The organism is Pseudoalteromonas rubra (assembly GCF_000238295.3).
In the GTDB taxonomy this organism is placed as follows: Bacteria; Pseudomonadota; Gammaproteobacteria; order Enterobacterales; family Alteromonadaceae; genus Pseudoalteromonas; species Pseudoalteromonas rubra.
Genome location: NZ_AHCD03000027.1, coordinates 288,358 through 403,700, shown reverse-complemented (window position 1 = coordinate 403,700; position 115,343 = coordinate 288,358). Strand labels below are relative to the sequence as shown.

General features: G+C 47.7%; 87 protein-coding genes, 17 tRNA genes and 2 pseudogenes (2 of these 106 only partly in view). 37 read left to right on the top strand and 69 right to left on the bottom strand.

The genetic code is table 11. The annotated features are described in order from the left end of the window. Nucleotides 1–112, top strand: partial view of a hypothetical protein gene (locus tag PRUB_RS06160; RefSeq protein WP_010387252.1) — the end only. The gene continues 194 nt to the left of window position 1, outside the view; 112 of the gene's 306 nt are visible here — the last part of the coding sequence; its start codon lies beyond the left edge, outside the window; it ends in the stop codon at nt 110–112. Between the two features lie 440 nt (nt 113–552). On the opposite strand, the gene PRUB_RS06155 is transcribed toward PRUB_RS06160, so the two are convergent. From PRUB_RS06155 to PRUB_RS06040, 25 genes and pseudogenes are all read right to left on the bottom strand, one after another. Beyond that, nucleotides 553–882 carry a hypothetical protein gene (locus PRUB_RS06155; RefSeq protein WP_010387251.1) on the bottom strand — a complete coding sequence of 110 codons (330 nt, stop codon included), beginning with the start codon at nt 880–882 and terminating at the stop codon, nt 553–555. 183 nt (nt 883–1,065) lie between these two features. Further along, the gene (locus PRUB_RS06150; RefSeq protein ID WP_021032915.1) at nt 1,066–1,494 is read right to left on the bottom strand and encodes a hypothetical protein; all 429 of its coding nucleotides are present in this window, start codon (nt 1,492–1,494) and stop codon (nt 1,066–1,068) included. 86 nt (nt 1,495–1,580) lie between these two features. Continuing rightward, nucleotides 1,581–1,886, bottom strand: a complete 306-nt coding sequence (locus PRUB_RS26725) for a type II secretion system protein GspG (RefSeq protein WP_422623899.1) — start codon at nt 1,884–1,886, stop codon at nt 1,581–1,583. 5 nt (nt 1,887–1,891) lie between these two features. After that, a pseudogene (locus PRUB_RS06140) lies at nt 1,892–2,044 on the bottom strand (transposase); the annotation flags it as partial. 90 nt (nt 2,045–2,134) lie between these two features. Continuing rightward, a pseudogene (locus PRUB_RS26410) lies at nt 2,135–2,407 on the bottom strand (transposase); the annotation flags it as partial. Continuing rightward, a complete protein-coding gene (locus tag PRUB_RS06135; protein WP_198452319.1) occupies nt 2,308–2,913 on the bottom strand; it encodes a hypothetical protein in 606 nt (201 codons plus the stop codon). The pseudogene PRUB_RS26410 and the gene PRUB_RS06135, both read right to left, overlap by 100 nt. A gap of 86 nt (nt 2,914–2,999) precedes the next feature. Further along, nucleotides 3,000–3,338, bottom strand: a complete 339-nt coding sequence (locus tag PRUB_RS26720) for a type II secretion system protein GspG (RefSeq protein WP_422623898.1) — start codon at nt 3,336–3,338, stop codon at nt 3,000–3,002. Nucleotides 3,339–3,898: 560 nt separating this feature from the next. Further along, a complete protein-coding gene (locus PRUB_RS06125) occupies nt 3,899–4,870 on the bottom strand; it encodes a transposase (protein WP_198452318.1) in 972 nt (323 codons plus the stop codon). A gap of 762 nt (nt 4,871–5,632) precedes the next feature. Beyond that, the gene (locus PRUB_RS06120; RefSeq protein WP_040644749.1) at nt 5,633–6,604 is read right to left on the bottom strand and encodes a hypothetical protein; all 972 of its coding nucleotides are present in this window, start codon (nt 6,602–6,604) and stop codon (nt 5,633–5,635) included. A 221-nt stretch (nt 6,605–6,825) separates the two neighbouring features. Beyond that, the gene (locus PRUB_RS06115; RefSeq protein WP_010387243.1) at nt 6,826–7,332 is read right to left on the bottom strand and encodes a hypothetical protein; all 507 of its coding nucleotides are present in this window, start codon (nt 7,330–7,332) and stop codon (nt 6,826–6,828) included. 897 nt (nt 7,333–8,229) lie between these two features. Next, complete coding sequence (locus PRUB_RS06110) at nt 8,230–8,607, bottom strand: type II secretion system protein GspG (protein ID WP_010387242.1); 378 nt, start codon at nt 8,605–8,607, stop codon at nt 8,230–8,232. Nucleotide 8,608: 1 nt separating this feature from the next. Next, on the bottom strand, nt 8,609–19,441 hold the full coding sequence (locus PRUB_RS06105; protein WP_010387241.1) for a SpvB/TcaC N-terminal domain-containing protein: 10,833 nt from the start codon (nt 19,439–19,441) through the stop codon (nt 8,609–8,611). After that, entirely contained in the window at nt 19,438–20,856 is a 1,419-nt protein-coding gene (locus tag PRUB_RS06100; RefSeq protein WP_010387240.1) for a hypothetical protein, read from the bottom strand. The genes PRUB_RS06105 and PRUB_RS06100 overlap by 4 nt, the downstream gene beginning before the upstream one ends. A 1,783-nt stretch (nt 20,857–22,639) precedes the next feature. Further along, nucleotides 22,640–22,715: transfer RNA gene (locus tag PRUB_RS06095), tRNA-Phe, on the bottom strand. Between the two features lie 137 nt (nt 22,716–22,852). Continuing rightward, a tRNA-Thr gene (locus PRUB_RS06090) sits at nt 22,853–22,928 on the bottom strand. A gap of 12 nt (nt 22,929–22,940) precedes the next feature. Continuing rightward, nucleotides 22,941–23,016: transfer RNA gene (locus tag PRUB_RS06085), tRNA-Phe, on the bottom strand. A 108-nt stretch (nt 23,017–23,124) separates the two neighbouring features. Beyond that, nucleotides 23,125–23,200: transfer RNA gene (locus PRUB_RS06080), tRNA-Thr, on the bottom strand. An 11-nt stretch (nt 23,201–23,211) separates the two neighbouring features. Next, nucleotides 23,212–23,287, bottom strand: a tRNA-Phe gene (locus PRUB_RS06075). 139 nt (nt 23,288–23,426) lie between these two features. Next, nucleotides 23,427–23,502 (bottom strand) — tRNA-Phe (locus PRUB_RS06070). 108 nt (nt 23,503–23,610) lie between these two features. Next, a tRNA-Thr gene (locus tag PRUB_RS06065) sits at nt 23,611–23,686 on the bottom strand. Nucleotides 23,687–23,697: 11 nt separating this feature from the next. After that, nucleotides 23,698–23,773: transfer RNA gene (locus PRUB_RS06060), tRNA-Phe, on the bottom strand. A gap of 108 nt (nt 23,774–23,881) precedes the next feature. Next, nucleotides 23,882–23,957: transfer RNA gene (locus tag PRUB_RS06055), tRNA-Thr, on the bottom strand. An 11-nt stretch (nt 23,958–23,968) separates the two neighbouring features. After that, a tRNA-Phe gene (locus tag PRUB_RS06050) sits at nt 23,969–24,044 on the bottom strand. Between the two features lie 108 nt (nt 24,045–24,152). After that, nucleotides 24,153–24,228, bottom strand: a tRNA-Thr gene (locus PRUB_RS06045). 11 nt (nt 24,229–24,239) lie between these two features. Then, nucleotides 24,240–24,315: transfer RNA gene (locus tag PRUB_RS06040), tRNA-Phe, on the bottom strand. Between the two features lie 251 nt (nt 24,316–24,566). On the opposite strand from PRUB_RS06040, the gene PRUB_RS06035 reads away from it, so the two are divergent. Beyond that, entirely contained in the window at nt 24,567–27,494 is a 2,928-nt protein-coding gene (locus PRUB_RS06035) for an ATP-binding protein (RefSeq protein ID WP_010386831.1), read from the top strand. 44 nt (nt 27,495–27,538) lie between these two features. On the opposite strand, the gene PRUB_RS06030 is transcribed toward PRUB_RS06035, so the two are convergent. The 4 genes from PRUB_RS06030 to PRUB_RS06015 form a co-directional block, all read right to left on the bottom strand. Continuing rightward, nucleotides 27,539–27,718, bottom strand: a complete 180-nt coding sequence (locus PRUB_RS06030; protein ID WP_010386832.1) for a hypothetical protein — start codon at nt 27,716–27,718, stop codon at nt 27,539–27,541. 140 nt (nt 27,719–27,858) lie between these two features. After that, entirely contained in the window at nt 27,859–28,992 is a 1,134-nt protein-coding gene (locus tag PRUB_RS06025; RefSeq protein WP_010386833.1) for a sodium ion-translocating decarboxylase subunit beta, read from the bottom strand. Between the two features lie 10 nt (nt 28,993–29,002). Continuing rightward, nucleotides 29,003–30,778, bottom strand: a complete 1,776-nt coding sequence (gene oadA / locus PRUB_RS06020; RefSeq protein ID WP_010386834.1) for a sodium-extruding oxaloacetate decarboxylase subunit alpha — start codon at nt 30,776–30,778, stop codon at nt 29,003–29,005. Nucleotides 30,779–30,793: 15 nt separating this feature from the next. Further along, nucleotides 30,794–31,057 (bottom strand): OadG family protein, encoded by a 264-nt coding sequence (locus PRUB_RS06015; RefSeq protein WP_010386835.1) that lies wholly within the window; start codon nt 31,055–31,057, stop codon nt 30,794–30,796. Nucleotides 31,058–31,486: 429 nt separating this feature from the next. Here PRUB_RS06015 and PRUB_RS06010 point away from each other — a divergent pair, with 429 nt between their 5' ends. After that, nucleotides 31,487–31,963: a YcxB family protein gene (locus PRUB_RS06010; protein ID WP_010386836.1), complete on the top strand. Its 477-nt coding sequence runs from the start codon at nt 31,487–31,489 to the stop codon at nt 31,961–31,963. Between the two features lie 48 nt (nt 31,964–32,011). Here the strand turns inward: PRUB_RS06010 and csrA are convergent, their stop codons facing one another. The 6 genes from csrA to PRUB_RS05980 all read right to left on the bottom strand — a co-directional run bounded on the left by csrA (nt 32,012) and on the right by PRUB_RS05980 (nt 38,205). Further along, nucleotides 32,012–32,203 carry a carbon storage regulator CsrA gene (gene csrA, locus PRUB_RS06005; protein ID WP_010386837.1) on the bottom strand — a complete coding sequence of 64 codons (192 nt, stop codon included), beginning with the start codon at nt 32,201–32,203 and terminating at the stop codon, nt 32,012–32,014. 90 nt (nt 32,204–32,293) lie between these two features. Then, a complete protein-coding gene (locus PRUB_RS06000; RefSeq protein ID WP_010386839.1) occupies nt 32,294–33,514 on the bottom strand; it encodes an aspartate kinase in 1,221 nt (406 codons plus the stop codon). 3 nt (nt 33,515–33,517) lie between these two features. Continuing rightward, nucleotides 33,518–36,121 carry an alanine--tRNA ligase gene (gene alaS / locus PRUB_RS05995; RefSeq protein WP_040645771.1) on the bottom strand — a complete coding sequence of 868 codons (2,604 nt, stop codon included), beginning with the start codon at nt 36,119–36,121 and terminating at the stop codon, nt 33,518–33,520. Between the two features lie 38 nt (nt 36,122–36,159). Continuing rightward, entirely contained in the window at nt 36,160–36,627 is a 468-nt protein-coding gene (locus PRUB_RS05990; RefSeq protein ID WP_010386841.1) for a regulatory protein RecX, read from the bottom strand. Next, a complete protein-coding gene (locus tag PRUB_RS05985) occupies nt 36,627–37,421 on the bottom strand; it encodes a BPSS1780 family membrane protein (RefSeq protein ID WP_010386842.1) in 795 nt (264 codons plus the stop codon). Before PRUB_RS05985 ends, PRUB_RS05990 begins: the two co-directional genes overlap by 1 nt. 151 nt (nt 37,422–37,572) lie before the next feature. After that, nucleotides 37,573–38,205: a GTP cyclohydrolase II gene (locus PRUB_RS05980; RefSeq protein WP_010386843.1), complete on the bottom strand. Its 633-nt coding sequence runs from the start codon at nt 38,203–38,205 to the stop codon at nt 37,573–37,575. Nucleotides 38,206–38,568: 363 nt separating this feature from the next. On the opposite strand from PRUB_RS05980, the gene PRUB_RS05975 reads away from it, so the two are divergent. From PRUB_RS05975 to PRUB_RS05965, 3 genes are read left to right on the top strand one after another with little or no spacing between them, the layout of a single operon-like run. Beyond that, nucleotides 38,569–39,798, top strand: a complete 1,230-nt coding sequence (locus tag PRUB_RS05975; RefSeq protein WP_010386844.1) for a hypothetical protein — start codon at nt 38,569–38,571, stop codon at nt 39,796–39,798. After that, complete coding sequence (locus tag PRUB_RS05970; RefSeq protein WP_010386845.1) at nt 39,798–40,274, top strand: type 2 periplasmic-binding domain-containing protein; 477 nt, start codon at nt 39,798–39,800, stop codon at nt 40,272–40,274. The genes PRUB_RS05975 and PRUB_RS05970 overlap by 1 nt, the downstream gene beginning before the upstream one ends. After that, nucleotides 40,264–41,823, top strand: a complete 1,560-nt coding sequence (locus PRUB_RS05965; protein ID WP_010386846.1) for a sensor domain-containing diguanylate cyclase — start codon at nt 40,264–40,266, stop codon at nt 41,821–41,823. The genes PRUB_RS05970 and PRUB_RS05965 overlap by 11 nt, the downstream gene beginning before the upstream one ends. A 58-nt stretch (nt 41,824–41,881) precedes the next feature. Here the strand turns inward: PRUB_RS05965 and PRUB_RS05960 are convergent, their stop codons facing one another. After that, complete coding sequence (locus PRUB_RS05960; RefSeq protein ID WP_010386849.1) at nt 41,882–42,388, bottom strand: DUF3087 domain-containing protein; 507 nt, start codon at nt 42,386–42,388, stop codon at nt 41,882–41,884. Nucleotides 42,389–42,588: 200 nt separating this feature from the next. On the opposite strand from PRUB_RS05960, the gene PRUB_RS05955 reads away from it, so the two are divergent. The 3 genes from PRUB_RS05955 to PRUB_RS05945 all read left to right on the top strand — a co-directional run bounded on the left by PRUB_RS05955 (nt 42,589) and on the right by PRUB_RS05945 (nt 44,459). Further along, nucleotides 42,589–43,236 (top strand): energy transducer TonB, encoded by a 648-nt coding sequence (locus tag PRUB_RS05955; RefSeq protein WP_010386851.1) that lies wholly within the window; start codon nt 42,589–42,591, stop codon nt 43,234–43,236. Nucleotides 43,237–43,309: 73 nt separating this feature from the next. Further along, a complete protein-coding gene (locus PRUB_RS05950; protein WP_010386853.1) occupies nt 43,310–43,864 on the top strand; it encodes an RNA polymerase sigma factor in 555 nt (184 codons plus the stop codon). Beyond that, nucleotides 43,857–44,459 carry a hypothetical protein gene (locus tag PRUB_RS05945; protein WP_010386856.1) on the top strand — a complete coding sequence of 201 codons (603 nt, stop codon included), beginning with the start codon at nt 43,857–43,859 and terminating at the stop codon, nt 44,457–44,459. The genes PRUB_RS05950 and PRUB_RS05945 overlap by 8 nt, the downstream gene beginning before the upstream one ends. A gap of 39 nt (nt 44,460–44,498) precedes the next feature. Here the strand turns inward: PRUB_RS05945 and PRUB_RS05940 are convergent, their stop codons facing one another. Then, nucleotides 44,499–45,875, bottom strand: a complete 1,377-nt coding sequence (locus PRUB_RS05940; protein ID WP_010386858.1) for a Na+/H+ antiporter NhaC family protein — start codon at nt 45,873–45,875, stop codon at nt 44,499–44,501. Between the two features lie 230 nt (nt 45,876–46,105). Between PRUB_RS05940 and PRUB_RS05935 the strand changes: the two genes are divergently transcribed. Beyond that, a complete protein-coding gene (locus PRUB_RS05935) occupies nt 46,106–46,954 on the top strand; it encodes a MurR/RpiR family transcriptional regulator (RefSeq protein ID WP_040645764.1) in 849 nt (282 codons plus the stop codon). Nucleotides 46,955–46,961: 7 nt separating this feature from the next. On the opposite strand, the gene PRUB_RS05930 is transcribed toward PRUB_RS05935, so the two are convergent. The 13 genes from PRUB_RS05930 to xerD all read right to left on the bottom strand — a co-directional run bounded on the left by PRUB_RS05930 (nt 46,962) and on the right by xerD (nt 58,047). Continuing rightward, nucleotides 46,962–48,107, bottom strand: a complete 1,146-nt coding sequence (locus PRUB_RS05930) for an exo-beta-N-acetylmuramidase NamZ family protein (RefSeq protein WP_155946434.1) — start codon at nt 48,105–48,107, stop codon at nt 46,962–46,964. 498 nt (nt 48,108–48,605) lie between these two features. Beyond that, on the bottom strand, nt 48,606–49,127 hold the full coding sequence (locus tag PRUB_RS05925) for an exo-beta-N-acetylmuramidase NamZ domain-containing protein (RefSeq protein ID WP_242065220.1): 522 nt from the start codon (nt 49,125–49,127) through the stop codon (nt 48,606–48,608). 351 nt (nt 49,128–49,478) lie between these two features. Then, a tRNA-Arg gene (locus tag PRUB_RS05920) sits at nt 49,479–49,555 on the bottom strand. A 58-nt stretch (nt 49,556–49,613) separates the two neighbouring features. Continuing rightward, nucleotides 49,614–49,690 (bottom strand) — tRNA-Arg (locus tag PRUB_RS05915). Nucleotides 49,691–49,748: 58 nt separating this feature from the next. Beyond that, nucleotides 49,749–49,825 (bottom strand) — tRNA-Arg (locus PRUB_RS05910). Nucleotides 49,826–49,846: 21 nt separating this feature from the next. Beyond that, the gene (locus PRUB_RS05905) at nt 49,847–50,509 is read right to left on the bottom strand and encodes an exo-beta-N-acetylmuramidase NamZ family protein (RefSeq protein WP_242065219.1); all 663 of its coding nucleotides are present in this window, start codon (nt 50,507–50,509) and stop codon (nt 49,847–49,849) included. A 351-nt stretch (nt 50,510–50,860) separates the two neighbouring features. Continuing rightward, nucleotides 50,861–50,937: transfer RNA gene (locus PRUB_RS05900), tRNA-Arg, on the bottom strand. Nucleotides 50,938–50,966: 29 nt separating this feature from the next. Further along, nucleotides 50,967–51,059, bottom strand: a tRNA-Ser gene (locus tag PRUB_RS05895). 559 nt (nt 51,060–51,618) lie between these two features. Beyond that, nucleotides 51,619–53,160 carry a lysine--tRNA ligase gene (lysS, locus tag PRUB_RS05890; protein ID WP_010386862.1) on the bottom strand — a complete coding sequence of 514 codons (1,542 nt, stop codon included), beginning with the start codon at nt 53,158–53,160 and terminating at the stop codon, nt 51,619–51,621. 27 nt (nt 53,161–53,187) lie between these two features. Continuing rightward, nucleotides 53,188–54,286 (bottom strand): peptide chain release factor 2 gene (gene prfB, locus PRUB_RS05885; protein ID WP_125562743.1). Its coding sequence is split into 2 segments (ribosomal slippage): nt 53,188–54,210 and nt 54,212–54,286, totalling 1,098 coding nucleotides; the frame shifts between segments, so codons are not numbered across the junction. A 186-nt stretch (nt 54,287–54,472) separates the two neighbouring features. Then, on the bottom strand, nt 54,473–56,197 hold the full coding sequence (gene recJ, locus PRUB_RS05880; protein WP_010386866.1) for a single-stranded-DNA-specific exonuclease RecJ: 1,725 nt from the start codon (nt 56,195–56,197) through the stop codon (nt 54,473–54,475). Between the two features lie 130 nt (nt 56,198–56,327). Continuing rightward, complete coding sequence (gene dsbC, locus PRUB_RS05875; RefSeq protein WP_010386868.1) at nt 56,328–57,059, bottom strand: bifunctional protein-disulfide isomerase/oxidoreductase DsbC; 732 nt, start codon at nt 57,057–57,059, stop codon at nt 56,328–56,330. 61 nt (nt 57,060–57,120) lie between these two features. Next, nucleotides 57,121–58,047 carry a site-specific tyrosine recombinase XerD gene (gene xerD, locus PRUB_RS05870; RefSeq protein WP_010386870.1) on the bottom strand — a complete coding sequence of 309 codons (927 nt, stop codon included), beginning with the start codon at nt 58,045–58,047 and terminating at the stop codon, nt 57,121–57,123. 78 nt (nt 58,048–58,125) lie between these two features. Between xerD and fldB the strand changes: the two genes are divergently transcribed. Both fldB and PRUB_RS05860 read left to right on the top strand, forming a co-directional pair. Then, nucleotides 58,126–58,647, top strand: a complete 522-nt coding sequence (gene fldB / locus PRUB_RS05865; RefSeq protein ID WP_010386872.1) for a flavodoxin FldB — start codon at nt 58,126–58,128, stop codon at nt 58,645–58,647. 183 nt (nt 58,648–58,830) lie between these two features. Further along, nucleotides 58,831–59,004 (top strand): hypothetical protein, encoded by a 174-nt coding sequence (locus PRUB_RS05860; RefSeq protein ID WP_155946185.1) that lies wholly within the window; start codon nt 58,831–58,833, stop codon nt 59,002–59,004. 59 nt (nt 59,005–59,063) lie between these two features. Here the strand turns inward: PRUB_RS05860 and PRUB_RS05855 are convergent, their stop codons facing one another. Continuing rightward, nucleotides 59,064–60,062 carry an AraC family transcriptional regulator gene (locus tag PRUB_RS05855; RefSeq protein ID WP_010386874.1) on the bottom strand — a complete coding sequence of 333 codons (999 nt, stop codon included), beginning with the start codon at nt 60,060–60,062 and terminating at the stop codon, nt 59,064–59,066. A gap of 90 nt (nt 60,063–60,152) precedes the next feature. Between PRUB_RS05855 and PRUB_RS05850 the strand changes: the two genes are divergently transcribed. The 4 genes from PRUB_RS05850 to PRUB_RS05835 all read left to right on the top strand — a co-directional run bounded on the left by PRUB_RS05850 (nt 60,153) and on the right by PRUB_RS05835 (nt 63,949). Continuing rightward, the gene (locus PRUB_RS05850; protein ID WP_010386876.1) at nt 60,153–60,587 is read left to right on the top strand and encodes an SRPBCC family protein; all 435 of its coding nucleotides are present in this window, start codon (nt 60,153–60,155) and stop codon (nt 60,585–60,587) included. Then, nucleotides 60,574–61,389: a sterol desaturase family protein gene (locus PRUB_RS05845; protein ID WP_010386877.1), complete on the top strand. Its 816-nt coding sequence runs from the start codon at nt 60,574–60,576 to the stop codon at nt 61,387–61,389. The genes PRUB_RS05850 and PRUB_RS05845 overlap by 14 nt, the downstream gene beginning before the upstream one ends. A 107-nt stretch (nt 61,390–61,496) precedes the next feature. Then, nucleotides 61,497–62,603 (top strand): MBL fold metallo-hydrolase, encoded by a 1,107-nt coding sequence (locus PRUB_RS05840; RefSeq protein ID WP_010386879.1) that lies wholly within the window; start codon nt 61,497–61,499, stop codon nt 62,601–62,603. A gap of 281 nt (nt 62,604–62,884) precedes the next feature. After that, a complete protein-coding gene (locus PRUB_RS05835; RefSeq protein ID WP_010386881.1) occupies nt 62,885–63,949 on the top strand; it encodes an acyltransferase family protein in 1,065 nt (354 codons plus the stop codon). A gap of 29 nt (nt 63,950–63,978) precedes the next feature. Here PRUB_RS05835 and PRUB_RS05830 read toward each other — a convergent pair whose 3' ends face one another. Further along, nucleotides 63,979–64,533 carry a TFIIB-type zinc ribbon-containing protein gene (locus PRUB_RS05830; RefSeq protein WP_010386884.1) on the bottom strand — a complete coding sequence of 185 codons (555 nt, stop codon included), beginning with the start codon at nt 64,531–64,533 and terminating at the stop codon, nt 63,979–63,981. 200 nt (nt 64,534–64,733) lie between these two features. Here PRUB_RS05830 and PRUB_RS05825 point away from each other — a divergent pair, with 200 nt between their 5' ends. Continuing rightward, nucleotides 64,734–65,609, top strand: a complete 876-nt coding sequence (locus PRUB_RS05825; RefSeq protein ID WP_010386885.1) for an AraC family transcriptional regulator — start codon at nt 64,734–64,736, stop codon at nt 65,607–65,609. On the opposite strand, the gene PRUB_RS05820 is transcribed toward PRUB_RS05825, so the two are convergent. Together PRUB_RS05820 and PRUB_RS05815 are read right to left on the bottom strand one after the other, a co-directional pair. After that, a complete protein-coding gene (locus PRUB_RS05820) occupies nt 65,587–67,038 on the bottom strand; it encodes a phosphomannomutase (RefSeq protein WP_010386888.1) in 1,452 nt (483 codons plus the stop codon). The genes PRUB_RS05825 and PRUB_RS05820 overlap by 23 nt on opposite strands. Continuing rightward, the gene (locus tag PRUB_RS05815) at nt 67,025–68,461 is read right to left on the bottom strand and encodes a mannose-1-phosphate guanylyltransferase/mannose-6-phosphate isomerase (protein ID WP_010386890.1); all 1,437 of its coding nucleotides are present in this window, start codon (nt 68,459–68,461) and stop codon (nt 67,025–67,027) included. The genes PRUB_RS05820 and PRUB_RS05815 overlap by 14 nt, the downstream gene beginning before the upstream one ends. 252 nt (nt 68,462–68,713) lie before the next feature. Between PRUB_RS05815 and PRUB_RS05810 the strand changes: the two genes are divergently transcribed. Both PRUB_RS05810 and pbpC read left to right on the top strand, forming a co-directional pair. After that, nucleotides 68,714–73,219, top strand: coding sequence for an alpha-2-macroglobulin family protein (locus tag PRUB_RS05810; protein WP_010386892.1), 4,506 nt, complete (start codon nt 68,714–68,716; stop codon nt 73,217–73,219). Between the two features lie 20 nt (nt 73,220–73,239). Next, the gene (pbpC, locus tag PRUB_RS05805; RefSeq protein WP_162144630.1) at nt 73,240–75,432 is read left to right on the top strand and encodes a penicillin-binding protein 1C; all 2,193 of its coding nucleotides are present in this window, start codon (nt 73,240–73,242) and stop codon (nt 75,430–75,432) included. 12 nt (nt 75,433–75,444) lie between these two features. On the opposite strand, the gene PRUB_RS05800 is transcribed toward pbpC, so the two are convergent. The 6 genes from PRUB_RS05800 to PRUB_RS05775 form a co-directional block, all read right to left on the bottom strand. Further along, complete coding sequence (locus tag PRUB_RS05800; protein ID WP_010386894.1) at nt 75,445–75,819, bottom strand: hypothetical protein; 375 nt, start codon at nt 75,817–75,819, stop codon at nt 75,445–75,447. A 163-nt stretch (nt 75,820–75,982) separates the two neighbouring features. Continuing rightward, on the bottom strand, nt 75,983–77,191 hold the full coding sequence (locus PRUB_RS05795; RefSeq protein ID WP_010386895.1) for an ABC transporter permease: 1,209 nt from the start codon (nt 77,189–77,191) through the stop codon (nt 75,983–75,985). Between the two features lie 10 nt (nt 77,192–77,201). Next, nucleotides 77,202–78,536: an ABC transporter permease gene (locus PRUB_RS05790; protein WP_010386896.1), complete on the bottom strand. Its 1,335-nt coding sequence runs from the start codon at nt 78,534–78,536 to the stop codon at nt 77,202–77,204. Between the two features lie 142 nt (nt 78,537–78,678). After that, nucleotides 78,679–79,884 (bottom strand): ABC transporter permease, encoded by a 1,206-nt coding sequence (locus tag PRUB_RS05785; protein WP_010386897.1) that lies wholly within the window; start codon nt 79,882–79,884, stop codon nt 78,679–78,681. 9 nt (nt 79,885–79,893) lie between these two features. Beyond that, nucleotides 79,894–81,225, bottom strand: a complete 1,332-nt coding sequence (locus PRUB_RS05780) for an ABC transporter permease (RefSeq protein WP_010386898.1) — start codon at nt 81,223–81,225, stop codon at nt 79,894–79,896. Between the two features lie 8 nt (nt 81,226–81,233). After that, nucleotides 81,234–81,923, bottom strand: a complete 690-nt coding sequence (locus PRUB_RS05775) for an ABC transporter ATP-binding protein (protein ID WP_010386899.1) — start codon at nt 81,921–81,923, stop codon at nt 81,234–81,236. A 379-nt stretch (nt 81,924–82,302) separates the two neighbouring features. Between PRUB_RS05775 and PRUB_RS05770 the strand changes: the two genes are divergently transcribed. The 6 genes from PRUB_RS05770 to PRUB_RS05745 all read left to right on the top strand — a co-directional run bounded on the left by PRUB_RS05770 (nt 82,303) and on the right by PRUB_RS05745 (nt 88,872). Then, nucleotides 82,303–82,797, top strand: coding sequence for a DUF1993 family protein (locus PRUB_RS05770; RefSeq protein ID WP_010386901.1), 495 nt, complete (start codon nt 82,303–82,305; stop codon nt 82,795–82,797). Between the two features lie 188 nt (nt 82,798–82,985). Further along, entirely contained in the window at nt 82,986–84,425 is a 1,440-nt protein-coding gene (locus PRUB_RS05765; RefSeq protein WP_010386902.1) for a hypothetical protein, read from the top strand. Nucleotides 84,426–84,553: 128 nt separating this feature from the next. Beyond that, nucleotides 84,554–85,318: a fimbrial biogenesis chaperone gene (locus PRUB_RS05760; protein ID WP_155946182.1), complete on the top strand. Its 765-nt coding sequence runs from the start codon at nt 84,554–84,556 to the stop codon at nt 85,316–85,318. Beyond that, nucleotides 85,318–85,818, top strand: coding sequence for a DUF4402 domain-containing protein (locus tag PRUB_RS05755; protein WP_010386904.1), 501 nt, complete (start codon nt 85,318–85,320; stop codon nt 85,816–85,818). The genes PRUB_RS05760 and PRUB_RS05755 overlap by 1 nt, the downstream gene beginning before the upstream one ends. A gap of 18 nt (nt 85,819–85,836) precedes the next feature. Then, on the top strand, nt 85,837–86,337 hold the full coding sequence (locus PRUB_RS05750) for a hypothetical protein (protein ID WP_010386905.1): 501 nt from the start codon (nt 85,837–85,839) through the stop codon (nt 86,335–86,337). Between the two features lie 45 nt (nt 86,338–86,382). Then, entirely contained in the window at nt 86,383–88,872 is a 2,490-nt protein-coding gene (locus PRUB_RS05745; protein ID WP_010386906.1) for a hypothetical protein, read from the top strand. On the opposite strand, the gene PRUB_RS05740 is transcribed toward PRUB_RS05745, so the two are convergent. Beyond that, complete coding sequence (locus PRUB_RS05740; RefSeq protein WP_155946181.1) at nt 88,869–89,708, bottom strand: AraC family transcriptional regulator; 840 nt, start codon at nt 89,706–89,708, stop codon at nt 88,869–88,871. The two genes, PRUB_RS05745 and PRUB_RS05740, sit on opposite strands and share 4 nt — an antisense overlap. Before the next feature lie 95 nt (nt 89,709–89,803). Here PRUB_RS05740 and PRUB_RS05735 point away from each other — a divergent pair, with 95 nt between their 5' ends. The 4 genes from PRUB_RS05735 to PRUB_RS05720 all read left to right on the top strand — a co-directional run bounded on the left by PRUB_RS05735 (nt 89,804) and on the right by PRUB_RS05720 (nt 94,839). Further along, a complete protein-coding gene (locus PRUB_RS05735; RefSeq protein ID WP_010386909.1) occupies nt 89,804–90,556 on the top strand; it encodes an HAD-IIB family hydrolase in 753 nt (250 codons plus the stop codon). A gap of 73 nt (nt 90,557–90,629) precedes the next feature. After that, nucleotides 90,630–92,222: an ABC-F family ATPase gene (locus PRUB_RS05730; protein ID WP_010386910.1), complete on the top strand. Its 1,593-nt coding sequence runs from the start codon at nt 90,630–90,632 to the stop codon at nt 92,220–92,222. A gap of 257 nt (nt 92,223–92,479) precedes the next feature. After that, complete coding sequence (locus PRUB_RS05725; RefSeq protein ID WP_242065218.1) at nt 92,480–94,138, top strand: SUMF1/EgtB/PvdO family nonheme iron enzyme; 1,659 nt, start codon at nt 92,480–92,482, stop codon at nt 94,136–94,138. Nucleotides 94,139–94,467: 329 nt separating this feature from the next. Further along, complete coding sequence (locus PRUB_RS05720; RefSeq protein ID WP_010386912.1) at nt 94,468–94,839, top strand: hypothetical protein; 372 nt, start codon at nt 94,468–94,470, stop codon at nt 94,837–94,839. A 99-nt stretch (nt 94,840–94,938) separates the two neighbouring features. On the opposite strand, the gene PRUB_RS05715 is transcribed toward PRUB_RS05720, so the two are convergent. Continuing rightward, entirely contained in the window at nt 94,939–96,474 is a 1,536-nt protein-coding gene (locus tag PRUB_RS05715; RefSeq protein WP_010386913.1) for a hypothetical protein, read from the bottom strand. Nucleotides 96,475–96,864: 390 nt separating this feature from the next. Here PRUB_RS05715 and PRUB_RS05710 point away from each other — a divergent pair, with 390 nt between their 5' ends. From PRUB_RS05710 to PRUB_RS05695, 4 genes are all read left to right on the top strand, one after another. After that, entirely contained in the window at nt 96,865–98,133 is a 1,269-nt protein-coding gene (locus PRUB_RS05710) for a sterol desaturase family protein (protein WP_010386914.1), read from the top strand. Between the two features lie 44 nt (nt 98,134–98,177). Continuing rightward, nucleotides 98,178–98,921 carry a DUF1295 domain-containing protein gene (locus tag PRUB_RS05705; protein WP_010386915.1) on the top strand — a complete coding sequence of 248 codons (744 nt, stop codon included), beginning with the start codon at nt 98,178–98,180 and terminating at the stop codon, nt 98,919–98,921. Between the two features lie 128 nt (nt 98,922–99,049). Then, nucleotides 99,050–99,358, top strand: coding sequence for a hypothetical protein (locus tag PRUB_RS05700; RefSeq protein ID WP_198452317.1), 309 nt, complete (start codon nt 99,050–99,052; stop codon nt 99,356–99,358). Between the two features lie 44 nt (nt 99,359–99,402). Continuing rightward, on the top strand, nt 99,403–100,146 hold the full coding sequence (locus PRUB_RS05695; RefSeq protein WP_010386915.1) for a DUF1295 domain-containing protein: 744 nt from the start codon (nt 99,403–99,405) through the stop codon (nt 100,144–100,146). A 223-nt stretch (nt 100,147–100,369) separates the two neighbouring features. Here PRUB_RS05695 and PRUB_RS05690 read toward each other — a convergent pair whose 3' ends face one another. The 6 genes from PRUB_RS05690 to PRUB_RS05665 form a co-directional block, all read right to left on the bottom strand. Beyond that, complete coding sequence (locus tag PRUB_RS05690) at nt 100,370–102,208, bottom strand: winged helix-turn-helix domain-containing protein (protein WP_010386917.1); 1,839 nt, start codon at nt 102,206–102,208, stop codon at nt 100,370–100,372. 62 nt (nt 102,209–102,270) lie between these two features. Continuing rightward, nucleotides 102,271–102,648 carry an MmcQ/YjbR family DNA-binding protein gene (locus PRUB_RS05685; RefSeq protein ID WP_010386918.1) on the bottom strand — a complete coding sequence of 126 codons (378 nt, stop codon included), beginning with the start codon at nt 102,646–102,648 and terminating at the stop codon, nt 102,271–102,273. A 62-nt stretch (nt 102,649–102,710) separates the two neighbouring features. After that, on the bottom strand, nt 102,711–103,358 hold the full coding sequence (locus PRUB_RS05680; protein WP_155946180.1) for a GNAT family N-acetyltransferase: 648 nt from the start codon (nt 103,356–103,358) through the stop codon (nt 102,711–102,713). Between the two features lie 115 nt (nt 103,359–103,473). Then, nucleotides 103,474–103,929, bottom strand: a complete 456-nt coding sequence (locus PRUB_RS05675; RefSeq protein WP_010386920.1) for a GNAT family N-acetyltransferase — start codon at nt 103,927–103,929, stop codon at nt 103,474–103,476. Nucleotides 103,930–104,125: 196 nt separating this feature from the next. Further along, entirely contained in the window at nt 104,126–107,425 is a 3,300-nt protein-coding gene (locus PRUB_RS05670; protein WP_010386921.1) for a VPS10 domain-containing protein, read from the bottom strand. Between the two features lie 406 nt (nt 107,426–107,831). Beyond that, the gene (locus tag PRUB_RS05665; protein ID WP_010386922.1) at nt 107,832–108,473 is read right to left on the bottom strand and encodes a LysE family translocator; all 642 of its coding nucleotides are present in this window, start codon (nt 108,471–108,473) and stop codon (nt 107,832–107,834) included. 208 nt (nt 108,474–108,681) lie between these two features. Between PRUB_RS05665 and PRUB_RS05660 the strand changes: the two genes are divergently transcribed. Then, nucleotides 108,682–111,009 carry a TonB-dependent receptor gene (locus tag PRUB_RS05660; protein WP_010386923.1) on the top strand — a complete coding sequence of 776 codons (2,328 nt, stop codon included), beginning with the start codon at nt 108,682–108,684 and terminating at the stop codon, nt 111,007–111,009. A 50-nt stretch (nt 111,010–111,059) separates the two neighbouring features. On the opposite strand, the gene PRUB_RS05655 is transcribed toward PRUB_RS05660, so the two are convergent. Further along, nucleotides 111,060–111,413, bottom strand: coding sequence for a GFA family protein (locus PRUB_RS05655; protein WP_010386924.1), 354 nt, complete (start codon nt 111,411–111,413; stop codon nt 111,060–111,062). Between the two features lie 136 nt (nt 111,414–111,549). On the opposite strand from PRUB_RS05655, the gene PRUB_RS05650 reads away from it, so the two are divergent. From PRUB_RS05650 to PRUB_RS26405, 3 genes are all read left to right on the top strand, one after another. Beyond that, nucleotides 111,550–112,167 carry a response regulator gene (locus PRUB_RS05650; protein WP_010386925.1) on the top strand — a complete coding sequence of 206 codons (618 nt, stop codon included), beginning with the start codon at nt 111,550–111,552 and terminating at the stop codon, nt 112,165–112,167. 365 nt (nt 112,168–112,532) lie between these two features. After that, nucleotides 112,533–114,623, top strand: coding sequence for a dockerin type I domain-containing protein (locus PRUB_RS05645; protein WP_010386927.1), 2,091 nt, complete (start codon nt 112,533–112,535; stop codon nt 114,621–114,623). A gap of 166 nt (nt 114,624–114,789) precedes the next feature. Further along, nucleotides 114,790–115,343, top strand: the 5' portion of a protein-coding gene (locus PRUB_RS26405) for a dockerin type I domain-containing protein (protein ID WP_242065217.1). Its footprint extends 1,546 nt past the window's final position; the window shows 554 of its 2,100 coding nt (coding positions 1–554); the start codon lies at nt 114,790–114,792; the stop codon falls past the right edge of the window.

Sequence of the window (115,343 nt, the reverse complement as noted above, 5' to 3'; positions counted from 1 at the left end):
TTCATTCAACGAGGAGTTTTCGTTACTATTATCTGCCAAAGCGCAAGGTAAAAGTGTTTCACTGCAAATAGATGAAACCACTTGTATGGTGAATGCCATGTATCAGAATTAATGCCTGTTCAAGTTTAGCAAGGCTAGATTAATAGTGCTTGGTAGCTGATAAGCTGGCCTGTTTCTTCCTTCTCGTCGGCATAATCTATCATACTCAACCCGTTGGATATGACTTAAAAGTAGACAGCGTATCTTCCGTGCGCCTGTTTAGGGAAGGGGTCGCGTTTTCTTTTGCTGATATAGGTCTGAGCAACACATTTACAGCGGACTGGACCAAACAGGTAACATAACAAACAGGATAACGAAAATTCGCTATCCGCAAGGCCTGCTCGCTTAACATCGCTGGCACGTCCATATATCTGAAACAGCCTGGGCCCCAATGCCCCCCTCTGCTAGCCAGTTTTGCATGCCAGTGTTTATGTACACCGCGCTGACGTGATTGCATAAAAAAGGCGCTCAAAGAGCGCCAATTTGGAATAGATATCACATTAAGATCTTGAGTTACCTTACTTGTTCGATAAACTTCAAGTCCTCTTCTTCCAAGCCTAGTTTTACTTCTCCAGTATTTGTATTTATATAAAAGTAACCTAGTTCATCTTCGTTTCTATCATTATGATCTGGATAATTAGAAAGAACCCTTTTTCCAATAATAAAGTCACCCTTTATTTCTGTATAAACGACATCAGACCTTATCACGATACTAGCTCCCTTTGTAATATAAGTATTGCTCGAGTTAGTAGATGATAAGTAATAATCATTCAGTACCTCTTGGGGTACAGGATCTCCACACGCCGATAAATTAATAAAGGCAAATAAAAAAACTCTCTTCATTTGTATTTAACCTCTCGACTAACGAAACTTTTTAAGTGACACCTACCCATTTGTCCGTAAGACCATAGTGGACAGCTTCAAAGCCGAAATGCTAGACGATTGACTGCTGCGCTTCCTATTAGCTCTGAGCATAAAAGTCACTACTGTGACTTCGTACTTATCTCTTTAATTTAACTTGAACTCTTAAAATCCCAATCGATTACAAGCCTCAGTGACAGCTTCTTTTGTAGACTCAATAAAAATTTCCTTACTGGCATCACGAGAAGCAATCAAATCTCTTTCATAGAAATACGTTCTACCTGGTTCAAGATGGCTCAAAATGAAAGAAGTCGTTGGGAAGTCATCGCTCATACCTCTAAATTTGAGATACATCTCGGTATTTGTGTCATTAATATAAAAATATATGCATCTACCAAAAAATAAACTTTTCGGCTCACCGTGCCTGAACCATATTTGATAATGCTCGGAAGGAGCAACATAGGCTCGCTCAGATGCGATGATAAGTAGTACAGCCTCTTTTTCTGGTGAAATAGGCCATACAACATTTGAAACACTGGGAGCTCTAGCGCAACTTACTATGAACATAGCGATAAACAGCACAGCTTTTTTCATTCCCACCTCTTTTTTGAGTGACACCCACCTTTATATTCGCTGAACTGTTGTAGGTGGCAATGCAAACGAATAAATCTCAAAATACACTATTTAATGTTTCTGTCTTCCTGTCTACTAAATATATCATCACCACTTTTGCATTCATCTACTCCATTCGGCCCAACAGAATAGAAAGAATGTAGCTCCCCAATGTGATTGCAACTGCCACTTGGGGAAAACACCCAAGCATGACCCCAAGGGTCTGAACTCGGTACTTTTTGGCTGAGATAGGGACCTCTCCACTCTCCCGATACTTCATCAGTTTTATGAAGTTTGTTGAGTATTATATTTCTTGACGGAAACTTCCCATAATGCTTTTCGTATATAGCAGAAGCTATCTCGACAGAGTCAATTACTCTAATTTTTCCTCAACCCAGTCTCGCCGATGTTCATAAGACTTGCCCGTAACGCGGTCGTTGCCGCACAGAAATGCCCGGCGAACACACCGGGATATGCAGTGGTAGTACTTAGTGTCTGATAAGCTGACCTGCTTCTTCCTTGCCATTGGCATAATCTAGCATCCTCAATCCATTGAGCATTACCTAAAGGTAGACGGCGTACATTCCGTACGCCACTTTAGGGTGGGTGTCCATGTAACTACTTTAATGAACTTGTGCGTCAGCCAGCTACCTTTGAACAGCTTATGCCAGCGAAGCACTATTGCTTTATCTGATAACCTTTGTGCTTTCTTATCATCCACATACAACACGATATGCGTATGATTGCTCATAACCGCATAGCCACACACATCAATGCAAAACACCTTCGCAAGGGTCAGCAATTTTTCCTCAACCCAGTCTCGCCGATGTTCATAAGACTTGCCCGTGACGCGGTCTTTACCGCACAGAAATGCCCGGCGAACACACCGGGATATGCAGTGGTAGTATTTTGTATCTGATAAGCTGACCTGTCTCTTCCTTGCCATTGGCATAATCTATCATCCTCAATCCATTGAGTATTATCTAAAGGTAGACGGCGTACCTTACGTACGCCAGTTTCGGGTGGATGTCCATTCAACCGCTCCTCACGAGAAGCAATCAAATCTCTTTCATAGAAATACGTTCTACCTGGTTCAAGATGGCTCAAAATGAAAGAAGTCGTTGGGAAGTCATCGCTCATACCTCTAAATTTGAGATACATCTCGGTATTTGTGTCATTAATATAAAAATATATGCATCTACCAAAAAATAAACTTTTCGGCTCACCGTGCCTGAACCATATTTGATAATGCTCGGAAGGAGCAACATAGGCTCGCTCAGATGCGATGATAAGTAGTACAGCCTCTTTTTCTGGTGAAATAGGCCATACAACATTTGAAACACTGGGAGCTCTAGCGCAACTTACTATGAACATAGCGATAAACAGCACAGCTTTTTTCATTCCCACCTCTTTTTTGAGTGACACCCACCTTTATATTCGCTGAACTGTTGTAGGTGGCAATGCAAACGAATAAATCTCAAAATACACTATTTAATGTTTCTGTCTTCCTGTCTACTAAATATATCATCACCACTTTTGCATTCATCTACTCCATTCGGCCCAACAGAATAGAAAGAATGTAGCTCCCCAATGTGATTGCAACTGCCACTTGGGGAAAACACCCAAGCATGACCCCAAGGGTCTGAACTCGGTACTTTTTGGCTGAGATAGGGACCTCTCCACTCTCCCGATACTTCATCAGTTTTATGAAGTTTGTTGAGTATTATATTTCTTGACGGAAACTTCCCATAATGCTTTTCGTATATAGCAGAAGCTATCTCGACAGAGTCAATTACTCTTCTTGCTTCTTGCTCTTCCTCACTCATGGCTAAAGGAGGATGTATTCTAGGAAAGAAAAGCATCATAGAAATAAATACTATACTTGAAAACAATATTAGCCTTAGCACAACGTAAATCCTTTTAGTCTTTTTTGATTTTAAGTGGCGTATATAGACGCCCTGAGTTGTTTGCCCGGTAAAACCTTACAACACCCGGAATTCATATTACGCGCGATTAAACCAAAACGATATTGATATCTATGAGTTATCAAAGCCCGGCCTAATGACCGGGTTTTTTAATGTGTGGAGACTTGAGAGGATTGGCTACTGGGGATCGCTGTTTTTCTTTCTAGTTTGAGACGTTACGTTGTTTGGTTCTTTTCTAAAGGCCTCTTTTTAAGTGACACCCACCCGTATCACCTTTTAAGTTATCACGGCAGTTTCAAAGTCGAAATGCAAGAATATCAAATACTGCGCTTCCTATAAGCTCTGAGCAATTAAAGTCGTATGTTTAAGCACGAAATTCTAGAAAATAATCAGATTTGGACAATATGAGTGCGCATCCAGCCTCAACTTAGATACATCGAAATGGTACTTACGGAAAGGTGTTAACCCAGTAACCGCTCGCACTGAGTCAAGTTGGCACGTCGCCTTTTGTGAAGATGCTCGCAGTAATCTGTCATCGCTTGCTTTCGCCCCACAGCGCCATGGAAGACCTTCGTAAATTGCGTAGTGAGCTTGAGCCAATTGTCTGGCTCTATTTGCAACCGTGTCAGCAATGGCTGGCTATCGCTGATATAACCCCGATTATCTGCACGCATGCATCGGCCTGTTAATTCAACTAGCTGTATGTAATAGGTCAGCTCAAAGGGCAGTCCTTTGGGCATGTGTTTTCTTGGGTTACCTGCAAAGCGCAGTAAGCTCTTAGGTTGCTTTCCTTGCCGTGCATAATCAATACGTTTTTTAATGCTGGTGTAGTCTGACGTTTCCGGTGTCTCAGCTAACTTGGCTCTGATTAGGTTCAGGTCAACATAAGCCAGGCACGCTGCCAGTGCTGCTTCATCCAGTAAGGCCTGTGACTTAAATCGCCCTTCCCAAAATCGACCTGTGCACCCATCTTCTTTATTAGCTTTGCGGGCAATATCTTCATTAAGCACCCGCATGAACCAGCTGATGCTCGCAAGGCGTATTCTGAATTCAGCAATATCAGCTGCCAGCATACTATACTCGGATGCGCTCAGCTCATCACCACCAATGAACTTGTGCGTCAACCAGTTGCCCTTAAACAACTTATGCCAGCGAAGCACTATCGCTTTATCTGATAACCTTTGTGCTTTCTTATTGTCCACATACAACACAATATGCGTATGATTGCTCATAACCGCATAGCCACAGACATCAATGCAAAACACCTTTGCAAGGGTCAGCAATTTTTCCTCAACCCAGTCTCGCCGATGTTCATAAGACTTGCCCGTGACGCGGTCTTTACCGCACAGAAATGCCCGGCGAACACACCGGGATATGCAGTGGTAGTATTTTGTATCTGATAAGCTGACCTGTCTCTTCCTTGCCATTGGCATAATCTATCATCCTCAATCCATTGAGTATTATCTAAAGGTAGACGGCGTACCTTACGTACGCCAGTTTCGGGTGGATGTCCATTCAACCGCTCCTCACGAGAAGCAATCAAATCTCTTTCATAGAAATACGCTCTACCTGGTTCAAGATGGCTCAAAATGAAAGAAGTAGTTGGGAAGTCATCGCTCAAACTTTTTTGAGTGACACCCACCCGTTTGTCCTAGATGATTGACTGCTGCGCTTCCTATTAGCTCTGAGCATAAAAGTCACTGCTGTGACTTCGTACTTATCTCTTTAATTTAACTTGAACTCTTAAAACCCCAATCGATTACAAGCCTCAGTGACAGCTTCTTTTGTAGACTCAACAAAAATTTCCTTACTGGCATCACGAGAAGCAATCAAATCTCTTTCATAGAAATACGTTCTACCTGGTTCAAGATGGCTCAAAATGAAAGAAGTAGTTGGGAAGTCATCGCTCATACCTCTAAATTTGAGATACATCTCGGTATTTGTGTCATTAATATAAAAATATATGCATCTACGGAACTTTTTTGAGTGACACCCACCCGAAAATTCACAGAACTATTGTGGACAGGTTCAAAGTCGAAATGCAAGACTATCAAATGCTGCGCTTTCTATAGGCTCTGAGCAATGAAAATCGTATGTTTAAGCACGAAATCTTAGAAAATAATCTGATTTGGACAAGATGAGTTCGCACCCAAGCCTGAATTTGGATACATCGAAATGGTACTTACGGAAAAGTGTTAACCCAGTAACCGTTCGCACTGAGTCAAGTTGGCGCGTCGTCTTTTATAAAGATGCTCACAGTAATCCGTCATCGCTTGCTTTCGCCCTACCGCGCCATGAAAGACCTTCGTAAATTGCGTAGTGAGCTTGAGCCAGTTGCCTAGCTCTATTTGCAATCGTGTCAGCAAAGGCTGGCTATCGCTGATATAACCCCGCTTATCTGCACGCATGCATCGGCCTGTTAATTCAACTAACTGTATGTAATAGGTCAGCTCAAACGGCAGTCCTTTAGGCATGTGCTTTCTTGGGTTACCTGCAAAGCGCAGTAAGCTCTTAGGTTGCTTTCCTTGCCGTGCATAATCAATACGTTTTTTAATGCTGGTGTAGTCTGACGTTTCCGGTGTCTCTGCCATTTTGGCTCTGATTGGGTTCAGGTCAACATAAGCCAGGCACGCTGCCAGTGCCGCTTCATCCAGCAAGGCTTGTGACTTGAATCTTCCTTCCCAAAATCGACCTGTGCAACCATCTTCTTTGTTTGCCCGGCGGGCAATGCCTTCATTAAGCACCCGCATGAACCAGCTGATGCTAGCAAGGCGTGTTCTGAATTCACTGATGTCTGCATCAAGCATACTGTGCTCTGACTCGCTCAGCCCATCACCACTAATGAACTTGTGCGTCAACCAGTTGCCCTTAAACAACTTATGCCAGCGAAGCACTATCGCTTTATCTGATAACCTTTGTGCTTTCTTATCATCCACATACAACACAATATGCGTATGATTGCTCATAACCGCATAGCCACACACATCAATGCAAAACACCTTCGCAAGGGTCAGCAATTTTTCCTCAACCCAGTCTCGCCGATGTTCATAAGACTTGCCCGTGAGGCGGTCTTTACCGCACAGAAATGCCCGGCGAACGCACCGGGATATACAGTGGTAGTACTTAGTACCTGATAAGCTGACCTGCTTCTTCCTTGCCATTGGCATAATCTATCATCCTCAATCCATTGAGTATTATCTAAAGGTAGACGGTGTACCTTACGTACGCCAATTTTTGGTGGATGTCCATTCAACCGTTGTTCTCTGATAAGCTGACCTGCTTCTTCCTTGCCATTGGCATAATCAATCATCCTCAATCCATTGAGTATTACCTAAAGGTAGACGGCGTACCTTACGTACGCCAATTTTAGGTGGCTGCCCATGTAACTCTATGTAACTCTTATACATTCAAAGGATTCTGACTCGCTTTTTCTAATCCATAAAATATCATCTTCTACTTCCTTGTAAGCAACATATCCTGTAAATAAAGAGGTGATCATTGAAGAAGATGCACCTGAATCACTCAGAAATTGAAAAATCTTCTCATTATTGACAGCTCGCTTTGAAAAAAAGAAAAATGGTGACTCGAAGGTAAAAAAAAGCTCCGACAGCACTTTTGCTATAACCTTAAATTCAAAGTTAGCATCTACAAAAAATGATAGCTGAAAACCATCAAATTCAATGCTTCTAAAGCCTCCCATCTTAGTACATTTATCGATTATCTTTAGAACAGCTGATTCGTCAGTACTGCAAAGTCTAAAGCAGTATACATATAAACAATCAGTCCCTTTCTTTAGCTCATAAAAGATCCTCATAAGATTTATAGAGCAATTAACATCGAATTCATCAAAACAGCCTATTGATATAGTGTTTGTGCCGTGAAAGTTATAATTCATATCTATTAATTGATCCTTTTAAACGGTGGATACCACGTACGTCGTCGCGTATTTCCAAACTGCCAATTACCAAATCTAACCCTTATTGTAGAGTGCCAGCCAACGCCCCCCTTATGCAATCGACCATAATCAAACCTGACTCGAGTGTAACTTCCTTTAATGGAGATTAGCGTGTGATCCCTGCACTCCAGAAACCATGTCCGAAAATGCCACCTTGTAACTCTGCCATGATGCCACCAGCAAGGGCATGACTACCTAAGTGACCAAAACATTTACAGAACATTTGCAGAGACACCCACCAGGAAAGTTGTCAACTGCAAGCCAATCTTGAATGGGTGTCTCTGCAAATCCGCTAAACAGATGTGACCACAAAATCGGTGACATACGACCAGAAACAAAAAAGCCCCGGCGGGTGCAGGGGCTTTAGATTGGGTGTCTTTTATATTTGTTTAATCTATCATCCTCAATCCATTGAGTATTATCTAAAGGTAGACGGTGTACCTTACGTACGCCAGTTTCGGGCGGATGTCCATTCAACCATTCTGGATATCCGCGTGGCGCACTAACGTTGATTTCGAAGCGCCCATCTCATCACCCACCAAAAATCCGAACTGAATGTCTACGATTTTGGGTGGGTGTCCGTGTAACTCGTCAACTGCAAGCAAATCTTGAATGGGTGTCTCTGCAAATCTTCTCGGCTCGGAACACATTAGGGGCGCTGAATAATCAGTCAAGCCCGGATATATGTCAGAGCAACACATTTATAGCGGACTGGGCCAAACATCAGGCATGGCAAAACAGATAAAAGAACGAACGGGATAACGAAAACTCGCTACCCCGCAGGCCTACTCGGCTTGACATCGCTGGAGCGTCCATATATGTCACTTGAAATTTCAATCAATTCGGCACAACTAAATCATCTCCACTTTTACATTCATCTATTCTATTTTCTCCCTTAGAGTACAAGTCATACTCTCCACCGTTACATTTAGAAGGGTAGTTATAGATGTAACTTTCACCAAAGGCATCCTTCGGTATACTTTCTATAATTGCACTCCCTCCTATATCATCATTATCTTCTGTAAGAGCACTAATCCATATCGAGCTTTCAGGATAAAAACCATAAAGACCTTTATAAATCTCCAAGGCTTTAGATATTTGAACGAGATCCAAATCAACTATATCAACTATATCAACTTTATCATCATCTATAACTTTTACAGTAAATATTGAAAAAATAAAAATAAAAAGCAAAATAAATAAAGTTAACTTCATTTTAGTTACCTATCAGTTTTTTAAACCTATCACTAATCGCTCTCAGTTGAGTCCCATAAAGAGTAGTCTCTCGGCTTAATATACCAGTATTATCTATAATCTGTTTGTGCCTGCTACTAGAACCATATCCAAAAAACCTTTCGTACATACCTGACTTGTAATTTGTAAAATTTGGGTCATTAAAGTGCATCAGTTCATGATATGCCGATCCTAAATAATAGCTAGCGGAAAACTTTCCACTTTGTAAATACTGTTTGCTAATTCGCATGTTAGGCTCACAACCTAACATCCCACAGTCAACTTCTGCCTTACGTATCCCTAGTTCAGTTTGGTCCACAACTTCTATTTTTGGCAACGTTATTTCGTCACCTAAGATATCTCTTGTAGCTTCCATTCCTTTTTTCACATAATTTAAGTTCATTTCATAATTTCTTTGTTTTTGCTCTTCTGATAAACCATCTAGGCCATAGTCCAAATCACCTTCCTGCCCCATCGCAATACCCCAATCCGTCCTCATCGCCGTAACAAAAGCCGCACTATAAGCACCATTTTTAAACTTCCCTCCGGTTACTTTTGAAATTGTACCGCCAACAACAGCTGAGATTAGAACATTCCCAATAGGGTTACTAACATAGTTCCCTCCCCCAACTGCGCTATTAAGTCCAGCTGCCCAGAAGCCATGGCCGAAATTGCCGCCATTTATGTCACTCATAATGCCGCCAACAATACCATCAAACATAAAGCGAGCGAATACATTTTCAAAGCCGCCGCCCCCTCCTAATTGAGACGTTGCGACAGAAGTTAAGCCAGCCTTAAATGCCTGAGATGAACTGCCACCCATCGCTCTGGTAAACTCATAGTTCCATGCCGCAGCACATGCAGCCTGAGCTGGTCCACAAAAGGCTGTCAGCATATTCCCCGCAATACTGGTAATTTCTGCACCAAATACTTTTACCACACCTCTGATGATTTGACGGTTTATCTTCTTCGTGAGCTTATGTAACTTCTTAAACAAATACCCACTAGGATCCGTATATGACAGCGGATTATTCAACACATAAGAATAAGCGTTATAGTTTTGAAGATTCGAAGGCGCCTGCACCACAGGATCCGCCTGCATAAACCGGCCAGTCTCTGCATCGTAGATCCGACCATTCATATGAATGATACGCTTGTCGCCGCCCAGTGACACCGGCTCATGCCCTGTATAGGCTCTCAGGTTGTCACTTATATTGTTGAACACATCGCCCATCAGCTCTGAATTCTGCTCAACCTCACGCTGCTTACCAAATATATCGTACGCATAACGTGTCAGGACCTTATGTTCGCTATTAGTCACGACAATGGTGGACCCCTGATGGTCGGTAAACAACCACTTGGTTTTGCTCATCCCTGTATCATAGTAGGTTTGTTGTGCGTCGTTGCCGATATAACGGTTAATCACAGACTTGCCGTCCTCACCTTTTGGCTTGGTCAGCTCCAGAGCACCCACGTAATATACTGTTTTTGACCCATCCACTCGCTTGTAGCGACGATTATTCGCATCATACCTGAAGGTGACAGTCTCACCATTGCCCGTCATTTCAACCGCTTTATTACGCGCACTGTACTCAATTGACGTAGTGCCATCACTACCTGAGCGCGCTATCTGATTACCATTGGCATCAAAACTAAAGGACTCTGTCTTAGCAGGCAGTGTGCCCAAACAGCTCGAACTTGCTATACGGCTTCGTGAAGAGATAGCATGTAGTGGCGTATTGTCTTCACCATATCGCTGAGTCCAGCGACCCAACACCAGCACAGATGAGCCTTCATAGCCAGGACAGTCAACGTCTGTACCAATCAGATAATCCGCTTTCTCGGTTAAATTACCCGATGCAGAGTACTTGAACAGATCGACGTTGTTTACCCCCAGCACTCGGTTCATATCATCATAATGATAAGTGCGGGTGTCCATGCCTATCTGCTTGCGGCTTATCAAATTGCCCAGGCTGTCAAAGCTGTAAACGTCACTTTGAATTGCAAAGTTGCTGTCTGCAATCTTTTCGACCATGCCCTTTTGGTCATAGGTGATGTTCATGGTCACGCCGCCTTTTTCGTACGTGGTGACCTGACCACGGGCATTGAGCGCCGTCACTTTGTAGTAAACCTGGCCCTTATTGCTATTACGCGCCTCTGTTTTTGCCAGCAGCTGACCGTTTTGGTAAGTCATAGCAACACCGCGCGCTTCTATAAATTCGCCCTGTTCATCACGACGGTAGTCATCAAACTGTAAGGCCAAACGGCTGTAGCTATCATAGAAGCTCTGTTGGATCACACAGAGATTGTCAATTGGATCCAGGTTTGAGCCATCCGTAATACGTAAATCACCCGTTGACCCTACAAAACTGACTTGCCCTGCGCACTGGCTCGTACTATCCAGTGACGTCAGCGTTGCTGCTGCACGCCCTAATTGGTCGTAATAATAGGTTTGCCCCCAGTCAGAGCCCTGCGAACTTGATATCAAGCGATGAACGGTGTCGTTTGTATCTCCATACACCCAAGTACTGGTGCCTTCGGCAAACACCCCCTCTGGCGTCGTTTGCTCCTGTTTGATTTTTCGACCTAAGAAGTCGTAATCCATGGTCAGTTTCACACCACGTGCATCAGTTTGCGTAAGTAGTTCGCCAAAGGCATTGTACGTGTATTGCCAATAGCCTCTGTCTGAATCCTGCACAGACTCTTTACGACCCATGTCGTCATAAGTAATGGTACTCAGCAGGCGATCATTGGCCGCTTCTGCCGATGACTGAACGGTGAGCTGAGCACCCAGTGCGTTGTAGGTATAGTCCAGCGTGTGATTAATGTTGTCTATCACCTGCACTGTCTGGCCTATGGCATTACTCAGCGTAGATTTAACCTGATCACGGATATCAGAGCCCCTGACAGTAACTGTGGTCTTTCGACCCTCAAACTTTGTCTCTGATTCTGTGCCAGAATTTGCGTCGTAGACATTCGTTACCCTGTCTAGCGCATCATAGGTGCTTGTCACAGCCTTTGAGCCAGCCTCAATAACCACATCATTACGACCGTAACGATCAAACTGATATTCTGAGGTCAGCCACTGGTTCTCAAGTACTGTCAGCTTGCTCACTGAATAAGTGCGTCCCATTTTATCCAGCGAGTGTTTTTCGCGCAGTACGCCGTTAACTTCTTTATTCAGACGTACCACACAGTTTTCATTCGATCCACACGCCGTGAAATAGCTATATGCCTGAGCTCCGGTCTTACTGTAAGACCCCACTTTTCCGCCAAAATGGTCATAGGTTAAGTTGGTCAATACACCGTTATTGTCAATCAGCTCAAGCGGCTGGCCGAATACATTGCGGCGTGTATAACTATGCCGCCCTATCTCGACGGTACGGACTTTTTCGGAAATCAACGACAGTGTACTTTTGCTACCACTTTTCTTAGTGTGGAGGACGAAACGCCCTTGCGCATCAAAGATAGTTTCAGAGGTGCGCGTTTCACGCTCCACGCCTGTACATGCGGTGTTTTCGCTTTGCACTTTTACTTTGTTGCCAAAGCTATCGTATGAGTGTTCTGTCGTTAACTCATACTCACAACCCAAGCCTTTACCGACCACCTCCTTATAAAGCATATTTTCATGGGCATGGTTCTCGGGATAATATTCAAAGTGACTGGTTTTAGATATCGCAGTGAGACCTGCGCCACTGTGAGTCACCTTGGTTTCGGACAATCGGCCCAAGCGCTTGTGCACATCTGTTGTGCCATATTGGTTTTCGGTGACAACACTGTGCTGCACAGTGCCCGTTGCCCCAACTGTGGTGAAATACTCAGCACTGGAGGCATCCACCTCGTAGGTATTCACGGTCAGGTTTTCAACATTGCCATATGTATCTTGTAAGGTTGTTGTATCTGTACAAGTGTAAGCACTCACACTCATTCCTGAATCAACTACGGCGGTACATTCACGGCTATCCGAATTGTAAACCCGATAAGCGGTCACATCATTGAGCTGCTGCGTTTTATGCTTGCTGTACTCGTTAACCGAGATGCTGAGCAGTTCACTGGTGTCTGCTGTTTGCATTCGTTTTTGGGTTGAGTACGGCATGCCGGTGAACGGAAATGCCTGATGGTAGCGTGTGGTCGTCTCAAAAGTCTTGCCATCTTTTTGTGTGGTGGTCTTAAGCGCTTTAAAGCCCAGTGGTCCGCGACCCCCAAATTGCACGCGTGCGCCCTGATAGTGATAATCCACTTTCGCTGTGTCGGCCGACAAGGCGCCACTGCGATTGCTCGGGCTGTCGGTTTCAACACTGGCAACCAATACACCCGCGCCAGTCATCTTGCTGACTAATAGCTGTTGCGCATTGAAGATCCCTAAATCTGTCGTCAGGTCATCGTTAAGGTCTGTATAAACCGCTCTGTCCGACATTAGCCCATAGTGGATAGTCGTGTTGTTTGTATGACCGGCATACCCTTGATTGACCTCAAGCAACATGCCTGCTGTGGGGCGCTGACTCAGGTTATACCTGACACTGACACCGTAGTCGTGTTTAATCAGAATGTCTGCAACACCATTGCCATCGTAATCACTGAAAAAGGCAAAGTCTCCGCCTCTGGTATCCACGGCAAGCTCAAACGCGTTGTCACTGAGCTTTGTGAAACTCTCACTTTGAGTTGACCACTCATACCGACGCCATTTTTTCGTGTTCTTTTCTTTGAAGAACAGGTCCGCTTTGCCATTTTTGTCTATGTCCATCGACATAGGTGGAATCAGCTCGCTGACCGACAAAGCGTCATTGCTGGATTTGGCTGTCGCAATAAACACCCTTCTGAATTTAACTCGCTCACTGGATTGATTAAGCTGTACATGCCACTGCTTTACATCATGATTGTACGTGGGCGTAGCCAGATACATCAGATCCACCAGGCCATCGCCATTGACGTCACTTGGCGTTAACAATTCTATTTTCTCATCCGATGCTATCGTTTCTGTCAGGAAAGGATTAAATCCGCCATAGCCAGTTTCTCCCTGGTTATAGTGCACCGCCAGACGTTTAGCGTCGTCATTGTTACAGTGGGTAGAGTTACATTTCAGCGCAACAATATCTGCCAGGCCGTCAAAGTTCATATCGATGACATGCCAGTCTGTGCCCTTACTCGTAAAGTCGCCGTAGCCATAAAAATTACCTTCGCCCACGTCAGTACCGAGCACGTACTGATGACCAAATGCTTTGGTTTCAGGATCTGCTAACCTGACGTACAAGTTGGGGTCGTCTTTTTTATGCTTATACACCAGGTCTGCGTAGCCATCGCCATTCAGATCGGCAGGTTTGATTTCACGCATGTAATGATTAGCAGGCCAGCCTTCTGGCAGACTCAGTGTTTGCAGCTGATTGTTGTCGCTCAGTGCATAATGGGCCCAATAACCTGGATTGGCATCAGACGTATGCTCTGACCGCAAATTGATCATCAGAGTCTGTCGGCCATCCAAATCATGATCTATGGCAAACATACTGACACTTTCCTGATCATCTTTTCGGTATATATCCCGGCATGCCAGCTCTTCGGCCGCTTGATAGGTATGACCCTGATAAACGCACAATGTATAACGCTTAGCACCCTTGTCTGTCTGTTCCAGCGTGACCAGTTGTGCCAGACCTGTGGCTTTTAAGTCGGCCAAAGTGACAGACGACAATGCATTATCCATCCGCTCTTTTGAATACACATTGCTAAACGCTTCAAAGTCCAGTTTGTTGGCAAAAGCATCATACCTGAAGGAAACAGGGGCACGGCAAACACTGCCACGGCAATGTGCAATACTTTGCAGCAGGCGAGTGCCATTGACCGCATCCACAAAATCCAGATCATAATGGGCAAGCTCCGCCCCCTCATGATTAAATACCTCAATATTGCTCAGGCGTGCAAACTGAGTTACTTTTGCTGTATCTACGTAGCCTGCATGGCGCAGCGCCCCTACCTCATGGGTAAACACGACTCGGTTACCACTATAGTTAATTTCTGACAGGACTTTTTCAGAGTTTGCACTGTGATCTGGGTCTGTCAGCTCTGTGTAAACATAGTTGATGGTCGTGCTTTGGTGGCCCAGGTTGTCTTTCACTTCTGACAGCATCCAGCTCATGGTATGAACAACACCATCGGCATCCGTCAGGTTGGTACGACTAGTTTCTGATGCGCCGTATCGTTTTACCGAGCCATCCTTTGCAAGCACAACAAATTGAGATTGGCTACCCTCACCTAATTTATAAACGGTTATCTGGGCATCTATCTCAGTCATATATTCGTCAGCAATTTGCTCGCCCTCGAAGCTACCACTGTGGGTTTGTACCGCTTTACTGATCAAGCGCTGACCATCAAGGCAATACCGGTCATCCTCACTTAATGTCAGCCCTTTAAACTGGCCGTCCTGTGCTTTAGTTTGCCGACAGCGTGAAATACCCGATGTCGCACTCAAATTCCAGCCAAGAGCAACTAAGCCATCACCGCCTTGAGAACTGTAGTTCAGACTGACCTCAGGCTGCACGCCTGTGATACCCGCGGGTAACGCAATGGGCACACTATAAGATGCAGCGCCGCTTTCGGTTACCCGGAAACTGCCTGTGGTTGGTTGTAAACGAGCATGGGCAAGCAACACACTTTCGCTCGGCGCTTGCTCCGGTGCAACTTCAACGGATGGCAACGCAACAGACGGGCTTCCCTCTACAGCCGAGCTAGTGATGATAACTTGCGCTTCATTGGAGTAATTGTTACTACAACGAGATACCACTTTATCCGCAAGAGAGTCCGGGAGTTTTACACATGCCAGTGCCTTAAACTGATAACTGCCGTTTTGTTTAAATATTTTGGTAAGTGCACCGACATTATCGGCTTTGGTTTTGTCAGCATCCAGGGTTGCAAACAGTTGATACTGAGGGTTGCCAGGCTGCAGCGCATACAGTTGATATTCTTCAACCCGCCCCGGTGCTGTCAGCATGAATTCGATTATGCCACTTTGCTCCGTTGCGCTTAATGTGGGGATATGCAGGCCATCTCGATGATCCGCAGGATTAGTGCCGATTGCTTCTTCTAACCTGTCACTCAGCCCATCTTTATCACTGTCATAATCAAAATCACAGTAGTCACTTACTAAGCAATGACCATAGAAGTATTTAAGCAGGTTAAAAGCAGCCGCTTCATATTGGTTGCTGCTCTGTCCCAACAGGTCAATGATCACATCAGCCCGGGTAACCCCCATTTCGAGAACGCCGACCCAATAAGCCTGATCACCAGAGCCATATTTGGCGCCACTCAACACCTGATCAGCGCCGTCTTTTAACAGCAAGTATTCAAATAACGTACTGATGAATTGTGCATTGGACGACTCAGACAAGGCGGGGTCAATGTTAATCAGTGCATTGATCATTTCATTGAGCGGGTGGCCATTAACCATCAGGTAAGCCATAAAACTCAACTCAGTTTTACTGGGTGTTCTTTGTAACAGGACCAGCATGGCTTTCGTCAAAACCACAAGACCATCGGTATTTTGGTCCGGATGCCACCACTGAGCTTCCCACTCTTTTATTTCGTCTTCGAATTGCAGCGCTAAAGCATCGATTTCCTGCCATTTCACAGCATTGGCACCAATCATACGCTGATCGATGACGTGTACCTCTCTATCTGCTGTCGTGACATAGATATGTCCGGAAGCTGATACCTTAGGCGGCATCACAATCCCGCCACTGCGCGGGAATGTATAATGCCAGTTCGCTAACCCCGTTTTTGCATCCAGTGAATAAAGCGCTTCATCCATAGAGCCAATTAACAGGGCATTATTTTGATCAAATTGCGCACCGGCGCGGATCTCACCTTGTGTTTGGAATTGCCATTTTGTAGTCACTTCCAGGTTCGCTATCGGATCATAAGTCAGACGGTAGAAATGATGGTTCAGTGAACCAAAGTAGATATTGTCTATTTTTCTGGCGCCGGCAGTTTCAGCAATAGGCTCGAGCCTGACTAGAGGCTTAGCGGTAACCGGAACATTCTGATGGTTTGATTCAGGGTAAGTCCACAAATATTGAAGATCACCATCCAGATTTACTTTATGTGCTTTAAGGCCGCCTTCTTCACCACCAACATACAATACTTTATTTTCACTGACCGTGAACTCACGCCCACGGAGGTTAGGCCGCTGTGCTGACCCCGTTTCATCTAAAATAATGGTGTTTTCCAGGTATGTATTGTTTTCAGCATCACCCGACAACACGCCATTTGTAATGGTTATCTCTACCCCATTGTCCAGCAAGCCATCATGCACTATTTCTGGTAATGTGCCTGTTAGCGTGTATCCGTTTAATGACAAGCTCTGCGGTGGGATGTAAAACGTATCCCCCGTTCCTCGTAAACGGGCATAAAGAGCGGACTGAGACGCACTAAATCCGACCCCGGAAACCGTCACTTTGGCTTTAGGCTCAGTACACTCAGCACCACATTCCTCTATCTTCGCTGTATCAATATAGGGCGCGATATGCTCAACGGTATGTTGTTGGCCTGCGGTACACACCCCCTGGCTGTTACAGGCACGGATTTCATAGGTATAATGACCCCGAACTATGTCTGTGACCTGGTGGCTTGTGCCCGTGGTGGTTGCCAGCACAGAATGAGGTGCCCGGGACCTGTCACTGGGCAGCCCTTTCCAGGCCGCTAATTGATAGCTTTGTGTGACGCCATCAGTGTTAGCAGCCCAGTTCAGCGTAAAATGACCACCTGCTTGCGTGATATCACTGTTAAACACCGGTGCATGAGACTTGGTCTCATGGTTTACGACCGTTATTAGTTCTGAGCTGCCTTCTTCACCCTGAATAAGTTCCCGGTTATGAATTCTCGTTCCATATGCATACACCCGGAGTCGCTTACCATGGTCCGCAAACTTGGTCTGGATCGTCGTTAAATATGAAATCTTACCGTAAACGTTGACCTCACTTGCTTTCATCGGGTAGGGAGCACCATCCAAGGTCGCCCGCATATTAAGCCTGCTCGTATTTCTAAATCGTGAGAAGTTTACTTCAATCAAACCGGCTCCCAGGTCCTTTAATTGGATCTCAGGTACCTCAGGCTCATCCACTTTTTCCTCAATGAGCGCGATCCCAGGGAGGCGAGCCGTAGATGAATTGCCATCATTATCTGTCGCCACTAAGGTAAGCTCAATATTGTCCCCTGCATCCTTATTAGATGGCCTCCAACTGAAGCTTATACGCTTTGCATCTGCTGAAGAGCTGGCCAAAGGCAGCTCTAAATTATCTATAGAAGGTGAAATACTGATACCGTCAGTTACTGGCGTGCCATTTCTGTATAAGGTCAAGGAAGTCAGTTTAGGCACTTTACCGTCAGCAGTACGCCGAGAAAAGGCTGACGCATACACCGTAAAATCAAGAGGAAATAGGCCTATAAGGTAAGATGACTTGGTTGGCGCTTTTACAGAAATTCCAAAAAAGTTCGCATAATTGATCACTTGCGAAAAGGCATTGGAAGCGCCTTCATTCGTCACCGCATAAGCATAGTATGTAAACTGACCCGACTGACCAGGTGCATCCAGGGTCATTGTACAATTAGTACTACTGGTACTACACGTTTTTACCGCCGTAGCACACCCATTGTTGATCGCCTGATAATTACCCGGTGCACGGCAAATCTTGTACTCTTTTATGCCAGACGTATGGCTGGCAGTTGCCGTTAAAGTCACAGATTCATCGATAAAGGGACTGGTATTCGTTGCAGCTAAAGTCACTTCCGGTGGCGTTGCCAAACTAACATTAAACGATTTTGTTTGGCTTGCACCTGCGCGGTCTGTCACTCGGACTTCCATCCCTGAGATAGGTTGTGTGACCGGGATGACGATTCCAGTGCACTTCAGCGTACGTGTAGAGCGCTCACAGGTGTTATCGGTAAAAGAGGCTACATCAGTATAACCATTACCTATATTGAGCTCTATTTTGTCTATTCGATTAGAGTAACCGTCATCATTATCATGCCCTTTCACTTCTAAGGTTAGGTTATCACCCGACACGACCTCATATTCCCCCCCATCCTCGGCTTCTGTGCCATCTATTTTTACTTGGAGCGTAGGGGGCGTATTTTCCTCTTTGATCAAATATGAATAGGTATGCGAGGCAGTATTACCTTTGCTATCTTCTAAAACTGCTTTAAATTTGTAGGTCGCATTCGCAATAAATTGGCTTTTCCAGATAGATTTGCCACACTCGTAGAAACCATCCTTATTTAGTTTTAAATCGCATACTCTTGTAGCACCGCTGTCTTCTCTCTTAACGCCATTTAAGTATATTTCGTATGACAGTTTGAAAGAGGTGACATCTTTATTTACATCTTTAAATATAACTTTACTAAAAGCACTCCGTGCATCATAACTGACTTCATTATCAGTTCCCGAGTAAGTCGCAGACACTAATTCTGGCGCGGTATTATCATTTACTTTGATGTCTCTATCGCAATAGTATTCTGGATCGCTTTCACTATTATGATTCATCAATCTAAGTGACACTGTGTATACACCTTTACTGGGAAAAGTGTAATACAGGGAAGTATAGGTAGAACTACGGCTTAGGGTCGTGGTTCCCCGTTTTAGCGTAAGCTGTTGATAAGGTTTGCTACTAAAAGTGTAACTTGCTGTATCACTTCCAAGCGTCACATGTTTTTCTTCGCCGGTAATCGCATGTAGATCAGAGGCATTACATACAGGTACACGTGCGGTATAGGCTTGCACTGTGCAGGTTAGTAGCGTGAAACAGGCCAGTACAATTGATTTGAATAAACTCACAGCTTTTCCCTCCACACCACTGGTAATATTTGTATTTGATTATTTGTAGAAGGAGTTTGCGTTTGCTCTGAGCCAAACCATTGGTTCATCGTATTACTAATAGTGGATGGTACGGTCCGTGTCGGCACATCAACTCCAAAAATCTCATTTTCACTATTTTGCATAATAAATTGCTGACGCTCGCCCGAATCGTCGGTAATGAGCGAAGGTGTGTTTATAAATTCAGCGCTTACTCCCCCAATTCGATACTCATTGAGTACGATACTCAGGTCATTTGGGTCTAAGACTTGTATCAAACCATCACGCTGAAAAACGTATACCCCACTCTCTACATTTTGGGATTCTGTAAAGAATGTGCTGACTGCACTCAGGTTGCTTGATGGAGCTTGGTTAATGATTACAGGGCTGGCGAGCACATTGCTGCTCTTCTCTTCACTGCATGAATGCATCTTGCCATCAGCTAAAAACGCACTACATACCTTTCCTTTGCCATTACGCATGCTAATCGTAAAAAAGAGTTTATCCCCTTCAATTATCGGGGCGCTGTTCACCACCCCGACCAGGGGTATGTCCCAACCCCCATGCCAGTCAATAATCTTGCCAGCTTCTTTGGTCACCGAATAGCGATGCAACCTGCCACCATGCGTTGCAAAATACAGATTATCTTCGTATTCCAGAACAGAACGCTCAATAACATCAAGGCCGGACAAAAATAAAGGCTGAAGAAAGCTGCCTTTTACACCGTTCAACTCAACCGGGTTTTCAGGTAAAGTTGCGATTGAAAGTACTCTCGAAGTTGATTTACCACCAAAGTCATGGGCTGTCAGTGTGAAGCTGGACATGCTACTTAAATGGCTTTTTAGAGTTCCTTGAGTTGGATTCAGCGCGTTCCAACTATATGTAGCTCCGTCCTGTGTCGATTTCATTATGGATACAGTGGCGGCTCCGCTAACTTGCCAACTTACTTCTACCAACCCGTAATCATCAACCTGACTGCGATTGCTATAGAAAGCTTTGACCGAAAATGGTTCGCTGACTACTCTGTTTTGCTGCTTCGCCACAGCACATCCATATTCGTCACATGCTGTCACACGATAAACGCCCGATGCTGTTGCAGGCATTGTGTACCGGGTCCCTGACACATTCGCGTTTACCATCTCCCATTTGCCGTCAACAAATTGTTCGATCCGATAATATTTTGCTAAACGCGCAGCCGTCCACACCAATGTATCACCTGCACTATCAGGTTTAACCGAAACATAAATAGGCGCATCAGGAGTACGTTCAATTGGGATCATAATGACTCTTGGCCCGACTTTAATAGGCGCATATGCCTGCTTAAACTCCGATGCCATGGAACAATTGATGATGAGGAAGCTCAGAAAAACAAACAAAATTGAGAGTCGATTAGCCATGCAGATTTTGACCTGATTTTATTTATTAAAATTAAGTTGTTTACATATGTTATTTCAAAAGCACACGCAAAACAACACAATAAAAACACCGAAAACATTAAATAACAATTAAATAAAAAAGATAACCAAGAAGAGTCAATTTTAGAGGGGTACTTAAAGGTATTGCATACTGAGATTAAATATAAGCGAATTAAAATTGAGTATTTATTTACCCAATTTTAATAATTTAAAGACCAGGAATATAGATTCTATGCAAATAAGACCCTGATGAATACGACCATCAAAGATTGAGCTTATCATGAAAATATGACACGAAAGTTGCTCATTCAATCGGGTTTTAATTAATCAACTTATACAACTACACATCCCTAATTACACCTGTATATAAACTAACAGCACCCCAGGCTTCGAGCAGCGAAAGTGCATTTCCAAAGGAAATCCTTCCCGGCATGTAACAGAAACAAAAAAGCCCCGCTAATGCGAGGCTTTTGAATAATGGTGCCCAGAGGCGGACAAAGTGGTCCGGAACCACTTTGAACAGCTTCAGCTGGCCGCTTGCGGTGAAATACAAGGACGTATTTCATCATCGAACCACCCGCAGGCGTGTTCGATTACGCCGCCACAATTAAAACAGAACGCGGAAACAAAAAAGCCCCGCTAATGCGAGGCTTTTGAATAATGGTGCCCAGAGGCGGACAAAAGTGGTCCGGAACCACTTTGAACAGCTTCAGCTGGCCGCTTGCGGTGAAATACAAGGACGTATTTCATCATCGAACCACCCGCAGGCGTGTTCGATTACGCCGCCACAATTAAAACAGAACGCGGAAACAAAAAAGCCCCGCTAATGCGAGGCTTTTGAATAATGGTGCCCAGAGGCGGACAAAAGTGGTCCGGAACCACTTTGAACAGCTTCAGCTGGCCGCTTGCGGTGAAATACAAGGACGTATTTCATCATCGAACCACCCGCAGGCGTGTTCGATTACGCCGCCACAATTAAAACAGAACGCGGAAACAAAAAAGCCCCGCTAATGCGAGGCTTTTGAATAATGGTGCCCAGAGGCGGACAAAAGTGGTCCGGAACCACTTTGAACAGCTTCAGCTGGCCGCTTGCGGTGAAATACAAGGACGTATTTCATCATCGAACCACCCGCAGGCGTGTTCGATTACGCCGCCACAATTAAAACAGAACGCGGAAACAAAAAAGCCCCGCTAATGCGAGGCTTTTGAATAATGGTGCCCAGAGGCGGACAAAAGTGGTCCGGAACCACTTTGAACAGCTTCAGCTGGCCGCTTGCGGTGAAATACAAGGACGTATTTCATCATCGAACCACCCGCAGGCGTGTTCGATTACGCCGCCACAATTAAAACAGAGCGCGGAAACAAAAAAGCCCCGCTAATGCGAGGCTTTTGAATAATGGTGCCCAGAGGCGGACAAAAGTGGTCCGGAACCACTTTGAACAGCTTCAGCTGGCCGCTTGCGGTGAAATACAAGGACGTATTTCATCATCGAACCACCCGCAGGCGTGTTCGATTACGCCGCCACAATTAAAACAGAGCGCGGAAACAAAAAAGCCCCGCTAATGCGAGGCTTTTGAATAATGGTGCCCAGAGGCGGACAAAAGTGGTCCGGAACCACTTTGAACAGCTTCAGCTGGCCGCTTGCGGTGAAATACAAGGACGTATTTCATCATCGAACCACCCGCAGGCGTGTTCGATTACGCCGCCACAATTAAAACAGAGCGCGGAAACAAAAAAGCCCCGCTAATGCGAGGCTTTTGAATAATGGTGCCCAGAGGCGGAATCGAACCACCGACACGAGGATTTTCAATCCTCTGCTCTACCGACTGAGCTATCTGGGCTAAAACTGGCTGTATTGTACTACTCTTTCGTCCATGAAGCGGTGGCCTGTCGTCGTCCTGACTCCACCTCAACAAGCTGCGAAGCGTTGCTTCGGTCTTGTTTGGCCCAACTGAGTTATCTGAGCTAAAAATAAAAATGGTGCCGACTATCCGAGTCGAACGGATGACCTACTGATTACAAGTCAGTTGCTCTACCAACTGAGCTAAGTCGGCGCACCTTAATAATGGTGCCCAGAGGCGGAATCGAACCACCGACACGAGGATTTTCAATCCTCTGCTCTACCGACTGAGCTATCTGGGCTAAAACTGGTTATATTGTGCGTTCTGTAGTTAAACGCATATCAAGACAATGCCTTGATAGTGACTGAAACTTTATCATTTCAGTCGAACTCAACTATGAGTTAATAAATGGTGCCGACTATCCGAGTCGAACGGATGACCTACTGATTACAAGTCAGTTGCTCTACCAACTGAGCTAAGTCGGCACACTTAATAATGGTGCCCAGAGGCGGAATCGAACCACCGACACGAGGATTTTCAATCCTCTGCTCTACCGACTGAGCTATCTGGGCAAAAACTGGTTATATTGTGCTGTATAATTCATCCTGAAGCAGCGTTCCGGCTCGACGTCCTGTCTCGCGTTCGATTAGCTGCGAAGCGTTGCTTCGGTCTAATCTCACCCAACTGATTAAGTCAGGCGCACCTTAATAATGGTGCCCAGAGGCGGAATCGAACCACCGACACGAGGATTTTCAATCCTCTGCTCTACCGACTGAGCTATCTGGGCTAAAACTGGTTATATTGTGCGTTCTGTAGTTAAACGCATATCAAGACAATGCCTTGATAGTGACTGAAACTTTATCATTTCAGTCGAACTCAACTATGAGTTAATAAATGGTGCCGACTATCCGAGTCGAACGGATGACCTACTGATTACAAGTCAGTTGCTCTACCAACTGAGCTAAGTCGGCACACTTAATAATGGTGCCCAGAGGCGGAATCGAACCACCGACACGAGGATTTTCAATCCTCTGCTCTACCGACTGAGCTATCTGGGCTAAAACTGGTTATATTGTGCGTTCTGTAGTTAAACGCATATCAAGACAATGCCTTGATAGTGACTGAAACTTTATCATTTCAGTCGAACTCAACTATGAGTTAATAAATGGTGCCGACTATCCGAGTCGAACGGATGACCTACTGATTACAAGTCAGTTGCTCTACCAACTGAGCTAAGTCGGCACACTTAATAATGGTGCCCAGAGGCGGAATCGAACCACCGACACGAGGATTTTCAATCCTCTGCTCTACCGACTGAGCTATCTGGGCTAAAACTGGTTATATTGTGCGTTCTGTAGTTAAACGCATATCAAGACAATGCCTTGATAGTGACTGAAACTTTATCATTTCAGTCGAACTCAACTATGAGTTAATAAATGGTGCCGACTATCCGAGTCGAACGGATGACCTACTGATTACAAGTCAGTTGCTCTACCAACTGAGCTAAGTCGGCACACTTAATAATGGTGCCCAGAGGCGGAATCGAACCACCGACACGAGGATTTTCAATCCTCTGCTCTACCGACTGAGCTATCTGGGCGTGCGGCGTATTAAACGGGTTTTGCCTTGTTAAGTCAACTTTTTTTTTAAACTCTGTGCTCGACTGACCACTATTCCGACAAAACCCGTCTAATCGCTTAAATTTCCCTCTGTATTTGGTATTTTGAAGCACTTTATGGCACCGTTTTATCTTCTGTCGTGAGCAAAAACGGGGAGAATTCATCCAGCATAGGTGATAGGATTGCAACCAACAAAGAAACATAGCACAAAAGTTGGGTTCGGAATCACATAATGGAAAACTCGTCTAATACGAACATAAAGGGCTTTGTACCTCTATTTATTGTCGTTACCATCATTATTGCAGCTATTTCTGCTGCCGCAGCCTTTACCTGGCCTGATGCAGGTAATAAACAAGCGGACTCCACCCAACGACCAGACCTGGTACTGCTGGCAAAGGATATTTCAACGCCTTTGTCCAATACCATGATGAAGCTGGGCTACAACTATGCCAAACAAATTCTTTCTGCGTTTGAAGCCAGCAATCCGGGCATAGAGTTGTATCTATATAGTGATAGTGGCATTGGACAAGCCAGTTTAGTCTATCAAACCAATGAACAGAGCATTGCACCAATAAAGAGACAAGCCAAGGTCGATCAGGGAGGCGAGTTTGTCGTACACCAGCCACTCGTGTTAGATGATTTGCCTGTCGGTGAACTCATTTTAAGATACGCCCCCCAACAACCCGTATCGAACGCTTCGCCAGTAACCAGCATCAGCTTAGCTGTGTGTGCTTTACTACTGACAATCGCTTTTGGCATCTTCCTCAAGCGCCAAATTATTGGTCGTCTCAGTAAAGACCTCACAGAACTCAATGAAGAACTGCAACACCTGCTGGATCAAAAGTCCTATGATATCCATGTGACTGAAAAACTTAGTTTTGGGCTATCGAAAACCGCTGTAGGGATTAACCAGTTAATCAACCAGATCCGTGACATCATTCAGGGAAACCAGGCAGCTCAAAGAGAGCTGAAGCAATTGCAAACCAGTTTAGAATCAGAAGTACAAGCCAGAACCCTGGCACTGGAAAAAGCCACACTGAATGCAGAACGTGCCAGTGAAGCCAAAACCACCTTCCTGGCCACGATGAGCCATGAAATCAGAACCCCCATGAATGGGGTCATCGGTACCATTGATTTATTGCGTCAGACTGAGTTGGACGGCGCACAGCATCGTCTAACGACCATCATTCGTGACTCCGCGTTTTCATTGCTGGGCATACTGGATGACATTCTCGACTTTTCTAAAATTGAAGCCGGTAAGCTGCAGATGGACAACAGTGTCTTCTCTGTGGCCGAAACCATTGAAGAAGTGGCGCGAGTGCTGTCTTCTGTGGCCAGAAAGCGTAAATTAGATCTGCAACTGGCTGTTGCACCGGATATTCCTAACAACCTGGTTGGTGATGCCGTACGTGTTCGTCAGGTTTTATACAACCTGTGTAGTAATGCCATTAAGTTCACAACCACTGACGACGCCAGACGCGGCTTCGTTAAAATTTCAGTTGAAGTTGCCCAAAACACTTCTGAGCACTATACCCTGCGCTTTACCGTCACGGATAATGGTAAGGGCATGACGCAAGCACAACTGCGGGAAATTTTTAATCCCTTTATTCAGGCAGAAGGCTCCATTACCCGAGAATACGGTGGTACAGGCCTGGGCTTATCTATTTGTAAAAGTTTGGTCGAACTCATGCTGGGCTCAATTCATGTTAGCTCTGATATCGGTATGGGCAGTGAGTTCGTTGTAGAACTTCCGTTTAGCGTAAAAGGTCAGATAGCCTACGCAAACAAAGCCGTTCTAAATGGCCAAAGAGTGGCGGTACTGACCCATGCTCAGGCACGTCGTAATATTGTCGCCCGTTACTTGTCCTTCATGGGGGCTGATACGGTTGTGCTAAGAGACGCTGACGAACTCAGCGAATATCAGTACGACAGCAATGTGATCTGGGTGCTTGACGGTCTGGATGGTATGGACAAAGTCAACGGCCAGCTACGTGACCTGCTCTACTCCATTGAACACAATAACCAGCAGGTCATTGTACTCAGCACGATGGATGAACCGGCATTAAACCACGATCGCATTTTCTATCTCAATGCCGCGCCTTTGTGCAAATCTAGCTTTATGACCGCCATTTTGGTTGCTGCCGGCCTGCACAAGCCGAAAAAGCTCAAGCCATCGCGTTCTTTAAACAAATACCTGAATGTCGAGGACGCGAGAGCGGCCAACAAACTGGTTCTGCTGGTGGAAGACAATGTCCTCAATCAGCAAGTGTTGACGGATCAATTACATCTGCTTGGCTATGGTGTTGAGGTTGCAGAAAATGGTGAAGAAGGTCTGGTCCGCTGGCAACAGGCTCATTACCCGATTATTCTCACCGATCTGCATATGCCAAAAATGTCTGGCTATGACATGGTCGCTAAAATTCGTGAGGAAGCTGAACAGGCAGAAGACATTAATGCCCAGCCGTATATCATTGCCATTACCGCGAATGCACTTAAAGGTGAGCGTGATCGTTGCCTGGCAGCGGGTATGAATGACTATATTACCAAGCCTGTTGAACTCAATGTGCTCGAGGCCACTTTGGATACCTGGCAACAGTCCATCGGCAACTCAGGCCAACAACACACAGAACAAACAGGCGACGCAAGCCCAAGTAAATCCGAGACGCAGACACAAGCCGCGGTAGATCCGACGTTGCCACACAACGAGCCAGCTGAACCACAGCAAACAGTGGAACCAGAGAAGATTGAACCTGAAGTGCAACCAGACACACCTGCACAGACACCTGAACCTCAGCAAACGGAATCTGATGAACCGATTGATCTGGCGCAGCTCGATAAGTATGTCAATCATGACGCCAACAAGCGTCTGCGCTTTTTCCGCATGTACCTGGAACAAAGCAGTGAACTGGCCAGAGACATCAATGGCGCAGTGATCTCAATGAGCCAGGAAGAAATCATAGAAGCGTGTCACCAGCTCAAGTCCATATCTAAAACCATTGGTGCACACGGCGTGGCCGACATGGCTGCTGAGTTTGAGCAACGCTGTAAAGGAGAAGAGTTGACCAGTGACGACCTGATCCATTTAAGAGATGCCCTGGAAACACACTATCAGCGGGCCACTGAGTTCATCCAACGCTATTTACAGACACAAGCTGGTTAGTCAGCATCGCGCTCAGCAAGCCAACGGCTACTGAGCGCACTCTACTACCCCTGGACCATACCGTAAATCAGGCGGATCACGATGGAGACCATAACCAGGGGCAATATATACTTGCCATACTTCTGCATCTTATCCAGTCCCATCCGGCTTTGATACTTTTCCAAAAGTGGGATCAGGATCAGCAAAGCGACAATCAGGCTCCCTAAAATAATCAGAACATTCATTACTACGCGCTCCTTATGTTGATAGCGATACCATGCCACAGCCGTGCCGGGTTTGCCAAGTGTCAGCTATTGCCAAATAAGAAACAAGTATAAAAAGAAAAAAGCGCGAAGCAGTACTTCGCGCAACAGGTTGGAGAGTGCTAACCGACAAGTGCAAGCAAGATACCCGCGGCAACGGCACTTCCCAGTACCCCTGCGACATTTGGTCCCATAGCATGCATTAATAAGAAGTTGTGTGGATTGCTTTCTAAACCGACTTTATTGACGACCCTGGCAGCCATAGGCACCGCAGATACCCCGGCTGCGCCAACCAGTGGATTGATTGGGCTATCACCGGCAAAGCGATTCATCACTTTAGCCATATAAACCCCGGATGCCGTGCCAATGCTGAACGCTGCGGCACCCAGCACCAGGATCCCTATGGTCTCGACTGTCAAAAACTCATCTGCCGCCAGCTTAGAGCCCACCGCTAAGCCCAGAAAAATCGTCGTGATATTGATAATTTCGTTTTGGGCTGAGTTACTCAGGCGGTCAACCACCCCAGATTCGCGCATCAGATTGCCCAAACAAAACATCCCAACCAGCGGCGTTGCGGCCGGCAAGAATAATAAGGTCAGGGTCAACACGCCAAGCGGGAACAAGATTTTCTCCTGCTTTGAAACCGCCCTTAGCTGTGGCATTGCAATATTACGCTCTTCCTCAGTGGTCAGTAAGCGCATGATCGGAGGCTGAATGATCGGTACCAGCGCCATGTAAGAGTAGGCGGCAACGGCAATGGCGCCCAGTAACTCTGGAGAAAGCCTGGATGCCAGGAAGATGGCAGTTGGGCCATCCGCTCCCCCGATAATGGCAATCGCTGACGCATCTTGCAGCGTAAATTCAAAACCGGGCACGTAATTAAGTAATATGGCGCCAAACAGGGTAGCGAAGATACCAAACTGTGCAGCTGCACCCAGCAGCAGCATTCTTGGATTCGCGATCAGCGCACTAAAATCCGTTAGCGCCCCGACTCCCATGAAGATCAAGAGCGGGAAAATACCACTGTCGATACCAATATAGTAAACGTAATACAACAAGCCACCTGGATCTGCCAGGCCAGCTACCGGAATATTGGTCAGGATTGCGCCAAAGCCAATCGGGACCAACAGGAGTGGCTCAAATCGTTTTGCTATTGCCAGGTAAAGCAGGCCACAACCGACGGCAATCATGGCCAGTGCTGGTAAGGTCATGTTGGCCAGTCCAGTGGCTGACCATAGATTTAATAATCCATCCATACCCTGTCTCCTATGCCAGCGCTACGATGGCGTCACCAGCCGACACTGAGTCACCCTCGTTAACCAGGATATCTGTGATTTTACCGCTATGCGTCGCACGCACTTCGGTCTCCATTTTCATCGCTTCCATGATCAATACCAGATCGCCCTGCTCAACTACATCACCCTGTCGGGCATGCAGTTTAAAAATATTACCTGCCAGCGGGGCATTCAGCGTTTCACCGCTGCTGATCGAGGCAGATTGAGGCATCAGCTCGCTGTCCTTTACCTCAACTTCTTTGAGCTCTCCGCCAGGTGCAACCACCACGTTATATACCTTCCCTTCCACTTGCACACTGTAACGCTCTTGTTGAGGTTTACTCACTTGTGCGGGTGCAGGGGCCGGTTGAGTCGGCTGAACCAACTCGGGTTTTGGTTCAAATGCCGCCGGGTTGTCCCGGTTTTGCAGAAATTTAAGACCCACTTGTGGGAATAAAGCGTAGGTCAGCACATCATCAATTACCGCGTCGCTCAGCGCAAGATCCAGGCTTTTTGCTTTTTCGACTAAGTCACGCTCTAGCTCAGCCAACTCGGGCTCTATCAAGTCAGCTGGGCGACAAGTGATGGCTTGTGCACCGTCCAATACACGCTGTTGCAGCGCAGCATCAACCGGCGCAGGTGTTTTACCGTACTCACCTTTGAGTACACCTGCTGTTTCTTTGGTGATGGATTTATAGCGCTCTCCTGTCAGCACATTCAGAACAGCCTGAGTGCCAACAATCTGAGAGGTTGGCGTCACCAAAGGTAAATAGCCCAAATCCTGGCGCACAGATGGGATCTCCTTAAGTACCTCATCTAAGCGGTCGCCTGCCCCTTGTTCTTTGAGCTGGTTTTCCATATTGGTCAACATGCCGCCTGGTACTTGTGCCGATAAAATACGGCCATCAACACCTTTTAAACTCCCCTCAAAGGCCGCGTACTTTTTGCGGACATCACGGAAATAAGCTGCTATCTCCTCAAGCTGTAATAAATCCAGTCCGGTATCTCGCTCAGTCCCCTCCACAATAGACACTAAGGTTTCGGTGGCACTGTGACCGTAGGTCATACTCATTGAAGAAATCGCGGTATCCAACATATCAATGCCTGCATCGACCGCTTTTTGGTAAGTCGCTGTGCTCAGGCCTGTCGTAGCGTGGCATTGCATAGCAATCGGCACAGATACCGTGTTCTTCAATTCGCGGATCAGGACTTCTGCATCATAAGGTTTCAGTAACCCAGCCATGTCTTTGATACAAATTGAATGACATCCCATTTGTTCAAGTTGTTTCGCCTGCGCTAACCACATGTCCAGAGTATGTACCGGACTGACCGTATACGAAATAGTGCCCTGTGCATGTGCACCAACTTTGATCGCAGCACGGATAGCCGTTTCCAGGTTACGCACATCATTCATGGCATCGAAGATACGGAACACGTCAACACCGTTGTGATGGGCACGCTCAACAAATTTTTCGACCACATCATCAGCGTAATGACGATAACCCAGCAGGTTTTGTCCCCTCAACAGCATCTGCTGCTTGGTGTTTGGCATCGCTTCTTTCAAGGCGCGGATCCGATACCAGGGATCTTCACCCAGATAACGAATACAGGCATCAAAAGTCGCCCCGCCCCAGGATTCAACTGACCAATACCCGACCTGATCCAATTGCTCAGCAATGGGCAACATATCTTCCAGGCGCATACGTGTGGCCAGTAACGACTGGTGTGCGTCGCGTAGTACCAATTCTGTAAGTTTGAGCTGTGACATAAGTGACCCCTTGAATTATTTTTCTGATTGGAAGTGCTGGTTACGGTATTGCGAAATCGCTGCGCTAATGGCGGCCAGGTGCTCGCCTGGTATTTTTCCTGCGTCCGAAGCCTGCGATTTAGCTGCCCTTGAGCTAGGCTGTGTTTGCGCTTCTTTTGGCGCGGCAAATTTAGATAGCCCTTTCACCGCAACAATCAAAATAGACAAGAATACAAACACCCCGACCATGCCGGTCAGCATTAAGCTGGCTGCTTGAGCCAGTAAGGCGGTTATGTCCATCTCTGCTCTCCCCTTGTTGTTAACATTTTTTTGCGTGACATCATGCAGATACAATAGATAGCCACAATTTATAGATAATTATGCAACCATCATAACAAAACCGACTGCTTTGTAAACCGACGTGTAAATTGGTATTACCAATAGGAATTCATACTAGATTTCAATCTGTTACGATAATCCAAATGAAAATTTAATGAAAACAGCCAAATAAATATGAAAAATAGTCAAGATACCTGGTAAAAATAGGCAAGTGGCATAAAAAATATTCACCGTCAGGCTTCCCCTCAACAGAAACATACAATTGGTATGACCAAAAAAGAATTCTTAAGACATGTTAACAAATGCCGTAAACAGCGATCTGCAGTTTACGTAAAGTCTGCGCAAGTCGATAATTTCAGGGTATAATGGAGAGATGAAATAACTGGAGTTATGTGTGTGTTTCACTGCGAGTTTACGCTGGATAAAGATTACTTTCGTGAGTGTTTTGATCAATCTTTGCCTTACAGCAATGTCAGCAAACCCAAGTATGCCCTGGTGGCATTTTTATTTATTTTAGGCTGTGTTGCTATCTACGGCCTGGACAACGCCTATCTAGGCAACTTTTTGATTTTGCTCGCTGTTTTAGAGTGTATTGCACATTACTATCGACGCCCTTGGTGGGTAGCAAGACAAATGGTGACGCGGGCCAGTGGCAGCAAGATAACACTACAAATTGATGCACAGGGGATCACGGCGACCAATCCGTATAAGTCCTATCAGATCCTCTGGTCAGAAGTGAATAAAGTAGCAGAAACCCAACTGGGCGTGGTGCTGGTGCGTGCGAGTACAAACCAGTACATCTCTAAAAAAGCCCTCTCCGCGGAAGCCTTAGAGTTTATTTTGAGCAAAAAAAATAGCCACGACTGAGTGGCTACCTTTTCGAATTCTACCGGGCTGTTGTCCGGGAATCAGGTATTACATATTACCCGTAGTCGGGTTAGACTTTTCAGCCTGAATACGCATGTAGATCTCTTCACGGTGTACAGAAACATCTTTAGGGGCGTTAACGCCAATACGAACTTGATTTCCTTTAACACCTAATACGGTTACAGTTACTTCATCACCTATCATTAGAGTTTCGCCTACACGGCGAGTTAGAATTAGCATTCTCTTGCTCCTGTTATTCCAAAATTTAAAAGATTCCGCGTCTTGGTCATTTTAATGAAAAGTTTCCGTAAAAGTAAGCAAAATTATTGCCTAATCGTCACTTTCCAGTTTAAAAGCATCATGCAAAGCACGTACAGCCAACTCAAGGTATCGCTCATCGATTAATACTGAAATCTTTATTTCCGAGGTTGCAACTAACAGAGGTGAAATATTCTCTGCTGCCAGCGCCGAAAAGAATGTGCCGACGTTAGCAGAGTGCGACTTTAAACCCACCCCTACCGCTGAGATTTTTACAACCGCTGTGTTACTAACGATTTCAACTGCGCCAAACGTGTGCTGATGCGTCCTGAGCAAATCCAGCGCCTGCAGATGATCATTGCTGTGCACAGTTAAAGCATAGTCTATTTTGCCAGTATGTTGATTCATTTGACTGATCATGTCGACTTCTATCGCATATTCACCTAGAAGTGACAAGATTTTAGCCAGGGTCATGGGGCTGTCGGATGCCTGTTTAACGATTAGCAGACATTCATCTTTTTGATGCGCAATCCCCGATACCACTTTCATATTCATGGGGCTTTCCTCGTAAGTTATCAAGGTCCCGGCATCTGGTTTAAAGGTAGATAAAACACGTAATGGGAGGGTATAACGCCCAGCCGCTTCGACAGAGCGGATCTGCAACACCTTAGCACCTAGGCTTGCAAGCTCCAGCATTTCCTCGAATGTAACCCGAGTCATGCGGCGCGCTTTTGGTTCAATCCGGGGATCACAGGTATAAACACCGTCTACATCGGTGTAAATCTGACACTCATCAGCCCCCAATGCAGCGGCAATTTCAACAGCGCTGGTATCCGTCCCGCCACGCCCTAAAGTCGTGATATTTCCTTCAAGATCACGGCCCTGAAAACCGGCAATGATACTAATATGGTGCTGTTGCAGCTCTTGACGTAAACGTGAAGTATCTATATCAGCAATACGGGCACGACCAAACATATTGTCAGTGACAATACCGACTTGATCGGCCAGTAAACTGATGGCGGAATGGCCCCGTTTAATGATGGCCATTGCCAGCAAAGCGATAGATACCTGCTCACCGGTGGTCAGCAGGACATCGAGTTCTCTGGGACTGGGTTGCGTGTCTATCTGTCTGGCCAGATTAATCAGACGATTGGTTTCACCTGACATGGCTGACAACACAACCACCACCTGATGACCAGCTTGTCGGGTCTTGACCACCAGGTCAGCGACAGCTTCGATGCGCTCAATCGAGCCTACCGAAGTGCCACCAAATTTTTGAACGATCAGTGCCACGTGTTACTGAGTTTTCTCGGCTAGCCACGCTGAAACACTGGCCAATGCGGCATCCAGATTTTGTGGTTCTGAACCGCCAGCCTGGGCCATATCAGGACGGCCACCGCCCTTACCACCTACCTGCGCAGCCATATGATTCACCAGTTCACCGGCTTTCACACGTCCAACCAAATCTTTAGTGACACCAGCAATCAAGCTGACTTTATCACCATTCGCCACACCCAGAGCGATAACCCCTGAACCCATCTTGTTCTTCAGGTCATCGACCATACCACGTAACGCTTTAGACTCAGTACCGGCGACATTCGCAATCAACACTTTAATGCCATTGATGTCTGTCGCAGACTCGAGTAACGACGCACCAGCGGCACTTGCCAATTTATCGTTAAGCTGGGACACCTGCTTTTCTAGCCCTTTGGCTTTTTCAATCAGAGCCGCAACTTTGTCCAGCGCACTGCTGTTATCGCCTTTCACCAAGGCTGCTATTTCTGCTAACGTTTGCTCTTGATTAGCTACGTAAGCAATGGCCTCAGCACCGGTTACCGCTTCGATACGACGTACACCTGCAGCAATACCGCCTTCCGAGACAATCTTGAACAGACCAATGTCGCCAGCACGAGACACGTGTGTCCCCCCGCACAGCTCAATAGAGTAGTCGCCAATAGACACAACACGTACTTCATCGTCGTACTTCTCGCCAAACAGCGCCATGGCGCCCTTCTCTTTCGCCGCGTCTATGTCCATCAACTCGGTATTCAGCGCAAAGTTAGTGCGGATCTGTGCATTGACGGCATCCTCAATGTCACGTAATTGCGTTTTGTTCACCCCTTCAAAGTGAGAAAAGTCAAAACGCAGTTTATCAGCCATGACCAATGAGCCTTTCTGTGCAACATGCTCACCCAATGCCTGACGCAGTGCTTCGTGCAGAATGTGCGTTGCAGTGTGGTTTTTCTTGATGTCTTCACGACGTGCTGCATCAACCTGCGCATCGGCCTTGTCATTAACACCAATGCGGCCTGTTACACGACCATGATGGGCGATGGCATTGCCAAGTTTTTGTGTATCTGTCACAACAAACTCGCCAGCAGCAACTTTCAGACTACCGGTATCCCCAACCTGACCACCTGATTCAGCGTAAAACGGCGTGCGATCCAACACCACAATGCCGTTGTCGCCTTCTTCAAGTACAGAAACAGACTGGCCTTCTTTGAATAACTCCACCACAGTGCCAGTATAGTGTGTCGCATCGTAGCCTTTAAAGTCGGATGACTTCTCAGATTTCAGCTGTTCGTTGTAATCGGCACCAAACTTACCCGCCTGCTGAGCCATCTTACGCTGTGTTTCCATGCACTCTTTGAAGCCACGTTCATCGATGGTCATAAAGCGTTCACGCGCCACATCTGCTGTCAAATCCGCCGGGAAGCCATAGGTATCGTACAATTTGAACACCACATCACCTGGGATCACATCGCCTTCTAATGAAGCCAGGTGCTCTTCCAGGATAGCCAGACCCCGGTCTAGTGTCTTACCAAACTGCTCTTCTTCAATACGCAGTACCTTCTCGATGATGGCACCTTGTTTAACCAGCTCAGGGTAAGCTTCACCCATTTGCTCACTCAATGCACTCACCAGCTGATGGAAGAATGCGCCCTTCGCGCCTAATTTATTACCGTGACGAACAGCACGACGAATGATACGACGTAGTACATAACCACGCCCTTCGTTAGATGGCATCACACCGTCAGCAATCAAAAACGCACAAGAGCGGATATGGTCCGCAATAACGCGCAGTGATTTATCTTCCAGATCTTGTGCACCCGTTACCTTTGCCGCTGCCGCAATCAACGCCTGGAACAGGTCGATTTCATAGTTTGAATGCACGCCTTGCATGATCGCAGAAATACGCTCAAGGCCCATACCGGTGTCGACCGACTGCTTAGGTAGCGGCTCCATGGTGCCATCGGCATGACGGTTGTATTGCATGAAGACCAGGTTCCAGATTTCGATAAAACGATCACCGTCTTCTTCTGGCGACCCTGGCGGTCCACCCCAGATCTCTTCACCATGGTCAAAGAATATTTCTGAACAAGGGCCACACGGACCGGTATCACCCATAGACCAGAAGTTATCCGAGGTCGCGATACGAATGATTTTATCTTCCGGAACACCCATCTCTTTTGACCAAATGTCATAGGCTTCCTCGTCATTGTGGTAGACAGTGACCAGGAGTTTGTCTTTGGGTAGTTTGATTTCTTCTGTCAGAAACTCCCAGGCAAAGCGAATGGCATCTTTTTTGAAGTAATCACCAAAGCTAAAATTGCCCAGCATTTCGAAAAAGGTGTGGTGACGCGCAGTATAGCCAACGTTTTCCAGATCGTTGTGTTTACCCCCTGCACGCACACAGCGCTGTGAACTGGTCGCTCGGTTGTAAGGACGCTTTTCCCCGCCCAGAAACACATCTTTAAACTGCACCATACCGGCATTGGTAAATAACAACGTAGCGTCATTACCCGGGATCAGTGAACTTGAAGGCACCACCTGGTGTTGTTGTTTGGCAAAGTAGTCAAGAAAGCTCTGCCTTATCTGTGCGGTCGTCATCTGCTGCATGTGCTCATTACCCTTTATTGCTGCTGTAGTGACAGGCATTACTCACCGTGTGAGTGTGCCTCGATAGCATAATCTATTTCGTCATAACGAAATCCGCGCGACATCATGTAGCGAATACGTTTTGACTTCTCTTTATAATCTAATTGATTTGTCGACCGGCTGTACTTTTTCTCGTAGGCACGCAACGCCACGCTAAACCAGTCGACTTCTTGTTCTTCTATTAAGTGCTGTAAATATGATTTGTCGACACCTTTGCGTTGCGCGTCCATCATAACACGTTTTTCGCCGAGCCCCTTGGCCACTTGTTGCGACAAGAAACTGGCGCAATAGCGTTTATCGTCCAGATAACCAAGCGACTCAAGCCAGTCAAGTAAGCGTGTAATATACGCCTCTTCTGCGTCTTTTGCCCGTAACTTCTGAGCAATTAACTGACGTGAATACTCCTGCCTGGACAAAAGCCACAGCGCATAGTTTTTCAGCTTTTTCTCATGCTCTTGTTGATCCATCAGGCGTCAAACCGACCGCTTTGCTGTTGCTGCTGCGGTGGTGTATCGTCACTTGATGCGGGTGGCTCAGAGACAGACATGATGGCCTGAAACGAGACAAAAAACCCGATGTATGCAATGGGCATCACCACCAACAGAGGTACCAGCGACATCGGGACTGATAGCAGCATTAACAGCGCCACCAAAAACCCAAATACTGTCAGCGGTGCCATATTGCGGTAAAACACCAGCAAAGATTGCTTCATCGCCTGAATAATACGGGGTTCATCGCGGAAGAACACCAGCGGTAACGCATAAGCAAAGGCCATCATCGCCAGTGATTGTATAACGACAAAAATCGCGATATCTGCAAAGGTAATCTGCGCTATAACTTGCGCCAGCACTTGCGTTTCATCGCTCTGTTCATTGACGCTTTGTAATACTTCCAGTGCAGGGCCAAACAATATGCCCAACAGAGCACTCAGTAACAGCGCAACCCCCATTTGGTACAACCCAAAGCGGAACAAGTTCAAACGACGACCTTTGGTTGAAAAGGGCACTAAGATATCGGCCAGTGTAATCGCCTCACCCTGCTGTTTTTTCACCACTGCCAGATAAAAACCTGCGGTCAGAAAAGGCGACACCAGTACAGCCGCGAGCTGCAATGGCGGAAAGACAAAAGGCACCAGACTCACAACAACCATGAGCAGGTACATCATGACAAAGGTAAAAGGTTGGGACTTGAAAATAATCCACCCGGCTTTAAGCCATTGCAAGCCAAACCCTGCGGTAAACGTTTTAAATTCTGTTGGCATATTCATCAATTCATTGTGAAACAGACCGATTATACTGGGTCAAGGAAGGACTTAAAAGGTCAGATGGGGGAATTTTCAACTCGTTACCTACAACATCTGAGTCGATACTGGTCAATCGACAAAACCGACCGACCAGAGGGTTGCTAACAGCCTAGATTTCATCCGGCTTTTTGATCTTTTTTATGTCTAACATGTGTGAGCCATGTTTTACTTTAGTCTCTAGGTAATTTTTATTTCCGGCCACACCGACTTTAACATGCGCGTGCGTACCCACCACTTCCTCAACCTCAATCCCGGCATCTCTGAGCGCGTTAAGCTTACGGGGGTTATTGGTCATCAGGCGAACGTGATCCAGACCAAGTGCCTGCAACATCAGTACCGCATCTGAAAAGTCACGCAAGTCATCATCGAACCCAAGGTGATTATTTGCTTCATAGGTATTCATGCCTTGTGACTGGAGCACATATGCGTCGATCTTATTATATAGCCCAATCCCTCTGCCTTCCTGACGTAAATATAGCAGCACACCGCCTTGCTGATGCATCGCTTCGATGCTTTCATTAAGCTGTTCACCACAATCACACCGTGACGAATGGAATACGTCACCTGTTAAACATTCTGAATGCATTCTGATCAGCGGTACTGATTGCTCGCTATCGGCACGATTAAACACCAGGGCAACGTGTTCCTGGCCATCCTGTAACCCTTCAAATGAGACGATTTCTGCGGGAATATGACTACGCTGCCCAACATTCAGCTCAACTCTTGCTCTTACTTGTGCCACGACTACAAAATACCTAATTGCAAAAATGTGATAATATCACAAAAAATATTGTAACTGACTATATGGTGGTTAAGTCACCCAGTTACAAGTCCTCAGACTAAATACTGGCAAATACACCGAACACCGCTAGGCTATTAATATCAGACCAGATTAATTTACAACCGATCCGAGAGAATATAGCAGGCACTTACATATTAAAAATTTCTTATTTATAACAAATAAATAGAAAACTTTTACTGCATTATTGCCGTGCTTTCCTCATTGTAAGATTGGCTACTTTATTAAGCGGGTTTGATATCAGAACTGCCCGGTGCCACTCGCACTTGTGCATTTTCTACTGAAATAATATCTTAATGGTAACTGATGCGCTCGAAAATTGTGATGTTTTTATCCCTGATCTGGTGCCTTGCGCTACCTGCACAGGCAGATCAGTTAAAAGTGGATGGCTTTGCCACATTAGATATCAACATCAGTAACTCTCAGACAGCCGGGATCCGACATGTGATCTCGCAACCCGACGCCAGCTATTTAGGTGAGCCTAGCTTTGCCAACTCTTCCATTGGCTTACAGTTCGAATGGCAGTCATCTTCACAACTGCAGTGGGTGGCGCAAACTGTGCTCAAAGAGCGCAAAGAATACAAGCTTGATTACCTCATTCAAATGGCTTTTGCTCGCTACACCCTGACACCCAACTGGCAATTTCGCATTGGCCGAACAGGTCTCGACCTCTATATGATGACGGAGTATCGGGATATTGGCTTTGCATTTAATTACGGCCATCCACCCACCGAGTTTTACGCGGTGGTGCCACATCAGAACCTGGATGGCATTGATGTCACTTATACCTATCCACTTGAGCAAAGTGTCCTGACTTACAAATTGTTCGCCGGGCGTTCAAATGCACCGATCGTCAGTGACGAGGATTTTATCTGGGATGTTGAACTTAAATCGATATATGGAATGAGCCTGTCGCTGCAGGCCCAAAACTGGTTGCTACGCAGCAATTTCACCACCACCCAAGCCGGCAACACGAATGCCCAGCAGGTGCAACTACTCAGTGCGTTACAGCAAATACCAGACGCTGTCTGGCCGACACGCCAGGCATTGATCGAATCTTTGCAAATAAAGGGCAAACGGTTTAACTACTTTACACTCGGCGCTAATTACGACAACAGCCACTGGATTTTACAAAGTGAGCTTGCCTATATCGATTCAGATTCTGAGGTGCTCAATCATTTAAAAGCTGGCTACATCAGTGTCGGCACACACCTGGGCGACGACACCTGGTTACTGACACTCAGCGCAGCAAAATCTAACAATCGTGTTGACCCGGGGCCTTTACTGACTACACCCCAGCTCGATGCCCTCTATCATGGCGTGATCCGTCACACCAATTTTTACCTGATAGATCAGCATACCTGGTCGGTAAGCTGGCGACGCGATCTGACTTCCACACTTGCGGCGAAAATCCAACTTGATCACACCCAGGCCAACCACTTACCGTCGGCCTTTTACCTCCACAAAAACTTATCGTCTGGAGATCATGATAGGTATTTTCAGTCACTTGGACTCAGTCTGAATTGGGTGTTCTGATGCGGCGACAAGTACTATCAAGTATTCAGCGTAACCTGACAAGGCTGCGGGTATTCTTCAGATTGATCTTATGCGTGACGCTATTCACCAGCTTTACCGCTGGCGCAACTGACCCTTTGGTGGTGATTGTACACAAAGACAACCCGAATAAGCAGATCTCCCAGCATCAGCTGGTTGATCTTTATATGGGCAAATACACCGCCTTTCCGGACGGCACCTTGGCTAAGGTCCTGGACTATGAGCAGGGACACCCATTACGCACTTTTTTTCTGACTTCGTTAACAGGGCGTCCTATTAATCAGATAAATGCATACTGGTCACAAGTAAAATTTAGTGGTAAGGCCTCTTTTCCACAAGCATATCAATCAATCGACGCTATACTTGAAGAAGTCGCATCTACGCCCGATGCAATAGGTTATGTGCCCGCAACTGCGGTTACTGAGGACGTTAAAGTGGTGTATCGTTTTGTTCAATAAACACAGTTTGATCACACGGCTAACCCTTTTACTGAGTCTGGTGACGCTGCTTTTCAGTGTGATCTACGCAAAGCTATATTATCGGCATGTGTTTGATGAAGAGCTGGCCCGTGCCAGCGACACAGTTATGCAAATAGGGAAAACCGTGTCGTCCACTGCGTCTATCGCCGCCTATCTTGAAGACAAAGATCTCGCCACAGAAGTCGTTAACGGGCTGGTGAGCAACGATATTATTTTATCAGCGGCACTCGTAAGTAAAGATACTTTGCTGGCCAAGAGCATCTTACACAGTGGTCCGGGCAGCATTCAAATCAAACTGGTTAACCCTTTTTTTCTCTCCGAGCACATCGGCTTAATACATATCGCGCCAAATACCCAAATTATTGAACAGAACGCACAAAATATCGCACTGGGCGGCGTGAGAACCATGCTGGTTGTGATCCTCCCCATCATAATCCTACTGACGACCCTGGTTTATTGGCAAGTTACCCGACCATTGAATCATCTCGGCAAACAATTGGCGAAAATTCTCCCGGGCAGTGCTCAGCGTCTGCAAGTAGACAAGCACGCCCATCATAATGAGATAGGCCGTATCGAGCTGGGGATCAATACCCTGCTGGACAAAGCTGAGGTGCTATTTGAACAAGAACGTAGCCTCAGAGCAGAAGTCGTGGAGCTGGAAAAACGCTTTAGGTTGATGTTTGAGCAGTCGTCTTCGCCCACTCTACTGGTTAAAGACGAAGGCGATATTTTATTGATCAACGACGCTGCAAAAGATCTACTGGTTGGTATGGGCGTAGACATAGATGAGCGATTTCCGGAAAATTTGGGGCTGTATTGTAAAACCCCGGATATTCTCTACACCTTCACTGAAAACAGCATCAAACAAAAACAGGTGATGCAGTCTGAATTTGAATTCATTAATCCCCTGACTCAAACCACGGTGTGGTTGAGCATTATCGTACTTAATACACTCAGCGACGGAAAATGGTACTTTCAGGTGTTCCTTGCCGACATTACTCTGCGTAAGACCATGCTCAACCAGCTCAACAAGCGCGCCCAAAGAGACAGCCTCACTGGACTGTATAATCGCTACGGTGCAGAGCTCATGTTACTCGACTGGATAGATAATCAATGTACATTTAGCTTACTGCTCATAGACTTGGACAAGTTTAAACCAATCAACGACGTGTATGGTCACAACGCCGGAGATGCACTCCTTAAGCACATAGCCAGTCAATTATCTAACACTATGGGCACCACAGATCTGGTTTGCCGTTGGGGAGGAGATGAGTTTTTGGTTGCCAGGCTGGATATAACTCAACAAGAGCTGACACGCCTTGCTCAGGCACTGCTCGAAGCAATCAATCAACCCATGCCATTTGAACATCGTGAAGGACAGACCGAGCTGGTTGTGGGTGCCAGTATCGGCATTGCACACTTCCCTCAGCATGCAGAGAACTTAAAAGGCCTGGTGGAGTGTGCAGACGTCGCGATGTACAGCATTAAAAAGACATCCAGAAATAATTTTACCTTCTATTCCAATTAAACACGGTTGCATGGTTCAGTGTTACTCTGACTGAACCACTGTCCTGATTGAATCGCCCTCAGAACTTATCTAACAGGGCTGAATCGTATCGCGCTAAATCCAGTGTTACCTGATACTGTTTGGTCAGCACATCGAGCTCTGCCTGCCAGAGACCCAGCTCTTCCATTGTCAATGTATTATCGTCAAGCTGCCATAACTGGCGCGAGCCACTGTAACTAAACTGCATAGCAAGCATGGCATCGACATCACCCTGCTGTGCAGCCACCTTAACTTTGGCCATTTTTCGGGTAACCTTGTTCAGCGCCTGTTTGAGCTGCCAGACATAGTTCACTTCATACATAAACGGGTGGTACTGCACCTGTTTAAGCACCGCAGCGATTATTACGCACGTCAGCACAACCCCTGTCAGATTCCAATGGAAGTGACTCCCATCCGGATCCGGGAAAGCCACAATCAAAATCCGGGCAAATCCTAAGCTGCCAGCGACCAGGGCCGCAATGCAGGCTGCGATCACTATGTTCAGGTGTTTCCTGTAACGTGTTTTATCTATATCCAGTAGTTGCATCTTTTCTCCCACATACTGTAAAACTATCACGCAGGCTAGGCTGTTACGCCCTGCTTGGCCTGTTATGATGACCAGATAATCAGGTAGGTCTGTTCAGTTATTTTGCGCATTCTAACGTAATCGGAAAAAAAATCGCTAACTAGTTCACCCCTTTTTGACCTCAGCCCCGTTTTACTGATAAATCATCCAGGAGCATGCTTATGAACGGTCAATTTCTAGCAGAACAGTCGCCTCGCCCTTACCAGACTCTTTACAAGGTATTACTGTCGTTTTTGGGCGCCTGCGGCGTCACCTTTGCTGCCTTTGCTTTTATGCAGCACTTAATCAGTCAGGATCTTGAGTTTAAACAGGCCCCCATTACCTATACACCCGTTTTTCTTCCCGAAGTAAAGCAAGATACGCCTGTTGAGACAATCCAAAAACTGCCCCCTCCGCCTAAATCTGTGCCAAAAGCTCCGCCTAAACCAACAGTGGATGCAGAAACGCCAGCCATGGCGTTAAACGGACTCGGTGGTGCACCAGTCGTCGAGACAGGTCCTATACAAATGGGCTCATCGATGAAACCAACCGATATGCAGGCTACGCCCATCGTCAGAATTGAGCCTCGCTATCCGACTGTGGCTGCACGAGATGGCACGCAAGGGTGGGTTGAGCTGCACTTTACAATTTCTGAAACAGGCGAAGTGGTTGATGCCAGAGTCGCCAATGCAGAACCCAAACGCGTGTTCAACCGTGAGGCATTAAAAGCTTTAAAGCGCTGGAAATACCGCCCTCAGGTGGTGAACGGTCAGCCTCAGCGACAGCCCGGACAAAAAGTCGTGCTGGAGTTCAAGCTCAACCAAGATTAATATCTAGACTGGGCACCGGGGATTATTTTCCTGGTGCAACCAGGCACCAGACAATAAAAACAAGGACCTGCCTATGCTACTTGCTTTAAAAAACTGGCTGTCGGCAAACGAACCCGAGCCTGCCGACCCTTTATATGAGTTTAAATTAAGCGGAGACAACAAGTATCTGGAACTGGCGATAGACAAGTACAATCACGATTTATATCACTTTTTGCTAACCCAAAGTGACAGCGAACTGGCCAAAGACATATGTCAGAAAACCTGGCTAACCGTCGTTGAAAAACGTCAGGCTTATCACACCAGCCAGGCACCGAAAGCCTTTTTATTCAAGCTGGCCCGAAACGCGCTGATTGACGAATTGCGTAAGCAAAATCGGCTTGCCTATATAGAACACCCGGAACAGCAACTATCTGTTCCGGCGGAGCACACTGTAAAGTCGCATCAATCCTTGTACGATGCGATTTTATTGCTGCCACTACAGCAAAGAGAAGCCATAAGCCTGCAACTGGAAGGTTTTTCCTTGCAACAAATCGCCAGTATCACTGACGCCCCGCAGGAAACCATTAAAACGCGCCTGCGTTATGCCCGCACAGCGCTTAAGCACGTATTAGGAGAAGATGATGAGTGACAAATCGCAGGCAGATCGGCTCAAGCAGGCCTATCAACACGCAAAGCAACAGCACAGGCCTTCGGCACTTGAGCAGCGCCAGCTCAAGCAAGTGTGTCGCGCAGCTAATACCACAGCGAAACAGATCAGCTGGTGGCAAAGAGGTCAGTGGGTTTTAGCATGCGGGGCACTCATGGTACTGGCGACAGTCATGCTATCTCAAGAGCATCGCCAGCAATCGCTTCAAGCTGTGTATGCCCTGAGTTTTGATGATTATGAGCAGGTTGAAACCCACAGCGTCGAACAGGGCCACTACGTTACTCAGCTTCGGGCTCAAAAACAGACTTTAGATGCGCAATTTAAACAACAGCAACAACAGCTGAGCGAACAACGCTTTTATGGGCGGCTTGTTCACAGTGACGCCAATACCTGGTTTGTTGCCGACTGTCGCAGCAAAACACTTTTGGAAATTAAACACTCGGTGCTCACAGCATTACAAGACGACGCCGTATTGTCAGGCATATCACCAGGACAGATGTTAGCACTGGATAAAAATAAAAATGGTCACTTAACGACCATCACAGCGGCTCCAGGCAAAGTATATGCCTGCCCTTAACTTCGCCAGCCTCAGAGCAAGGCTGGCGAAAAGCGGTTGTTAAATCATCACTATACTGGCTACGAAAAAGCTGATCAGTGCCAGTACACCACCAACCATCGCATAAGGAAGTTGCGTTTTCACATGGGTAAGCAGATCGCAACCAGATGCCAATGCTGACACCGCGCTGGTATCTGAAATCGGTGAGCAATGATCGCCAAAAATCCCGCCGCTAAGTATTGCGCCGACAACCAGCGATGGTGGCAGTCCCAGAGTTTGGATCAATGGTACGCCTATCGGGATCAGAATAGCAAAGGTGCCCCAGGATGTGCCTGTCGTAAACGACATCACAGCCCCGGTTAGGAACAACACAGGCACAATGAAGTAAACCGGTAAGTAATCACCCACTAATGATGCAACAAACACCCCAGTGCCTAACTCTTTTAAGCTTGCACCCAGCGTCAGTGACAGCAATACGATACTCACCAGAGGCAGCAGTTCTCCCATACCTTTGAAGCCCACGTCAACCAGTTGTTGATGCGTAAAATGGCGAGCTTTAAGGAGCAGTAAGTAGGCTACCGCTGTTGCCAGCACTGTGGCATACAAAACCGATTTAGAGCCACTGCCTTGAGCCAGTTCACCCCCACCTGTCCACAACATAAAACCCAGCATACTGATGATAAGTGTCGCCAGTGGTACTAACATAAAGCGTGCTTTACTGGCAGCCGGGCCTTTGTCAATTTCCTGGTCCTGTTTCGCCAGCGCGTGTTCAGCCACTTTCATTGGGCCATGCACTTTGTCAAACACTATGGTGTAAAACACAATCAACAATGCAATGATGGCATAGAAATTAAATGCCACACTGCCCCACAAAATACTGACCGCCGATTGCTCCAGCTCATAATTACTCAACAGACCCAGCACATACGCGCCCCAGCCATTAAGCAGAATAAGAATACACACAGGAGCACTGGTACTGTCGATAATATAAGCCAAACGCGCGCGACTCATTTTGAATTTATCAAACAGGCCCCGGGATACGATCCCTGAGGTCAGCACACTCATGTTCGACTCAATAAACACGGCCATCCCCGTGAACATGGTCAACAGACCAACCTGGCGCTTGCTTTTCGCAACGCCAATATTCAGCAGTTTATTTACTGTCGCACCGACGCCACCTGATTCTCTGATATAAGCCAGTAGCGCACCAATCACGATACTAAACAGCAAAATTCGACTGTTTCCGGGAGAGGTGGCAACGCTCACAATGCGCTCAATACTATTAATAAAGGTGGAAAATAGCGCGTTACCACCACCGTTTAGCGCGAGCAGAAATTCCGAAGAGATCAACGCCAGGATCAGCGCCACAATGACCTCTTTGCGCCAAAACACCACGGCAATAGCTATCAAAGGCGGTAAAATCGAATACCAGGACATAGGTTCCCTATTACTAATTATTAGATCAAGCTGTAAACCCGTTAGCTTAATTAGTTGCGGGGAAAAAACCAAGCTTTTCGCAGCTGAATTTACAAACGCAACAAAAAGAACTTTTTTAGGTACCAACCAGATTAAAAAGCGCAATAATATATCTTTCTGATCTATTACATTGTTCACTTTGAACCTATAATATGGACATCTCTGTCAGTACAGGTTACCAAGTGAAGCGCATGTCTACTTTTATTAAAATAAAGGCATTAAGGCCAACTCTCTCACAAAGTGAGGCAAAACTCGCCGACTTTACCCTTAGTTCGGGGACCCAAATCCGCACTTTATCGTCCATTGAACTGGCCAAGGCTGCCGGCGTCAGTCAGTCCAGTGTCGTAAAGTTTGCACAAAAATTGGGGTACCGGGGTTTTCCGGCATTTAAACTCGCGGTTGTGGATGCACTGAATGAGCAAACTTCTGATCAGGCATCCCGCTCCACCCAGTTTGAGCAAAATGATTCGCTGGCTGATATCAGCGAAAAACTCATTGCCAATCAACACAAAACGCTGAGTGCAACTCAGAAACTTAACAATGGCTCAGAATTTGAGCGCACGGTGCAGGCATTAAAAGCAGCACGCAAAGTGCTGATCTGCGCCAAAGGTGCATCCTGGTCTGTTGCGCAAGATTTTGCCTTTAAACTACAAAAAGTCGGTATTTCTGCGGTGTGCCACAGCGATGAATATAATGCTGCCAGCTATGTTGCGTCGATGGGCAAAGAAGATCTACTGGTTGTGATCAGCAATTCAGGTCAGACAAAAACTCTCCTGAAACTGGCCGAGCAGGCAAAACGCAATGAGTGTCGCTTGTTTGCTATCACGCGCTATGGCGACTCTCAGCTCAGTGAGATGGCAGAGCACGTCTTGTTTACTGTACAAGAGGCAGAGCCGGTTAATCACAGCGCGATACTCACCCGGGCATCCCAATGCTACCTCATTGATACGCTCTTTGTTGCACTGGCACAGTCAAACTTGCACTGGCAACGTCGGGTTGAACGGGCAAATGATAATATGCGCGCGATTTTTAACGACTGAGTTCGTTTTAATCCCGCTCATACAGCAGGTAAGGCAGGCGGCGTGTCTTAAACGCCTGTACTTCCTGTGCCCAGATGGCTTCTATCTGATGTGCTTTCAGGCCCTGTGTCAATGCCAGGCGGATCACATCAGTGCCTGCCAGTTTGTCAAAGAACCGCGGTGAATTAATCAATGCCTCTGGGTGTTGCTCAAATGCACTGTGTGCCTGCACTAACCAGCCTAACGACAGACCCCGTTGCTGAGAGTGACGTAGGTCTCTGGCATAGACAATTTTGCCCTTTAACTTAGGGTGCATGGCTGCACCGGGCATAGAACGTGGCGAAAAAGCCAAAGTGCCAAGCCGGACCTGATCATGACCAAATACCTGAAATGGAAAATCACTGCCTCGACCCACAGAAACGCGCGTCGCCTCAAATAAACATAACGAAGGGTACAAATAAATAGCACGCTGATTCGGTAAGTTGGGGCTCGGTGCTATGGGTAGCTTGTATTCATCCTTTGCACTATAACTGGCAACCGGGATAACTGTCAGATCAAGCGTTACACTGCTGTCTAGCCACCCCTCACCGACAGTCATCAAGGCCAGCTCACCCAGCGTCATACCATGCAAGACAGGGACAGGCAGCATACCAACAAAAGAGCGAAAGCGTTCATCCAGTACTGGGCCATCAACATACGCAATATTCGGATTAGGCCGATCCAGCACCAAATAGCTAACACCTTCTTGCTGTGCGGCCTCCATCGTTAGAAACAATGTGCTGAGGTAGGTGTAAAAGCGTACACCTACATCCTGAATATCAAATACTAAAATATCAATATCTGCAAGCTGTGCTGGCTTTGGTTTCTTGTTCGTACCGTACAAGGAGACGATTGGCACGCCCGTTTTTATGTCTTTACCATCTGTGATGTAAACACCTGCTCCTTTGTTCCCCCGAAATCCATGCTCTGGTGCAAAGATCCGGACCACATTCACCTGATTGTCTGTGAGATAATCCAGCAAGTGTTGATCATGTACTCGGGCACTTTGATTCACCACCAGACCTACCCGTTTGCCTTTCAGCATTGGCAGGTACTGGTCACCGCGCTCGGCAGCAACCTCAATTGCCCGTGTTTGATATGAGCAAAAAAACACATTGATGGTGATCATTAGCATCAGAAAAGCATGGATAGTCTGGCGCACAAATGTCCTTAGGGGAAAACAAACTGTATCGAGATTGTGCGGTGCGATAACCCACCTTTGCAAATATTTACGACGTAAGAAATCCTACAAATTCGGCCTTAACTGCCGGGTTTGTAGTCAGGTACTCTATCCAGCTTAAACAACTACCTAAATTACAGACACAAAAAACCGCCTCTCGTCGGCTGAATACTCACTTCATAGAGAAGTGCTGAACCGGGATGTATTTTACGAAGAGTGAACCTCTGACCGCCTGGTTCGTAGCCAGGTACTCTATCCAGCTGAAGTAACTCACTCCAAATTTCAGATACAAAAAAACCGACTTTCGTCGGTTGATTGCTCACTTCCGAAAGTAGAAGTGGGTGAGGCAAGACCGAAGCACTGCTTCGCAGCTTGCTGAACGCGAGACATGGAAGTCGAGCCGGTAGCCCTTCACATGGACGTGTGTCCACCCGTACCACACTACACCAAATTTCAGACACAAAAAAACCGACTTTCGTCGGTTGATTGCTCACTTCTCAAAGTATAGCTAACACCTTCTTGCTGTGCGGCCTCCATCGTTAGAAACAATGTGCTGAGGTAGGTGTAAAAGCGTACACCTACATCCTGAATATCAAATACTAAAATATCAATATCTGCAAGCTGTGCTGGCTTTGGTTTCTTGTTCGTACCGTACAAGGAGACGATTGGCACGCCCGTTTTTATGTCTTTACCATCTGTGATGTAAACACCTGCTCCTTTGTTCCCCCGAAATCCATGCTCTGGTGCAAAGATCCGGACCACATTCACCTGATTGTCTGTGAGATAATCCAGCAAGTGTTGATCATGTACTCGGGCACTTTGATTCACCACCAGACCTACCCGTTTGCCTTTCAGCATTGGCAGGTACTGGTCACCGCGCTCGGCAGCAACCTCAATTGCCCGTGTTTGATATGAGCAAAAAAACACATTGATGGTGATCATTAGCATCAGAAAAGCATGGATAGTCTGGCGCACAAATGTCCTTAGGGGAAAACAAACTGTATCGAGATTGTGCGGTGCGATAACCCACCTTTGCAAATATTTACGACGTAAGAAATCCTACAAATTCGGCCTTAACTGCCGGGTTTGTAGTCAGGTACTCTATCCAGCTTAAACAACTACCTAAATTACAGACACAAAAAACCGCCTCTCGTCGGCTGAATACTCACTTCATAGAGAAGTGCTGAACCGGGATGTATTTTACGAAGAGCGAACCTCCGACCGCCTGGTTCGTAGCCAGGTACTCTATCCAGCTGAGCTACGCGTCCGTTTTATCATGTTTAACACTTGATATGTGCCTCTTTTTATTTAACCACTTAAGAGAAGTGGCGGACGCGGGAGGATTCGAACCTCCGACCGCCTGGTTCGTAGCCAGGTACTCTATCCAGCTGAGCTACGCGTCCGTTTTATCATGTTTAACACTTGATATGTGCTTCTTTTTATTTAACCACTTAAGAAAAGTGGCGGACGCGGGAGGATTCGAACCTCCGACCGCCTGGTTCGTAGCCAGGTACTCTATCCAGCTGAGCTACGCGTCCGTTTTATCATGTTTAACACTTGATATGTGCTTCTTTTTATTTAACCACTTAAGAAAAGTGGCGGACGCGGGAGGATTCGAACCTCCGACCGCCTGGTTCGTAGCCAGGTACTCTATCCAGCTGAGCTACGCGTCCGTTTTATTACAAAGACACCATTTAATAAACTGTCAGATCAAGCGTTACACTGCTGTCTAGCCACCCCTCACCGACAGTCATCAAGGCCAGCTCACCCAGCGTCATACCATGCAAGACAGGGACAGGCAGCATACCAACAAAAGAGCGAAAGCGTTCATCCAGTACTGGGCCATCAACATACGCAATATTCGGATTAGGCCGATCCAGCACCAAATAGCTAACACCTTCTTGCTGTGCGGCCTCCATCGTTAGAAACAATGTGCTGAGGTAGGTGTAAAAGCGTACACCTACATCCTGAATATCAAATACTAAAATATCAATATCTGCAAGCTGTGCTGGCTTTGGTTTCTTGTTCGTACCGTACAAGGAGACGATTGGCACGCCCGTTTTTATGTCTTTACCATCTGTGATGTAAACACCTGCTCCTTTGTTCCCCCGAAATCCATGCTCTGGTGCAAAGATCCGGACCACATTCACCTGATTGTCTGTGAGATAATCCAGCAAGTGTTGATCATGTACTCGGGCACTTTGATTCACCACCAGACCTACCCGTTTGCCTTTCAGCATTGGCAGGTACTGGTCACCGCGCTCGGCAGCAACCTCAATTGCCCGTGTTTGATATGAGCAAAAAAACACATTGATGGTGATCATTAGCATCAGAAAAGCATGGATAGTCTGGCGCACAAATGTCCTTAGGGGAAAACAAACTGTATCGAGATTGTGCGGTGCGATAACCCACCTTTGCAAATATTTACGACGTAAGAAATCCTACAAATTCGGCCTTAACTGCCGGGTTTGTAGTCAGGTACTCTATCCAGCTTAAACAACTACCTAAATTACAGACACAAAAAACCGCCTCTCGTCGGCTGAATACTCACTTCATAGAGAAGTGCTGAACCGGGATGTATTTTACGAAGAGTGAACCTCTGACCGCCTGGTTCGTAGCCAGGTACTCTATCCAGCTGAGCTACGCGTCCGTTTTATCATGTTTAACACTTGATATGTGCCTCTTTTTATTTAACCACTTAAGAAAAGTGGCGGACGCGGGAGGATTCGAACCTCCGACCGCCTGGTTCGTAGCCAGGTACTCTATCCAGCTGAGCTACGCGTCCGTTTTATTACAAAGACACCATTTAATAAATGGCGGAGAAGGAGGGATTCGAACCCTCGATAGGGCTACAAACCCTATACTCCCTTAGCAGGGGAGCGCCTTCAGCCACTCGGCCACCTCTCCGTCTTTGTGGGGCGTATAATATAGAACCGTGAAAATATGTCAAATACTTTTCTTGTAAAAAAGCACTGTATGGTGATAGATTGTTCAGCTTGGTCTGTTTTAAGGCACTTTGTCGATTATTTTGTCATAAATTAGTCACTTTTAGGGCCTGACTGTATATTATAGTGGTCCAAAAGAGTTTGCTTCCGCGTGCTTTCTTCAGTAATAAAGGCATCTACATAGCCTAAACGCTGAAATTCGCTGATACAGCTACGACAATAGTTCATCCTGGCTTGTTCGTGCTGTGATTTTGATTTTTGTTGCGACATGGTCTGAGTTCATTTGCATCCTTTCATAACCAAAGTAGTATAGGCTAAAAAGTCTGATATGCCAGTCGTACCCAACTAGCAACCATTCGCCAACGGCACTTCGGTACACCTTCTCTGTGTCTAACCCCTGTTCTTACTGAAGTTTTATAAATATATTGAGAGTTCAACTGGCGTTTAGCAGATATGTCTTACACATATAAAAGAAAAGCGCCTAAGGCGCTTTTCTCAATTGTACATTCAATGTAACCGAACTAGTCAGCCTGAGGTCGCATATGTGGGAACAGGATAACGTCTTTGATAGTCGGAGAGTCGGTAAATAGCATCACCAGACGGTCGATACCAATCCCCTCACCAGCCGTTGGCGGTAAGCCATACTCCAACGCGCGGATGTAGTCATCATCAAAGTGCATTGCTTCATCGTCACCAGCGTCTTTCTCTTCAACCTGACGCGCAAAACGCGCAGCCTGATCTTCTGCATCATTGAGCTCTGAGAAGCCGTTTGCCAGTTCACGTCCACCTACGAAGAATTCAAAACGATCAGTGATAAACGGGTTTTCGTCATTACGACGTGCCAACGGTGATACTTCCCACGGGTATTCCGTGATGAAAGTTGGCTGGATCAGTTTGTGCTCAGCGGTTTCTTCAAAGATTTCACATAAGAACTTACCGGCACCCCATACACATTTTTCAGGGATCTTAACGTGTACTTTCTTCGCGTATGCCACCAACTCGTCAAAGTGGTTTTCTGGATCTTTAAAGATGTGTGCAGAGGCTTCAGCGTCCGGACCATATTTGATGATCGCATCAGCCATAGAAAGGCGCTCAAACGCTTTACCAAAGTCGTACTCGATGGTCTCAAGGACTTCGCCTTCTGCGTTCTTGACGGTATTAGTCACAATGGTCGTGCCCAGTACATCCTGTGCAACGGTACGCAGCATGTCTTCTGTCAGGTTCATCAGATCTTTGTAATCTGCGTATGCCTGATAGAATTCAATCATGGTGAATTCCGGGTTGTGACGAGTCGACAGACCTTCGTTACGGAAGTTACGGTTGATCTCGAAAACGCGGTCAAAGCCACCAACCACCAGGCGCTTCAGGTAAAGCTCAGGTGCGATACGCAGATACATGTCGATGTCCAGCGCATTGTGATGTGTCACAAACGGACGTGCCGTTGCACCGCCAGGGATCACTTGTAGCATTGGCGTTTCAACTTCCATAAAGTCACGCTCAGCCAGGAAGCGACGAATGCCTTCAATCACTTTAGAGCGAATACGGAAGGTCTCACGCGTTTCCATGTTAGTGATCAGATCAACGTAACGTTGACGATACTTGGCTTCCTGATCCGTTAAACCATGGAATTTCTCTGGTAGCGGACGCAGCGATTTAGTCAGTAGTTCATACTGGACCATATCAACATACAAGTCACCTTTACCTGATTTGTGCAGCGGACCAGACACACCAATGATGTCACCAATGTCGAGCTGACCATATTTGGCTTTCAACTCTTTTTGTACATCTTTAGATGCGTAAGCCTGGATACGGCCTTTCATGTCTTGCAGAACCAAAAATGGCCCACGTTTAGCAAGGATACGGCCAGCCACAGAGACCTGATGATCTAACTCAACCAGCTCTTCTTTAGACTTATCACCAAACTTAGCCTGTAGATCAGCCGTATAGTCTTCGCGGCGGAAGGTGTTCGGATGGCCATTGGCACTGCAATTATCACGAATTGCATCCAATTTAGCACGACGCTCAGCAATGAGTTTATTCTCGTCTTGGATTTGCTCTGTCATTTTTTAGCTCTTAGTTTAGCTTGTTGATTATAGGCCTGATTTCAGGCTGGCTTCGATAAATTTGTCTAGATCACCGTCCAATACCGCCTGGGTATTACGGTTCTCAACACCGGTGCGCAGGTCTTTAATACGCGAGTCATCCAGTACGTAAGAACGGATCTGGCTGCCCCAACCGATGTCAGATTTGGCATCTTCCTGAGCCTGCTTTTCAGCATTTTGCTTTTGCAGCTCAAGTTCAAACAGTTTTGCTTTTAACTGTTTCATTGCCTGATCTTTGTTTTTGTGCTGTGAACGGTCGTTCTGACACTGCACCACAGTGTTCGTTGGCAAGTGCGTAATACGTACCGCAGACTCTGTCCGGTTAACGTGCTGACCACCCGCACCCGAGGCACGATATACGTCGATACGCAAATCTGCCGGGTTGATGTCAATCTCAATGTTGTCATCAATTTCCGGATACACGAATGCCGAGGCGAACGAGGTGTGACGACGACCGCCTGAGTCGAACGGGCTCTTGCGGACCAGACGATGTACACCGGTTTCTGTGCGCAGCCAGCCATAAGCATACTCGCCGCTTACACGCAGCGTAGCCCCTTTGATACCTGCCACATCACCATCGGTTGCTTCAACGATTTCGGTTTTAAAGCCTTTCGCTTCAGCCCAGCGCAGATACATACGCAACAACATGTTACACCAGTCCTGAGCTTCAGTACCGCCGGAGCCTGCCTGTAAATCAAGATAGGCATCGTTGCTGTCCTGAGCACCAGAGAACATGCGGCGGAACTCCAGCTTTTCAAGCTGGGCATTCAGACCCTGTACTTCCTGCTCAGCTTCAGCAAAAGTCTCTTCGTCTTCGGCTTCTACAGCCAGCTCAACCAGACCCTCTGCATCATCTGCACCGCTCACCAGGTTGTCTATGGTTTCAACGATGGTTTCCAGGCTGGATTTTTCGCGACCCAGCGCCTGTGCCTTCTCAGGCTCATTCCAGACGGCTGGATCTTCCAGTTCCGCATTAACTTCTTCTAAGCGCTCTTGTTTCAGAGCATAGTCAAAGATACCCCCGAAGAAGTTCAGTACGCTCGCGAATTTCCTTGATTTGATTAATCACAGGATTCACTTCAAACATTCACATTACTCCAATTTACGTGATGGTGACGCAGCCAATGGCCCACCAAAGTGACCACCGGACTGAAAATTTTGCGACCACTGTGTCTCAACACATTATATAAGCGGTCTAAACGGCCAATACTAACAAATAATAGGCTCGGATATCAGCCCTTAAAGAGAACATTTTATACCTTTATCGCAAATGTTAGCAGGCACGGATCTCCCGAACTATCAACTGCAAGGTAAACTTGCCTCTAAACTCGTTGATATCCAGTTGATAAGCTAACTCCGCCATCTGTGCCGTGGTGTTTGGCCAGGCCCGCACATCTATGTTAAACGCAATCGCATCAACCAATTTACCGCTGGGGTGTTTAAGCACCAGCTTGAGATGTTTCTCTCCGACAATGCGCTGCTGCACTAACTCGAACACGCCGCTGAATACCGGCTCAGGGAAATGCTGACCCCAGGGCCCAGCCTGTTGCAGCAACATGGCAAAGTCCATATTAAAACACTCAGCTGGTAACTCACCATCTGTCAGTAATACCGACTGCTTATGCTCTTCGCTGAGGGTTTCGCTGACCAGGGCCTCAAAGGTGCGTTTAAAGTCGCTAAAGTCGGCTTCTCTGATGGTCAAGCCAGCCGCCATCGCATGGCCACCAAATTTCACGATTAAGTCCGGGTGGCGGGTGTTTATCTGCTCCAGCAAATCACGCATATGCAAGCCTTCAATCGAGCGGCACGATCCTTTAATTTCGTCATTGTCACCCTGAGCAAAAATAATCGCCGGGCGATGGTATTTCTCTTTCAGTCTGCCCGCCAGGATCCCAATTACCCCCTGGTGCCAGTCATCCTGATACAAACACACTGCATCTGGAATACTCTGCTGTGCTGCAACCAAACGCTCGAGCACCGCCTGCGCTTCTTGTTGCATGCCCTGCTCTATCTCTCGCCGTTCCTGGTTCAGGCTATCCAGTTGTGCGGCAATACGCCTTGCCTGATGCTCTTCTTTAGACAACAAACAAGCGATACCCAGACTCATATCGTCCAGTCGCCCTGCGGCATTCAACCTCGGTGCCAGTGCAAATCCAAAATCACTGGCGTTAAGCCGGGCTGCGGTGCGATTTGCCACTTCAATCAAAGCACGGATCCCAGGCCGGGTTTGCCCTTTGCGAATTCGCGCCAGTCCCTGATGTACTAAAGTACGGTTGTTGGCGTCCAGGGCAACGACATCCGCGACCGTCCCCAATGCCACGATATCCAGCAAAGACGCCAGATTAGGCTGAGTCAGACCCTGACGCTCAAAATAACCCGAAGAGCGCAAATGATGGCGAAATGCCACCAGCAAGTAAAACGCCACACCAACACCCGCAATGGATTTTGAAGGAAACTGACAGTCGTGACGGTTAGGGTTAACGATGGCGTCGGCATTGGGCAATTGCTCACCCTGCAAATGATGATCGGTGACCAGAACAGCAATGCCAGCCTGCTTGACGATGTCTATCCCTGCCAGACAAGAGATACCATTATCAACGGTGATCACCAGTTGTGGGGCAAGCTGGACTATTTGCTCTGCCAGTGCCGGGCTCAGACCATAACCCAGACTAAAACGGTCAGGAACCAGGTAATCGACTTGCTGCAGGCCAAACAGACGCAGCCCCTCCATCAATACGGCGGTACTGGTGGCGCCATCGGCATCAAAGTCGCCCACAATGAGTATACTTTGCTGCTGGTGTAATGCTGTTTCCAATAAGGCACAGGCTTTATCCATATCCCGGAACAAACGAAAATCCAGCAAAGTCGCTGCACTGTTATCAAGCTCCTGGGCCTCTTTTACACCCCTTGCGGCATAAATTTGTTTAATGACAGGATGAAGGTGGGCGGGTAAATGACTGTCATCGACACGTAATCTGGGTCGGATCTCTGTTTGCATAACACTCTCTGAACTACCTGATGACGTGAAGTAATACCAATTTGCTTAATTAAGTGAAATTGGTATAAACCTCCACAAAGCAAAAAAGGCCCGCAGGCCTTTTTAGAAACGTTGAGAGTATACCTCAGATTTAAGATTTTTTGCCCGCCTGGTCTAACATTTTTGCCAATGCGTCTGCTGGCTGATAGCCCGGGATCATGCTGCCGTCTTCCAGCACGATGGCCGGAGTACCGGAAATGCCAAAACTCTGACCAAGCTGATAATGCTCAGCAACCGGTGCCTGACAATTCTTTGCATCCGCAATGGTGTTACCCGCTTTCGCTTCAGTCATGGCTGATGCCGCATCATCGGCACACCAAACGTTCATCAGGCTTTTGTAACCGTTACCGCTCAGGCCACCACGAGGAAACGCGAGATACTTAACAGTAATGCCCGCTGCCAGGTAATCATCCAGCTCACGGTGAAGTTTACGGCAGTAGCCACAGGTAATGTCAGTAAAGACCGTGATTTGGTGTTTTTCGTTTTCCGCCTTGTACACGATCATTGAATCCTGGTACTCAGCGACACCACTTTTACGTACATCACTGAGAGCATCCTCGGTGATGTTACGACGGTTAGCCACATCAATCATAGTCCCCTGAACCAGATACTGACCGTTAGGGCTTGCATAAAATACCCCTTTGTCTGTGATCACAGTCTTAAGGCCCGAAATGGGGCTGTCTGATACACTTTTGACTGTTAAGCCCAGATCCGCAAACTGAGATGCGATGGGGCTAACCGCCATTGGTGAAACTTCTTCGGTTGTCTCGGCAAAGGCACCGACACTAAAAGCGAGCGACGCTGCTAAAAGTAACTTTTTCATGTTTTTCTCGTAAAATTGCTCTTGTTAATCACTAGGACCGGATTACTGCGAATAAATTCCATCACGACCTAGGATGATGTTGCTGATGAAGCGATTTTAGTCGCTCACTGGCAACATGCGTATAAATCTGGGTTGTCGACAAATCGCTATGGCCTAACATCATCTGTACAACGCGGAGATCCGCCCCATGATTGAGCAAATGTGTTGCAAACGCATGACGCAGCGTGTGTGGCGATAACGGTGACTTAACGTCTGCCAACATAGCATAGTGTTTGATACGATGCCAAAAAGTTTGCCGGGTCATACCAATACCGCGCTTTGAGACAAAGACGAAGTCATTCGCATGCTTCACCATTTGAGCTCGTCCAATTTTTAAAAATTGTTCGACCCAATGCAACGCTTCCTCTCCCATCGGGACCAATCTTTCTTTGCCCCCTTTACCACGAACCAGTAAAACAGCCTGACGCAGGTTGACTTGCTCCATCCGCAGGCCTACCAGCTCAGTAACCCGCAATCCCGTTGCGTACAACAATTCCAGCATAGCTTTGTCTCTGAGACCCATAGGGTCTGCCACATCAGGTGCACTGAGCAGGGCTTCAACTTCCTGCTCACTGAGGGTTTTAGGCAACGACTGCGACAACTTGGGTTGTGCGATATGTGTTAAAGGACTGGCAGGGAGTACCTGTTTGCTCACCCAATAGGCATAAAAGCGCTTAAGGGCACTCATTGCCCGCGCGGTACTGCGCGGTTTCAGCCCCTGATCGACCCGATAGGCCAGATAGGCCTCCACATCTGCGCTATTGATGGCCAGCAATGGTTTGTCATCGAGATGCGCCACAACATAACGGACAAACTTATCCAGGTCTGCCCGATAGGCAGCCAGGGTGTTGTCACTGAGCCCCTGCTCAAGAAAAAGCGCATCCAGGAAAGATTCAATCAGCTCACTGTTACTGTGCGTGGCTGAGTCAGATAATTGTATATCGGTCACGGGCCGCCTGTATCAATTCGTTACACCATAAGGTAGACTTCGCGCCATATAATAACAGCCAATTGAGCGAAGACTACTATGCAGATCGGGTTATTTTACGGTTCAACTACCTGCTACACAGAAATGGCAGCAGAAAAGATGCAAGAGATCATGGGTAAAGACATCCTGTCGCTCCACAATATCAAAGATGAACCTCTGAAAAATGCAGAGCAGTTCGACTTTGTGATCTTCGGTATCTCAACCTGGGACTTTGGCGAGTTACAAGAAGACTGGGAGTCACACTGGGACGACATCGACCAGGTCGACCTTGCCGGAAAAACCATCGCATTATTTGGTATGGGTGACCAACAGGGCTATGGACAATGGTTTCAGGACGCACTGGGTATGCTACACGATAAAATTGCGCCACAGGGCGTCAACTTTTTGGGATATTGGCCCAATAGCAGCGACTATGAATTTGAAGCGTCCAAAGCACTGACTGAAGACAAAAGCCAGTTTGTGGGCCTGGCATTGGATGAAGACAGCCAGTACGAAAAAAGTGATGAACGTATTGCAGCCTGGATTGAACAAATCATGACACAGTACAGCGAGTCATTATAATTTTTCCTCTCTGATCTGCCATATTCCTATCTGGCAGATCAAAAAACACCTCATTTACACCTATTAACAAACCATATATACAAATGTCTCTTTATAGTTCAGTATGAATTTCGTACAGTCTGTGCACCTTTACTTTAATCGCTGTGGCTGTCATTCATCAACTAAGTTAAAAAAGGACTAATCATGAAGCTTAACCTAAACAAAAAGAACTATAAGAACTTGACTCAGAAACCGCAATCAATCAACAACAAAATGACACCCCGCATTGGCGGTGGCCAGGGCGCATGTTCTGGCGGTGCAGCCTGCCATATGGACAAACAAATCGAAGGTGGTGGCTCTGTCTGTATTACTTGGTAAGACAGGATAACGGGACTGTAAACGTCCCGTTTTACGTCGAACTCAGTCACCAATCCTACTCAGATATCCTCAGTGTTCTGCTTTTGTTTACTGAACTTTCCAGGAGAACACCCAAACCAGCGCTTGAACGCCTTGTTAAATGCCGCTTGTTCGTTAAACCCTAACTCTCTTGCCAACTCGGCAAGTGGCATGGTGCCCAGTAAGTCTTGAGTCCGCCTAAGCCGCTCTTCGGTCAGTAACTGCGAGTAACTGGTGTTGCATTGTTTAAGCTGCCTTTGTACCTGACGCACCGATTTATTTAATTCACCAGCTAACCTGTCCAGCTGACAATCACTGAGATCGCGACGGGCAGCCAGCATGATGCGAAGCTGTGTCGCCACGGTATGATGCTGCTGAAGTTGCGCCAGCGCTTTGTCTGACAGACGCTGTAACGCCTCATGCATAACGCAATTCGCGCGTCTGAACGGCAACGACAGGTAAGCACGCTGAAACACAATCTGATTACAATGCTGACTACCGACCACAGGACAACCAAACCACAGCGCTAGCTCTGAGCACTCAGCCCTGCTCAATGAGCAGGTTAAATCAACACGCTCAGGTGTTGCGCGTTGAGTTAACAAGGCACGCACTGAAGCAACCCAGGCGGTCATATTACGCAAAATCACATGACGAGAAGTTCGTGAGTTAGGCACCCAGGCAATGACAGCCCGCGCATCCTGTTGATGAAATTGCGCTTGTCCTATACTGGCCACGAGCTGGTCGTATCTGAGCAGTGCTATCAGCGCCTGATGCAAGTTTTCGCAGCTTTCTACCAGGTAGCCCAGCACGCCATAATCCACAGACTGGATCTGCTGGCCCAGGTGAAAACCAAACAAAGGGTCTTTAGTCAGCTCAGCCCCAACGTGCAATACCTGCTCATACTCAGCCAATGGGATCCTCGCCCCCTGCTCTGCTTCCGTGTTATTTCCGTGCCTGTTGCTGTTTTCGTGCAACCAGCCTAATTGCTCCAGATAGAGCTGCACACTGCTGAAATAGTTTTTATCTAAAGTGTTTTCCATGTCGCATTTGGACAAAATTACGTCGCCTATTGGCAAGATTGCCAGATAAACCTCTCTTACACTAGACAAAACTGTGTATAAGGAGAAACCATGGTCAATGTTCGCTGCCAAAGAGATATCGCCGCTACGCCACATCAGATAATGGAGACCCTGCTCGATCACCCGAGGTTAGATCGCTTTTTTAATGCCCAGTTCAAAGTCGTGCAAAGTGCTGTGCATCCGGCCATTCGTGGTGGCAATGGCTGCATTCGCGAAGTGCGCATGCTGGGGCTCAGATTCTATGAACAGATCCAGCATGCCGATCCAGGCTCTATCCGCTATCAAATCGTCGGCGATTTTCCGGTGAAAAAACACCAGGGAGAGATCCGGCTGCGTCAAATCGGCAATAACACTTCGACCCGAATTGATTACCATGTACGCTTTACTGCGCCCTGGTACCTGCCAGGCTGTATTCTTCGCCGACTGATCACCCGTGATATCAACCTCGCCCTGACGCGTCTGGAGGCCAGTTATGCTATCCGTTGAGTGGATCTTACTACTACTCAGTCCAATCTTTGTGGTTGCTATAGTGCTGGAATATCGCATTGCATCCGGGCACTACCGCCTTAAGGACAGTTTGCACAACGTGGCACTCGCCATACTCCATCAAGGTGCTGACCTATTGGCCCTGGGTGTTCTGATGCCGCTGTTTTATTGGTTGCATAAATTAGCACTGTTTGACATTCCTCTGACAGCACTGACACTGCTTGGCGCCTTTTTATTGCAAGACTTCCTTTACTACTGGTTTCATCGTGCTTCGCACAAAGTGCACTGGCTATGGTTAGCACATGTGGTCCATCATAGCTCTGCACACATGAACTTTTCGACGGCCTTTCGCCAAAGCTTGCTTTACCCCTTTGTTGGCATGTGGCTATTCTGGACCCCGATGATCTTACTGGGCTTTGTGCCTGAACTGGTCCTGGCTGTCGTTGCCATTAACCTCGCCTTTCAGTTTTTTGTTCATACTCAACTGGTTGGTCAACTGGGCTGGCTGGAGCACGTGTTTAATACCCCCACACATCACCGAATTCACCACGCCAGTAACGCCTGCTATCTCGACAAGAACTTTGCAGGTGTGCTGATCATCTGGGACAAATTGTTTGGCACTTACTCGGACGTACAGCATCAAGAACAGATCCGTTACGGTATCGTCGGCAGTGCACCGCAAGATACGCTGCTGTCCATCAATTTCCATGAGTGCCGGGTGTTGCTCAGAAAACTGAAAAAAGCTAAGGGATTCAAAGAGAAGCTTTACCAACTGCTGTCTGCGCCAAGGCATTTGGAGTAGACAAAAGCAGCCAGCCCGCATAGTTCATTCAAAAAAAGATACTTTATAGTTTACTTTTCCACCAAAAAAAGTAAACTACACAGTGTAGTTTACTTTTGGATCACACAATGAAAAAGTGGTTTGTTATTTTCGCCATCGTGTTTGGCGCTATTATGGGGGGCTGTTCTATGATCTCTAATCTTAATGCACAGGTGCCATCTCAGGGTTACCAGTCAGCGCATTTTCAACAAGGCCGGTTTCAAAACCTGCACCCAACCGTGCCTGCCAGTCTGAGCAAAACGCTGGCGATCACCTGGCGGTTTTTTACCGAAATCAAAGTTGCTGCAGAGCCTGAGCAAGCACTCCCTGTTTCAAAGTTAACCCGCGCTGAGTTAAACGCTTTGCCCGATGTCGGCATACATATCATTAAGCTTGGTCACTCTTCGGTATTGCTCAAAGTGAATGGAGCTTACTGGTTGTTAGACCCGGTTTTCTCCGAGCGGGCATCCCCCTTTTCATTCATCGGGCCAAGCCGCTTTCATCAGCCCCCCATCTCGCTTGATGAACTGCCACCCATTGATAAAGTGCTGATTTCTCACAATCATTATGATCACCTGGACAAACAGGCGGTCAAACAACTCAATGCAAAAACGGCTCAGTTTTTAGTACCACTTGGTGTTGAAGGCGATTTGCGTCGCTGGGGAATAAACGCTGAAAAAATTCATTCATTTGACTGGTGGCAGGAGCAGCATGATCAGGATGTGATGGTGGCATTTACCCCTACCCAACATTTTTCCGGGCGTGGCCTGAGCGATGCAAACCGCACATTGTGGGGCTCCTGGGTCATTAAAACCGCCCATGAACGCCTTTATTTTAGTGGCGATTCTGGCTACTTCCCCGGTTTCAAAGACATTGGTGAGCGCTATGGCCCCTTTGACTACACACTGATAGAAACGGGTGCTTATGATGCCGACTGGGCCGATATTCATATGACCCCTGAGCAAAGCGTGCAGGCACACCTGGATCTGCGCGGCAAAATCATGATCCCCATTCACAACGGGACCTTTGATCTGGCCTTTCATAGCTGGTATGACCCGCTGGAGCGCGTGCATAGCGCAGCACAGCAGCAAGGTGTTGTGCTCAATACACCGACACCCGGAGAAATCATCACCGTTAATCAGGCCTACTTAAATCAAACCTGGTGGCAGTCATTAATGGCGCAGGTGCATCGCTAAACTCTCTCTGAAACCCTCACCTCCGGCACTTATTATTCTGCGTCGTGCCGGATGTTTGGCGAGGGTTTCACCTTTTTACAAAAACAGTGACGATAACTTGATCGTTTTTGCATCAAAGATACCGCATCCTTGACAGCAATGACTGACCACACTCAGCAGTAACCCCCTAACTTGCCAGACGCATGAAAATGTTTCACGCCTATTTGTGTCTAATTTATGGACAAGTAACCATGCTCTCTCTCATCATAGCTGCCACGATAAAAACAATAAGGAAAGCTGTTATGACACAACGCGTCTATGAACTGGACCTGCTGCGTTTTATTTGTGCGCTGGGTGTGGTGATCTTTCACTACACATACACCGGGCATATGGAAGGGTTTGCACCAATCGCCGACTTTGAGGCAGTCCGTGAAGTCACCCGCTATACCTACATGGGCATTAATTTTTTCTTTGTCATCAGCGGATTTGTGATCTTGATGAGCCTGCAAGGGCGCACACTCAGGGAGTTCTTAACCGCGCGTTTTATCCGGCTTTACCCTGCCTACTGGGCAGCACTGACCATCACTGCGCTGGCCACTTTACTGTGGGGCAAAGATCTGTTTAACGTCTCGCTTGGGCAGTACCTGACCAACCTGACCATGGCACAGGAACTATTTTCCGTTGCATCGCTGGATAGCGCTTATTGGACACTGTACATCGAGCTCAAGTTTTATCTGTGTATGGTCTTGCTTGTCGCATGCGGACTTATGCCCTATCTGAGAGCCATACTGGCACTGGTCCTGAGCGTCAGTTTGCTTGCGCTGTTTTTTCCCTGGAGCAGTAACATCAATATGTTTGTGGCGATGTTTCCACACTGGAGTGGCTACTTTGCCTGTGGTTGCGTGTTTTATCTTGTACGCCGTGATGGATTGAACTGGCAAGGTGCAGGTCTGCTGGTACTCTCGCTGGCATTTATGCTGACTCAGTCGGTGTTGTTTGGTGCGCTGATGCAAAGCTGGTTTAATATTCCCTTTAACGGACCCACCATCGCCCTCATCAATGGGATATTCTTTGCATTGCTGTGCCTGACCGCCCTGGCAAAACGTCACCCATTCAGATTTCGTCGCTGGTACTACCTGGGCATACTCACCTATCCTTTGTACCTACTCCATCAGCATCTCGGCTACATGTTGTTTAACCGCTTTGGTAACGAACACAACATTGCCAGCCTGGTTGTGTTCACCACACTCACAATGATAATACTGGCCGGGTTACTCCATTATGGGATTGAAAAGCCAGTAGCACGCTGGCTGACACGACGCACCAAAAGCACTGTTCAACCTGAACAAGTGGCTAAACAAGTTTAATTGTAGCCACCTTCATCAATTCGATGCGCTTAACGCTCGGCTGAATAGGGATCTTCTGCCATCAGGTAGGCTCTCAGGTCAGCTTTCTGAGGATGGTTATTCAGCCAAGCACGGATTTCGCGCAATCGTTGGTAGGTTTCGTCACCGAACTTATCCTGATAGATATCAGCAAAGTTCTGCTGGCTGGTGTCTTCGCGGATTTGCTGCTGCCACTGCTGGGTAACCAGCTGGTTCAGCGCGCCAGCCAACCCCTCGGCTTTCAGTAAGTGCCATTCTCCTTTATCAAGCCAAATGCCGCCAGTGGCGACGCTGTAATCAACCCGATGTGCGCTACTTGCACTGATCCTGAATTTACGCATCAAAGTCCCAGACACAGGGCAGATCAGCGCGCGTTTGCTATCTTCTGCCTCATTGCCAAACTCAATATGTTCCGCAAATTGATAGTCAGGGTTACGCTCTTTCCACGCAACATAATCCTCGATCAGGATCCAATCCCCCTGACACTGGTCACAGCTGTGCGCCCGAAATAAGCCTTCAATAAACCCTGGGCGCAGCTGGCCTTCACCACAACTTGTGCACTTCATTATATCTCCCGATCCTTTATCCATGTGATACACGTGAGTCAGTGTAAAGCAAATTACCACAGGCCTCAATTTGCGAATTTCGGCAAGTGCGCAAACATTATCAATCGCGCCTGATATACGCTAAGTTTCGTCGCCAACATCCTCTGTGTGCATCCTGAGATGCTAAACTGATTGACCTGTAACCGAAGCGAGAAAGCACCATGACAACACGTATCACCACACTCAACCACTATCAGCAGCGCCTGCTGCGAGTGATTGATTATATGTATGATCATGTTGATCAGGATCTGGACGTAAATACACTGGCCGACGTGGCCTGTATGTCCTGTTACCACTTCCATCGCATCTTTCGTGAGTTTATAGGTGAACCAGTGAACGCCACAGTAAGACGTATGCGCATGTTGAAGGCGGCATCCTACTTAGTTCGCAGCACACTCACCCAGCAGCAAATCGCCAGGCGGGTTAACTATGGCAGTGTTGAAGCCTTTAACCGTGCATTCAGCCGCCATTATGGTATGACCCCCAATCAATTTCGCCAGCAACAGCAAAGCGATATTCTGCACAGCGCTGCGTTTTATCCGGCTCAACCACAGGAGTACAACACCATGTACCAGGTAAAACAAACGCAACAAAACGCACTGACTCTGATTGGTCTGCTCCATCAGGGCGACTATATGCAGATCGGAAAAACCTTCGAAAAACTCGGGATGATGGCCAGCAGCGCAGGCCTCATTAACGAGCAGACCCGTTACTTTGGCATTTACTATGACGACCCACAAACAGTAGAACAGCATAACCTCCGAGCCATGGCCTGTATCACCCTGCCCCAAGGCACTGAGTTCGATCAAGCCACCTTTGAGGCCATCACCATTCCTGCGGGTAACGTGGTTTCGGTGACTTTTAAAGGGGATTACAGTGAGCTGGAGCAACCCTACAACTGGCTGTTTGGCCAATGGCTACCACAAAGTGGGCTGGAATTAGTTGATCATCCACCATTTGAAGAGTACCTGAATGATACCCGCGATACTGCGCCTCAGGACTTACTCACCCAGATCAATTGTCTGGTACAGGCATAGACAATTGCTGCGCCAACGTGCCCAGCAGTATTTCAACCAATTCATCTGCCTGCTGCTGCGATGATGCTTCGGCATAACAGCGCAGCTCAGGCGCATTGCCTGATTGCCTCAGGTGTACGATACACTCATCTTCGAGCAAAAAACGTACACCATCCAGTGTGCTGGATATCACCGGCAAACAATCACACTTAAGCACATCTGCTAGCCTTTGAGGCTGTGCCTGCAACGCAGCTAACAGCGACTCTGAGCTGGCCTTTTCAACCCCTTGTAAACGATTGCTGGCAGTGAAGCGTACGGCATATTGGCACACTAACTGAGCCAATGTAGTGTCACGTTGCTTAGCCAGATACAAGATGGCCAGCAGCGGGAGTAATGCATCCCGGGTCGGCAAACGTTCAATGATTTTACCATTCATCATGATATCCGAGCCCAGCAAAAACCCTCCATTGGCTTCAAATCCGGCAACTGTCGGGTAGATGTCAGCCAAATGAGTAAGTTGCTCAATCACATATGGAGAGCCTATTCGCGTACGCCTAACCTGCTTAAACTCTCCACACAGCTCTAGTGAGGTGTTACAGTTCAGTGGAACACTCAGCGCCTCAATATTTAGTGCTTTAGCACACAACAGCCCTAGTATATCGCCTCTGAGCCAATGCCCTGAATGATCGGCTATCATGGGTCTGTCCCCGTCGCCGTCAGTACTGAATACCAGATCTAACCGATGCTCACAGGTCCATTGCCGGGCAAGGGATTTATCTTGCTCGCTGACAGCTTCAGTATCAATCGGGACAAACTTACTGCTGCGTCCCAGGCAAATCACCTTCGCGCCCAAAGCCTCTAACACAGCAACGTATAAATCACGCCCGGCGCTGGTGTGCTGATACACACCAATGGTCAGCCCGGCGCATAAATCAACCGGAAAAACATCCAATATACGAGATAAATACGGCGCACTTATCTTATGATCGGGGTCTGGCAGAGGTTGTATGTTCATTGGGCTTGGGACAGCCCGACAAGCCACAATAGCAGCTTCATCGGCTTTGTCTATTTCACCATAGGGGTGATAAAACTTAAGTCCATTGCGATCAAAGGGAATATGGCTGCCAGTCACCATAACCGCCGCCATCTTATTTTGTTGTGCATATAAGGCCAATGCCGGCGTCGGCAACACCCCGGCAAACTGCACAGTCATCCCTAAAGCATGTAACGCACTGATACAATTTTGCGCTATTTTCGGGCTGGAAGGACGGTTGTCCATACCCACCACCACCCCACTGAAGTCATAACGAGGTGCCAGTTGTGCAATCATAGCGACCATAAAAGCCTGACACACCTGGGCCGTAAATCCATCATTGAGCCCTCTGGCACCACTGGTACCAAACTGCACACCACTTTGCGCAATGAGCTGTGCGCAATTAACTGAAGTCATGCGTCCCCCGGGTATAATCATCCTCAAACCGGATAATGTCATCCTCACCCAGATAACTGCCCGATTGTACCTCTATCAGTTGTAAATCAACTTTACCGGGATTGCTGAGCCGATGTACCACAGTGGCTGGAATAAACACCGACTGATCCTCGCACAACAAGCGACGCTCTTCACCTATCTCCACTTCAGCAGTGCCTGACACCACCACCCAATGTTCCGCCCGGTGATAATGCAATTGTCGTGACAGGCTATGTCCGGGTCTGACTGTGATCCGTTTCACCAAAAAGCGCTGATCCTGATCAACAATGTCATACTTGCCCCAGGGTCGATAAACTTCTCTGTGGTCTGTTACTTGTGCTAATTCACGATCTTTCAACTCATCCACCAGTGACTTAATTGTCTGACTCTGACTGCGGTGAGCCACCAACAATGCATCTTTGGTATCAACAACCACCAGATCCTGCACCCCAACGGTTGCCACCAGACGCTCCTGTGCGAAGACCAGGTTATCTCGTGTGTTCAGCGCCATGACATTGCCGATATGGGCATTGTTCTGGGGGTCTTTGCTTAGGGTTTGCCAAAGCGCTTCAAAGCTCCCGATGTCGTTCCACTTCGCATTCAGAGGAACGACTGCAGCATGCTCTGTGTGCTCCATTACGGCATAGTCTATTGATTCGGAGGGGACCGTTAAAAACGCCTCACGATTGACACGGATGAAATCCAGATCTGCTTGCGGCTCTGCCATCGCCTGTTCGCAGGCCTGCAAGATATCCGGTCTGTGCTGCGCCAACTCATTTAAGTATTCACTTGCTTTAAATAAAAATATACCGCTGTTCCAGAGATAACCGCCTTGCTCAAGATAGCCTTGTGCTGTTTGCACATCAGGCTTTTCAATAAACGCTGCGACCTCAGCACCCATGTCATCTCCAGTAGCATGGGGAAGGGGCGAACCACATTGAATGTATCCGTACCCTGTGTGCGGGCTGTCGGGCACAATACCAAAGGTCACCAATTTGCCCGCCTGCGCCAAAGTCAGACCCCGCTCAATACTCTGACGGAATGCTGAAACATCACCAATGTAGTGATCAGACGCCAGTACAAGCAATATTGGATCGTCTCCTGTTTTACAGGCTTTGAGCGCTGCCAGAGCGATGGCTGGTGCCGTGTTGCGCCCTTCTGGCTCTAATATAATCCCACCAGCCTGATAGCCAATGGCGCGCATTTGCTCCGCACAAATAAAACGGTGTACTTCATTGCATATCACCAGTGCTGGCTGATGATCGTCTGGCTCAAGTCTCAGTAAAGTGTCCTGCAACAGCGTGTGCTCAGAGCCCAGCTGCAAAAACTGTTTGGGGTAGCGTTCGCGCGACATGGGCCATAATCGGGTTCCGGAGCCACCACACAAAATAACCGGTAATATCATATTTACTCCCAGACACCCTAAGTGTATCACTGTTCAACTTTACCAATTCACCATTTTACTCGCAGAGTATCTGCCGGGGCAATGCTTCGTGCTTCACTCACTGTTCACGCTGATGTACTACAATCTGTTATCCCGTTACTGACCCCCAGATTCGTAATCTGATGTATGATATGATCTTACGACGCCTTTACCGGCAACCAAGGAACTACCAAAAACCCAACTGCGCCCTGTGCAGGCCCAAGGAGCTTTAACATGTCGGGTAAAACCCCCTTTCATTCCTTTGCCGTGTTTGTTTTCTTTTTTATCTTCTTATTGCAAACGGGCATTCAGGCTCAAGCCAAAGTCATGCAGCAACCTAAACTGGCCATTGTTGGCTCGGGACCCCTGGTCGCTAAAGGATCCAACCAGTCTATTCCAATCACCTATCAGCATATTGAAGCTGTGGATGTGGAATTGCTGCGGCTCAACAGTGCACACGACTTTCTTAGCCGTTACTACCTGACAGACAAGCTCTATCCCAGCTCGCTGGATAGACTGCAATACACCTACGACAGTGTCTTTGCCGACCGATTTACGCTGCCCACCAGCACCAAAACAGGCACCCAGTCAGCCCGATTGCCCATTCCCAAATCCTTACCCAGCGGATGGTATATCATCGTATTAAAGGCGCCCGGCATGTTTAATGATTTACAGGCAAAACATCTGCTACTGACTGATTTGGGCATACAGGCCAAAGTATTTAAGCGCCATGCCAGCTTTCAGGTAAACCAGCTGTCCAATGGATTGCCTGTGTCAGGTGCCAGGGTTAAGGCCTACCGCAAGCATGAACTACTGCGCGAGGCCAAAACCGATACGCATGGCGCCGTGCATTTTGATATCACACTGAACCGCGATGACATCATCGTTGCTGAGTACGGTGAGCAGGACGAGCCTGAACTAGCATTATTGCCCATCAAGGAAGTCCCGCTTGATTTATCAGATTACCAGATTGGTGGCCGACCCTATCAGGAACAGGAAGCCTACATATACAGCAACCGAGATTTAGTTAAACCGGGTGAGACTTTACCCGTGAACATTCTTTTGCGAGATGGTGACGGCATCGCAATTGTTGATCAGCCCGTTACGCTCAGCGTAACCAACCCCTTGCAAGAGGAAATGCTCCGCGAACAACTGAGCCCTCAAGAGGGCGGTTTCTTTAGTAAACGCCTTCATACAGGAAAAAGCTGGCCAACCGGGCGCTACAAAGTGTCGGTAATGCTCGACCCCACTGCGCAGTCAGCAATCGGTCATTTTGAGTTTCAATTGGAAGAGTTTGTGCCTGAACGCATGGATTTGACCTTCAGCGGACAACGGCCATTCGTCAGTGCCAGCTCCTCCATGGCGGTCTCCGTACAAGGGCGTTACTTGTTTGGCAGTCCCGCGGCAGGCAATACGTTAAAAGCCAGTCTGATTCATTCTGCCGTGCGTCACTATCCGGGTCCCTATGCCGCTTTTTTCGTGGGCGAAGATTTTTACCTGAGTAACCGTTTTCAGACACTGCCAGATCAGCGCTTATCTGAACAGGGAACCCTGGCACTGACTCTGCCCACAGTGCCTGCCGGAGCACTCAAAAGCCCGGTAAAAACCCAAGTTAATTTAAGCCTGCTTGAGTCCGGCGGCGCGGCGGTGCAACGCCAGCTAAGTTACACCAGCTGGAAATCACACCCGCTACCGGCGGTGAAACCCGCACAGGCAGAGTTTAAATACGCCACGGATGCCGAGTTTGAAGTGGCGCTGTTGAGCCCGGATGGTCAGCAGTTAACAAGTGGTGAGCTGGAGGTCGAACTCAGTTACGACCAGGGTCGTTACTTCTGGTTTTATGAAGAAGGCATAGGCTGGCGTCGTCAGTCTCAGCCACAGTGGCGCAGTGAAGCCAGGCAAACCGTCAACCTGATCCAGAACACTCACACAGTACTCTTCCCGGTAAATTGGGGCAACTATCGACTAACCGTCACTGACATAAACAGTCAGATTAAAACCGTTTATGACTTTTACGCTGGCTGGTATCGGGGTTATCAGCAACTTAAGGCCAAACCACAACATCTCACTGTGCAACTGGATAAAACCCATTACCAGGCCGGCGAAATCGTGACGGTCGAATTGGAGGCCCCGGCTGATGGACAACTGCAATTGGCGCTGGAGACCGACAAAGTGCTGTGGTCACAAAGTCACACCGTACGTAAAGGAAAGACGACGCTGCGCGTACCTTTAGATAAAGCACTGGCTCGCCACGATCTGTATCTCAGTGCAACCTTGCTCAGTGGTCAATCCCGCACGCTACAACGTCATTTTGGCATTGTCCCAGTCAGGCTGGCGCGGGAAGACCGCGAGCTGATGCTTAGCCTGACTTTGCCAGACAAAATAGCGCCACTCAAACCACTCACTGTCGAGATCCAGGCTGACAATATGGCGGGATCTGAGGCCAGCAATAGCTGGGTAACTTTGTCCATCGTTGATAAAGGGATCCTGAACCTGAGCCGCTATTACCCGGTAGACCCACATCATTACCTGTTTAATCAACGTCGTTACGGAGGCGATGTGGTTGATTTGTATTCTCGACGCTATGATAACCGCCCCGACCCGTTTGCGCAGTCCCGCTTTGGCAGTGACAGCAATGAACGCAGCGACAACCGCAATGATGACCTGGTCGAAAGCAAAACCGTGATCCTGATGACTCAACCGGTGAAACTGATTGACGGCAAAGCGAGCGTCACGCTCGATATGCCAGACTACAACGGCGAGGTTCAAATCGTCGCGACCGCTTTCAATCAATCCCAAGTAGGTCACTACGTCGACTCCCGACCGGTCAGCGCCCCTGTTATTTCAGAGCTCAGCGTTCCACGCTTTTTAGTCCCGGGCGATGAAACTTCCGTCACGCTGGACTTGCATAACGTCAGTGGCCGAAAGCAGACCTTATCCGTCAGCCTCCAGCCTTCTGGCCCTATTCAGTTTACCGAAGACACCACTTTTACAATGACGCTGGACGACCAAGCACATTGGAGCAAGACCCTGCGCCTGGTGGTTGCCAACGCTCCCTTGTCACGCACCGCAACCGTACAAATTGAGTTGCAGAATACAGACATCACACAAACACGCAGCTGGTCTGTGCCCATCAAAGCCATTGAGCCTGACATAATACAAGCCACCAGCCTGATGCTCTCTCCCGGACAGAGCCATCAAATCAGTCCAGCACTTTGGCATGGGTTGCACGTCGACAAGGCGGATGCAGGTACCCTTTACGCTAGTCATACGCCCAGATTACCTATTCGGGAATATGCCACCGCTTTGCGTGCCTACCCTTATGGCTGCGCAGAGCAGACCACCAGCAAAGCCTGGCCGTTTCTGCTCAGGCACCCGCAACTTGATGGTGCTTTACAGCAAGCGCTGCAGAGCAAACAGGCCGAGGCAGAACAACTAAACGACCCCCGCACACTGGTCAGTCAGGCTGTACAACGGCTCAAAACCATGCAAAAGCCCAGTGGTGGTTTTGCTCTGTGGGATAGCCAGGGCGCTGAGCATCCCTGGTTAAGCGCTTATGTCACAGAGTTTTTAACCCAGGCGCAAAGCCGTTTTCCAGGCACAGTCCCGCAAAGTATGCTCAACCGAGCACACTACCGCATGCTCAGATATACCCGGGATAACCTGGTCGATGACCTCAGCCAGGATGCGTATGAAGCAACCGCAGCAAAGAGCTTCGCAGCTTATCTTGCTAGTCAGCGCGGTCAGGTGAGCTACAGCGACTTAGAGTCTTTGCGGATCACCGACTATCCGTCCAGATTAAGCATACTGCATATGGCGTCGGCACTGGCCAATGTCGGTGCTACCCAACAGGCAGCGTTACTGCTCAGACAAGCCAGCACACTTAATCGTACTGACACCTATATTGCCGACTACGGCTCTGAACTGCGTGACGACGCCCAGTCAGCCCTGATACTAACGAAACTGGCAAAGCATACCGCATTGCGCACTCAGTCACGTGCGCTTCAGACAAGCTTGCTGGAACAACTGCCAGATCAAGCCCTGAAAACCTGGCTCAGCACGCAAGAGCGTGCCGCTTTGCTGCGTACTGCCGTACACGTCAACAAGGCCGACCCAGACAACCCAGTGCGACTGGAAATAAATGACCAGCAATTACAGCACCCTGCGGTGATCAGTCATACACTTACGCAAACGATGACACTACGCAACCCACATGACGAGCCAGTTTATGTCCAATTGATGGCTAAAGGCCGCCTCAAACTGGATCCCAGCATCGCAAATGAGATTAGTCCGTTTAACACTCTGGAAACCAAGCGTATGGTCAGACGCCTGTTTGATTTGAATGGGCAACCTTTGGATAAGACCCGTTTCAAAGTCGGCGAGCGTGTGGTCGTGGTGCTTGATGTACAGCTCAAAGAGCCCGTGCCGGATGCACTCTTAATTGAGCGCATCCCCGCTGGATTTGTACTTGAGAACCCCGCACTAATGCAAGGGTTTCCGGTCTCACAATTACTGCCTGAACACGTCACATTGGCGCCCACAGAGCACACTGAATACCGCAACGATCGTTATGTCGCAGCACTCAGGCTCACAACCCAAAAATACCAGTTTGCTTATGTACTGCGAGCAGAAGTGCCCGGTATTTACCAGGTACCGCCAAGTTACCTGGAATCTATGTATCGACCTCATAAACATGTCATTTATTGGCAATATCCGTATCAATTAGAGGTCGAGCGCTGATATGTCACAGAGGCACCAACGTGATATCTGCTAGGCCAATACGACCTCCTGGCTACCCCGCTCGAATTATTCTGGCGATTGGGGGGCTGGGTCTGCTGCTACTAAGTTGGCTGGACTGGCGATATCCATTACCCCAGCCCTATCCGGATGGTCCGGCTACTGTGGTTACGGCACGTGATGGGCAACAATTACGCGCCTTCAGCGACAACCGGGGCGTGCATCGCTATCGAATCACCCTGGAGCAGGTTGATCCATTTTATGTGACTGCCCTGCTGGATTACGAAGATCGCTGGTTTTACTATCACCCCGGCGTCAACCCACTGGCACTGTGCAGAGCACTGTGGCAATGGCTGGCCAATGGCCGGATTATTTCTGGCGGTTCAACCCTGACCATGCAAGTAGCCCGGCTGCTTGACCCACATGAACGTTCAATCCCGGGCAAACTAAAGCAAATTGCCAGAGCCTTGCAACTGGAATGGCACTATAGCAAAACTGAGATCCTGACTTTATATCTCAACCTGGCACCATTTGGTGGAAATATCGAGGGCGTAGAAGCTGCATCGCGACGTTACTTTAACAAACCCGCCAGGCACCTATCGATTAACCAATCTGCCTTATTAGTCGTATTACCTCAAAAACCGTCCTACAACCGCCCGGATCGTTACCCCGAACGCGCAAGAGCGATGCGTAATAAAGTACTCCGACGACTAGTCGACAGCCAACTGGTAGATACCGAACAGCTAGCGCTATTGAGCCGGGAGCCAATAAGCTTATCCTATGACGCTCAACCACCTCTGGCCCCGTTGTTAAGTCGTCAACTAAAACGCCAATACCCGCGGCAGCATGTGATCCGTACCACCTTGGATCATACGCTACAGCAGCGCCTCAGCAAGTTACTGGCGAATACAAAGCACAGGTTAACCGGCAAAAGTTCAGCAGCCGTTCTGATAGTGCATAATCAGCGTGCTCAAGTATTGGCATACCAAGGCTCCGTTGATTTTCGCGATGATAGCCGGTTCGCGCATGTCGACATGATCCGCGCGGTGCGCTCCCCGGGTTCAACATTAAAACCGTTTATTTATGGGCTGGGACTGGATCTTGGCCTGATCCACAGTCAGAGCCTGATGAGCGATATCCCCAGCAATTTTGACGGCTATAAGCCACAAAACCTCACCGGACAATTTAATGGGCCAGTGAGCGCCAGCAAAGCTTTGCAGCACTCTCTCAATGTACCAGCGATTCAGTTGCTTCATAGGATCGGTGCCGAGCGCTTTGAACAGCAGCTGAGCAATGCCCAGGTTAAGCTGCATCATCAGCATGCTAACCTCGCAGTCGGACTGGGTGGCACTGGGATTGAATTAATCGAACTGGCGCGCCTGTATCGCGCACTGGCAAGTCAAGGCAAAGTCAGGGACTTATCTCTTATCGCTCACAACTCGCGTTATCCGCGTTCGGAATATGCTTTGCTTTCCCCTGCTGCCAGCTGGATCACATTTGAGATGCTTAGTCAGTTGTCGGCACCGGATCGGGTCGTCCCCAGCAATCGTCGCAAAATCGCCTGGAAAACCGGCACCAGCTATGGTTACCGGGATTTCTGGGCAGTTGGTGTAAGCGCAGACTACACGGTGGCAGTGTGGGTCGGTCGTCCTGATGCCAGCCCGATAGTCGGATATCTGGGAGCAACACGCGCCGCGCCTTTGATGTTTGACGTATTTGACTTACTTCCAGCTGATGCACATAGTCTCGCTTTACCTGCTCAGGTCAAGCCAGTACAGATCTGCTGGCCTGGTGGCGTGGCACACCAAAATACTCCTGACAGGGCTTGCCATACACAATTATCAGCCTACACCCTCAATGGCATGACCCCACCCACAATGCACAGTCAGGGACATTTTGTGACAGACCCCGGCTGGCCTGACGACCTTGCCAGCTGGCTGGCACAAAACAATACCCCCACACAACAGGCTGGCAACGACCAGATCCGCATTATTCAGCCACGCAGTGGTCAGCATTATTATCGTCAGCAGGTTACAAAGATAGAGTTAACGGTGTCGGGGGGAGGTGATCCGCAAGGTAATGCGGTTCGCTGGTATATCAATCATGAACCGTATAGCTCAACCACGCTGCCTTTGTCTGATTATCAGGGCAATGTGGTGATCACGGCTTGCTTTGCTGAACACTGTGACCAGCAGAATATCGTCATACATCCCTGAATGGGCACTGTATTACTGCATCGCGGTTTTTAAGTAGCCCACCACAGTGTGTAAATCAACCAGGCGTTGTTGCGCTTCTTCTTTGCTTATTCCCTGGATGGCCTCATAATCATCAAGGAAAATAGCACTGTCATAATCACCTGTTGTGGCGTTTTTAACGTACACCAGTACGTAGCAATAACGCAAAATGGAATCCAGATAGCGGAAGAATTCGATGTCGTCGGCGCTGAGCTCCGGTTTTACCCCGCTACCAAGCCGATTAATAAACACCTGTTTAACATAAACACTTTGACTTCCCTTTATGTACTTAACAACACCGTAACAGCCACTGTTATTTATTGATTCAGAGAAGATATCTGCGACTGGAAGTAAGTCTGGCTGATGCATAATCCCGTTCCTGATAACATTAGTTTCATATAATGTTAGAACAAAATTACAAAATGACTATAAAATGACATTAATAAAACCCCAAAAGAGTGCGTAAGCCCCCTTTTGGGGAAAGTTTAACCTGGCTGTGAGGCTACTACATTAAGTGTGTTGCCTGCGTCTGTTAGACACTGCGAGTTGCCAGCGCCGGAGACACTCTGGCCGCCATCCAGGCAGGCTGACACACTGCCAGTTGACCAACAATCAGAATAACCCCTGCGACCTGAAGTAAATAAATAACGGGTACTGGTGCCATATCAAAGTGATTAACCAGCTGAACATTCGCAAGCAGCGCACAGATCACACCTAACACAATGCCGATAAAGGTCACAATCGCATTTTCTGTCATACAATAACGCAAAATGTCTCCCCGACTGGCGCCCAGTGCCCTACGCGTACCTATTTGTTTGCGACGCTTTACAATAGTAAAACGCGCCTGACCAAAAATTCCCAACAATGTCAGGAGCACCAGCCCTACAATGACCCAGTACAGAGTCTTGATCGCCGCAGTCTCGGATTTGAACTTATCTTCACGCATCTGCTGATAGTCCATCACTTTATCCAAATGGCGACCCGGTGTCTTCATAAGCAGCTCTACGACTTGTAGTTTTGCCAGCTCAAGATCCCCTGCCCGGGCGCGCACCAGGACCTTATAATTGTTGCTGATGTGTCGTAACGGAACCAATACCGTATTGGCATGGGAGTACCAGCCTGGCCAGACAGATTTCAACTCTTTGACCACGCCCTTCACAATATAAGGTTCATAGTTCAAATACACAGTAGTGCCCAATATCGCACGCCAGTCATCTGGGTAAAAGCGCTCTGCAAACCCTTTAGACACAATCGCTTGTGTGACATTTGCACTAAAATCTATCGAGTCTTGTACCTCACCTTCTGTCGGTGCCTCACCTGCAATTAACTCCAGCCCCATCGTGTCGATGGCATGCTCATCTCCGGTGTAGTAACCCGTGTAGATATTCATGTCTTCATCAGTTGGACCTAACCCGGTCAGTGCATAGCTACCCCAGTCGCTCAAAGGAAATGCATTCATGACAGTCACATTTTCAACACTGGATAAGCTACGAATATCCCTTAAATCCTGTTTAACCAGCGCGATCATTTCTTCCGGTTCACTGCTTTGTACATTGGTCTGAAATGTGAAAATCACGTCCTCATCCAGTCCACTTGGCTCAATTAGCAGAGCTTCCTTTTGGATGATCAGATATACCGCATTCACCAATATCGTAAAAGTCACAGCAATTTGCAGTATCAATAATAGCGGCGCTGATTTAGCACGCCACAGTGTGTTCAGTATCGGTTTTAAATCATTCATTGTCTGGCTCCTATAAGCTCTTCAATTGAGCTGAAGGCTGAGTTTGCGCTGCCCGATAGATTGGCCACAAGCCAAACAAAGTGCTACTGAGCACCGCCAGTACAACGGTCATCACTACCAGTGGCAAGCTCATCTGCATTAGGCCCGCGGGCAAGTGTGCAAAGATATCGGCGGTTATTCGCAGACCCAGTTGTGCCAGAGCCAACCCCAAAAACCCACCCAGGACGCCAATCAGTACAGTTTCACAACCGAACTGCATTGCAATGTGCTGCTTACTGGCCCCTACAGCTCTGCGTAAGCCAACCTCTGCGCCTTTGCCATAAAACTTTATCAGCATCAGGCCCATGCAATTGAGCAGACAAGCCACAAGAAATGCAGCGGCTAGCCAGACAGCAATAAAGTCGTCGTCTTCGACCACATGGTCTTCAATGAGCGACTCAGTGATATTGAAAATCTTACTCAGATTCTCCCGCGCAAATCGCCCACCACTTTTTTGCTCTTCCACATAAGCATTAATATAATCCATGTAGTCGCCGCGTTGCGTAGCCGCTTCCAGTTCAACCCAATAGCGGATCCATACACACTCAGATGCCAGGAAAGTTTCCAGTGTGCCATCACCCAATGGCGCCCAGCATTGCCAGCCCATTTCGCCTTTCGACAACAGATTGTTGTTGACCTGAAATTGAAAAGGGGTGAACAAAGGGAAGGGCAAATTATGCGCGTGATGTGGCCCGTGAAATACCTGAGGAAGAGGTGACCAGCTGTCAATTACCCCGACTATTCTTGCCAGGTGTTTTCCGATAAACACGTGCTGTCCGACTGAGTTAGCACCCGAGAATAGCCGGTCGTTGGTTTGTCTGTCCAGGATCACCAATGCAGCCCCTTCCCGGTCCGCTAGATCTGACCAGGGAGCACCATATAAAAATGGCACATTAAACATGGCGAAAAAATCATTATTGACGGAATTAAAGCGCAACATTTTGGCTTCTTTGTCGGTCTGACTTTCACTGCGCACCATACTTTTGTACATCACCGCAGCACTTTGCCGTAGACCCTTGCTGTCCTCTAGCAAATTCATAGTATCCATATAAGTCAGCATAGGTGGGATCACTTCCTCCCCTTTCGCCAGCTGATACGCTTTATCCGGGCTCCAGCTACTGAGACGCACGGAGAAAACCCGATCACTTTTTTCGGGTAAGGGATCTTGGGCCATCATAATGCTGACGGTCGAGGTGATCATGGTGGCCGCAATGCCCATCGCGATCGTGCCAATCATCAGAACACTTAACAACGGCGTTTTTTTGAGACTGAGCCAGGCAAGCTTGAAGTAGTAACCGATTAACATGCCCACCTCCCCGGGACAGACTGGTTAGGGGATGTAATAGGTACAAACAAGGTTGATCGATTTGAATTGAATCGCATACTTATTCCTTTATTATTTTAATTATATTTCCTTTAAATTCAGGTCACATCATGTGACCTGAATTTTAAACACTGCGTGTCGCCAGCGCCGGCGAAACACGCGCAGCTTGCCATGCTGGCTGAAACACTGCACATTGACCAGCAAACAGGATGATCACTGCACCTACCGTCAAATAGTTAGCCGGTACCGGCGCAAGACCAAAATAGCTCACCAGCTGCGTATTGACCAAAACAGCACAGAGTATGCCAATGACCACGCCAACCAGGGTCACAATGAAATTCTCTAACATATAATAACGCAACACCTGAAACTGATTAGCCCCCAGCGCGCGACGGGTGCCAATTTGCTTACGGCGCTTCAGAATAGCGAACCGGGCCTGCCCAAAAATGGCCAGCATAGTCAGGATCAATAACCCCACTAGGACCAGTTGCAACGTTTGCAACTCAGCAACGTCTGTTCGGTAGCTTTCCTCTCGGATCTGACTAAACGGTTTGAGTTTATCGATTTGCCTGCCAGGCGTCATCAGCAGCAAACCTTTAACGTCCAATATGGCCTGTTCGAGCGCAGCCGGTTTTGCTTTTACCATGATGCCCACTTTGTCCCGAACTTCAAATGTGGGGGACAATACAGCATGATCAAAGAGTCGCCAAAAGCTCCAGACCGCCTTGAGGTCGTCCACAACACCAATCACCTGCTGTGGTTCATTATGCACATACAGAGTCTTACCGAGCACATCGCGCCAGCTATCAGGATGCAATGTTTGAGCGAGCGCTCGGGAAATCACAACTTTCCCGCCAGGCTGTGCGCCAAAAAAAGAGTGCGAGACATCACTTCTTTCAAACCATTGGCCTGCGACTAGTTGCAAATCCAGAGTATCGAGGCTGTCATAGTTACTGCCGTAATAACCGCTCGAGGTGAGCTTATCTTCATCAGCCGGGCCATAACCAATATCAACAGAACGACCATACCCACTCAGGGGCACAGAGGTCACAGGGATGGCATTATCGACACTGTCCAGGCCTTTAATATCGCGTATTGCTTGCTCAAACTCAGCAACTCGGGCTTCCCCGCTTTCCTGTAAGTTGATAAACAAAGAAAACACCTGCTTTTCGTTAACGCCACTGGGCGCTGTCACTTTTTCGTGCTTTTGCATCACCATATAAACGGCATTGACGAAAATGGTAAATGTCACGGCTATTTGTAACACCAGCAGCATAGGAGACGTTTTACTGTGCCAAAGAGATTTAAGAATGACGGTAAAATCCTTCATGACTTGCTCCTACAAACTCTTAAGCTGACTGGATGGCTGGATCTGCGCTGCACGATAGATTGGCCACAAACCAAATAACACGCTAGTCACGACGGACAGAATCAGTGTCATCAGCATGATCTTCAGATCCATTTGCATAATGGTGACATTGAGATAGGTGAATATTTGCTGGATTAGCTGCAAACCCAGTTGCGCAAACATCAGGCCCAGTACGCCCCCTAAAAGACCAATCAGAAATGCCTCACACAGGAACTGCCAGCAGATGTCGTTACGACTGGCTCCCACGGCCCGTCGTAGCCCTATTTCACTGCCTTTACCATAAAACTTCGTCATCATCAGGCTCATACAATTGAGCAAACAGGCCAGTAAAAAGGCAAACGCCAGCCACACTGCCATGTCATTTTCGTTACTCAGCACCTCAGCCCAGCGCAGGTATTCGTCAATGGTGAATAATCGACTGAGGTTTTCTCTGGCAAACCGCCCTGCGGATTTTTGCTCATCAACATAGGCATTGATAAAATCCATGTAGTCAGCTCTGTCTTCCGCTGACTCCAGCTCAGCCCAGTAAAACAGCCAAATACAATCAGACGCGATGAAGACACTAAAATCGACATCTTCAACGTCTTGCCAGCACGACCAGGTTACGTCGTTATGAGAAAAAATTTGTTGGTTAATCTGATATTCCAGCGGCACAAACAGCGCCTCTGGGTCCTGATATACCTGGGAGGATAAATAATAGAACCTCGGAATTGGAAACCAGTCATCCATCACACCGACAATTTGCATCAATGACTCGCCCAACACTATATGACGGCCCACCGAGTTGGCTCCCCCAAACAGCTCATCGTTCAGGGCTTTGGTGATCACAACCACAGGATTACCTGAGCTATCATCCTGTTCAGACCAGGCGTTACCATATAAAAAGGGCACCTGGAACATAGAAAAGAAGTCGTTATGGGTGCTGCGTATCATACGCATTTGTGCATCACGGCGGTTTTGCTCTTCGGCCCGGCTCATTATTTTAAACAACCCGATGGCCGTTTCCTGTTTCGCCTTCGCAGCCGCTTTGAGTCCTCGAACATCCCGGTAAGAGACCATGGCAGGGATCTCTTCCTGGCCATCGACCATCAGATATGGCTGATCAGGACCCCAGGAACTTAGTTGCACGGTAAACAGTCGATCACTTTTCGCTGGCAGGGGATCTTTGGTCATCATATAACTCACGGTATATGTCACCATCGCTGCAGCAATCCCCAAAGCGATAGTGCTCACCATAAGCACACTCAGCAATGGCGTTTTGCGTAAGCTGAGCCATGCCAGCTTAAAATAATAACTCAACATATGTGTTCCTAAGCAATCGCCTGCTCTGGGGCAAGACGCTCACTCAGCACACCGTCTTTAATCTCTATGATCCTTTGTGCCTGACTGGCCTGCTCCGTGTCGTGTGTCACCATCAAAATACTCGTGCCTTTGGCGTTGATATCTTTAAGCAGGGACATAATGCCATCAGCCATTTTTGAATCCAGGTTGCCCGTGGGTTCATCCGCCAGCAAAAATGCCGGGCTGCCCGCCAATGCACGTGCGATTGCAACACGCTGCTGTTGACCACCAGAGAGCTGTTGTGGGTAATGGTCTTTTCGACTTGCCAGACCGACCTGCTGCAAAGCGTCCATAACACGCTGTTTGCGCTCACTGGCGCTAAAGCTGCGATAGCGCAGTGGCATTTCAACATTGTCGAATAAATTCAGTTCAGGGATCAGATTAAAGCCCTGAAAGATAAAACCGATTTTCTCATTTCTTAAGCGCGACTTTTGCTTATCGGACAGGCCTGTGACATCGTTACCATCGAGCAAATACTGCCCTTCGCAGTATTCTTCCAGTAATCCAGCAATGTTCAGAAAGGTTGTTTTACCTGAACCTGAAGGACCAATAACAGCAACAAACTCGCCCTGCTGAACTTCCAGGTCAAATGGTTGCAGCGCTTGAGTTTTTACCGTGTCCGTGTAATAAGCCTTCGCCAGTTTTGACATTTTAAGCATTAAAATTTCCTTATGGATTGTCTTTATTCTTGTAATTCAGGTGCCTGTTAACTCCCACAGCGACAGACACACAAGACATGCCTGCCCTCAGGACAACGCGCTGGCAGCTTAAGGAGCTTATGTCTAAAATTAAGCGCGTACGCGATCCGCCAGCAAACTCAAGAAGGTACACAAAAAAACATTTAAAGTCACGTTTTTTAAACGTTCCGTTAAACTAAAGATGTCTCTGATTTTATCTACTACATTTGTTGTAGGTGTTTGAAAGTAATAATTAAGCGTATTTTTAGGCGCTTAAATTTGTTAACAAAACAAAGTGCTGCTCACCCGCTTGCCGCACACATAGTTTTTCGCTTATTTGACTTGTCTAAACGAGGGAAACATGACCGATATTATTGAGCCATTCGTACATTACCTGAACCAATTACAAACAATACTGCAACGCGACGACATCAAGGATGAGCTGCTTATGCGTCGTCTAAGCCCGGACATGTTTCCCCTTCACCAGCAGGTTTCAACCGCCGCCGCACTGTCGCTACGATGCTGCTGTCCTTTGTTTAACAGAGAAGTCGTGAACTTTAAGCGACCCATTGTGAGCATCACAGACTTACAAGAAGAACTGGACGACACCCTGGACTACCTGACGCAATTACAAGACACCTCGTTGGATTCGATGCCCACAAGCATTACTTTTGTCGCAGGGTTTACCAATCATACTCTGGAGCCTGACAAGTACTTTCAGCTTTACGCCTGGCCTAACTTTTTATTCCACTTCTCAATGGCATACGCAATATTGCGCGCCGCAGGCATCCCCCTGGGCAAAGGCGACTTTGATGGCTTCCATCGCTACCCGGCTGGCTTTTCATTTCCCTCCTGAGCAGTGCGGATGAGTCAGCAAAGCTTGGAATGATGTAGTTCAGGCAACCAGCCGTGTGCACGAACAGCACATCTGCTGGCTCTCGGGTCACCCTTCCCTGTCGACCCGAAAGACCGTTAACCTCTCTAAAGTTATGATCTTGTTTGCCGATACGTGTCTAACTTTAAGTAACAAGGATAAGGTTATTTATGAAGCTACACTTTCACACTTACCCCAACCGGACAGATCACCTCTCTGATCGACAAGTACGCAGTACTCAGGAACTACAAACGACAGAGCACGCAGCGATTGTTGACTCAGGAACCCCTCTCACTGACGAGCACTTAAAAGCACTGCTACCAGACACCCCGAGCCATCCGGCCTCGCCTTTCACTTACCCAAGACCCAGCGCAGAACGTTCTGATTATTTTGGTTTTAAGCGTTTTCATATTGTCAGCCAGCACAGTGCCGACACGGAACAAGGTCAGCTGAGTAAAGAGTATGCTTATGGCGATCTGAACGACACAGAGGACATCAATGCGTTTCTCGCCCAACTTGACCGTCTGTCACCCGAGCAAAGGAATAAACTTGAGCACATCAAGCCCAGCAAGTCCCTGCTGTCCATCGCTGAACGGCTAGATGATGAAGCGCTGTCTCAACTTGCAGATATATTAATAGACGCTGGCAGCACCCCTGTTTTTGCTGAACAAAGACGAAACGAGGTCCCAGATCAACTCGTCGATGCACTCGCAGCTTTGTCTGATGACGTGCTGGGAGATACCATTGCAACCCTTGCCAGTCTGCGCGAACAAGGTGCAAGCTATCGGGCCCCGGATTCACCAGTTAGCCTTGATGAACATGGCCAGGAGCATCTGCTCATGACCTCATATGACCGCGAGAAATTCTGGAAACACAAATTCAGTCAACCCGTGGAAGAGGTTGAGCTGCTACACACCTTCAGTGATTTACTGATCAGCGGTAAGTTCAAAGGAGAAGATCTCAGTACGCTGAATACCCATCTGCAACAAAGTACCTTTGAGCAAAGCCGCGGCATCCTGGATATGGCCACGGTCATTAAACCTTTTGAGAAGCACAGCATGCTCGAGATGCTGGATGAAGCTGATAAGGACAGTGAGCCGAATATCTTTGCTTACCTGAGTCAGCAAGTCGACCTGTCTGCTCACCGTCAGTACTACCAGAGCGAAAACAACGACATGGTGGTGCAACAAGACCTGCCGCCAAGTGACTCTGATCGTGGGCGTCTCTATTCTGATATTTTGACCGCTTATGATGAATATGGACTGGGATGGATCAATGATGCACTGGAGCATGTGGCAGATACGCCGCCACAAATTCAACGACAACTGTGGAGTCAGCTACTGGATGATGCAGCGCAATTTGAAGATCAGTTTATCCGCTCAGATGCGTTGGAAAGCTGGGCCAATCAAGCAATCAATCCAATTTTACAAGCATTTCATGATCAACAGATTGAGCGTATTCGCGAATTTAACAGTGAACGTGAAATACCTGATTACCTGGGTAACCTCACTTACTTTGGCAGTATGCGTCAAGCGACTATCTCGTCTGTTGATACAACACAGTCCACTCACGGTGGTGCCGTCAGCAATAATCACTCTGTTGAAGAATAACAAGAGCACAGTGAATGCGCCTTTGTTTGTCGGGCGCACAGTGCAAAGGTTGCAGCCAAATCTAATTAGGATATGATACCGAAAACTTAGCCAAGCTCATTACACTAATAACTCACAGAGCATGATGTATGACCAAAAGATTTTTCACTCTGATACTGCTAATAACGGTATTCGTTTCCCAGGCGTGGGCTACAACCTTTAAACTCGACAGACATAGGGTAGTTCTGGATCAGGACATGCGCCGCGGCGAACTGCGCATTTATAACACCTCAGATAGCCTGCAAAGCTACCGGATATCGCTTATCGATATGCAAATGGATAAAGAAGGCATATTGAAGTTTGCACAGCAGTATGAGTTTTCTGCCAAGCCTTACTTACGAGTCGGGCCACGTGTTGCCAAAGATGTTTTGCCCAAACAATTTCAAAAAGTTCGGCTAATGAAAAAAGGCAAAATCCCGGAAGGAGAGTTTCGTGCCCACCTCATGGTTGAAGCACTCAGTGGTGATGACCCGACCGAGCAAAGTGGCGCTATTCAGGTTAAAGCCAATTACAAGGTTGTCATTCCCGTTTTCATCAAAAACACGTCCTCAGTCACTGAGCTGTCGATTAGCGACATTACATTCAGTAAAGATGCCAGCAACCTGATAGTCAGACTGAACAAACAAGGTCCGGGGCATACCAGTGCAAACCTGGTCGTCAAAGAGGCAGAAGAAGAACTGTTTCGGGTGAATCAATTCAGCTTATACCCAGAGCTCAGTCAACGAGATATGACACTACCGATTGAATATAAAGAGGTTGCCAGCAAAAAATTGACAATTCAGCTGGAAGATGTGGAATCTAAAGAACCGCTAAAATCACTCGACATCACCATCACAGAGGACCTGCTGAAGTAATGGCTGTCGGCTTATTGACTGGCGTATGGTTAGTCGCGTCTGCGCAAAGTGTCGATACATTGACATATCTGAAGCAGCAGCAACGCCAGGCCGGTCAATTTAATGGGGTCAGTATCAATTTATTGGCGCCCATGACGTTTCCCCAGCTAAAACAGACACCCGCAACCTGGGATGGGGCTTTTTGTAAGGCCAATGGCAAAAAAAATAAAAAAGCCGTAAAAAAATCACTTTGTCCGGGCCTAAGAGGCTACAAAGCAGAGTTTGAAATTAGCGGTGAGCCCAGAAGCTACGTGAACATACACGTTTTTGGCAATGAAACCAAACAAGGTCTTACCTTTACCGTACAGAATAAATCAGGAGGCTTTAGTAAGCGCGTAAGAATAAAAAAAAGTGGAGTTGGCACATTTAGTGCAGGAGGTATTGTAACGCTCAGTAACGCTCATGAAACAGGCAGCGGCGAATACGCATTCAGCTACACAGTTACTGCGCTATATCAATAATAATTAAGGAAATAAACAATGTTTAAAAAAGCCTCCAGCACACTTGCACTGTTAGTTATGAGTTTTGGTTCAGCCGCAGCGACTTATCAGGTTGATGTTAACCTGGTGGTTGAGCGCGCACCACTGCAAATTGCACAAACAACCGCTATGAGCTTTCCTGAGCTTTTGGTAAACGAAGCGTCGAAAAACGGTGACTCTTGTTACGCCATAGAAACCCCAATGCCAAACCCAATCGCATCCGCCCTGTGTAACGATGCCAACGTTGGCGGTAAACGCGCCACTTTCACCGTATCAGGCACGCCTCACGCACAAGTTGTCTACACATTTTCCGCGCCAGATCAGACGCAGGATGGACTTCGCTTTACCATGGCTGACATGACAGCAGGTGCTCAACTGGATAACGCAGGTGAAGCCAGCGTCTCATTCGCTGCCAGCATTGTACTGGACGATAAAGACGTCGCAATCAATGCACCTGGTACCAAATCATTTAGCTATGACTTTGTTGCAGCTTACCAGTAATATCACTAAGTTCCCTTAAAGGCCCGGCCCAGCCGGGCCTTTACCATGCAGTATCTATACGTTTTATTCTTTCTATTGTCATTTTTTTGCACGCACACTTCAGCCCGGGAAGTAGGCGATATTGCGGACTTTGTGTTTGCGGATCTGTATGTCGACCAGCAGAACTTTCCCGAAGGGGCAGAATTACTCACCGACAACTACGAAGATTATTATTTATCCCAGAATAATCTCAATGCCCTGCTCGTTAGCCACCTCATTATAGACCCGTCAGGCAAACGCTTGTCCGGTGAACTCTGGGGTGAGAAAATCGATATTGAACTGGATGAAACACACTGGGTTACGTTAGATGGAGAGCCTCATATCCAGCTTGACATGCTGGCGGCACTCGGCATTGAATCAGACTTTAATACGCGCACTCAGGTGCTGGTTTTTGACACCCGGGAAAGACACCCCAGCTCACAGGAAAAAAAACGCGAGGCACGAAAAAATATCCTTGCTGCAATGCAGCGAAAACGCGCCAACCAGCTTGTTTTGAACGACCAGTATCAATGGTACACAGCACCTTATGTCGATGTGCAACTGTCTGCATCGGATAGCAAACAAAATTCCAGCGCTTCAGCCTATGTTTCTGTTAATCAGGATTTAGCGCACCATCAGGCACAAATCATATTCACAGACTCTGACAACGATAAACGCAATGGGCGCTTTCAGCTCTCCCGCAGTCTCACAGAGCTCAGCGAATATCAGTTTGGCGATTTGCAGGGTATCACAGGCGCACTGCTGCAAACCGGCGGAAGCGGTCTGGGCGTGCAATATGGGGCGACGCACAGCAGCGCGAGTAAACCTCTCATCATCCAGGGCTATGCGGAACCTGGCAGTGACGTCGAGCTCTATCGCAATGATGTGCTATTTGACCTGGTGCGGGTAACAGCCAATGGTCAGTACCGCTTTCGGCCGCTCCAGGTGTTTAACTCGAATCACAGTTATCACTTGATGATCCAGTCGCCAGACGGAAAACGCGTTCGCCGGGCAGTCACCCATCAGGCGCACTCTGGCTATAAACCCGGGCAGTGGTATACCAACTTAACGGCCTACACAACCAAAGCATCAATACTCAAAAAAAGACGTTTTAACCCACAGGAAAAATACTTCAACTCACAATTGAACTATGTCGCCAGTGCCCGGGACGAAATAAACCTTGGTGGCGAATGGCTGGAAAACCCCCGCCAGAAAACATTCTTATGGTATCTGGGCTGGGAGCGGGCAAATAGAGCAACCGATGCCAAATGGAGCCTCAAAGCGGGCGGACATGAGCAGTTCCACTATGATCTGAAATGGCTGACCCCACTGAGTACCACACAAACTTTAAGCCTTGCGTCCCAGCGTGGTTATGGTCAGTTTGGTAAGGAAAATATCAATACGCTGAATTATGAGCAGACATTCAATCGCTGGCAGCTTAGTTCAACTTTAGGCCTCAGCCAGATAAATGAATTACATTATAAATCTGTTGATGGCTACCTCAGCTACCAGGCCGACTCAGGCAGTGTCAGCACAAACGTCAGTCAAATTAGGGGAGATGACGCGCATGAGCAGCAATACTCTATGATTGGTAGCCTGTTTGGCAATTGGGGCAGAGCGAGGTTTAATTGGAACAAGTCAACCGGCTTGTTTGAACAACATTCACTGGCGCTCAGTTACGCCAATCAGTTCAACGGCTATCACGGCTCTTTGCAACTGCGCCGCTCCTTCACTCAGCGCCGTAATGCCACGTCTTTTACATTGTCAAAAACCTTCGATGCGATGGCTGTCAATGCCAGTGCCACCTACCATGAAAGCAATGGCTGGCAATTTGGCTTGTCTTGCTCATTTTCGTTTTACGGTTCAAGACCGCTTAGCACCATCAGCAGCCAAAGTGGTCGACAGAGCAGCTCTGTCAAACTGCGCGCGTTTTATGATCGTAATAACAATCAACGTTTTGATGAACAAGACCAGTATTTACCTGATATTGCCGTGATGATGCATGGCAACAAGGTTGACACTGTTTCTCATCCACAAGCCAGAACAGTGCTTCACCTACCCGCAAATCGTCCTGTGACACTGGAAGTAGAACACAATGAGTTGGACGTCCTGTACTTACAACCTCAGTTTGGACTCATAGAAGCCGACCTGCATCCAGGTGCTCAGCCCATTGTTGACGTCCCTTTTCACCTGCAATTCGAAGCTGAGGGCATCATTTCCCTGCGTAATGACGACGGCAAACTTGCAGACCTCACTGGCCGGGTGGCGCTGCAACTGACCCGAGAAACCAGCGGTGAACAAACCATCATCTACACAGAATCAGATGGCTTTTTCTTTTTTGACAAGTTAAAGCAGGGAAAATATCACCTAGAAGTCTCTCCACACTACTTGGCCCAAAAAACGCTTACCTGTGACCCTTGCCAGTTACGCTTTACGCTGGATGAAAACAGCGAACAGCTGGTCATACTGGATGATTTGACACTGTTTCCAACTCCCCCAACGCAACCCAAAAGCTAACGCTTACGCCAACTAAACTGACGCCGATAGGCACTGGGTGTCATACCTGTTTGTGCTTTAAAAAACTGATTAAAGTAGGCTGCACTGACAAAGCCGCATTGTTGTGCCACCACCCCAATAGGCCGATGCTCAGTTGCCAGTAAATGCTGGGCACGCTGACAGCGCAGTAGCGCGCAATATTGAGAAAAAGAACAGCCAAGTTCTTGCTGAAACCACCGTTTTAACGTCGCAGTGCTGACATTGATATGCGCTGCACACTGAGCCTGACTGGGTGGATTGTCAACCTGACTGGCAATGAAGGCCTGAACACGCGCTAACCGTTCTGAGATACGCGAATGAGCAAGCCGGATCCCTTTGGCAGGACGGGCGCGCAGCTCCGTCAGTATCTCACATAGCAAAGTCAACCGACCAACCGGGCTTGCCTTGTGAAGCGCCAGACACTGTTCACGCACCTGCTCAGCAGCATCCCGACTGAAGACCAGCCCACTTTCAATACGCTCAAGCCAGCCTTGCAAGTCTGCCAGCTCCGCAATGGCGCAGTCCAATAGTGCCTTAGGCCATAGCACGACCACAACCAGCTCAGCCGTATCATTGGGTGCCTGACTGTCCCAGGTATGGGGCACTCCGGGTGCCACCAACGCCAGGTCAATGTCATCAAATTCATGAATGGCAGTACCGATAAATCCACTGCCCTGTGCTCCGATAGTCAGGATCAGTTCGAAGCAATCATGCTGATGCCACTCAAACATGACCTTTTGTTTTTCGATGTATTTAACTTGTACAGATTGATTCAGTGCAAATCGGATCGGTACGGGTTTTCCGGTATTGACGGTCAATTGGAGCCAATATATATAAACAATGAGCTAATAACTAAAATATTAAGTGGTTAGTTTGGCAAAGTAAACGCTCTCTTTTGTACCTGGATGTAACGATGAATTTTGTTTTTGATTTAGATGGCACGACCGTATTCCAAGCCCAACGCATGCATGACGACATAAGGGATGGCCTGTTAGCACTTGAGCGCAGTGGTGGCAACGTATACTTCGCCACAGCCCGACCACTAAGAGATACGCTCCCCGTCTTCCCTGAGTGCTTCTGGCACCACCCTATTATTGGCTGCAATGGCGCTATGTTCAGTCAAAACAAAGCGGTGGTCAAAGCACACAGCTTCGACCCGGCTCAGGTGGGAGCCTTACTTGCTTGGCTCGACAACCACCAGATAGCGTATTTATTTGACGGCCACTGGCAGTATGCCATCTCCGATAAGCCTCATCATTTTCATCAGCATGTGGCCGAGCTCGGTGTCCCGCCAGGCTGCAATCAGACCCTAAGACATGAGCCCATAGTCAAACTCCTGATCCTGGAAGATGAGCATCATGATCAGGTCAAGCTCATGTGCGAGCAGACCCTGAACAGCTTTGAAATCTATCATCATAATGGCCACCATTGTTTTGATCTGGTGCCCGCACGCAGCAACAAGCTCACAGCGCTGCTAGAGCTTGGCCTGAATATGCAGCAAACCGTGTGTTTTGGTAACGATGTCAACGACATTGCAATGCTGGAAGCCGCCCAGCAAGCTTATGTTGTCGGTGAACAGATCACACCGAATTGTGAGTACGTTCAATTAACCGAGCAAACAGTCGCGTTGAGCCTACACCAGTTAGCAAATAATCTTTGTGTATAAACCCGCACCTTGCTCCCCCCCTGCCGCGATTTAATGCTAAAATCGCGGCAATTGAATTTAATGAGCACCCCTTATGCTGTCTTGTAACAACATCACCATGCAGTTTGGCGCTAAGCCACTGTTTGAAAATATCTCGGTTAAATTTGGCGACGGTAATCGCTATGGTCTGATCGGCGCCAATGGCTGTGGTAAATCAACCTTTATGAAGATCCTCAGCAAAGAGCTTGAAGCCAGCGCAGGTAACGTGTCTTATGACCCGAATGAGCGCATTGCCAAGCTGAACCAGGATCAGTTTGCCTACGAAGAATTCTCAGTGGTCGATACCGTTATCATGGGCCACAAAGAGCTGTGGGAAATCAAACAAGAACGTGACCGCATTTATGCTTTGCCGGAGATGAGTGAAGAAGACGGCATGAAAGTGGCGGATCTGGAAACCCAATTTGCCGAAATGGATGGGTATGCGGCTGAAGCCAAAGCGGGTGAGCTGCTGTTAGGCGTGGGCATTCCGACAGAACAACATTACGGACCTATGTCAGAAGTGGCTCCGGGCTGGAAACTGCGAGTGCTGCTGGCACAAGTACTGTTTGCCGAACCGGACATCATGCTGCTCGACGAACCAACCAACAACCTCGACATCTATACCATCAAGTGGCTGGAAGATGTACTAAACCAGCGCGACTGCACCATGATCATCATCTCGCACGACCGTCACTTCCTGAATTCTGTGTGTACGCATATGGCTGATATCGACTACGGCGAGTTACGCATTTACCCGGGCAACTACGACGAATATATGCTTGCAGCCACTCAGGCGCGGGAACGTCTGCTAGCTGACAACGCTAAGAAAAAAGCCCAGATAACTGAACTTCAACAGTTTGTATCACGCTTCTCGGCAAACGCTTCAAAAGCGAAGCAGGCTACATCGCGTGCCAAGCAAATTGACAAGATCCAGCTGGAAGAAGTTAAAGCGTCGAGCCGTCAGAATCCGTTTATTCGCTTCGAACAGTCCAAACAGCTATTCCGGAATGCACTGGAGCTGGAAACCCTGTCACAAGGCTATGAAGACGTGCTGTTCAGCGGCCTCAATGGCCTGGTTGAGGTGGGTGAAAAAGTCGCGATCATCGGTGAAAACGGCGTGGGTAAAACCACCCTGCTGAATACCCTGGCTGGCCGCATGGCGCCAAAATCGGGGGCGTTTAAATGGTCAGAAAATGCCAACATTGGTTACTATGCTCAGGATCACGCGGACGAGTTCGAGAAAGACCTGGACCTGTTCCAGTGGATGGAGCAATGGCAACAGGAAGGTGACGACGAGCAGGTGGTTCGCGGTTTCCTCGGTCGTATGTTGTTCTCGCAAAACGACATTAAGAAATCAGTGAAAGTGATTTCCGGAGGTGAGCAGGGCCGAATGCTGTTTGGCAAACTGATGATGCACAAGCCAAACATTCTGCTGATGGATGAGCCAACTAACCACATGGACATGGAGTCTATCGAATCACTGAATATGGCACTGGAGCAATACGAAGGCACCTTGTTCTTCGTATCGCACGACCGCCAGTTCGTCTCCTCTTTGGCGACTCGTATCTGGGAAATCAAAGACGGTCAGATCATTGACTTCCAGGGCACCTACGACGAGTACCTGGCAAAACAGGCCGCAGAGCAATAAAGAGGATTGTCTGGCCGCGCCCTGCGGCCAGACGCTCCACACAAATAACGTGTTTCTTTTGCATTTTCACCTTGTTTCCTATTTCATCTCTGTCTGGTAGTTCAGATAAAAATAAGTACTAGATTCAGAATTTTGCGTGCAATTTCATAGCCTAATCGTTCTAAAATATTTCTATTTTCATCACTTTGTAAAAATTCGCTAGGATTTCTCCTCTCCAGGTTAGGCATGATGAAGCCGTCTTTTTTACAGGAAAAATAATGATGAAAGCGACTCTTCCCTATTCCACCAGCTTACTGCTACTGGCCAGTACACCCGCGTTAGCCGGCAAACCTCTTACGCCCATTGAACCCATCATGGTGACTGTCCCGACGGGCAGCTTTGACATGGGCAGTACAGAAAGCGAAAACAGTCAACCTGTCCATACTGTTACCCTGCCCGAGTTTAGCCTGGGGAAATACGAGGTCACCGTCAGAGAGTATCGACGCTTTATTGAGGCCACCGGCTTTCAAGCTCCGCAGGCGTGCTATCATCAGCTGGACAACTGGTTCATCGGCAACACGCCCGGCAGCTGGGATAATAACAGCTTGACTCATAATGAGTTTCAGCCTGCTATTTGCGTAAGCTGGGCAGGCGCAAAAGCCTATGTTGACTGGCTGGCAAAAACGACCGGGAAACCCTACCGTTTGCCCAGTGAAGCAGAATGGGAATATGCGGCACGCGGCGCTGCCACAAGTCGGTTTTATTTTGGCAATGACCCGAAACACCCTTCTGTCTGTCAGTATGAGAACACCGCCGACCTGAGTGGCGAAGATGAGCTGCAACGCACCACTAACAGCTCTTATGTCAATTTCGTTGATGGCTTTGCCGATTGTGTTGATCATGCGACCTATGCCAGCGTCGTCGGCATGTACAAACCAAACCCTTATGGTCTGCATGATATGCTGAGCAATGTTGCAGAGTTTATGGGTGATTGCTACGAAGACAACTACAATAATGCCTACCCCGATGGTCGCACATTCCTGTCAGAACAATGTGAAACGCGCGCTACGCGCGGCAGCAGCTGGCACTGGAATATCTGGCCTGTGACACAACGCGGCGGGATGCCTGAAGACTTTGCGGGTGCCGCCGAGGGCTTTCGCATCGCATTGGATGGCCAGGCTCCCAAGCTAAGCAAAGCAACTCGTCAGTTCCAGCAGCAGCTCGCCTTTGCGCAACAGCAGGAACAAAAACGCCGGGATCAGCAGTTTGCTTATCCCCAGCCTGTCACTAACCTGACGCTTTCCCAAACCGATGGTAAAACGATGCTCAGCTGGGATAGCAGCAAAGAAGCCGATATTTTTGGCTACCGGGTTTATCGTAATTACAGCGCAGGCTCTATGTTTGAGCTGATTGCCGACAACGTCATCGACACGCAGTTTATCGATGCCAATGCCTCACCCAATATTTACGAATATGCTGTGGTAGCCGTACGTCGCAATCTGCAAAGCAACTACAGCAATCTGGTCAAAACCCAAGGTAAAACGCTTACAGTACCGGGCCGCATCGAAGCTGAATATGCGCACGCCGTCACTGGCGCGAATACCGACAGAACCTCAGATACGGAGGGAAGATTCAATCTGACCGGTGGCGGTGGCATTGCCGAAGGTGCTGAGATTGACTACCAGATCACTGTCAATCAGAGTGGTCACTATCGTCTGAGTTATCGGATTGCCGGACCACGTGATGGCAAAGGCTTTTCTGTCAAAATCAACGGGAAAACGGTTTCAAAACACGCGGTCAGGGGCACCGGTGGCTATCATGACTGGCAAACACAACAAGGAGAGCGTGTTTACCTGAGCGCAGGCGAGCATACGCTGAAACTTCAGTCCCACGACACCAACTGGAAACTCAACTGGCTAGCGCTGAATCGCGACTAACCATTAAAGCAGGGGAAACCAAGTTTCCCCTGTGCTTGTAACCTGCTCTGTTAAGGTCAGTATTCACCCAAAAATTGCAATAACATAACGAAAACGCGCCCCATAAGTTTGCCCATTCATTGAAATAAGCGCTACTTTTTAACATAGGCCTGAAAAAGCGTTTCTAACTTTGATTAACCAGCAGACTGTATGGAAAATGACTTAACATGCTAATCAAATATTGCCTCTTACTCACCCTCTTTTTCTGTTCATCGGGCTTAGGTGCGCGCTCGCTCTGTGACAGTCCTCAGTATCATGCTTTTGATTTCTGGATAGGGGAATGGCGGGTCATGTCAAAGGGGCAGTTTGCAGGCAATAGTAAAATCACCAAAATACTCAACGGCTGTGTCATTTTAGAGGAATATCAGGCAGTCTCTGGTTATAAAGGTAAGAGTTTGAATATCTTTGATAAACAACAGCAACACTGGCATCAAAGCTGGACCGACAATGCCGGTTTGCTGCTGCAACTTAATGGCAACCGCTATAACGACGGCATGGTATTGCAAGGCCCGGGGCTGGATAGCGAAGGCAAGCCTGTTTTACACCGTATCACCTGGCAGCCGAAAAAGAATGACACAGTACACCAGCACTGGCAGTCCTCAGGCAATGAGGGCAAGTCCTGGGAAACGCTGTTTTATGGTATTTATCATAAGATCCAATAAGCGTTATAAACTCTGCTTAACAGCTCATCATGACAATAGTGCGCATTAATAATTCTTTAAGAAGAGCACCGACAAGTCTGTGCTCTTCGCGTTTACCCATTACTGTGGGGGTATCGCAGGCCAGTAGCCCAATACAAAGTTGTCCATTTCACCTTTAATACTGACGTTACCATAAGCACGCACTCTAACCAGAATCCGATACAGTGCTTTGCTGGAGTCAACCGGGAATACATTATGCAGCGCAAAGCTGCCAACGCCCAGGATACGCTCTTCACAGAAACTGTCTTTGCCTCCTCCCATGTAATACACATCTGTACAGACTCTGACAGGAGTGTCTTTCTCTGCTTCTTGCAGTTGCACAGCAAGCTGAGTATAGACTTTGTCTGCATAATACTGATTGCCCCAACCGAAGTAATGAGTAAAACCCGCTTGACGCCAGGGGCTCATCTCAAAACCCAGGCTTTGCTCACCACTGAGCACCTGTTGGCTCTGATTAACCAAGGTTACATCTTGTGGTGTACTGGTTTCAAAGCCACCCGTATCGGTTTCAAAACCAGACGTAGCAATGGTCACCAGGCCATCTGATAAGCTGGTCCCTGAATGCAGTGTAAGACTATTTAATAATACCGCTCCATCAGACTCAATACGCAGTTCGGCAGATGTAATATCGGTTGTCAGACCGTCCTTTCCTAAATCAACAATAACGGGTATCAAGGCAGTGCTATTGGGCGCGATGTAAAAACCGGGCGCAAACGCGGCGCTATGATCGCCACTGCGGAACTGCTTTTGATAGCTGGCACTGGCATAAAGTTGCGCACTCACTGGTTGGGAGCCTGGGTTAGTGATACTCGCCTGATAAATAACATACTCAGGGTAAGTGTGAGAATATTCCGGTTCTGGTAACACAAAGCGCGTTTTGTAGCTGCCATTACTGGATTGAGCCAAACGCAAACTCGTCACTTCATTTGAGTGAGTTAAGGTCGGAGCATCGCTGAAAAAGGTATCGACCTGTGCCTCTGTCAGCTCGGAGAAGTCCCTTCCTTGCCAAAACAGATCCACCTGAGCATTGCTTTGATGGCTGCCCTCTTCGAGTGTTATTTCAAGATTGTCCAGATAGACGGTTTCATTGGGTAAAGCGTAGCTGTCAATAAACCAGGTAACTTTGTGAATGGCTTTGCCCGCAGGCAAGGTTACCTGGCAGTCATGGGAATAAATACTGTCCTGATAGGTGGGTACTTCATCATTACGTGAAACATAAGACTCGTACACATTGCCATCGGCATATTCTATCTCAAACACACACTGCACTAGGGTGTAGGGGTTACGGCTTTCACTATCGGATAGTGGCATCGCAATATCAAACGACGCATTCAAACGACTCACCTTGGGGAGCGTTCGCATGATCAGCGCCTCAGTACCGACCCGATAATGGCCTTCGCTGGTCATCGCCAGACTCTTTGCTCCGCTGATAGGTGACAGCGGAGTTGCTGCAAACTGGCTCAATGCGCCGTCTGCTACAAACAGACCGACATAGCCATCATCAAAATTCTGACTAACCAGTGTTGTTGTGTCTGAAGCCTGAACCGCTGCGGCAGACGCCATCAACCCTAGTAGGGGTAATACATATTTAGTCATTGTTTTCATTTCCTTTTTTATATCCCGCACACCGTATCGGCCTGTACTGAAAAACATTGAGCAAATACTCCATTTTTATTCCTAATCAAAAATGAGCATGGAATCTTTATTCCACATCCATTTTCTATTCACATTTAAAAAACACAACGTTAACCACCACTCTCTATTAAGCACTCGCCTACAACCCTTGTATACAAAGGGGGTAAGGTGTAATAGCAAGGAACAGCAAACAAAATTAGTGAAATTAAGGATAAATCAATGTTAATATAAATTTACAAAGTTATTTTATTCCATATGTCGATGCTTATGATATACGCATCATAAAAAGACAGCAGATCTGTTGGCTGCTGCCCTCAACTAATTAATAAGACAACACACTAAGGGATTAACATGGATCTCAACTTTACCGAAGAAGTAATGTATACCCTGCCCTTTTATCTGGGCCCGCTTTTTATTCTGGCAACCATCAATTTTTTGCGAAAGCAAAAAAACTACCGCCTCAATGACACCCTGACCAATGCCACCATTGCACTGGGCAATCTGGGGTTGTCGTTTATCTTTTTACTCGCCGTGGTTGCCCTGTACACCCTGGTCTACAACGAGTACAGACTGGTCGATCTGGATCAGAGCAACCCGCTGATTTATTTACTCGCATTCTTAGTTTATGACTTTTTGTATTACTGGAACCACCGCTTCCATCATATGATAGGGCTATTCTGGGCCGACCATCTGGTACACCATACGGCGGAGAATTTTAATTTTGGCGTATCCATTCGGATCAGCTATTTCACCGAGCTGACCATGTGGATGACCTTTATCCCCATGGCATTTATGGGCATTTCGCTGGAAGTATTCCTGGCCGCCAGCTATACCCAAATTATCTGGGCATTTTGTATTCACACCAAATACCTGAAAAAGACCCCTCGCGCAGACAAAATTTTTAATACCCCCTCTTTGCACCGCGTCCATCATGCGCGTAACCGTCAGTATATAGACAAGAACTATGGGGGCATCTTAATCATCTGGGATCGTCTGTTTGGCACCTATCAGCGAGAACTGGAGAGTGACCCGGTGGTATACGGCGTGCGCGAATCGTACCCCAGCTTTAGTCCACTGGTGATCAATTCCTATTATCTCAAAACCATCTGGCAAAAAATTAAATGTTCACGCTCTGTGTTTGAGGTGCTTTGCTCTGTTTTTGCGCCACCCGCCTGGCTTCCTAAAAACGCCAATAAAGCCGATTTTTACTCGCTCACCGCCAAAGTAAAATCCAAGGACTTCAAGCCAAAAGACCCTTACATCTGTAAGCGTACTAAGTGGACTGCTTTCGTACGCTTTAGCAGTATTGTGGTGCTGTTTACCTATCTGATGAGTTATTTTGGTGAGCTACCTACATTACCTTTAGTGAGCCTGTCCCTGCTGTTTTTCTGGCTATGTCACTTTAATGGTTTAGTGTTCGATGGCGCCAAACTAGGCCTTCCTATGGAGGCCGTCACACAAGTGTTATATGGCCTCATTTTGTACTGGGCTATTGAAACCGATCAAGCGGCCTGGATCACCATAGGGACTGCCACACTGGCACTAATATCTCTATGTAACTATGTCATCTACCGCACCCGTCCAGCTGCGCCAGTGGAACTCAGCGCAGAGCTCCAGTAGATGATATCGACTAAAGCTAAGTTAATATGATTGAAGGAAAAAATATGGAAACAATAAATCAGAACTCGGACAGTCAAAGTGCCGGTGGTGGGGTCAATCGCGAGCATGGCCGAACCATAGCGCAAAGGTGGACCTTTGTCGGCCTGCACTTTGGCTTAGTGCTCTTTTGCGCCTGGCTGGCAGTAGCTGACGGCTGGACGCTGATTGGCCAAGTATTTGGCCAACAATGGACGCTGGTAGATAACGACAGAGCCCTGCTCATGCTGGCCTGTGTGTTTGTCTACTGGCTGCGTCATGCTATTACAGTACTCTACCTGCTACAACGCAGAATTGACTGGGGAGAAGCTTTGGGTTTGCTGTGCTTCATGGCCTTTTTCGAAATAGGCCTGTTACTTGTCGGCGGTGGCGCATTCAGAAGCGAAGTGATCCCATTTGGTACCCTGGACATAGTGGCGTTGGTTCTGCTGGCCGTTGGCTCATATCTGAACAGTGGATCTGAGATCCAACGAAAATGGTGGAAACAAAACCCGGCAAACAAAGGCCAGTGCTACACAGAGGGCCTGTTCAAGCATTCAATGCACATCAACTATTTTGGGGATGTCGTGCTGTTCACCGGTTGGTGCTTACTGAGTTATAACTACTGGACGTTATTACTGCCCTTCTTTATGGCGTACTCGTTTATCAGTTTCCATATTCCGGCACTCGATGGCTACTTGTCTGAACGTTATGGCGAGAAGTTCGACCAATACGCAGCCAAAACCAAAAAGCTGATCCCCTTCGTCTACTAATACCAACCAATAAAGCCGATTTTTACTCGCTCACCGCCAAAGTAAAATCCAAGGACTTCAAGCCAAAAGACCCTTACATCTGTAAGCGTACTAAGTGGACTGCTTTCGTACGCTTTAGCAGTATTGTGGTGCTGTTTACCTATCTGATGAGTTATTTTGGTGAGCTACCTACATTACCTTTAGTGAGCCTGTCCCTGCTGTTTTTCTGGCTATGTCACTTTAATGGTTTAGTGTTCGATGGCGCCAAACTAGGCCTTCCTATGGAGGCCGTCACACAAGTGTTATATGGCCTCATTTTGTACTGGGCTATTGAAACCGATCAAGCGGCCTGGATCACCATAGGGACTGCCACACTGGCACTAATATCTCTATGTAACTATGTCATCTACCGCACCCGTCCAGCTGCGCCAGTGGAACTCAGCGCAGAGCTCCAGTAGATGATATCGACTAAAGCTAAGTTAATATGATTGAAGGAAAAAATATGGAAACAATAAATCAGAACTCGGACAGTCAAAGTGCCGGTGGTGGGGTCAATCGCGAGCATGGCCGAACCATAGCGCAAAGGTGGACCTTTGTCGGCCTGCACTTTGGCTTAGTGCTCTTTTGCGCCTGGCTGGCAGTAGCTGACGGCTGGACGCTGATTGGCCAAGTATTTGGCCAACAATGGACGCTGGTAGATAACGACAGAGCCCTGCTCATGCTGGCCTGTGTGTTTGTCTACTGGCTGCGTCATGCTATTACAGTACTCTACCTGCTACAACGCAGAATTGACTGGGGAGAAGCTTTGGGTTTGCTGTGCTTCATGGCCTTTTTCGAAATAGGCCTGTTACTTGTCGGCGGTGGCGCATTCAGAAGCGAAGTGATCCCATTTGGTACCCTGGACATAGTGGCGTTGGTTCTGCTGGCCGTTGGCTCATATCTGAACAGTGGATCTGAGATCCAACGAAAATGGTGGAAACAAAACCCGGCAAACAAAGGCCAGTGCTACACAGAGGGCCTGTTCAAGCATTCAATGCACATCAACTATTTTGGGGATGTCGTGCTGTTCACCGGTTGGTGCTTACTGAGTTATAACTACTGGACGTTATTACTGCCCTTCTTTATGGCGTACTCGTTTATCAGTTTCCATATTCCGGCACTCGATGGCTACTTGTCTGAACGTTATGGCGAGAAGTTCGACCAATACGCAGCCAAAACCAAAAAGCTGATCCCCTTCGTCTACTAATACCAACTTGCTTAATTAAGTGGTCTATTTTGAGGCGAGAAAATAGGGTCGATAACAAGGCAAAAATTTTGCTATTTAGTTGTTCTAAATGAGAAATTTTTAACACTGTTAGCGTCCTATTTGCTCCTTCAAATAGACCAGGTATTAAGTGAAATTGGTATAACCTTGCCTGTCAGGCTCAGCGGCACTCATCGCCTCTGAGTCTGACATGTACATCCCCTACCTATCTGCCTGCGGCCATCAAATTGAGTGCCAGCAACTGTGCTTCATTCTGCGTTCGCCAGTCTGACGTCGCATGCTCACTGATATACTGCGCATAGAAATCACTGTTCACGCCTGACTCAACTGGCATCTGACATAACAGCAACGCCACATCAAGACCAATTCGGCGCTCTCCAGACAACTGAGCCAGCTCAAAGGCACGCAACGCTAGGGGCAAAAGTTCAGCCTGAGTTTGCACGGCTGCCGCGTACATAACTGACAAATACGCATTTTCTGCATTATCCTGACGCACACTGGTGATCAGTGATTCGGCCTCCTCAAAACGCGCTTCACGCAAATAATAACGAACCAAAAATTTACGGCTGGACTGAGCCACCCAATGATTCGGTGTCAGTGCCGTATATTCCAGCACGCGCCGATAGTGTGGTTCTTTGTCAGCGGGTTTATCTGCAAAAATAGCATAGTGGAAAGGCACTTTAGCAAAGTGGTAAACCGGCAGCTCATAGTCCCGCATTTTCTCCTCTGCCAGCCTTAAATAATGATACTTGTCATCATCCTGCTGACTTTTGCTCGCCATTATCGACAAGTAAGTCAGCGCATCTAACTCCCTGGCAATGTCCTGTGTCTGTCGGGCCAGCTGTGCGGAATGCAGCAGGCTCGCTTTAACCTGCTCATAATCCCCCTGCAAATGATGCAACCAGGAACGACTGTGCAAGACGTCTGACTGAGCTCTCAGATCCTGGCTGATCCCCAGCGCCTGCAATGCGGCGTCCAGTCTTATCAGACTGAGGTCGACCAGGTTTTTGCGTAACAAAATCTCACCCTGATACGCCAGAGCGCGCCCCTCTTGCTGTGAGTTTGTCTGCGCTTTGGCCAGCACGGCCAGTTTTTCAGCCATGGCCATCGCTTTTTCTAATTCCTGTACATCCAGATACGCATTAACCAATGCTCCCAGCAGGATCAAATCTTTAGGTGTCCGCTGATGGGCCTGCGTCAACATGGCCAGCTTAAGGTCAGGTGAGTGGGCATGCTGCAACAAAGATGCAACGACCGGCTGACTGAGATGCTGATAGAGCTTCTGCTGCACGGCTTGTGCGCTTGCACCATGCAGCACCCCCTGCCACTGACCTGCCGGGCCTTTGAGCCAGAAAGTCAGATACCAAAGCGTATCAACCTGACGCACACTGGCTGTGAGGATCACCGGATGCTGCACTGCCACCTCAGGATACACCAGTTCCTGCGATGTTCTGAAATTCGCTGCAGAAAGCGTAGTCAGGGACGTAAAATCCAGCTGTTTGGTGTCTTGTAGTTGCCACAGTTCAGGCTCTGCGCCTTCAAATGGCAGATAAGTTATCGCAAAATGTGTCGATTGCGCTTCATCGCGCTGCATCACAAAGATAACCACCAGCAACACCAATAGGGATATAAGTGATACCCCCAGCCAGTTGCTGACCCTGTGGCGTGATGGAGCGTCAGCGGGTGTCGCGGTCACAGGCGTATGAACAGTGTCCTGAGAGGTGAGTGAGTGCGTTACCGGCGCGGTGTTCACGGCTGTTACCTGGCGCTGCCACTGGTAGCCTCGCTTGGCAAAGGTTTTGATCGCATCGTTGCCAAATAAGGCGCGTAAATGACTGATATTCTGAAACACCGCCTGTTCAGAGACGACTTTGCCTTGCCAGACCTGATCCAGAATTTCCTCTTTACTCAGTACTCTGTGAGTATTTGCCAGTAACAGGGCCAGTAATTTTGCTTCATTGTGGCGAATAGCAAGTGCGGTGCCTGCACGAAGCAAGATCAAATCAATACTGTCGAACTCAAAGTCATCGAACTGATAGCGCATAGTGTTATGTAATTGTTATTGTCCTCTTCGGCAACAAGAATAACCCAATTGTGATTAAAACACTAAAGGTGCAGCAACACAGCCTCTCGCTGTTTTTTGGGCATTTTCTGCACCACCAGTAGAAACGAATTATCGATCATACGCTCTATTTCTCCGCGAGGCACAGAGCCGTCCAGGATCACCGTATTCCAAAGTCGCTTATTCATGTGATAACCGGGGATCACAGCCTCAAAAATATCCCGCAATGCCTGCGCTTCATCCGGATCACACTTCAGGTTTAGCCACCAATGATGCGTTTCTCCTTCGTTATACCTGCCCGGTGACAAGGTGGCGAACATTTTGTCTTTCACTTTAAACACGTCCACACCCGGTCCAAAGGGTTGGCCGACGCTAGAGAAGGGTTTATTGAGCAGGTAAGTATGGGCGTGTGTATGGTCCATATTTTAATCCTTTAATGATGTTTAAGCACACCATACACGTTCAAACACCGACTGCCAATCCGCTAGATGACTGACTCACACTCTCCATATGCTGTGAAAATATGCTTGTAGAAATGCGCTTTGTGGGCCATCAATAATGCAGCATGCTTATGGGGAAAATCAAACTCGAATTGTTTGTCGTAGCCGAGCTCTGCCATTCGGGTCATCAGGCGTGCATTGTCAGCTCTGGGTTCCAGCACGATACGCTGAGTCTGTGGCTGACTCTGATAGATTAAATGGCTGAGGCTGGTCATCCAGCCGCGAAAATTCTCTGGCCCACGACAGCTTTGCTCACCCACTAATAGATGAATGCCACGATCATACTCTGACGCCTCGTAATAGTGTGCCAGTTTGTCTTTTGCCGCCCAGTATACTTCCAGATACGCAAAAGGCTGTTCATCCAGATAGCCTATCAAAGGCAAAGTGTGACCATCCGCCAGTTTATCACTCAAGTACTGCCATTGTTTTTCTTCACTCCAGGCTTGTTGCCAGAAGTGCGCAACCCGGGGGTCATTCATCCAGCGGCAAAAACGTGGCAAATCATCAGGGCTGATCAGCTTGAGTGAAAACTGTTTATTAAAATAAGGATTAAAATACTCGGCCAGCACGGCCCCCATTTCCCGGGGCTTGTCCTGCTCAAGTCCGGTAGACCATAAATTTAAGATATTCATAAATAAAATAGTAACTTTAGCGGATAACATCTATGAGACGAAGGCAACACGAACAAATTTATATCAGACACGCCAATGACACATCCATTTCTCATAACAACAATGCAGCCGATTTTTACTTTGCCTGAACCGGGCACTTTATAACGAACCCATTTTCTACATCCGATTTAAATCCCACCTTTTCATACAACTTATGCGCGCTGGCTCTGGTCGCGCCAGAGAACAACATCACCTTATAACACCGCTGTTCCCAGGCATATGACAACGCCTTTTCGAGCACCCGCTCGCTAAGCCCCTGACGACGAAACGATTCAGCGGTAATGACATGTTCAATAATGCCAAATGGGCGGCACCCATTCGTGAGTGTCGGTACCAAACCCAGCTGACAGGTTGATGCAAGCTGCCCGTCTACCTCGGCAACCACAATGCTGACGCCCGGGTTATTCAGCATCCCCGCCCAGGTCGATTCAAGCACCTGCTCGCTCATATGCGGATCATGACCACGTAACTCTTTATACAGCTTCATGATACCGGATAAATCTTGCTGTGTTGCTATTCGGATGTTTGCCATTTTTGCACCTCGTCCTTAATTTAATTTCAGTAAGCGTGTGTCCCAGGCCAGTATAAGCGCCACAAAACTCTGATTTACTTCACAGAGTGACCATTAATTTAACCGACTGGAGCTCAACATGTATACAGCTGTATTCCTCCATCAGATAAAAAGAAAGGGCTCTGCTGAGCCCTTTTCAATTCACTGAGAGAACAGATTAAATCTGCGGCAATGACTGGCCAGGGACCCAGGGAGCCCCTTTGGCTTGCAGTTGCTGTTCAAACGCAGGAATGGTCTCGTTCAGAATACTCTGCAACTCATTGCGGATCGCTCTGAGTTCTTCCGTAGCCAAATCCACGCTGGTACGAATAGCCGGAGTCGGGCCATATGTCGAGTAGCTGGTGCCAATCAGAGCATGGAACAGACGATCACCTACTGTAGCCGCGTTATTCCAGGCACCCACCTGGTTTTTAGCAGGGTTACCGTTCAGACGGCTATCCAGTGCCAGTAACTGGCTGCGGATAGTCGCAAACTGACTATCAAACTCACCCAGCTCGACGGACGTACGATCCAGCGACTGTTCAAGCATATCCAGACGCTTCACCGCTTTACCCAATGCCTGACCAGTGGCACTGGCTACGCGCTGTACATTGGCCAGCTCTTTCCAGAACGCCGCCACTTTTTCGCCATCAATGGCTTTGAGGGCATTGCGCTGGTGCAATTGCACTACTTTAAAGGTTTGCGGCGCCTCTAATTGAGTGATCTTGCCATCAACCTCTTTACTCATGCTAACGCTGTACGTGCCCGGCGTCACCAAAGGACCCTGTGGGTTAGGAGAAAAATAATTGCCCTGTATGCCGATGGCTTGATGCGCTGGCCAACGCAGGTCCCAGTTAACCCGATTCAGACCCTTTTTGGCCTTACCTTGTACCTTGCGGATCACATTGCCCTGCTCATCACGAATGGTGAACCAGATAGCCGGTTGTTGTTGACGCACCTCTGCTTCGAGTTTATCCCATGCTGGGACACCCACCGACTTGTCATCTTCTTTCAGCGCTTTTTCTGTTGCCTGACGCTGTGCCTTGAGGCTCTTGATGTCGTCTTTCAGATAGTAGGTAAAGGTAGCACCAAACTCCGGATTCGGCGCTCGGTATTTATTGCCCCCCTGAGTGCCCACGTCACCCCCACCGAGCGGGCTACGCTCGATGTACCATAGCGCATCACGGGTTGGGAATAGCACAGAGTCCTGCTCCAGTTTGTCTTCTGACAGGTTACGCAGCGCCCGATAGTCATCCAGAACAAAGAAACCCCGACCAAAGCTGGCACCCACCAGGTCATTTTCACGACGCTGGATAGCCAAGTCGCGGAACGAAATCGTCGGCACATTGCCGGTCAGCTCCACCCAACGCTTACCGCCATCGATTGTAAAGAACAAACCAAATTCAGTCCCAGCGAACAGCAGATCCGGGTCGATATGGTCTTGTACTACACGCCAAACCAGGTGCTTGTCAGGTAAATTGCTGGCAATAGACTTCCAGGATTTACCACGGTTAGTACTTTTTAGTAAGTAAGGCTTATAGTCGCCGAATTTGTGGTTATCCAGCGCGATATACACAGTATCAGGATCGAACAAGTCCGCTTTGATGTCATTAATAAATGCTGTATCTGGCACCCTAGGTAATCGTTTGACATCCACTTTACGCCAGGACTTCCCTCCATTTTCAGTGATCTGAATATGGCCATCGTCGGTACCGGCATACAGCAAACCTTCCACTAAGGGAGATTCAGACAAAGATGTAATGGTGCTATATTGTGACATCGCAAACATATCCCAGGCACCATCCCAGCCCTGCTTACCACCCATAATAGGCTGATGAATGCGTTCTCGGTTCTTTGTCAGATCACCTGAGATGGGTGTCCAGCTGTCACCTCGGTCTTCCGACTGCCACACCCTGTGTGAGGCAAAATATAACCGTGACGGTTTGTGTGGGCTGACCAGAATGGGGGCATCCCAGTTGAAGCGCTCAGGCTTTTCACCCTTACCCGGCTGAGGCTTAATATAAACTATCTCGCCTGTGGTGCGATCGTAGCGAGTCAGGTTGCCCTGCTGCCACTGCGCATACACAATGTCCGGGTTACCCGGCTCTGTGGCTGGCTGGTGACCATCTCCAAACAACACCACTTTCCAGTCAGTGTTGAGAATACCGTGACTGTTTAGAGTACGAGACGGGCCGCCCTGAGTATTGTTGTCCTGTGTCCCACCGTAAATATTATAAAACGGCTTATCGTCATCCAGTGCCAACTTGTAATACTGAGTCACAGGCAAGTTTTCGTGGTAGCGCCAGTGCACGCCACTGTCGAAACTTTCATATAAACCACCGTCAGACCCCACCATCATGTAGTTCTTATCACCGGCAATAAATTCCATAGCATGGTTATCGCCATGCTTGTCCTTTTCTTCCATCCGTTTAAATGATTTACCACCGTCTTTGGACTCATGCAAACGTACACCAGCCAGATAGATATGATCAAAATGATGAGGGCTGGCGTAGAGCTCCTGATAGTAATGTGGTCCGGTACCACCAGCAACGGCATCGGCTCCTTTAACCCAGGACGCACCCCGATCAGCAGAGCGGTACACGGCACCTGTACGGCGATTCAATTCAATGGCGGCGTACACGACATCTGGATCTATCGGGGAGACTTCAAGACCGATTTTACCCATTTCTCCTTTCGGTAACCCTTGCGCCAACTTTTGCCAGGTTTTGCCGCCATCGGTGGATTTATGCAACCCGGAACCCGGTCCCCCGCCATAATACGCCGCTACAGTACGATGCCGTTGCCAGGTAGCAGCATACAGTACGCTAGGATCACGTGGATCGATGGCCACATCGGTCACGCCAGTCCAGTCATTGTCTCCCAGCACTTTGTCCCAGGTTTTTCCGCCATCGGTGGTTTTGTACAAACCACGCTGACCTCCCTTACTCCACAGTGGACCCTGTGCGGCAACCCATAGTGTATTTGAGTCCGTTGGATGTACAATGATCTCTGAAATGTGACCAGAATTTTTCAGCCCCATATTGGTCCAACTTGCGCCACCATCATGGCTGACATAGATACCATCACCAAAGCTGACGTGGCGACCACCGACGTTTTCACCCGTGCCTACCCAAACGGTATTGCTGTTATTTGGGTCCAACACCACAGCCCCGATTGAGTAAACGGGCTGATCATCAAAAACGGGTTGCCAGGTCACCCCCGCATTATTCGTTTTCCATACTCCGCCGGAGCCAACCCCCACATACCAGACACTGGTATCCTTGGGGTCAATGGCGATATCAGCGATACGACCTGACATAAAGCCAGGACCAATATTTCTTAGCTCTAACCCTTTAAAAGTGGCAGCAGAAAGTACCCCTTCATCCCCTTTGGCAGCCAGCCCAGGTAAGCTACAGAGCGCAGTGGCTGCACCGAACAATGCGATACGCATAGTGCGGCCAAGTTTTAGTTGATGCATACATTTTCCCTATTTTTATTTTTGGATTACCCAGAGTGTTACAACATCACACTTTGAGAAACTTATTAACCGTATGTTACTTCCTTGATTGGTGCAATAAGTGTGCGTTGGCGCTCAAATAAAACGCGATAAAAACCCGAGAGAGAAACCTAAAGGTCAATTCCATACAAGAAAAAGGCATTTAGAGGCATGATTTATTTAGAAAAGTAACTCTTGAAGGAGCGTATTCGTTATGTCGGGCACAGTCTGTCTTACCCGCTGCTTACTGCCCCTCCCTGGTTCGATGTCGTCTGGCTCGAGCAGCTTTGTGAATGACTGTTAATAAGCCCGGGCAGTGGCTCAGGCAGTGCCTGAATGATTAAGCACCACACACCCGAAAAATTGTAGGTGTAAATAGGATCACATTCTAAACCCCAACAGGCTGCTTTTGCTTCATCAGGGCTACAGCCAGGCCAGAAGCGATAAATGTCGCACCGGCTCCCACATTCAGACCCAGCACAAAGCGAGGCTTATGTTGTAACCACGCCGATAAACGAGATGAGAACCCCCCCATCAGCGCAAACCCTGCTGCGGTCAGCAAGGCAAACCAGACACCATAGACGAGCATTTGAGTCGTGACTGAGCCCAACTCAGGGTTCACAAACTGCGGCACAAACGCCAGCACAAAAATACCCGGTTTAGGGTTCAGCGCGGCAGATAAGAAGCCCGTTGAGAAAATTCGCAACAATGGCTGAGACGGCGTATCGTGCAGTGAAAACAACTGACGGGTCCTGAGCACCTTTATACCCAGCCAGATAAGGTAAGCCGCTCCAACCAGCTTGACCACATAAAAGGCTATCTCCGAGGTTTGGATCAGTAAAGTCAGACCAAAGGTTGCCGCCAGAACATGAAACAAGATCCCCGCACCTGACGATAGCCCGGACACAATTGCCGCCAGCCGTCCCTGACTTAAACCGCGTGCTATTGCCAGCAAGTTATCAGGCCCGGGAGAGATCACCAGCAGCAGGCATGCCAGGGTATAGGTCAGGAAAACATCAAGTGGAAACATACAGGCTCCTTATTATGGGTGTTTACTGAGCCTATATCTTATCGGGACATCGCGTCAATCGATTACATATCAGCCAGAACAAGAAAAGGAGATTATTTAGGTCCACATACGCAAATGATAGTGGATATCATTTGTATTTTTAGAATAATCCAGTATTATGCCCGGGAAAAATTATTTATAACTCTCTTACTCTCTGGAAGCGTGACGTATGAAACTGAATATTTTGGCTAAATCTGTCGGATTAGCGCTGATCTCTGCTGCTACGGCATCAACTTCAGCCATTGCAGATGAAGCAAAAGAACTGGATGTTATCGTAGTACAAGGTCAGAAAATTGACCGTACTTTGCAGGAAACCCCAAGCAGTGTTGCGGTTGTTACCAGCAAAGATATGGAACAGAATAATTTGCAGAATATCAATGATGTATTTGCAATGATGCCGAATGTCGCCGGTGACTTTAACCAGGGTTTCAGTATTCGTGGCGTCGATTCATTCTCAGTTTCCGGTGGGGGTAATAGCTTCTTAACCAGTATGTACCTGGATGGTGCACCATTGCCATTTCGCATGGTAAAAAGCGGCGGTTTGTCTGTCTGGGATCTGGCACAGGTTGAAGTGTTCCGTGGCCCGCAATCTACTCTGCAAGGGCGCAACGCGCTGGCAGGTGCCATCATGATGCGTTCACAAGACCCAACTTATGAGCCAAGTGCAAAGCTAAAAGCAACAGTGGGTCAACATGGCCAGCAAGAGTATGCTTTTGCCGGTGGCATGGGTCTGGTAGAAGACATGCTGGCATTCAGAATCAGCTACGAAGACAAACAAACCGATGGTGACATAGACAACATCACCCGGGGTGACACCGCCAATTTTGAAAACAGCGAAACACTGCGTGCCAAACTGTTATTTGAGCCAAACGATGATGTGGATGTGCTGTTTACTTACACCAACAATGACAACCGCTATGGTGCGCAGTTTGCCATGTATGACTTTGGTGGCACACCATTTGACCGTCAGGTTAATTATAATTCACCTATCTGGGAAGAAACCAAAACCGATATTTATAACCTGGAAGCAAGCTGGGACCTCAACGAGACAACGTCGCTACACTCAGTCACAACCTATAACGAGTCTGACTATCGCTACAACTGGGATGGCGATATGCTGCCGACCCAGCTGGTAAAAGACAACTATGACCACCGTATCGATGAAACCTTCAGTCAGGAATTCAGAGTGACCTATGAATCTGATGCAGTTCAGGCTGCATTTGGTATTTATGCGTCACAAGTTGACGTAGATGATAAAGCACAAGGTCAGCGTCTGATGACCCTGGAGCAAGCGGTCAGAGCACCTGATCTGGTTACCGCGGTAACAGGCCTGCTAATGCAACAAGGGCTGCCTGCTGAGATGGCAGCACAAACAGCAGCAGCGGTTGCGCCATTCTACCCAGATATTGACCCAATTAATCTTGAACTCAATTATGGCCTGACTCAGAAGATCAAAACGGCCGCGATTTATGGCGACCTGACCTGGTCTATCACAGACCAAATTGACCTGTTGGCCGGACTGCGCTACGACACTGAAGAGCAAACCAATAGTGCCAACAATGCATACAAGATCAATAACCCAATGCCAGATCCAGCTCAGGTTCCGGCACAAATTGCACCGGTTATTAGTGGCATCAATGCCTATCTGCACGGCTTTGCAGAAGCCGCTTCTGGTGTAGAGCCAGCAACCAAAGAAGACTTCAGCGCTTGGTTGCCAAAACTGGGCGCGACGTATCACTTTAACCAGGATATGTCGACCAGCTTCATCTACCAAAAAGGCTATCGCTCTGGCGGTGTCGGATTTAACGTCGCACGCTCAAATATTTTCAGCTACGACCCGGAATACACCAACAACTATGAGCTGTCTTTACGCTCTGTGTGGCTGGATGGCAAACTGGTAGTCAATGCCAATGCTTTCTTACTGAAATGGCAAGATCAGCAGGTAATCAAGCGTTATTCTTCATCACCGTATGACACAGAAACCATCAATGCCGCAGAATCAGAAGTGAAAGGGTTAGAGACTGAAGTCTTCTACTACCCTAGTAACAATTGGTCTGTGACTGCAGGTGTGGGACTGGCAAAATCTGAATTCACTGATTTCGGCCACCTGACTGGGCGCGCATTTGAAGATGCGCCTGAGCTCACGGCGAACCTGGCGACTAATTACGCCTTTGACAACGGCTTCTATGTGAATGTCAACGCGAAGTACACCGACTCGAGCACGGCATATCTGGATCCAGCTGCTTCCCTAACAGCAGAAAAGTATGCAATTAATTCAGATCCAATCAATGATCAACATACGATTGTGAATGCGCAGCTGGGCTACAACTGGGATAACTACATCGTGCGCCTGGATGTGAGAAACCTGTTCGATAAAGAATATGTCAGCACCTACTTTAAAGATGCCGATAATCAGGGTAACCCGTTTACCAGCTACGGCCAGATGTACCTTGGTAAATCTCGTCAGGTATCATTAACGCTTCAGGTGGATTTCTAAGCCGTTACAAGCCCCCTTCCATTAAAAAGCCGCCATCGGGCGGCTTTTTATTACAACTGATTTTTGCCATCAAATTCCGTAATCGAAAGCAAACGCGGGTCCAGTCCCTCTACGCAACCTAAGTTCACTCGATAAGCGCCCGGTTCATAAGTTGTGTCGTGAAATGGGTAGATCCCACACACCTTGCAAAAGTAATGATTCACATCACAATCGCCCCAATGGTAAGTACTTAACTGTGCTTTACCTGATAACAGTGAAAACGCTTCTGATGAGAAGCTTTGCTTCGACATAATGGCGTTTTTTCTGATACACACAGAGCAATTGCATTGTAGTGCCTCTGTGATCTGCTCACTTTCAAACTCAAATCGCACCGCTTTACAGTGGCAGCTTCCCATATATTTCATTGTTCTTCCTTATATAATCCATTTACACTGTATATAAACACAGTCAAAAGGGAAAGGGAAAATTGATCTGTGTGTTACAATCAACATAAAAAACTTTAATTCCCTTAGCTATCATAAAGTTAAAACATGGATGTGTATGAAAATCATTGTTGCCGATGACCACCATATTGTCAGGCAGGGACTGCTTGCTCTTATTCAAAAAGCACAAATTGGCACCATCATCGCCGATACCGATTCAGGCGAACAAGCATGGTCTCTGATCCGCTTACATGAACCTGACATTGCCATTTTGGATATCTCCATAGGCAACATAAGCGGGCTGAGTATCTGTCACCGCATCCAATCGCATGAACTGAAAACACGGGTGATTTTCCTCACAGTGCATAAAGATATCAAGACGATTGACCATGCTCTGGAGGCAGGCGCATCGGGTTACTTGCTCAAAAATGATACCTTTGCCACTTTGGTTGATGCCATGCAGGCCGTATACCTTGGCAAGCGTTACATCAGCCCCGCCAACAAAAAACAGCTACATCACTATCGCACCAACAAACCTGATTTTGAGATCACACTCAGAGAAAAAGAGGTTATTGGCTATGTCGCTCAGGGGATGACGAATAAACAAATTGGAGACACCTTGTGTATTTCGGCCAAAACGGTAGATGCACATCGCACCCGGGTAATGAAAAAGCTCGGATTCAATAAATCAGCCCAGTTAGTACGTTTCGCAATTAAGGAAGGCATTTGCTTTTGATCTCACCTCAAAAGTACCCGAATAAGGTAAACACCCTATACCCTTTTGGCGACCTCCTCATTAAGATAAGCCCGCGTAAACAAAGAGTTGAAGGATCCTCAACGATTTCAAAATGATTAAGGACAACAAAATAACTATATGATGACGGCTCACCTTCACCACGATGGCACCATCACCCAGCAGGATGCGAGCTTTGGCAAGCAAAGACGACAAAGCCTGGGGGTGCAAACACCCTCCCATAATTTAATAGGACCTGACACTTTTGCCAATACAACTCTGGATTAGATCCGCTAGAGGTGTTGGTAACTTGTTCAGGCATTTAATAATGCAAATCCAGTAATACCCGTATATTCAAGGACTAGACAATGAAACTAATCTCCGAAATTATCGGTGCAAATCAATTCGCCCAAACCAAACTGGCCAGTTCAGGTAAGCGCCTGTCACGTATCGCGTTGGCAATCGCTCTGTGCAGCTTACCTTCACTAAGTCACGCAGCTTCGCCACTTAAAGTAGGTAGCGAATTTTTAGTTAATACACATACCCCTGAGGAGCAAAGTTCCCCTTCAGCAGGCCGCCTCAATGACGGACACTTCTTGATCGCATGGGAAAGTCAAAAACAGGACGGCAGTGAAAGTGGTATTTATGCACAACGTTACGATGCGTCGGGCAGCCCTCTAGGGTCTGAATTTCGCGTCAATAGTATGACCAGCGGATTCCAAATGGGACCTCAGGTTGCGACGCTTCATGATGGGAGCTTTGTAGTCGCTTGGGAAACAAACGGAGCCGATGGAACAGGGATCGCTGCGCAACATTTCAATGCTGATGGCACCCGTGCCGGCGGAGAAATAACACTGTATAAAAACGCTACTCGAATAGTTAGCAGTATGTCCATTTCCACTCTGGCGAACGGAGGATATCTCATCGGATGGGTTGAATTTTCCTCGAATTATTCAAGTTCAGAGGCATTTGTTCGCACCTTTAATAACCGTGGCGTAGTGCAAACACCTCAACTCATAAGGAAGTCGGGAGCACGTCTACCCAGCATTGTAGAAACCAGTGACAATGGTTTTTTTATGATTGCATCGTCCAAAAGCGACGGTCGTCTTATAGGTCAACGATATGATGTCAACGGCAACATCAAAGGCTCGGAATTTTATATCAGTACAACAAGTGATTTTAAAGACTACGATTACTCGTTAAGCCGACTAAGCAACGGCGAATTCGTCGCAGTTTGGACCAACTCAGGTCGAGATGGTGATGGTAGTGGCGTATATGCAAGGCATTTTGATACTAATGGTGTTGCAAAAGGGCCTGATTTCTTGGTCAATACAGTTACGCGTGGCCAACAAAATAAGCCTACTATCAAAGCACTTGATAACGGTGGCTACCTGGTTAGTTGGTATGAAGATAGCACCCAGCGTGGTATTTCTGTGCAAGCATTTAACAACGATGGTAGCCGCAATGGGGAAGTCTTTTTAGCCAACACAAGCACTGATGGAACCCCATATGACCCAACTATCAGCACCATCAATGACAGTGAATTTGTTATTAGCTGGGCGAGACAGTCGACCGCAAAAGACACCAATGTTTACGCACAAAGATTCCAGCTTGAAGCCGTTCAGGCTAACACAATGACAATTACGCTGCCGCAAACCTCTGTGTTAGAAGGTGACGTGGTCACGCTACCCCTGCAAATATCTGGTGCTGACATTTACGGCCTCGATGCCATCGTCAGTCTCAGCGACACCACCAAAGCCCGCGTCTCGGGCGGGGAATATGGCGAGTTCCTGCCCTCCGATGAGCGTCTATCCGTACCTATGGGTATCAATGACAATCAATGGGATGGTGCACTGGCGCTGATGGCCCCCGCCACCGCCAAATCGGGCGAAGGTAACTTTGCCACTGTCACCCTGATTGCCGAGCAAGCCGGTACGGTGAACCTCACCGTGCAAGCGCAAATGACCGACCAGCAAGGTAACTACCTGAACCAGAGCAATACCGACTATACATTGTCCATCGAAGAGTCTGTGACTTTGACCGGCAATGTTGCCAACTTAGGCATTGCTGGTGACTTTATTTACGTCACCCTCTTTATCAACGGACAGCGTGTCACCATTAACCCGGATGGCAGTTTCTCCATGCGCGTTGGCCTGGGCGAGGTCACTATGTCCTTAACGGCTCCCGGCCATCTTACGGCCGAGAAGCAAATCACACTGGCTACGGGTCAGGCTGACATCGACTTCGGTCAGATTAACCTCATCGGCGGTGACAGCAATGGCGATAACCTCATCGACATTGCCGACCTGACTCAGCTACTGGGTGCCTATCGCTCTGTCGATGGCCAACAAAACGGTTATGTGATGGCTGCTGACTTTAACCGTGACGGTGCCATTAATCTGCAGGATTTAACCCTGCTGGGTGCCAACTTTGGTAAACAAGGTCCACAAAGCTGGTAACAACCAGGGGGGATATATGACATTCCCCCCTGATTTTAAAAGCCAGGCAGAGAACGCTACACAAATAGGGGAAATACCCTATTTATATCCGCAATGGGTGTTTGTAACTTGTACAGGCATTTAATAATGCAAATCTAACAATACCCATATACTCAAGGACTAGACAATGAAAGTAATCTCCGAAGCTATCGGTGCAAAGCAATTTGCCCGAAACAAGCGGGTTAGATCAGGCAAGCGCCTGTCACGTATCGCGCTGGCAATCGTTCTGTGTAGTTTACCGGCTCTGAGCCACGCAGGTACGCCACTTAAAGTAGATAGCGAATTTTTAGTTAATACACATATCTCAGAACGCCAAATTTCTCCTTCAGTCGGTCGTCTCAATGACGGACATTTCTTGATCGTGTGGCAAAGTAACAAACAGGACGGCAGTGGAGATGGCATTTATGCACAACGCTATGATGCGTCGGGCAGCGCAGTCGACTCTGAATTTCTCGTTAACAGCAATACCAGTGGCTCCCAGATGCGACCTGAGGTTGCCACCCTTCTTGATGGAAGCTTTGTAGTAGTTTGGGAAACAAGCGGAACCGGTGGAGCAGAGATTGCTGCACAGCGCTTCAATGCTGACGGCACCCGTGCCGGGGGTGAAGTAACATTACATACCAGCACCGCTCAATCAGTCTCTGGTGTGTCCATTTCCCCGTTGGCAACCGGTGGATATCT

What these genes read in the sequence shown, in the direction of transcription:
- PRUB_RS06100 (WP_010387240.1), bottom strand. Translation starts at nt 20,856, where the DNA reads ATGGCTAATCGACTCTCAATTTTGTTTGTTTTTCTGAGCTTCCTCATC.
- PRUB_RS05775 (WP_010386899.1), bottom strand. Translation starts at nt 81,923, where the DNA reads ATGCTTAAAATGTCAAAACTGGCGAAGGCTTATTACACGGACACGGTA.
- PRUB_RS05675 (WP_010386920.1), bottom strand. Translation starts at nt 103,929, where the DNA reads ATGGCAAACATCCGAATAGCAACACAGCAAGATTTATCCGGTATCATG.
- PRUB_RS05685 (WP_010386918.1), bottom strand. Translation starts at nt 102,648, where the DNA reads ATGGACCATACACACGCCCATACTTACCTGCTCAATAAACCCTTCTCT.
- PRUB_RS05975 (WP_010386844.1), top strand. Translation starts at nt 38,569, where the DNA reads ATGCGCTCGAAAATTGTGATGTTTTTATCCCTGATCTGGTGCCTTGCG.
- PRUB_RS05825 (WP_010386885.1), top strand. Translation starts at nt 64,734, where the DNA reads ATGACAACACGTATCACCACACTCAACCACTATCAGCAGCGCCTGCTG.
- PRUB_RS05840 (WP_010386879.1), top strand. Translation starts at nt 61,497, where the DNA reads ATGAAAAAGTGGTTTGTTATTTTCGCCATCGTGTTTGGCGCTATTATG.
- PRUB_RS05660 (WP_010386923.1), top strand. Translation starts at nt 108,682, where the DNA reads ATGAAACTGAATATTTTGGCTAAATCTGTCGGATTAGCGCTGATCTCT.
- fldB (WP_010386872.1), top strand. Translation starts at nt 58,126, where the DNA reads ATGCAGATCGGGTTATTTTACGGTTCAACTACCTGCTACACAGAAATG.
- PRUB_RS06125 (WP_198452318.1), bottom strand. Translation starts at nt 4,870, where the DNA reads ATGCCAATGGCAAGGAAGAGACAGGTCAGCTTATCAGATACAAAATAC.
- lysS (WP_010386862.1), bottom strand. Translation starts at nt 53,160, where the DNA reads ATGACAGAGCAAATCCAAGACGAGAATAAACTCATTGCTGAGCGTCGT.
- PRUB_RS06035 (WP_010386831.1), top strand. Translation starts at nt 24,567, where the DNA reads ATGGAAAACTCGTCTAATACGAACATAAAGGGCTTTGTACCTCTATTT.
- PRUB_RS05710 (WP_010386914.1), top strand. Translation starts at nt 96,865, where the DNA reads ATGGATCTCAACTTTACCGAAGAAGTAATGTATACCCTGCCCTTTTAT.
- PRUB_RS05755 (WP_010386904.1), top strand. Translation starts at nt 85,318, where the DNA reads ATGGCTGTCGGCTTATTGACTGGCGTATGGTTAGTCGCGTCTGCGCAA.
- PRUB_RS05970 (WP_010386845.1), top strand. Translation starts at nt 39,798, where the DNA reads ATGCGGCGACAAGTACTATCAAGTATTCAGCGTAACCTGACAAGGCTG.
- PRUB_RS05985 (WP_010386842.1), bottom strand. Translation starts at nt 37,421, where the DNA reads ATGCCAACAGAATTTAAAACGTTTACCGCAGGGTTTGGCTTGCAATGG.
- PRUB_RS05990 (WP_010386841.1), bottom strand. Translation starts at nt 36,627, where the DNA reads ATGGATCAACAAGAGCATGAGAAAAAGCTGAAAAACTATGCGCTGTGG.
- PRUB_RS05680 (WP_155946180.1), bottom strand. Translation starts at nt 103,358, where the DNA reads ATGAATATCTTAAATTTATGGTCTACCGGACTTGAGCAGGACAAGCCC.
- PRUB_RS06120 (WP_040644749.1), bottom strand. Translation starts at nt 6,604, where the DNA reads ATGCCAATGGCAAGGAAGAAGCAGGTCAGCTTATCAGGTACTAAGTAC.
- PRUB_RS05785 (WP_010386897.1), bottom strand. Translation starts at nt 79,884, where the DNA reads ATGAAGGATTTTACCGTCATTCTTAAATCTCTTTGGCACAGTAAAACG.
- PRUB_RS06135 (WP_198452319.1), bottom strand. Translation starts at nt 2,913, where the DNA reads ATGAAAAAAGCTGTGCTGTTTATCGCTATGTTCATAGTAAGTTGCGCT.
- PRUB_RS05940 (WP_010386858.1), bottom strand. Translation starts at nt 45,875, where the DNA reads ATGTCCTGGTATTCGATTTTACCGCCTTTGATAGCTATTGCCGTGGTG.
- PRUB_RS05835 (WP_010386881.1), top strand. Translation starts at nt 62,885, where the DNA reads ATGACACAACGCGTCTATGAACTGGACCTGCTGCGTTTTATTTGTGCG.
- PRUB_RS05730 (WP_010386910.1), top strand. Translation starts at nt 90,630, where the DNA reads ATGCTGTCTTGTAACAACATCACCATGCAGTTTGGCGCTAAGCCACTG.
- PRUB_RS05715 (WP_010386913.1), bottom strand. Translation starts at nt 96,474, where the DNA reads ATGACTAAATATGTATTACCCCTACTAGGGTTGATGGCGTCTGCCGCA.
- PRUB_RS05725 (WP_242065218.1), top strand. Translation starts at nt 92,480, where the DNA reads ATGATGAAAGCGACTCTTCCCTATTCCACCAGCTTACTGCTACTGGCC.
- PRUB_RS05820 (WP_010386888.1), bottom strand. Translation starts at nt 67,038, where the DNA reads ATGACTTCAGTTAATTGCGCACAGCTCATTGCGCAAAGTGGTGTGCAG.
- csrA (WP_010386837.1), bottom strand. Translation starts at nt 32,203, where the DNA reads ATGCTAATTCTAACTCGCCGTGTAGGCGAAACTCTAATGATAGGTGAT.
- oadA (WP_010386834.1), bottom strand. Translation starts at nt 30,778, where the DNA reads ATGTCACAGCTCAAACTTACAGAATTGGTACTACGCGACGCACACCAG.
- PRUB_RS05745 (WP_010386906.1), top strand. Translation starts at nt 86,383, where the DNA reads ATGCAGTATCTATACGTTTTATTCTTTCTATTGTCATTTTTTTGCACG.
- PRUB_RS05860 (WP_155946185.1), top strand. Translation starts at nt 58,831, where the DNA reads ATGAAGCTTAACCTAAACAAAAAGAACTATAAGAACTTGACTCAGAAA.
- PRUB_RS26720 (WP_422623898.1), bottom strand. Translation starts at nt 3,338, where the DNA reads ATGAGTGAGGAAGAGCAAGAAGCAAGAAGAGTAATTGACTCTGTCGAG.
- PRUB_RS06150 (WP_021032915.1), bottom strand. Translation starts at nt 1,494, where the DNA reads ATGAAAAAAGCTGTGCTGTTTATCGCTATGTTCATAGTAAGTTGCGCT.
- PRUB_RS05695 (WP_010386915.1), top strand. Translation starts at nt 99,403, where the DNA reads ATGGAAACAATAAATCAGAACTCGGACAGTCAAAGTGCCGGTGGTGGG.
- PRUB_RS05770 (WP_010386901.1), top strand. Translation starts at nt 82,303, where the DNA reads ATGACCGATATTATTGAGCCATTCGTACATTACCTGAACCAATTACAA.
- PRUB_RS06115 (WP_010387243.1), bottom strand. Translation starts at nt 7,332, where the DNA reads ATGAATTATAACTTTCACGGCACAAACACTATATCAATAGGCTGTTTT.
- PRUB_RS05830 (WP_010386884.1), bottom strand. Translation starts at nt 64,533, where the DNA reads ATGAAGTGCACAAGTTGTGGTGAAGGCCAGCTGCGCCCAGGGTTTATT.
- PRUB_RS06015 (WP_010386835.1), bottom strand. Translation starts at nt 31,057, where the DNA reads ATGGACATAACCGCCTTACTGGCTCAAGCAGCCAGCTTAATGCTGACC.
- PRUB_RS05955 (WP_010386851.1), top strand. Translation starts at nt 42,589, where the DNA reads ATGAACGGTCAATTTCTAGCAGAACAGTCGCCTCGCCCTTACCAGACT.
- PRUB_RS05845 (WP_010386877.1), top strand. Translation starts at nt 60,574, where the DNA reads ATGCTATCCGTTGAGTGGATCTTACTACTACTCAGTCCAATCTTTGTG.
- PRUB_RS05950 (WP_010386853.1), top strand. Translation starts at nt 43,310, where the DNA reads ATGCTACTTGCTTTAAAAAACTGGCTGTCGGCAAACGAACCCGAGCCT.
- PRUB_RS05790 (WP_010386896.1), bottom strand. Translation starts at nt 78,536, where the DNA reads ATGTTAATCGGTTACTACTTCAAGCTTGCCTGGCTCAGTCTCAAAAAA.
- PRUB_RS06025 (WP_010386833.1), bottom strand. Translation starts at nt 28,992, where the DNA reads ATGGATGGATTATTAAATCTATGGTCAGCCACTGGACTGGCCAACATG.
- PRUB_RS06030 (WP_010386832.1), bottom strand. Translation starts at nt 27,718, where the DNA reads ATGAATGTTCTGATTATTTTAGGGAGCCTGATTGTCGCTTTGCTGATC.
- PRUB_RS05705 (WP_010386915.1), top strand. Translation starts at nt 98,178, where the DNA reads ATGGAAACAATAAATCAGAACTCGGACAGTCAAAGTGCCGGTGGTGGG.
- PRUB_RS05945 (WP_010386856.1), top strand. Translation starts at nt 43,857, where the DNA reads ATGAGTGACAAATCGCAGGCAGATCGGCTCAAGCAGGCCTATCAACAC.
- PRUB_RS05800 (WP_010386894.1), bottom strand. Translation starts at nt 75,819, where the DNA reads ATGCATCAGCCAGACTTACTTCCAGTCGCAGATATCTTCTCTGAATCA.
- PRUB_RS05780 (WP_010386898.1), bottom strand. Translation starts at nt 81,225, where the DNA reads ATGTTGAGTTATTATTTTAAGCTGGCATGGCTCAGCTTACGCAAAACG.
- alaS (WP_040645771.1), bottom strand. Translation starts at nt 36,121, where the DNA reads ATGCAGCAGATGACGACCGCACAGATAAGGCAGAGCTTTCTTGACTAC.
- PRUB_RS05720 (WP_010386912.1), top strand. Translation starts at nt 94,468, where the DNA reads ATGTCAAAGGGGCAGTTTGCAGGCAATAGTAAAATCACCAAAATACTC.
- PRUB_RS05750 (WP_010386905.1), top strand. Translation starts at nt 85,837, where the DNA reads ATGTTTAAAAAAGCCTCCAGCACACTTGCACTGTTAGTTATGAGTTTT.
- PRUB_RS05665 (WP_010386922.1), bottom strand. Translation starts at nt 108,473, where the DNA reads ATGTTTCCACTTGATGTTTTCCTGACCTATACCCTGGCATGCCTGCTG.
- PRUB_RS05690 (WP_010386917.1), bottom strand. Translation starts at nt 102,208, where the DNA reads ATGCGCTATCAGTTCGATGACTTTGAGTTCGACAGTATTGATTTGATC.
- PRUB_RS06110 (WP_010387242.1), bottom strand. Translation starts at nt 8,607, where the DNA reads ATGAAGTTAACTTTATTTATTTTGCTTTTTATTTTTATTTTTTCAATA.
- PRUB_RS05765 (WP_010386902.1), top strand. Translation starts at nt 82,986, where the DNA reads ATGAAGCTACACTTTCACACTTACCCCAACCGGACAGATCACCTCTCT.
- PRUB_RS05645 (WP_010386927.1), top strand. Translation starts at nt 112,533, where the DNA reads ATGAAACTAATCTCCGAAATTATCGGTGCAAATCAATTCGCCCAAACC.
- PRUB_RS05760 (WP_155946182.1), top strand. Translation starts at nt 84,554, where the DNA reads ATGACCAAAAGATTTTTCACTCTGATACTGCTAATAACGGTATTCGTT.
- recJ (WP_010386866.1), bottom strand. Translation starts at nt 56,197, where the DNA reads ATGCAAACAGAGATCCGACCCAGATTACGTGTCGATGACAGTCATTTA.
- PRUB_RS05815 (WP_010386890.1), bottom strand. Translation starts at nt 68,461, where the DNA reads ATGATATTACCGGTTATTTTGTGTGGTGGCTCCGGAACCCGATTATGG.
- PRUB_RS06010 (WP_010386836.1), top strand. Translation starts at nt 31,487, where the DNA reads ATGTGTGTGTTTCACTGCGAGTTTACGCTGGATAAAGATTACTTTCGT.
- PRUB_RS06155 (WP_010387251.1), bottom strand. Translation starts at nt 882, where the DNA reads ATGAAGAGAGTTTTTTTATTTGCCTTTATTAATTTATCGGCGTGTGGA.
- PRUB_RS05670 (WP_010386921.1), bottom strand. Translation starts at nt 107,425, where the DNA reads ATGCATCAACTAAAACTTGGCCGCACTATGCGTATCGCATTGTTCGGT.
- PRUB_RS05960 (WP_010386849.1), bottom strand. Translation starts at nt 42,388, where the DNA reads ATGCAACTACTGGATATAGATAAAACACGTTACAGGAAACACCTGAAC.
- dsbC (WP_010386868.1), bottom strand. Translation starts at nt 57,059, where the DNA reads ATGAAAAAGTTACTTTTAGCAGCGTCGCTCGCTTTTAGTGTCGGTGCC.
- PRUB_RS05855 (WP_010386874.1), bottom strand. Translation starts at nt 60,062, where the DNA reads ATGGAAAACACTTTAGATAAAAACTATTTCAGCAGTGTGCAGCTCTAT.
- PRUB_RS05810 (WP_010386892.1), top strand. Translation starts at nt 68,714, where the DNA reads ATGTCGGGTAAAACCCCCTTTCATTCCTTTGCCGTGTTTGTTTTCTTT.
- PRUB_RS05735 (WP_010386909.1), top strand. Translation starts at nt 89,804, where the DNA reads ATGAATTTTGTTTTTGATTTAGATGGCACGACCGTATTCCAAGCCCAA.
- PRUB_RS05935 (WP_040645764.1), top strand. Translation starts at nt 46,106, where the DNA reads ATGTCTACTTTTATTAAAATAAAGGCATTAAGGCCAACTCTCTCACAA.
- PRUB_RS05850 (WP_010386876.1), top strand. Translation starts at nt 60,153, where the DNA reads ATGGTCAATGTTCGCTGCCAAAGAGATATCGCCGCTACGCCACATCAG.
- PRUB_RS05655 (WP_010386924.1), bottom strand. Translation starts at nt 111,413, where the DNA reads ATGAAATATATGGGAAGCTGCCACTGTAAAGCGGTGCGATTTGAGTTT.
- PRUB_RS05795 (WP_010386895.1), bottom strand. Translation starts at nt 77,191, where the DNA reads ATGAATGATTTAAAACCGATACTGAACACACTGTGGCGTGCTAAATCA.
- PRUB_RS05650 (WP_010386925.1), top strand. Translation starts at nt 111,550, where the DNA reads ATGAAAATCATTGTTGCCGATGACCACCATATTGTCAGGCAGGGACTG.
- PRUB_RS05930 (WP_155946434.1), bottom strand. Translation starts at nt 48,107, where the DNA reads ATGCTAATGATCACCATCAATGTGTTTTTTTGCTCATATCAAACACGG.